The sequence below is a fragment of the Pseudomonas sp. P7548 genome (assembly GCF_013386585.1).
Classification (GTDB): Bacteria; Pseudomonadota; Gammaproteobacteria; order Pseudomonadales; family Pseudomonadaceae; genus Aquipseudomonas.
The window spans coordinates 1-115,343 of sequence record NZ_JACARO010000043.1 but is presented as its reverse complement, the minus strand read 5'-3'; the positions used below and the strand labels follow the sequence as shown (position 1 = coordinate 115,343).

At 61.5% G+C, this 115,343-nt stretch carries 90 protein-coding genes (1 of these 90 running past the window's edge); 36 read left to right on the top strand and 54 right to left on the bottom strand.

Annotated elements, in window-relative coordinates; translation table 11 throughout:
• Together HX803_RS18705 and HX803_RS18700 are read right to left on the bottom strand one after the other, a co-directional pair.
• On the bottom strand, positions 1-1,648 hold the 5' portion of the coding sequence (locus HX803_RS18705; protein WP_178922452.1) for an RND family transporter. It extends 728 nt beyond the left edge of the window; 1,648 of the gene's 2,376 nt are visible here — the first part of the coding sequence; it begins with the start codon at positions 1,646-1,648; its stop codon lies beyond the left edge, outside the window.
• 15 nt (positions 1,649-1,663) lie between these two features.
• Entirely contained in the window at positions 1,664-2,704 is a 1,041-nt protein-coding gene (locus HX803_RS18700) for a YCF48-related protein (RefSeq protein ID WP_178922493.1), read from the bottom strand.
• A gap of 306 nt (positions 2,705-3,010) precedes the next feature.
• On the opposite strand from HX803_RS18700, the gene HX803_RS18695 reads away from it, so the two are divergent.
• The gene (locus HX803_RS18695) at positions 3,011-4,126 is read left to right on the top strand and encodes a Gfo/Idh/MocA family protein (protein WP_178922450.1); all 1,116 of its coding nucleotides are present in this window, start codon (positions 3,011-3,013) and stop codon (positions 4,124-4,126) included.
• A 145-nt stretch (positions 4,127-4,271) separates the two neighbouring features.
• On the top strand, positions 4,272-9,083 hold the full coding sequence (locus tag HX803_RS18690) for a dermonecrotic toxin domain-containing protein (RefSeq protein ID WP_178922448.1): 4,812 nt from the start codon (positions 4,272-4,274) through the stop codon (positions 9,081-9,083).
• A 49-nt stretch (positions 9,084-9,132) separates the two neighbouring features.
• Here HX803_RS18690 and HX803_RS18685 read toward each other — a convergent pair whose 3' ends face one another.
• From HX803_RS18685 to HX803_RS18635, 11 genes are all read right to left on the bottom strand, one after another.
• Positions 9,133-10,836, bottom strand: a complete 1,704-nt coding sequence (locus tag HX803_RS18685) for an AMP-binding protein (protein WP_178922446.1) — start codon at positions 10,834-10,836, stop codon at positions 9,133-9,135.
• Between the two features lie 31 nt (positions 10,837-10,867).
• A complete protein-coding gene (locus HX803_RS18680; protein ID WP_178922444.1) occupies positions 10,868-12,166 on the bottom strand; it encodes an acetyl-CoA C-acetyltransferase in 1,299 nt (432 codons plus the stop codon).
• A complete protein-coding gene (locus HX803_RS18675) occupies positions 12,163-13,053 on the bottom strand; it encodes a MaoC/PaaZ C-terminal domain-containing protein (RefSeq protein WP_178922442.1) in 891 nt (296 codons plus the stop codon). Before HX803_RS18675 ends, HX803_RS18680 begins: the two co-directional genes overlap by 4 nt.
• A 3-nt stretch (positions 13,054-13,056) precedes the next feature.
• On the bottom strand, positions 13,057-14,400 hold the full coding sequence (locus HX803_RS18670) for a 3-oxoacyl-ACP reductase (protein WP_178922440.1): 1,344 nt from the start codon (positions 14,398-14,400) through the stop codon (positions 13,057-13,059).
• 73 nt (positions 14,401-14,473) lie between these two features.
• Positions 14,474-16,999, bottom strand: a complete 2,526-nt coding sequence (locus HX803_RS18665) for an acyl-CoA dehydrogenase (RefSeq protein WP_178922438.1) — start codon at positions 16,997-16,999, stop codon at positions 14,474-14,476.
• Positions 17,000-17,278: 279 nt separating this feature from the next.
• Positions 17,279-18,736, bottom strand: a complete 1,458-nt coding sequence (locus HX803_RS18660; protein WP_178922436.1) for an outer membrane protein transport protein — start codon at positions 18,734-18,736, stop codon at positions 17,279-17,281.
• A 107-nt stretch (positions 18,737-18,843) separates the two neighbouring features.
• Positions 18,844-19,362 carry an alkane oxidation protein activator PraB gene (gene praB, locus HX803_RS18655; protein WP_178922434.1) on the bottom strand — a complete coding sequence of 173 codons (519 nt, stop codon included), beginning with the start codon at positions 19,360-19,362 and terminating at the stop codon, positions 18,844-18,846.
• A gap of 140 nt (positions 19,363-19,502) precedes the next feature.
• Positions 19,503-20,009 carry an alkane oxidation protein activator PraB gene (gene praB, locus HX803_RS18650; RefSeq protein ID WP_178922432.1) on the bottom strand — a complete coding sequence of 169 codons (507 nt, stop codon included), beginning with the start codon at positions 20,007-20,009 and terminating at the stop codon, positions 19,503-19,505.
• A gap of 136 nt (positions 20,010-20,145) precedes the next feature.
• Entirely contained in the window at positions 20,146-20,640 is a 495-nt protein-coding gene (gene praA / locus HX803_RS18645; RefSeq protein WP_176995769.1) for an alkane oxidation protein activator PraA, read from the bottom strand.
• Positions 20,641-20,773: 133 nt separating this feature from the next.
• The gene (locus tag HX803_RS18640) at positions 20,774-22,054 is read right to left on the bottom strand and encodes an alkane 1-monooxygenase (RefSeq protein WP_178922430.1); all 1,281 of its coding nucleotides are present in this window, start codon (positions 22,052-22,054) and stop codon (positions 20,774-20,776) included.
• A 318-nt stretch (positions 22,055-22,372) separates the two neighbouring features.
• Positions 22,373-23,371, bottom strand: a complete 999-nt coding sequence (locus HX803_RS18635) for an alpha/beta fold hydrolase (protein WP_178922428.1) — start codon at positions 23,369-23,371, stop codon at positions 22,373-22,375.
• Positions 23,372-23,648: 277 nt separating this feature from the next.
• Here HX803_RS18635 and HX803_RS18630 point away from each other — a divergent pair, with 277 nt between their 5' ends.
• Genes HX803_RS18630 through HX803_RS18620 form a run of 3 tightly spaced genes read left to right on the top strand, consistent with a single transcriptional unit; the run spans position 23,649 to position 26,938 of the window.
• Positions 23,649-25,187 carry an NAD(P)/FAD-dependent oxidoreductase gene (locus HX803_RS18630; RefSeq protein WP_178922426.1) on the top strand — a complete coding sequence of 513 codons (1,539 nt, stop codon included), beginning with the start codon at positions 23,649-23,651 and terminating at the stop codon, positions 25,185-25,187.
• Positions 25,184-26,074 carry an SDR family oxidoreductase gene (locus HX803_RS18625; protein ID WP_178922424.1) on the top strand — a complete coding sequence of 297 codons (891 nt, stop codon included), beginning with the start codon at positions 25,184-25,186 and terminating at the stop codon, positions 26,072-26,074. Before HX803_RS18630 ends, HX803_RS18625 begins: the two co-directional genes overlap by 4 nt.
• A gap of 15 nt (positions 26,075-26,089) precedes the next feature.
• Positions 26,090-26,938, top strand: a complete 849-nt coding sequence (locus tag HX803_RS18620) for a metal-dependent hydrolase (protein WP_178922422.1) — start codon at positions 26,090-26,092, stop codon at positions 26,936-26,938.
• Here HX803_RS18620 and HX803_RS18615 read toward each other — a convergent pair.
• Complete coding sequence (locus HX803_RS18615) at positions 26,935-29,007, bottom strand: PTS sugar transporter subunit IIC/EAL domain-containing protein (protein WP_178922420.1); 2,073 nt, start codon at positions 29,005-29,007, stop codon at positions 26,935-26,937. The genes HX803_RS18620 and HX803_RS18615 overlap by 4 nt on opposite strands.
• 268 nt (positions 29,008-29,275) lie before the next feature.
• Between HX803_RS18615 and HX803_RS18610 the strand changes: the two genes are divergently transcribed.
• Positions 29,276-29,608: a DUF6388 family protein gene (locus HX803_RS18610; RefSeq protein WP_178922418.1), complete on the top strand. Its 333-nt coding sequence runs from the start codon at positions 29,276-29,278 to the stop codon at positions 29,606-29,608.
• Here the strand turns inward: HX803_RS18610 and HX803_RS18605 are convergent.
• Genes HX803_RS18605 through tssA form a run of 16 tightly spaced genes read right to left on the bottom strand, consistent with a single transcriptional unit; the run spans position 29,601 to position 49,431 of the window.
• A complete protein-coding gene (locus tag HX803_RS18605; RefSeq protein ID WP_178922410.1) occupies positions 29,601-30,440 on the bottom strand; it encodes a serine/threonine-protein kinase in 840 nt (279 codons plus the stop codon). The genes HX803_RS18610 and HX803_RS18605 overlap by 8 nt on opposite strands.
• A complete protein-coding gene (locus tag HX803_RS18600; protein WP_178922408.1) occupies positions 30,437-31,153 on the bottom strand; it encodes a PP2C family serine/threonine-protein phosphatase in 717 nt (238 codons plus the stop codon). The genes HX803_RS18605 and HX803_RS18600 overlap by 4 nt, the downstream gene beginning before the upstream one ends.
• Complete coding sequence (tssM, locus tag HX803_RS18595) at positions 31,150-34,533, bottom strand: type VI secretion system membrane subunit TssM (protein ID WP_178922406.1); 3,384 nt, start codon at positions 34,531-34,533, stop codon at positions 31,150-31,152. Before tssM ends, HX803_RS18600 begins: the two co-directional genes overlap by 4 nt.
• A 15-nt stretch (positions 34,534-34,548) precedes the next feature.
• Positions 34,549-35,415 carry a type IVB secretion system protein IcmH/DotU gene (gene icmH / locus HX803_RS18590; RefSeq protein ID WP_178922404.1) on the bottom strand — a complete coding sequence of 289 codons (867 nt, stop codon included), beginning with the start codon at positions 35,413-35,415 and terminating at the stop codon, positions 34,549-34,551.
• 5 nt (positions 35,416-35,420) lie between these two features.
• The gene (gene tssK, locus HX803_RS18585) at positions 35,421-36,749 is read right to left on the bottom strand and encodes a type VI secretion system baseplate subunit TssK (protein WP_178922402.1); all 1,329 of its coding nucleotides are present in this window, start codon (positions 36,747-36,749) and stop codon (positions 35,421-35,423) included.
• Between the two features lies 1 nt (position 36,750).
• Complete coding sequence (tssJ, locus tag HX803_RS18580; protein WP_372339924.1) at positions 36,751-37,245, bottom strand: type VI secretion system lipoprotein TssJ; 495 nt, start codon at positions 37,243-37,245, stop codon at positions 36,751-36,753.
• The gene (gene tagH / locus HX803_RS18575) at positions 37,242-38,420 is read right to left on the bottom strand and encodes a type VI secretion system-associated FHA domain protein TagH (RefSeq protein WP_178922398.1); all 1,179 of its coding nucleotides are present in this window, start codon (positions 38,418-38,420) and stop codon (positions 37,242-37,244) included. Before tagH ends, tssJ begins: the two co-directional genes overlap by 4 nt.
• A 15-nt stretch (positions 38,421-38,435) precedes the next feature.
• The gene (locus HX803_RS18570; RefSeq protein ID WP_178922396.1) at positions 38,436-38,567 is read right to left on the bottom strand and encodes a type VI secretion protein; all 132 of its coding nucleotides are present in this window, start codon (positions 38,565-38,567) and stop codon (positions 38,436-38,438) included.
• A 55-nt stretch (positions 38,568-38,622) separates the two neighbouring features.
• Positions 38,623-40,158, bottom strand: a complete 1,536-nt coding sequence (locus HX803_RS18565) for a sigma-54-dependent Fis family transcriptional regulator (protein WP_178922394.1) — start codon at positions 40,156-40,158, stop codon at positions 38,623-38,625.
• A complete protein-coding gene (gene tssH, locus HX803_RS18560; protein WP_178922392.1) occupies positions 40,155-42,683 on the bottom strand; it encodes a type VI secretion system ATPase TssH in 2,529 nt (842 codons plus the stop codon). The genes HX803_RS18565 and tssH overlap by 4 nt, the downstream gene beginning before the upstream one ends.
• A gap of 12 nt (positions 42,684-42,695) precedes the next feature.
• A complete protein-coding gene (gene tssG, locus HX803_RS18555; RefSeq protein WP_178922390.1) occupies positions 42,696-43,703 on the bottom strand; it encodes a type VI secretion system baseplate subunit TssG in 1,008 nt (335 codons plus the stop codon).
• The gene (tssF, locus tag HX803_RS18550; protein ID WP_178922388.1) at positions 43,667-45,451 is read right to left on the bottom strand and encodes a type VI secretion system baseplate subunit TssF; all 1,785 of its coding nucleotides are present in this window, start codon (positions 45,449-45,451) and stop codon (positions 43,667-43,669) included. The genes tssG and tssF overlap by 37 nt, the downstream gene beginning before the upstream one ends.
• Positions 45,441-45,860, bottom strand: coding sequence for a type VI secretion system baseplate subunit TssE (gene tssE, locus HX803_RS18545; protein WP_178922386.1), 420 nt, complete (start codon positions 45,858-45,860; stop codon positions 45,441-45,443). The genes tssF and tssE overlap by 11 nt, the downstream gene beginning before the upstream one ends.
• Positions 45,857-47,332, bottom strand: coding sequence for a type VI secretion system contractile sheath large subunit (gene tssC, locus HX803_RS18540; RefSeq protein ID WP_178922384.1), 1,476 nt, complete (start codon positions 47,330-47,332; stop codon positions 45,857-45,859). Before tssC ends, tssE begins: the two co-directional genes overlap by 4 nt.
• 27 nt (positions 47,333-47,359) lie before the next feature.
• The gene (gene tssB / locus HX803_RS18535) at positions 47,360-47,857 is read right to left on the bottom strand and encodes a type VI secretion system contractile sheath small subunit (protein WP_178922381.1); all 498 of its coding nucleotides are present in this window, start codon (positions 47,855-47,857) and stop codon (positions 47,360-47,362) included.
• Between the two features lie 32 nt (positions 47,858-47,889).
• Positions 47,890-49,431 (bottom strand): type VI secretion system protein TssA, encoded by a 1,542-nt coding sequence (gene tssA, locus HX803_RS18530; RefSeq protein ID WP_178922379.1) that lies wholly within the window; start codon positions 49,429-49,431, stop codon positions 47,890-47,892.
• Positions 49,432-49,908: 477 nt separating this feature from the next.
• On the opposite strand from tssA, the gene HX803_RS18525 reads away from it, so the two are divergent.
• Positions 49,909-50,424: an Hcp family type VI secretion system effector gene (locus HX803_RS18525; RefSeq protein WP_178922377.1), complete on the top strand. Its 516-nt coding sequence runs from the start codon at positions 49,909-49,911 to the stop codon at positions 50,422-50,424.
• 52 nt (positions 50,425-50,476) lie between these two features.
• On the opposite strand, the gene HX803_RS18520 is transcribed toward HX803_RS18525, so the two are convergent.
• Positions 50,477-51,298, bottom strand: a complete 822-nt coding sequence (locus HX803_RS18520) for an aldo/keto reductase (protein ID WP_178922375.1) — start codon at positions 51,296-51,298, stop codon at positions 50,477-50,479.
• A 106-nt stretch (positions 51,299-51,404) separates the two neighbouring features.
• On the opposite strand from HX803_RS18520, the gene HX803_RS18515 reads away from it, so the two are divergent.
• The 15 genes from HX803_RS18515 to HX803_RS18445 all read left to right on the top strand — a co-directional run bounded on the left by HX803_RS18515 (position 51,405) and on the right by HX803_RS18445 (position 70,908).
• Positions 51,405-51,899: a DUF1543 domain-containing protein gene (locus HX803_RS18515; protein ID WP_178922373.1), complete on the top strand. Its 495-nt coding sequence runs from the start codon at positions 51,405-51,407 to the stop codon at positions 51,897-51,899.
• A 105-nt stretch (positions 51,900-52,004) separates the two neighbouring features.
• Positions 52,005-53,105, top strand: coding sequence for a polyamine ABC transporter substrate-binding protein (locus HX803_RS18510; RefSeq protein ID WP_178922371.1), 1,101 nt, complete (start codon positions 52,005-52,007; stop codon positions 53,103-53,105).
• A 25-nt stretch (positions 53,106-53,130) separates the two neighbouring features.
• Positions 53,131-54,549, top strand: a complete 1,419-nt coding sequence (locus HX803_RS18505; protein WP_178922369.1) for an aminotransferase — start codon at positions 53,131-53,133, stop codon at positions 54,547-54,549.
• 65 nt (positions 54,550-54,614) lie between these two features.
• On the top strand, positions 54,615-55,463 hold the full coding sequence (locus tag HX803_RS18500; protein ID WP_178922366.1) for a response regulator transcription factor: 849 nt from the start codon (positions 54,615-54,617) through the stop codon (positions 55,461-55,463).
• A gap of 416 nt (positions 55,464-55,879) precedes the next feature.
• Positions 55,880-56,161 (top strand): peptidylprolyl isomerase, encoded by a 282-nt coding sequence (locus tag HX803_RS18495; protein WP_010210937.1) that lies wholly within the window; start codon positions 55,880-55,882, stop codon positions 56,159-56,161.
• A 130-nt stretch (positions 56,162-56,291) separates the two neighbouring features.
• Positions 56,292-58,154 carry an extracellular solute-binding protein gene (locus HX803_RS18490; RefSeq protein WP_178922365.1) on the top strand — a complete coding sequence of 621 codons (1,863 nt, stop codon included), beginning with the start codon at positions 56,292-56,294 and terminating at the stop codon, positions 58,152-58,154.
• Positions 58,154-59,215: a microcin C ABC transporter permease YejB gene (locus tag HX803_RS18485; protein WP_178922363.1), complete on the top strand. Its 1,062-nt coding sequence runs from the start codon at positions 58,154-58,156 to the stop codon at positions 59,213-59,215. Before HX803_RS18490 ends, HX803_RS18485 begins: the two co-directional genes overlap by 1 nt.
• Positions 59,215-60,237: an ABC transporter permease gene (locus HX803_RS18480; RefSeq protein WP_178922361.1), complete on the top strand. Its 1,023-nt coding sequence runs from the start codon at positions 59,215-59,217 to the stop codon at positions 60,235-60,237. The genes HX803_RS18485 and HX803_RS18480 overlap by 1 nt, the downstream gene beginning before the upstream one ends.
• Before the next feature lie 10 nt (positions 60,238-60,247).
• Complete coding sequence (locus tag HX803_RS18475) at positions 60,248-61,819, top strand: ABC transporter ATP-binding protein (protein ID WP_178922359.1); 1,572 nt, start codon at positions 60,248-60,250, stop codon at positions 61,817-61,819.
• A 142-nt stretch (positions 61,820-61,961) separates the two neighbouring features.
• Complete coding sequence (locus HX803_RS18470; RefSeq protein ID WP_178922357.1) at positions 61,962-63,368, top strand: sigma-54-dependent Fis family transcriptional regulator; 1,407 nt, start codon at positions 61,962-61,964, stop codon at positions 63,366-63,368.
• Between the two features lie 290 nt (positions 63,369-63,658).
• Entirely contained in the window at positions 63,659-65,050 is a 1,392-nt protein-coding gene (locus HX803_RS18465) for a GntP family permease (protein WP_178922355.1), read from the top strand.
• 7 nt (positions 65,051-65,057) lie between these two features.
• A complete protein-coding gene (locus HX803_RS18460; protein WP_178922353.1) occupies positions 65,058-65,831 on the top strand; it encodes a 3-hydroxybutyrate dehydrogenase in 774 nt (257 codons plus the stop codon).
• 160 nt (positions 65,832-65,991) lie between these two features.
• Positions 65,992-67,944, top strand: coding sequence for an acetoacetate--CoA ligase (locus HX803_RS18455; RefSeq protein WP_178922351.1), 1,953 nt, complete (start codon positions 65,992-65,994; stop codon positions 67,942-67,944).
• A gap of 141 nt (positions 67,945-68,085) precedes the next feature.
• Positions 68,086-70,581 (top strand): PAS domain-containing sensor histidine kinase, encoded by a 2,496-nt coding sequence (locus HX803_RS18450; RefSeq protein WP_178922349.1) that lies wholly within the window; start codon positions 68,086-68,088, stop codon positions 70,579-70,581.
• 51 nt (positions 70,582-70,632) lie between these two features.
• Positions 70,633-70,908 carry a peptidylprolyl isomerase gene (locus HX803_RS18445; RefSeq protein WP_060752567.1) on the top strand — a complete coding sequence of 92 codons (276 nt, stop codon included), beginning with the start codon at positions 70,633-70,635 and terminating at the stop codon, positions 70,906-70,908.
• A 110-nt stretch (positions 70,909-71,018) separates the two neighbouring features.
• Here the strand turns inward: HX803_RS18445 and HX803_RS18440 are convergent, their stop codons facing one another.
• The 8 genes from HX803_RS18440 to HX803_RS18405 form a co-directional block, all read right to left on the bottom strand.
• Positions 71,019-71,924, bottom strand: a complete 906-nt coding sequence (locus HX803_RS18440; RefSeq protein WP_178922347.1) for a sugar kinase — start codon at positions 71,922-71,924, stop codon at positions 71,019-71,021.
• A 110-nt stretch (positions 71,925-72,034) separates the two neighbouring features.
• Positions 72,035-73,243, bottom strand: coding sequence for an amino acid deaminase (locus HX803_RS18435; protein ID WP_178922345.1), 1,209 nt, complete (start codon positions 73,241-73,243; stop codon positions 72,035-72,037).
• A 9-nt stretch (positions 73,244-73,252) separates the two neighbouring features.
• The gene (locus HX803_RS18430) at positions 73,253-74,017 is read right to left on the bottom strand and encodes an IclR family transcriptional regulator (RefSeq protein ID WP_106580124.1); all 765 of its coding nucleotides are present in this window, start codon (positions 74,015-74,017) and stop codon (positions 73,253-73,255) included.
• Between the two features lie 168 nt (positions 74,018-74,185).
• Complete coding sequence (locus tag HX803_RS18425; RefSeq protein ID WP_032896881.1) at positions 74,186-74,575, bottom strand: RidA family protein; 390 nt, start codon at positions 74,573-74,575, stop codon at positions 74,186-74,188.
• Between the two features lie 16 nt (positions 74,576-74,591).
• Positions 74,592-75,374, bottom strand: a complete 783-nt coding sequence (locus HX803_RS18420; RefSeq protein ID WP_065907741.1) for an amino acid ABC transporter ATP-binding protein — start codon at positions 75,372-75,374, stop codon at positions 74,592-74,594.
• Positions 75,371-76,033, bottom strand: a complete 663-nt coding sequence (locus HX803_RS18415; protein WP_016976586.1) for an amino acid ABC transporter permease — start codon at positions 76,031-76,033, stop codon at positions 75,371-75,373. The genes HX803_RS18420 and HX803_RS18415 overlap by 4 nt, the downstream gene beginning before the upstream one ends.
• Before the next feature lie 11 nt (positions 76,034-76,044).
• A complete protein-coding gene (locus HX803_RS18410) occupies positions 76,045-76,707 on the bottom strand; it encodes an amino acid ABC transporter permease (protein ID WP_176995730.1) in 663 nt (220 codons plus the stop codon).
• A 52-nt stretch (positions 76,708-76,759) separates the two neighbouring features.
• On the bottom strand, positions 76,760-77,608 hold the full coding sequence (locus tag HX803_RS18405; protein ID WP_178922344.1) for a transporter substrate-binding domain-containing protein: 849 nt from the start codon (positions 77,606-77,608) through the stop codon (positions 76,760-76,762).
• A gap of 469 nt (positions 77,609-78,077) precedes the next feature.
• On the opposite strand from HX803_RS18405, the gene HX803_RS18400 reads away from it, so the two are divergent.
• Together HX803_RS18400 and HX803_RS18395 are read left to right on the top strand one after the other, a co-directional pair.
• Complete coding sequence (locus HX803_RS18400; RefSeq protein ID WP_178922342.1) at positions 78,078-78,326, top strand: hypothetical protein; 249 nt, start codon at positions 78,078-78,080, stop codon at positions 78,324-78,326.
• Between the two features lie 305 nt (positions 78,327-78,631).
• The gene (locus HX803_RS18395; RefSeq protein WP_178922341.1) at positions 78,632-79,711 is read left to right on the top strand and encodes a GGDEF domain-containing protein; all 1,080 of its coding nucleotides are present in this window, start codon (positions 78,632-78,634) and stop codon (positions 79,709-79,711) included.
• On the opposite strand, the gene HX803_RS18390 is transcribed toward HX803_RS18395, so the two are convergent.
• The 3 genes from HX803_RS18390 to rpiB form a co-directional block, all read right to left on the bottom strand.
• The gene (locus tag HX803_RS18390) at positions 79,692-81,248 is read right to left on the bottom strand and encodes a TerC family protein (protein WP_178922339.1); all 1,557 of its coding nucleotides are present in this window, start codon (positions 81,246-81,248) and stop codon (positions 79,692-79,694) included. The genes HX803_RS18395 and HX803_RS18390 overlap by 20 nt on opposite strands.
• A 377-nt stretch (positions 81,249-81,625) precedes the next feature.
• A complete protein-coding gene (locus tag HX803_RS18385; protein ID WP_178922337.1) occupies positions 81,626-82,606 on the bottom strand; it encodes a sugar-binding transcriptional regulator in 981 nt (326 codons plus the stop codon).
• Between the two features lie 63 nt (positions 82,607-82,669).
• Positions 82,670-83,131: a ribose 5-phosphate isomerase B gene (gene rpiB, locus HX803_RS18380; RefSeq protein ID WP_178922335.1), complete on the bottom strand. Its 462-nt coding sequence runs from the start codon at positions 83,129-83,131 to the stop codon at positions 82,670-82,672.
• A gap of 281 nt (positions 83,132-83,412) precedes the next feature.
• On the opposite strand from rpiB, the gene HX803_RS18375 reads away from it, so the two are divergent.
• From HX803_RS18375 to dhaL, 7 genes are all read left to right on the top strand, one after another.
• Positions 83,413-84,900: a sugar ABC transporter ATP-binding protein gene (locus HX803_RS18375; RefSeq protein WP_178922334.1), complete on the top strand. Its 1,488-nt coding sequence runs from the start codon at positions 83,413-83,415 to the stop codon at positions 84,898-84,900.
• Positions 84,897-85,877: an ABC transporter permease gene (locus HX803_RS18370; protein WP_178922332.1), complete on the top strand. Its 981-nt coding sequence runs from the start codon at positions 84,897-84,899 to the stop codon at positions 85,875-85,877. Before HX803_RS18375 ends, HX803_RS18370 begins: the two co-directional genes overlap by 4 nt.
• Positions 85,878-85,911: 34 nt before the next feature.
• Positions 85,912-86,919, top strand: a complete 1,008-nt coding sequence (locus HX803_RS18365; RefSeq protein ID WP_178922330.1) for a substrate-binding domain-containing protein — start codon at positions 85,912-85,914, stop codon at positions 86,917-86,919.
• Positions 86,920-87,072: 153 nt separating this feature from the next.
• Positions 87,073-87,828 (top strand): SDR family oxidoreductase, encoded by a 756-nt coding sequence (locus tag HX803_RS18360; protein WP_178922328.1) that lies wholly within the window; start codon positions 87,073-87,075, stop codon positions 87,826-87,828.
• A 27-nt stretch (positions 87,829-87,855) separates the two neighbouring features.
• Positions 87,856-88,971 (top strand): zinc-binding dehydrogenase, encoded by a 1,116-nt coding sequence (locus HX803_RS18355; protein ID WP_178922326.1) that lies wholly within the window; start codon positions 87,856-87,858, stop codon positions 88,969-88,971.
• A 155-nt stretch (positions 88,972-89,126) separates the two neighbouring features.
• Positions 89,127-90,128: a dihydroxyacetone kinase subunit DhaK gene (locus tag HX803_RS18350; protein ID WP_178922324.1), complete on the top strand. Its 1,002-nt coding sequence runs from the start codon at positions 89,127-89,129 to the stop codon at positions 90,126-90,128.
• A gap of 3 nt (positions 90,129-90,131) precedes the next feature.
• Positions 90,132-90,779 (top strand): dihydroxyacetone kinase subunit DhaL, encoded by a 648-nt coding sequence (gene dhaL, locus HX803_RS18345; protein ID WP_178922322.1) that lies wholly within the window; start codon positions 90,132-90,134, stop codon positions 90,777-90,779.
• Here the strand turns inward: dhaL and HX803_RS18340 are convergent.
• The gene (locus tag HX803_RS18340; RefSeq protein WP_178922320.1) at positions 90,736-91,632 is read right to left on the bottom strand and encodes a LysR family transcriptional regulator; all 897 of its coding nucleotides are present in this window, start codon (positions 91,630-91,632) and stop codon (positions 90,736-90,738) included. The two genes, dhaL and HX803_RS18340, sit on opposite strands and share 44 nt — an antisense overlap.
• 150 nt (positions 91,633-91,782) lie before the next feature.
• On the opposite strand from HX803_RS18340, the gene HX803_RS18335 reads away from it, so the two are divergent.
• The gene (locus HX803_RS18335; protein WP_178922318.1) at positions 91,783-93,312 is read left to right on the top strand and encodes an MFS transporter; all 1,530 of its coding nucleotides are present in this window, start codon (positions 91,783-91,785) and stop codon (positions 93,310-93,312) included.
• Between the two features lie 89 nt (positions 93,313-93,401).
• Here HX803_RS18335 and sohB read toward each other — a convergent pair whose 3' ends face one another.
• The gene (gene sohB, locus HX803_RS18330; protein ID WP_178922316.1) at positions 93,402-94,427 is read right to left on the bottom strand and encodes a protease SohB; all 1,026 of its coding nucleotides are present in this window, start codon (positions 94,425-94,427) and stop codon (positions 93,402-93,404) included.
• Between the two features lie 194 nt (positions 94,428-94,621).
• On the opposite strand from sohB, the gene HX803_RS18325 reads away from it, so the two are divergent.
• The gene (locus HX803_RS18325; protein WP_178922314.1) at positions 94,622-95,332 is read left to right on the top strand and encodes a histidine phosphatase family protein; all 711 of its coding nucleotides are present in this window, start codon (positions 94,622-94,624) and stop codon (positions 95,330-95,332) included.
• Between the two features lie 55 nt (positions 95,333-95,387).
• The gene (locus HX803_RS18320) at positions 95,388-95,702 is read left to right on the top strand and encodes an SCP2 sterol-binding domain-containing protein (RefSeq protein WP_016969749.1); all 315 of its coding nucleotides are present in this window, start codon (positions 95,388-95,390) and stop codon (positions 95,700-95,702) included.
• A gap of 164 nt (positions 95,703-95,866) precedes the next feature.
• Here HX803_RS18320 and HX803_RS18315 read toward each other — a convergent pair whose 3' ends face one another.
• The 3 genes from HX803_RS18315 to HX803_RS18305 form a co-directional block, all read right to left on the bottom strand.
• Positions 95,867-96,490, bottom strand: a complete 624-nt coding sequence (locus HX803_RS18315) for a hypothetical protein (protein ID WP_178922312.1) — start codon at positions 96,488-96,490, stop codon at positions 95,867-95,869.
• Positions 96,491-96,533: 43 nt separating this feature from the next.
• Positions 96,534-99,176: a glucosidase gene (locus tag HX803_RS18310; protein WP_178922310.1), complete on the bottom strand. Its 2,643-nt coding sequence runs from the start codon at positions 99,174-99,176 to the stop codon at positions 96,534-96,536.
• Between the two features lie 159 nt (positions 99,177-99,335).
• Positions 99,336-100,745, bottom strand: a complete 1,410-nt coding sequence (locus HX803_RS18305; protein ID WP_178922308.1) for an OprD family outer membrane porin — start codon at positions 100,743-100,745, stop codon at positions 99,336-99,338.
• Between the two features lie 287 nt (positions 100,746-101,032).
• Between HX803_RS18305 and HX803_RS18300 the strand changes: the two genes are divergently transcribed.
• The gene (locus tag HX803_RS18300) at positions 101,033-102,409 is read left to right on the top strand and encodes a VOC family protein (protein WP_178922306.1); all 1,377 of its coding nucleotides are present in this window, start codon (positions 101,033-101,035) and stop codon (positions 102,407-102,409) included.
• Between the two features lie 154 nt (positions 102,410-102,563).
• Here the strand turns inward: HX803_RS18300 and HX803_RS18295 are convergent, their stop codons facing one another.
• Complete coding sequence (locus HX803_RS18295; RefSeq protein WP_178922304.1) at positions 102,564-102,788, bottom strand: DUF465 domain-containing protein; 225 nt, start codon at positions 102,786-102,788, stop codon at positions 102,564-102,566.
• Between the two features lie 174 nt (positions 102,789-102,962).
• Here HX803_RS18295 and tkt point away from each other — a divergent pair, with 174 nt between their 5' ends.
• Positions 102,963-105,008: a transketolase gene (gene tkt, locus HX803_RS18290; RefSeq protein ID WP_178922303.1), complete on the top strand. Its 2,046-nt coding sequence runs from the start codon at positions 102,963-102,965 to the stop codon at positions 105,006-105,008.
• Between the two features lie 89 nt (positions 105,009-105,097).
• Here tkt and uvrA read toward each other — a convergent pair whose 3' ends face one another.
• From uvrA to lexA, 6 genes are all read right to left on the bottom strand, one after another.
• Positions 105,098-107,620 (bottom strand): excinuclease ABC subunit UvrA, encoded by a 2,523-nt coding sequence (gene uvrA / locus HX803_RS18285; RefSeq protein ID WP_178922301.1) that lies wholly within the window; start codon positions 107,618-107,620, stop codon positions 105,098-105,100.
• Positions 107,617-109,329, bottom strand: a complete 1,713-nt coding sequence (locus HX803_RS18280) for an ATP-binding protein (protein ID WP_178922299.1) — start codon at positions 109,327-109,329, stop codon at positions 107,617-107,619. The genes uvrA and HX803_RS18280 overlap by 4 nt, the downstream gene beginning before the upstream one ends.
• Before the next feature lie 109 nt (positions 109,330-109,438).
• Positions 109,439-112,510, bottom strand: coding sequence for an error-prone DNA polymerase (locus HX803_RS18275; protein ID WP_178922297.1), 3,072 nt, complete (start codon positions 112,508-112,510; stop codon positions 109,439-109,441).
• A gap of 103 nt (positions 112,511-112,613) precedes the next feature.
• A complete protein-coding gene (locus tag HX803_RS18270; protein ID WP_178922295.1) occupies positions 112,614-114,026 on the bottom strand; it encodes a DNA polymerase Y family protein in 1,413 nt (470 codons plus the stop codon).
• Between the two features lie 7 nt (positions 114,027-114,033).
• Positions 114,034-114,648, bottom strand: a complete 615-nt coding sequence (imuA, locus tag HX803_RS18265) for a translesion DNA synthesis-associated protein ImuA (protein WP_178922293.1) — start codon at positions 114,646-114,648, stop codon at positions 114,034-114,036.
• On the bottom strand, positions 114,648-115,265 hold the full coding sequence (lexA, locus tag HX803_RS18260) for a transcriptional repressor LexA (RefSeq protein ID WP_178922291.1): 618 nt from the start codon (positions 115,263-115,265) through the stop codon (positions 114,648-114,650). The genes imuA and lexA overlap by 1 nt, the downstream gene beginning before the upstream one ends.
• Positions 115,266-115,343 lie beyond the last annotated feature (78 nt).

Sequence of the window (115,343 nt, the reverse complement as noted above, 5' to 3'; positions counted from 1 at the left end):
TGTTCAGCACATCAGGGTTGCGCGACAGCGTTTCCCATTTCAGGTTGCCCTCGTTCATGCCCTTGATCATCTGCTTGGACACGGTCACCAGCGAGATGGCCGACTGCACACCCTCGGTGTTCTGCATCTTCCACATCAACTGATCGATGGGCGCCATGGCCTCATAGCGCGAGCAGCCTTCAGCCTTGGTCTTGACCATCACCACCAGCACGTCGGAACTGGTGGAGTAGTTGCTGATGATGAAGTTGTTGTCCTTGTTGTAGCGCGAGTCCGGGCGCAGTTCTGGCGCGCCCTGGTCGAGGTCGCCGATCTTGAGGTTCTGGCTGTACCAGAGGCCGCCGCCGAAAGCGATCAGGGCCAGGAAGATCGAGACCGGGGCGACTTTCGGGCTGGCAAACTTCGACAACAGGCGCCAGAAGCCGTGTTCGCGGTGTGCGTCCTTCTTGCTGCGCTCGATGGCGCGTTTGCTGATGCCGACGTAGGAAATCGCCACTGGCAACAGGATCAGGTTGGTGAACACGATCACCGCCACACCGATGGAGGCGCCGATGGCCAGTTCGCGGATCACGCCGATGTCGATGATCAGCAGGGTGATAAAACCCACGGCATCGGCCAGGATCGCGATCATCCCGGGCAGGAACAACTGGCGGAATGTGCGCCGCGCAGCCGTCAACGCGTTATCGGCGTCACTGGATTGCAGGGCGATACCGTTGATCTTCTGCACGCCGTGGGAGATACCGATGGCGAAGATCAGGAACGGCACCAGCATCGAGTACGGGTCCAGCCCGAAACCGGCAGCGTGCATCAGCCCCAACTGCCAGACCACCGCCACCAGTGTGGTGATCAATACGGCGATGGTGCTGCGGATGCACCAGGTGAACCAGTACAGCAGCACCAGGGTGATCACGAAAGCAACGCCAAAAAACAGCACCACCATGATCAGGCCATCGATCAGGTCGCCGACTTTCTTGGCAAAACCGACGATGTGGATCTGTACGTTGGGGTTCTGTTCCTGGAACTTGGTGCGGATCTTGTCCTCAAGCTCGTGGGAAAACTTCTGATAGTCCAGGGCGAGCAACTTGCCCTGGTCCTGCGGGTCCGGGTAGGACTCCAGCAGTGGGATATCGACGATGCTCGACTTGAAGTCGTTGGCCACCAGGCGCCCGACCTGGCCGGACTTAAGCACGTTGTTGCGCAGTTGATCGAGGCTTTCCGGCGAACCGTTGTAGCTCTGCGGGATCACCTCGCCACCCGCGAAGCCTTCTTCGGTCACTTCGGTCCAGCGCACGCTGGGGCTCCACAGCGACTTGAGGCCCGAGCGGTCGACGCCGTTGATGTAGAACACCTCGTCGTTGATCTGACGCAGGGTCTCCATGTATTCCTTGGTGAAGATGTCGCCGTCCTTGGCCTCCACCGAGATGCGCACGGTGTTGCCCAGGTTCGCCAGGTCATTGCGGTGCTCCATCATCTTCTCGATGAAGGGGTGCTTGAGGGGGATCATCTTTTCAAAGCTGGTGGACGGGCGAATCAACGTCGCCTGCCAGAACAGAAAGATACTCACCAGCAGGCAGATCACGATCACTGCCGGGCGGTTGTTGAAGATCAGGCGCTCAAGAAAGGTCGCTTTATCGTTGTGATGACTGCTCATTCTTTTCCCGCCTTCTTATTGTTTTGTCGGTTCGGCGCCGGTCGGCGTGGCCACGCGAACGCCACCCTGCCCGGCCAGAATCAAGTTGCCATTGCCTGCCGCCGTAACGGACGAAAGTGAAATGCGGTCCGGCCGGTTGAACACGCTGAACGTCACCCCGTCGTCGTGGCTGACCACCACACTGCCGCCGTTGCCGACGACGACAATGGCGCCGTCATCCAACAACGTGGCGCCCGACAAGCCAAACTCCAGCGCTCCCCGCGCCGCGTTCAGCTCAACTTGCTCCCAGGTGCTGCCGAAATCCGTGGAACGGTAGAGGTTGCCGCGCAAGCCATACGCCAGCAGGGTTTGCGCTTGCGCCGTGCCGATCACGCCAAACAACGAGCCCTCGTAGGGGCCTTCGAGTTTTTCCCAGGTCTGGCCGTCGTCGCGGGAGCGGAACATGCTGCCCTGCTCGCCCACGATAAACAGGCCGGCGTCCTTGATGTGAGCGATGGCGTTGAGGTGGAACTGGTCTTCGTTGTCGAGGCGGTCGCTGACGTCTTCCCAGGTTTTGCCGCCGTCGGTGGTTTCGATCAACGCGCCATAGGCACCCACCGCCAGGCCGTGGCTGGCGTCGTTGAACCAGATATCGAGTAAGGGGGCTTCGCGCTTGAGGTCCTGGTATTGCTGGGTCCAGGTGGCGCCGCCGTCGGTGCTGGCAAGGATTTGCGCATCATGGCCCACGGCCCAGCCTTGTTTGTCATCGACAAAAAACACGGCGGTGAGCAGTTGGCGGGTGGGCACCTTGGCTTGGGTCCAGGTAGCGCCCTGGTCATCGGAATAGAGGATATGCCCGCGATCACCGACCGCCACCAGGCGCTTGCCTGCGTGGACCACGTCGATCATCAGGCCCTTGGCGGCCTTGGGGGATTCAATCGCAAACACAGCTGCGGCGGGGGTATCGCTGGCGGCCTGGACGGCGGTCGGCAACGCGACGGCGCCAAGCAGCGAGAGCGCTGTGGCCAGCAACGCAACCCTGCGTGCGGCGCGTGGGCGGCAAACAACCCAACCCATGACAGGCTCACTCATAGACCTTTCTCCCATTTATTATTGTTATTGCTTGCCTTCCTGGGCCGTGAAACCTGCAACCTAGAGCGCCTGGAGGAAGCTGCGGCCATCCTATCGGGCTTTGGAATCGTCTGACAATCGGCGCTACGTTATCTTTTGTTAACTGATGGCAATTCATCCGCAGCTGAATATAGCGGCATTCGTCACGCTGATCAGCGCACACAAATGAATTTTTATTCTATCTATTGAATTATGGGAATTTTTATTCCATTAATAGCGTTCTTGAAAACAATAATTCAAAGGACCACGGCTATGCGTGAACTCGGAATCGGCCTGATCGGTACAGGCTTCATGGGCCGCGCCCATGCGTTGGCGTTCAACAACGCCCGGGCGGTGTTCGAACTGCCAGTATCCCTCAGGCTGGCCGCCCTGGCCGATGCCGACACCGAGCGCGCCCAGCGCTGCGCCACAGCCTGGGGGTTTGCCCAGGCCCATGGCGACTGGCAAGCGTTGGTCAACGACCCTACTGTAGACGTCGTGGCCATTACCACGCCCAACCATTTGCACTACCCCATGGCCATGGCCGCCATTGCCGCGGGCAAAGCGGTGTACTGCGAAAAACCCCTGGCCGTCAGCCTGGAACAAGCCGACGTCATGCGCCGCGCCGCCAGCGCAGCCGGGGTGGTCACGCGGGTGGGTTACAACTATCAGCACAACCCGATGATCGTATTGGCCAAGCAAATGATCGCCAACGGCGACCTGGGCGAAATCATCAGCTTCCAGGGTGAGTTCAGCGAAGACTTCATGGCCGACCCTGCCTCACCTTGGTCGTGGCGTTGCGAAGTCGGACACGCCGGCGGCGCTCTTGCAGACTTGGGCAGCCACTTACTGTCGATGGCGCGTTACCTGGTGGGAGATGTGGTCAGCGTGTGCGCCGATACACAAACCGTGCATGCCCAACGCCCGGCCGTTAAAGGCAGCGCCGAGCTTAAGTCCATCGCCGTGGACGACCAAGTGCACGCCTTGCTGCGCTTCGCCAATGGCGCCCGCGGCACGGTGAGCAGCAGTTGGCTCAAGCATGGCTACAAGAACCACCTGAGTTTCGAGATCAGCGGCACCCGGGGCACCTTGGCCTTCGATCAGGAGCGCTTGAATGAACTGCGCCTGTGCCGTGTCGGCCAAGACGGCTTCCAGCGCCTGCTCGCCGGTCCCGCCCTGCCCGGCTACGCGGCGTTCAGCCCGGCGGCGGGGCATCAGTTGGGTTACAACGAGTTGAAGACCCTGGAGGTTCAGGAATTGATCATGGCGCTGGCGGGGCAAGGCAGGGATGGCACTGACTTTGAAGTCGCCTGGGCGGTGGAGCGATTGGCGACGGCGACTCGTGTCGCCGCGAAGGAAGAGCGCTGGGTCAGCGTGGACTCGCTCTAAACGCGCTTGATTTGGCGCACTTGAAAGCATTTGAGTGCGCCGGCAAGACGAACTACTCCAGTACCGCCTCCAGGGTACGAACATAGGGTTTTCTGAGGGTGCGATCAGGCATGGCCTGAACACCTCCCTCAGAAGGACTAAACCTGTGGCTACCATTTCCTCCCCGCTCCCTTGGAGCAAGGTACTGGCCCAAGCGGTCAATACCCAATTCACCGCGCGACCGACGCTTCGTTCAGTCGTGTCCCAGCGGTTGCACGAGAGTATTCAGGAAAAATTCCCGGCCCTGCCAGTAGACACTGCCACCTTGCGCGTGGCGGAACCCAGCCGCCCTGGAGCCTGGAACCTCAAACCTTTGATCGACGTTGCCCTTGATTTTCTGGCAACCGGTGTGCCCGCCGATTTCTCGGACAAGCACGCGTCTGAGTATTACCTGTGCAACAGCGGCACACCGCAAAAACGCATCACCGTCAACAACGTGCCAATCGACATCCACGTGATCGCCGCGCTGATCAACGAACTCCCCGTCGTTCTATTCATTGAATTGCAGAGCGCGCTGGCGGACTTCTGGCAACAAAACGGCAGCACAGGAATCAGTCGCTGGCAGTGGATGGGCGACCTGCTGCGCACCTCATTACGCAACAGCGTCCAGCGCAGCAGTGACCTGACCGACGAACACCTGCAACTCCTCAACAACGTGCTGGATTACCCCGACAATCGCGAGCGCGGCACGCTCAACCTATCGGGTGAAACCATTCATGCGTACACCCTGGAAACCACGCTTATTCAGGGCGATCTGCGGGTCAGCGTTCAGGCAAGCGAATTGCTGCTCGTCCAAGGCACCTGCGTAGTTTCTTGCGGCGTATCAGGCAACATCCGTACCTACCCGACCGTCGATGCATTCGGCGGCGCCTGGTCGAACGCCATAAAAAGCCGCTATCAAGCTGAACAGATCGTGTGGAAACGCTTCGAACCTGACGGCAATATTTTCGACACCCAAGCAGCACTGATTTTAAATCAGCAACTTGAAAACCTGGCAGCCCTGCACCTGCCGGCCAAGGTTGGCATAGAGGCACTGGAGGCGCTTTACGACCGAGTCATGGACCCCGCCCCGCTATTACTCAATGTACCTATCGGTGCATCGCTGCCACTCACCCAACTGCAAGCGGCGTTACCCGACTGGCTTGCGCAAGGTACACCCGCCGAACGCAGTGCGTACTCCCGTCATTTGGTGGAATTAGCCAACATCAAGAAGCGCACCCACGGTCGCAGCTTCCTCGAGGGCATTGACGGGCTTCGTTCCTTTGCGGCCAAAACGCTGCAGGCGTTGATGGTTGCGGATCACCCCGCCGGGCCAACCTACAACGTTGACGCGTTGGAGCTGACCTATGCGGTACCGGTGGGAGACATCGGTAGCAGCTACATCGAACACGTGAGGATGACGCTGACGGACCTGGCACTGAAAAATCTGTCAGGAAAACCCAACGGTCGCCTGACCCTGCGCAGTCTGGACGGCCAGGCACTCGCTAAGTGGCTCACGCCCGAGTATGTCGAAGGCCTGGTTACTCGGGCTGACATCGGAGCGGTCTACCCGGCCTTGCTTGAACGTCTATTTTTTAACGACGAAAAGGAGTCGCGTGAGCGCGAAAACCTGTTTGCCCAACAGCTGCGCGTTCACTTGCCGATGACCGCGCTGGAGTTGGCCGTAAGGCAGCAGTCGGGGATGACATGGGAAGGTTATCGAAGGGTGGCGGCGGTGGTCAAAAGCACGGCGGCGGACCGTAGAGTGGACGACAAAGACATCGTCATCCACACGCTGGGGTTCTTGAGAAAGCCAGGCGCGGCGCCCGATCACGTGACCGATATGTTCTTGATCGAAGAGCAAGGCTGTACCACCGGCCCGGTGATTCTCTATCGCCCACAGTATTTACCGGTACTCATGCAATTCAGCACCCGCGAGGCGTTGATGCAAGCCATCGCCTTACCCGGAGCACTGCAGGCAAGCGCGCTGACGTGGCTATCGGACGGTGCCCGGGCGGTGTACGACAACGGCGGGTTTCAGCAACCCCATTACGTGCGAATCGGCATCGGCATGGAGTTCGATACCCCGGAAATCCCCGAGCCTGTGACCTTGGCAAAATGCGGGACGCAGTCCGAGGTGTTGCAATCGCTGAGCAGGGGAAACCTGATGCAGTATCTGTTCGGCAGCTACGCCAGGACCTTGGTTGAAGTGGCTGACCGCCAATCGGTGTCCAACCGCGAAAGCCGCTGGGCCAGCCTCCTGGAAGGCGCCGGCCTACTGTTCAATACGTTGCTGCTGCCTTTATTGAGGGGCCCCGCCATGCTGGTGGGTTGGATGCTGCAAATCGCCTCAGGGCTGGCGCAGGATATTCCGGCGTTGGAAAGCAGTGATCCGCAAGCGCGGGAACTCGCATGGGTCGACCTTTTATTGAATCTCGGCCTGGTGTTGGTACATGCCGGCGCGAGCGTAACGAGTCGCCCTCTGAGTGAGACCCGACAACGCCCGGTGGCACTTGCCCCCCTGCGCCGCACCTCGCAAACGCAGCAGGCCACGCCACCCCGTGTTCGGCAAGGTTCTGTCGGCCTGCCTTCACAGCCACCCGGCAGTGGTCACACGCTGATTGACTTCAACCTGTCCACCGCCCGCGAAGCCTCACGAGCGCGGCTGTTTGAGCAGTTACTCAAGATACGCGTCAACTGGCCCGAAAACCCACCCCCGCCGACAGCAACCGGTCCGTTCAAAGGCCTTTACCGTATCGGCGCAACCTGGCACGCCAGCGTCAGGGGCCGGCTGTTTCAAGTCAGTGTGGTGCCCGGTTTTGGCGAGGCGTATGTGGTTCACCCTGAGCACCCTGACCGCCCGGGGATCAAGCTTAGGACCGACGGCCAAGGGCACTGGACGCTCGACGAAGGGTTGCGACTGATAGGCGGTGGACGAAAGAACCGCGTGGCCGAGGCGCGTAAGGCCAACGCCGAAAGGGTCGCTGCGCTGAATAGCCGTAAGGCCGAGCTGCAACAAACACTTGTGCAATGCGTGACCGATGAAACTGTCGCGTTGGCCACCTTAAACACCGCGAGAACCCAATACACCACACAAAACGGCAAGCTGACGCGTACTTGGGCGATCTGGAATGCGGCAACCACTGAGCAGAAATCCCGGATAGCGCCCACTTATCAGTTGGAGCTGAACAGGACACAGGAACAGCGATCGTTCTACAGCATCAGCCTGATCAATTACCGGGAGAAGTCGGCCAAGGCGACCCAGGCGTACAGGGACGTCATCAGCGTGATTAACGACATCAAGGCTGTCGACCATCAAACCAACAATGACCGCGAGCACACGACTCACTTTTTTGCCCTGTGGGATCAGCAAGACACGCTGCGAACCCAACTGGCCCATTTCGGCCTGGGTTCGGGGGTGTTCAGTCGTGGAATGAGCGCAACACAACGATTCACGATCGCTTACGACAAACTCCAACAGGGAGAGCCTGAAGACTACAAGGCGTTGATGGAAGATCTGAAAACCTCACGCGCCTATCATGATCAAATCGTTGCCGTGTCAACCATCCAGGAACAACTCCTCGACGAGATGGCCCGAGCATCAGCCTTCGGCAAGAGCTTCCGGGACGACCTGGTTGCACGGCTATCGCAGCCGGAAAAATATCTGCCGGACAATACACGCTTAATGGGCATCGATATTGTTCAAGAACTCAGCCTTGACCGCAGTGTTCCTCTCGCACAAAACAGTATCGAAGCGTTGTTCTTCCATCTATTTGAGCAAATACGCTTACGCCCGACCATTTCGGCTCACATAGAGATGACCACCAGCCGCGGCTACAGCACGACCGAGCGAATCGATGTGCTCGAGTCCGTCGTGGACCGCTATACCGCTGCCGAGCATATTGGGCAGAACCTCAAGCGGCTGAACCCGACCTGCATTCGTACGCAATACCTGGATGATTTTCTGGACAACATCACGCAAGGCCGAGCAAGCGCCGAAAATGACCTGAAAACACTGATCATAGACAGCGAAGAAGACAAGGTTATCTACCAACCGCCCAAAGCCATCAGGCAAAAGCCCGCCACCAAGCGGGTATTCAAAACGCGCAGCCGCGGCACGTTGGTCGGCGATCTGCGAGAGGCTGCACCAGGAGATACCGCGCAACTCATCGAAATTGTCGACCCCTCCAACGGCGAAGTGATCGAGCGATTCCACGAACATGCCGAAGAAGGTGTTTACGTGGAAATCGAAGAGGGCCCGACTCAAACGCCGCCGCCCAGACTGGCTCGTTCGGCCAGGGCAATCACCAGCGCAGCACAGGATGTCGCAGCCAAGCGCGAGAGCATTGAAAGCACGATACAGCGTGAACTCAATCAAATGGACCGTGACGAAATCCTGCGGGACGAAAAAGTGCCGAAAGATTGGGAATTCATGCTGACGACAGAGGCAGATAAGCTTGAGGCGCTGGCCACAGAACTGGAACACGCCGCCCCCTCCAATCAAACGACCCTTACGGCCAATCAATGGCGAACCCTAGCAGTGCAAATGAAGGCTGCCGGCAAGCAATACCGCATCACGGGCTACAAAAAGCAGGCGCCTACGGTGGCTATCGTGGACTATTTGTGGCACGAAAAAGCGGTGAACATCGGGCTGGTAAAGGAGCGCGAACCGACAAACGCCAAAGACTTTCTCAGCGAATATGCAATCCGCGACAGCGATACCGGATACGTGCTGTGGTATGCCCACTTTCACTACACCAGCTTGACGGTTGCAAAAACCGCCTATACCAGTGGGCATTTGAAACGCGCCGATCAACGTAATATCGGGTTCAAGGCACAGTTGGCGCAATACCGGAACAACAGCGCCAAGGTGATCGCCGTCTGGCGAAGCAAAATCCCATCCGCCATGGCCCACAGGTTGTTCTTTTATAGGGACTGATACCCGTGGGCAACGCCGCGTCAATCTCTCGAGACATTGACGCGGTCTATCAGCGCAGGGCTCTTCTCAACACCTTGCCCACGGTCGTCTTGGGCAACTCGGTCGTGCGAAACTCCACATACTTGGGCAACTTGTACCCTGTCAGGTATTCCCGACAATGGGCGAGGATCTGTTCCTGGGTCAGGTTCGGGTCCTTGCGCACCACGATAATCTTGACCTTCTCGCCGGTCACCGCATCTTCCACGCCAATCGCCGCCACTTCACCCACCCCCGGGTGCAACGCCACCACGTCTTCGATCTCGTTGGGGTACACGTTGAAACCGGAGACCAGAATCATGTCCTTCTTGCGGTCCACCAGGCGGATGAACCCGCGCTCGTCCATTACCCCGATATCCCCCGTAGACAACCAGCCCTCGGCATCCAGCACTTCGGCGGTAGCCTCCGGGCGTTTCCAGTAGCCCTGCATCACCTGCGGGCCACGCACTTGCAGCTCGCCCTGTTCGCCAATCTCGGCCAGTTCGCCGTCCTCGCGCACAAAGCGCACCCAGGTCGACGGCAAGGGCACGCCAATGCTGCCGGTGAATTCCATCTCGCGCATGCGCGCAATGTTGATCGGGCTGATGCTCACCACCGGCGAGCACTCGGTGAGGCCGTAGCCTTCGATGATCGGCAACCCGGTGACTTCCTTCCAACGCTTGGCCACTGCCGTGTGGGTCGCCATGCCGCCCGCGATGACCATGCGCAACGCCGAAAAGTCCCGCGCACAGAATTCCTTGTTTTCCAGCAGCCCGTTGAACAAGGTGTTGACCCCGGCGATGCCGTTGAAGCGTTCCTTGCGCAGGATCATCTGTACGCGCTTCACGTCTCGTGGATTGGCGATCAGGATGTTGCGCCCGCCCAGGCACATGAACATCAGGCAATTCACCGTCAGGGAAAAGATGTGGTACAGCGGCAGTAAGGTGACGTTGGTTTCCTGCTGGTCCTGGTCCAGTTGGTCACCGACCCAGGCCTTGGCTTGCAGCAGGTTGGCGATGATGTTGCGGTGGCTGAGCATCACTCCCTTGGCATCGCCGGTGGTGCCGCCGGTGTATTGCAAGAAGGCCAGGTCATCCAGGGCCATGGCCACCGGAAAATGGTTGAGCGCACGCCCCTCTTTCAGTACCTGATTGAAGCGCACCGAACCGCGCAGGTTGAAGGCCGGCACTTGCTTTTGCACCCGGCGCAGGATGAAGTTCATCGCCGCGCCCTTGAAGGTGCCCAGCAAGTCGCCGATGGCCGCCACCACCACGCGCTTGACGCTGCTGCCGGCCACGACTTTTTCCAGGGTGTGCGCGAAGTTCTCGAAGATCACCACCGTTTCGGCACCGCTGTCCTTGAGCAAATGCTTGAGCTCATGGGCGGTGTACAACGGGTTGACGTTGACCACCACCGCACCGGCCATGATCGTGCCCAACAGGCAGATTGGGTACTGCAAGCAGTTGGGCATCATCAACGCCACACGGTCGCCCTTCTTCACGCCCTGGCCCTGCAGCCAGGCAGCAAAGGCAACGCCCTGCACTTTCCAGTCGGCGTAGGTCATTTCGGTGCCGATGCTGACGTAGGCGACCCGCTCGCGAAACTTCTCCAGGTGCTCCAGGAACACCTCGCGCAACGACGGGTAGTCCTCGATACCGGCATCAATGTCGGCCGGAACGCCTGGCAAGTAAGCGTTCAACCAGATCCGTTCGGTTTGTTCCAGGCTTACAGCGTTCATGGCAGTCTCCTTGTTGTTGTTTTTGATAGAGCTACTTTTCGACGATGGCGGTAATGCCCAAGCCGCCGGCCGCGCAAATTGAAATCAGGCCACGGCCACCGCCGTTCTCGTGGATGGTCTTGGCCAAGGCAGCCAATTGCCGGCCACCGGTGGCAGCAAAGGGATGGCCGCAACCGAGCGAGCCCCCGTTGACGTTCATCTTGCTGCGCTCGATAGCGCCCAGGGGTGCGTCCAAGCCTAGACGCTCCCGGCAATAATCGGCGTCTTCCCAGGCCTTGAGCGTGCACAGCACCTGCGCGGCAAACGCTTCATGGATCTCGAAGAAATCAAAATCCGCAAAGCTCAGGCCTTCGCGCTTGAGCATGCGCGGCACCGCATAGGCCGGGGCCATTAACAGGCCTTCGGTGCCGTCGACGAAGTTCACTGCCGCCGTTTCGCCCGTGCGCAGGTAGGCCAGCACCGGCCAGCCGTTCTCGGCCGCCCACTCTTCGCTGGCCAACAGCACCACTGACGCGCCATCGGTCAGCGGCGTGGAATTGCCCGCAGTGAGCGTGCCGTTCTGCCGGTCATAGGCCGGGGACAAGCCGGCGAGCTTTTCCAGACTGGCGTCGGCACGCAGGTTATTGTCACGGGCCAGGCCGCGATGGGGGCTGATCAAGTCATCAAAGAAACCCCGGGCGTAGGCCGCTGCCAGGCGTTGGTGGCTGGTGAGGGTCAGCTCATCCTGGGCCAGGCGCTTGATTTTCCAGCGCTTGGCCATTTCTTCGCAGTGCTCGCCCATGGACAGGCCGGTACGTGGCTCACCGTTGCGCGGCAGCAGCGGTTTGAAAAACATCCCGGGACGCACCTTCAGCAGTGCCTTCAACTTGTCGCCCATGCCCTTGGCACGGTTGGCCGACAGCAACGTATGGCGCAGGGATTCGTTGATTCCGATGGGTGCATCGGAGGTGGTATCGGAACCGCCGGCGATGCCCACGTCGATCTGGCCCAGGGCGATTTTGTTGGCCACCAGCAACGCGGCTTCCAACCCCGTGCCGCAGGCTTGTTGCACATCGTAGGCGGGTGTATCGGGAGACAAGGTGGTCGACAGCAGGGATTCTCGCGCCAGGTTGAAATCCCGGGAGTGTTTGATCACCGCACCCGCGGCAAATTCCCCCAGGCGCTGGCCGTGCAGGTTGTAGCGGTCGATTAAGCCCTGCAGGGCCGCCACCAGTAAATCCTGGTTGCTGTCGTTCGCATACACCGTGTTGGAGCGGGCAAAGGGAATACGGTTGCCGCCGATAATCGCGACGCGACGCACCGGGGCCGGGTTGAAGCTGTAGTCACTCATCGACAGGTCTCATTCCAGATAAAGAGGCCGCGCATATGGGGTTTGTCGCCAGCAAAATTGCGCACTTCGAACTCGCGGCGCGGGCCCGTCACGGGGCGGCTCCAGAGCGCCACCTGGCCGGGCAGGAAGATCGGCAGCTTGAAGTCGCAATGGGCCTCGGCCTGCTCCAGCCCGCCGGGGGGTTGCTGGGCGGCGAGTGCGCGGCCCAGGGTCCACATGCCGTGGGCGATGGCGCGGCGAAAGCCGAAGATCTTGGCGCCGATCACCGAGGTGTGGATCGGGTTGAAATCCCCCGACACCTTGGCAAAGCGCCGGCCCAGGTCGGCCGGCAGCACCCAGCGCTGGGTGCGCAACAGGCCCTCCTCCTGCAACGGCAACACGTCGTCCCACGGCTCGCCAACCGGCGCCTGGACGTCACGGCGCAGGTACAGGCTGTCGCTTTCCCACACCAGGGCGTCAGCGCCGTAGGCTCGGGTGGCGATGCTCAATGCCTGCCCCTTCGGATGAGCAACCCAGCGCTCGCAATACACCTCCAGGCGCAGCGTCTGGCCTTCGTGCAAACGCTGGTGCTGCCGAATCCGATTGGCCAGGTGCACCATGCCGCTGGCCGGGTACGGAAAGCTCGGGCGAGTGAGCAGCATCAGGTGCAACGGAAACGCCAGAACGTGGGGATAGGACAGCGGCACGCCCTGCTCGCGGCGAAACCCGCACGCACGGCCGTAGGCCGCGATACCGCTGGGCGACAGCTCCACCGCCGAACGCACCAGACGTTCCCTGGGCAATACCGGTTCGCCGTCGAGCGTGGGCTTGCGCAGCGCGCGTACACCATCAAGCAGCAAGCGCGTGCGCGACGGCGGTGGGTCGATGATCTGGGTCACGTAGTCCATGGCTCAGGCTCCCAGCAGGCATTGGCCGCATACGCGTACGACTTGGCCATTGACCCCGCCGGACGCCGGGTGCGCCAACCAGGCGATGGTCTCGGCCACGTCGATCGGCTGGCCACCCTGGGACAGCGAGTTCATGCGCCGCCCCGCCTCGCGGATCATCAGCGGGATCTTCGCGGTCATCTGGGTCTCGATAAACCCGGGCGCCACCGCGTTGACCGTCACCTGCTGCGCCGCCGCCTTCGGCGCCAGGCCTTGCACCAGGCCGATCACGCCAGCCTTGGAGGTGGCGTAGTTGCTTTGCCCCAGGTTGCCGGCGATACCGGAGATCGACGACACGCACACGATGCGCCCACCCGGGTTCAGCCCCTGGCTGTCCAGCAAGGCGTTGCTCAAGTGCAGCGGCGCCTCCAGGTTCACCGCCAGCACGCTGCGCCAGGCCGCTTCGGTCATTTTGGCGATGGTCTTGTCACGGGTGATACCCGCATTGTGCACCACCACATCAAACGCGCCGTATTGGCTGACATGGGCTTGCAGCAGCGAAACTGCGTCGGCGGCGGTGATGTCCAGCGGCAACGCCGAACCGCCGACACTGCTGGCCGCCTGCTGCAAGGCCTCCTGGGCTTGGGGCACGTCCACACAGACCACGTGGGCACCCTCGCGTGCCAGCACCTGGGCGATGGCCAGGCCGATGCCACGGGACGCACCCGTGACCAAGGCACGGCGACCGACAAAGGGTTTTTCCCAGTTGATCGCGCTGTTGCCGTCCACGGCTTTTTCCAGGCGCACCACTTGCCCGGACACGTAGGCCGAACGGCGCGACAGGAAGAAGCGCAGGCTGCTGTCCAGCGCTGATTCGGCGCCCGGCGCCACGTAGATCAATTGCACGGTGATCGCCCGGCGCAGTTCCTTGGCCAGCGACCGCACCAAGCCTTCCAGGGCGCGCTGTGCGATGGCTTGGGGCAAATCCTTGCACTGTTCCAGCGCCGTGCCGAGCACTACCACACGTCCATGGTGGCCAATTCGCTTGGCGTTGGCGTGGAAGAACACGTAGAGCTCGTCGAGTTGCTGCAAATCGGTGACGCCACTGGCATCGAACACCGCGCCCTGCACCTTGACCGTGGACGGCGCCTTGAGAGTCGCCGGGGTGGCGGCCACGGTGTCGGTGGCCTTGAACACCTGTTGCACCTGATCGACCAGGCGCCCTGCCCCGGCGATGATCACCGGGTTGACCAGCCCTTGCTGGCCGCTGCGATGGCGTTGCAGCGGCAGCGGTTGCGGCAGGCCCACGGCCTGGGCCAGGCGTCGGCCCCAGGGGGAATTGACGAAGGAAAGGTAGCTGTCACTCATAAAGACATTCACTCACAACGCATGCTGACCATGTAAACCCGGTCCCACAGTGACCGTGTTCATTCAGTACCACTCAATTGACCGAGGCATTTTCGCTCTGGCTGTTGCGACGTTTTACCGCTGGTTCCAAGGCTTGCTTGCGCTGCTGCAACGCTTCCAGCAAACCGAAATCCTGCGGGAAGTCGTCGACCTGGATGCCATGGTCGGCGTACTCCACGTAGCGCCCCAGCAAGGCGTCTTCGTCGTCGCTGATCAGGTCCAGCGCTCGCGCCTTGACGCGCCAGGCGGTAAACGCAGTGGCGGAAATCGGCATCGGTTCGATCAGGCCCTGCTTCACGGCAGACTTGAGCCGCGCGTCGATCAGTTCCACCTGCGGCAGCAGGCGGAAACCCAATTCGCCGTAAGCCAGCTTGTCGATTTCCGGACGCGGGATGTAGGAATTGGCCAGCAGGCGGTCGCGGGTCTCACCCGGGGTCTGCACCACGTCCGCCACCTGGGCCAGCAAGCGGTCCGACGGTTTGCGCAGGGGAATACCCAGCGGGAAGCTCAAGCCGCGCACCACCGCTGCTGCGGCTTTCGAAGGGTAGTTGTCGAGTACTTCGGCCAAGGCTTCATGGGCACGCAACAGCGCATCCTGGGCCGACCAGTGCACCAGCGGCAGGTCGGCCTGGGGCCGGCCGTCATCTTCAAAACGCTTGAGCACGCAGGACACAATGTACAGCTGTGACAGAATATCCCCCAGCCGTCCGGTGATACTTTCCTTGCGCTTAAGCGCGCCGCCCAGCACGCCCATGGACACGTCCGAGATCAATGCCAGCACCACCGACAGCCGATTGGCCTGGCGGTAGTAGGACGCCAGCGCCGGGTCGGTCTTGGCCGGAGCGGAAATCAGCCGCCCACCGGTCAGCGAATGCACCGCAGCGCGGACGGTATTGGCCAGCACAAAGCTCACGTGGCCGAACATCGCACTGTCGAAGGCTTCCAGCGCCTTGCGCCGATCCGGGTTGCGCGCCGCTTCCATTTCGCGGAACACATAGGGATGGCAACGGATCAGGCCCTGGCCAAAGATGATCAGGCAGCGGGTCATGATGTTCGCGCCTTCCACCGTGATCGCGATGGGGCTTTGCTGGTAGGCACGGGCCAGGAAGTTGTTGGGCCCCATGCAAATGCCTTTGCCGGCAACGATGTCCATGCCGTCATTGACGATGATGCGCGCGCGTTCCGTGACGTGGTACTTGGCGATCGCCGAGATCACCGACGGCTTTTCACCGGCATCCAGGGACGCCACCGACACCTTGCGCACCGCGTCGCAGGCGTACAAATGCCCGGCCATGCGCGCCAGCGGCGCCTGTACCCCTTCGAACTTGCCGATGGGCAGGCCGAACTGCTTACGCATCGCTGCGTAGGCCGTGGTCCCGCGTACCGCCACCTTGCCCAGGCCGACGTTGGCCGATGGCAGGGAAATCGCACGGCCCGCCGCCAGGCATTCCATTAGCATGCGCCAGCCGTTGCCCACCTGTTCACGGCCACCGATCACCCATTCCAACGGAATGAACACATCCTTGCCGGTGGTCGGGCCGTTCTGGAACACCGCATTCAGTGGCCAATGACGACGGCCGCTGTTGACGCCCGGATGGGACGTTGGAATCAGCGCGCAGGTGATGCCCAGTGAACCGGGTGCGCCAAGCAAACCGTCCGGGTCTTCGGCACGGAAGGCCAGGCCGAGCACCGTGGCAATCGGACCGAGGGTGATGTAGCGCTTGTCCCAGGTCACCTTGAAGCCCAGCACTTCTTCGCCTTCGTGGGTGCCTTTGCAGACGATGCCCAGGTCCGGGATCGCGCCCGCATCCGAACCGGCATACGGGCTGGTCAAGGCAAAGCACGGGATGTCTTCACCCCGGGCCAGGCGCGGCAAGTAATAGTTACGCTGGGCATCGGTGCCGTAGTGCAACAGCAACTCGGCCGGGCCCAGGGAGTTGGGCACCATCACCGAAATCGCCGCCGCCGAGCAGCGCGTCGACAGCTTCATCACCACTTGGGAGTGCGCGTAGTGGGAGAAGCCTTTGCCGCCGTACTGCTTGGGAATGATCATGCCGAGGAAACCGGCGTCCTTGGTGTACTGCCAGCCCTCGGGGGACATGTCCTGCCAGATCTGGGTGGTTTCCCAGTCGTTGGCGATGTCGCACAGGGTTTCCACTTCGTTGTCGAGGAAGGCTTGCTCTTCGGCGCTGAGGCTGGCCGGAGCCGCTTGCAACAGGCGTTGCCAATCGGGCTTGCCGCTGAACAGTTCGGCGTCCCACCACACGGTGCCGGACTCGATGGCCGCGCGTTCGGTGTCGGACATGGCCGGCATGATGGTGCGAAACAGGCCCAACGCCTTGCTCGTCACCAACGCACGGCGCAGGGGCTTGATGGCCATCAACAAGGCCGGTGCGATGACCAGCACCGCCGTTACCGTGATGCCAAGCGTGGCGATCACATTGAACAGATAGCCCACCGCCAGCCAGATCAGGCCAGCGCCCAGCCACAGGGTGGCGGCTGCTTGTCGATACGCCAGGGCAATCGCGGCTGCGAAACCCACCAATAACCAGATAACCATGGGGATACCTCTACTCGATTCAGGGTACGGCCAATGCGCAGGCAGATTGAAATGCGCTGCGGTGTAAAGCCACACTACAAACTTGGAAAACTAAATTCAAATTTTGTTTTGAAATTTTTATTTAATGCGTAGGCAAAAAAGTTGGCCGACCCGGTCAGCCTTGCTCATCACGTTGAAAAGGAGAATGACGGGACGCGGAGCGCCCCGTCGGCGCAGGTAAACGCGGATAAAAGCGCCAAGATGCGCTTAGCGCTTCATCCTCGATAGTGCGTTATTGGTTCAGAACGCGTAGGTCGCCGAAACAGCCACCACATCCCCCGACGACTCAGCTTTGCCGTTCAGGCTGGCGCCACCGAGTCGATCCACGTTCTTGGTCTTCAAGTTGACCTCCTGCACAAATTGATGGGAGTACGCGAGATCGAGCGACAAGCCAGGAATGGCCTTGACCTCATAACCTGCACCCAGCGACAGGAAGTAGCGATCACCGTCCGGAATCCGTGGATCCCGGGTGGAGTTACGGGTTGGCGTCTGGTCGGAAGCGACACCGGCTCGCAACGTCAACTCGTCGGTGGCTTTGAAGTCACCGCCCACCGAATACATCCAGGAATCACGATAGTTGTAGGGAATGGAGACGATCTGAATGTCACCGGACTTGAGCGTCAGGTCCTTGAAGGATGACCATTGAGTCCACACAGCACTGACACCGAGTGTGAAACGGTCATTGAACTGGTGGACCCAGTCAAAGGCCGCAGTGGCCGGGATATCCAATTGGGTGCTGGCATGTGCTCCGTCCGGGAACAGTTTCAGTCCAGGGTAGGCTTCTTCTACAAGGGTCCCGCTGCCACCGAATGGGCTGGGCTGAGTCATCAGGTTGTAGGAGAACTGATCGGCACGGATGTTGTACTTGCCGGTCATTTTGTTTTTGATCTTGGCGTGGTAATTGAGGCCAAGACTGTCTTGCGCGGTCGGTTTCCAGACGACACCGGTAAACCAGCCCGTGGAGATATTGTCGACCTTGACCCGCATCAGCGCGCCACCCACCCCCGATGGGAAATCGATACTCCCCAGCAGCGGCGATTGCGAGTTGGACGCGGCAGACAGCAAATCGATGTTCTGGCTGACAAAGCCCTTACTGTGCTGAACGATGATCCCGCCACCAATGGAGAAGTCGTCGCGGACCTTGAACGAAAGCGACCCTGTCAGCCCCACGGTTTCAATTTTGGTATCGACGGCGAAATCCCGCAGCTTGGAGTCTTCATTCCAGGTTGAGCGCATGCCCTGTGGCACAACCTGCGACAACCCGAAAGCAAACCTGTCGCCCAGTGGCATCACCATGAACCCCGTCGGCAACCATGCCGTGAAGCCACCTTGGCCGCCGTCATTGTTGTTGGCAATGCGGTTACCCGGATCGAAACTCCCATCGGGCGCTACCGGTGTATTGGTAATCGGCTGCCCGAGATAATCGTTCGCCTCACCTTTGTACTTGATCTTGATACGGGCATAGTCGACCGTAAACTGCGCCACATTGTGTTCTACAAATGCCATCGCTGCCGGGTTGTTGTACGCCGAACTGGGGTCATTCTTGAACAGCGAACCACCACCAAAGGCACGACCCCAGCCCGGGGCGCCATAGGTCGGTGTGGAAAAACCACCGGCCTGGACCGGCGCGGCAATCATCACCCCCCCCATTAATGCCAAGCCCAGCAGAACCTGTACCTGTTGTTTTTTATTATTCATGCGGCACTCCTTATTGTTATCTCACTGAACCGGCCCCAGCCGGCTCGTCTTGCGACTTGGCTTGCCTTTTAAAAGGCAAAAACACTCCTTACCGTGCGACACGCACCTCAAGGAACAATGGTGATGTTGGGAATATGAGCACTCAGCGAAACCACCGTGCAAAAGCCGGAAAGCGGCTGGTTCGCTGCAGAGAGGTCGACGCCGCCTGCGCCATTGGCCAACACACCGACAATCGATGAAGGGCCGCAATTCGTAGCAGGAAGAGAACTGGCCGCAATGGTGTAACCCACGTTAGCCAGGCCTCCGGTGCCACCCGATGAAGCGGGAGGCGTCAGCACCCAAGGCAAGTTATTCAGGGTTGGCAGCCTGCACAAAGCATTGCTGCCCGAAAGGGTTGCGCTGAGAACGTCGGCAGCTGAACCATCACCGCGCACCAGGCCGGACAATTGAATATTGCAGGTAATCGGCGCACCAAACGTACTGGGCGATTTGATCGTAACGGTGCCGCCCGGACTGGAGGTAAATGCCACTCCCCCAGGGCTGAAAACTCCAGCATGGGCCATCGATGCAGTACCGAAGCACAGCGCCAATGAGCCGATAAAAACGAAGGCATTCAAGCGCTTCATTATTCCTTCCTCACATTCATGGCGATCCATTTCGCCAGGAGCCTCAGCTCGTAGGCCCAACTCATCTGCCGTAAACAGGCGCCTCATCAGAGGCGCCTGCCCTGCAACGGGTGATCAGCCCTTTTTACGGAGTACGTCTATCAAGGAACGATGCTGACGCCTGGAGCGGTGACACTCAGGGTGACCACGGTGCAGCTACCCGAGAGCGGTTGGTTGGTAGCGCTCAGTGCTGCGCCACCGGTCACGTTGGACAGCGCCACGGCAATAGTGGATGGACCGCAGTTGGTGGCAGGGATCAGTGGCGGAATGGCTGCAATGGTGTAACCCACATTGGTCACGGTGCCGGCTGGCGACAGCACCCATGGCAAGTTGGTCAGGTGAGGCAGGGAGCAGAGTTGGTTAGAGCCGCTGACAGTAGCAGCAGTAATATCTGCCGCCGAACCATCGGCACGCACTTTACCGGTGAACGAGATATTACAAGTTACCGCTGCACCAAATGAAGAAGGTGACTTGACTGTAATCGTGCCACCCGAGTTAGTCGTGAACGACTGGTTAGCGGGGCTGAAACTTTGTGCGGAAGCCATGGAAGCAGCGCCCATGCAAACAGCCAAAGCAGTCAACGACACGAGAGTTTTCAAGCTTTTCATTGTTTTTCCTCACATGTTATGGCGAATTCATTTCGCCAGGGGTAATGGCCATGATCGAGAGGTCACGGTGAAACTGCAGAACTTCCCTTTCCAGCCAAATCTCAATTCAATTACCGCTTACAACAGTCGGACAGTCTTATTCGACAACTTTGAAGTTAGGCGGCATCTTGATCGACACCGTCTTGATCTTGCAGTCTTCGCCAATCGGTACATTGGCCGCTTCCAACTTGCCGGTGGCGTTATCCCACGTACCGTCAGCGGTGGAAGGGCCGCACTTGCCGCCCAGGCCGAAGGCGTGAACATCTACGCTGATCTTCGACATGGAACCGCTCTTGGTATCTTTGGCCACTAATATCCACGGCAAGTTGGTGGCTTCGACCCGGCTGCACTTAAGGCCACCGTCGAATTCAACTTTATCGACATTGACCGATGAGCCATCGGCCGCCACTTTGCCGGCTACTTTGATGGTGCAGTCGGCGCTGATCAGGGCACCCTTGGAAAAGCTGATCGGCCCCTGGGCGGTGAAGGCACTGCCGGCCGGTTCGATACGGGCAGCCTGGGCCTGGTGGTAAACGATCAGGCCCAGGGCGGCCAATACAATGTGCGTGGTGAACTTGGCAGGGTTTTGCATGGTGTACGTCCTTCCCTTGAAATTATTGTTGTAGGGTCAAACAACTTGCTTGCCACGAAACCGGTAAACCTTGGGCGTAAGAGACCTGCGCGATACACAGACCCCGAGTACGCCCACAACTTTTAAATTCACATCAGAACGGCCTGGCGCTGTTGCCGTATTTCTCCAGGTACTTCAAACGTTGTGACGGCTGAAGATTGGTCAGGGTGATATCGCCGGCATAATGGTTAAGCACCCGGTGGTCCATGCGACGTCGCCACAAGTACGGCACATAGGCCCAGACAATCATGCTCGCGTAGCCATACGGCAGTTGTGGCGATTCATCAAAGTGACGCAGCGACTGATAACTGCGTGTCGGGTTTGCGTGGTGATCAGAGTGCCGCTGCAGTTGGAACAGGAAGATATTGGTGACAATACGGTTGCTGTTCCAGGAGTGCCGTGGCGAACAACGTTCATAACGACCGTTGGGCAACTTCTGGCGTTTGAGACCGTAGTGCTCGACATAGTTGACCACTTCCAGCAGCGAGAAACCGTAGATGCCCTGGATGATCAGGAACGGAATCACCGCCGCCCCCAGCCACAGGATCATCGCGCCCCACAACACCACGCTGTACATCCAGGCGGTGAGCACGGCGTTCTTCCAGTGCAGGGCCGGCAGGCCGAGTTTGCGCAGGCGTTCGCGCTCCAGGTTCCAGGCCGAGCGTGCGCTGAACCATACCGAGCGTGGCAGGAACGCCCAGAAACTCTCACCCAGGCGCGAGCTGGCAGGATCTTCCGGCGTGGCCACACGTACGTGATGACCCCGGTTGTGTTCGGTGTAGAAGTGTCCGTAGAAAGTAGGCGCCAGGGTGACCTTGGCCAGGAACACTTCCAGCGGGTTGGGCTTGTGGCCCAGTTCATGGGCAGTGTTGATGGCAATCCCCGTAGCCGCTCCGGTGGACATGGCCATGCCCAGATAGGTGAACCAACTGATTTCGCCGTGCAGTTCGGTGCGGGCGGTAATGAAGGCGGCGGTTTTCGCCCCCCAGCTGGCAGGATCGAGCGCAGCCGTGGCGTGCAGCAGGCCACCGTTGATGATCCAGTCGATGCCGCCTGCCGCCAACCAGCCAGTGATCACCACCGAAGAGATGACGAACAGCACACCGGTGTAGACGATCCAGCGGTAGTAGCGTTGGGATTCGAGGTTGCTGACGGCGGACTCGGGCGGGTTGCTGACGTCTTCGCCCAGCAGGCCATCGATCAAGGGGATCAAGCCGAAGATCACCAGCACACCAACCCACCACAGTTGCTGTACGCCGGTGGTGATTGCCAGAGCGCCGGAGAGCAACGGGGTTGCCAGGGGCATGATGCCAAGCCACCAGAGGTGACGTTTGCCGTCGGTCCAGACGTGCGGTGCGGCCAGGGTCTGGTTCATGGCAGCCACCGTACGCAGCGGGTTGGCAGGGAATGAATGTGAGCAGTAAACAGGTACACGGAGCGCTGACTGCCCCGAGAAATCAACCATGCGATAAAAGACGTTTTTTTCATTATTTTATTCGCTCTTAGGCATTTCAAAAATTATTTCAAATAAGACATTCAAATAATTTTTTTAAATAAATAGCGCGGAATCGTTAGGTCGTCAACTACTTTTTCGGAGCCTTTTTCACGTGACCGAACAGTCTCTTTTTCAGCCGTTTGGTCAGGTGTCTAAAGCAGGCATCGACGCCGTTGAACCGCGAACCGAACCACAAAATTATTTACTCGCCAACGCAAACGGCGGGTGCAACACCGTGGCGCTTTCAGGCGGCCGAGCACGCTTGGCCACCTGCTGCACCAGCGCGGCGACGCGCTCTGTGGCAGTGATCGGCAACATATGCCCACGCCCTTCCACCACCTGCATCTTCAACCCTGGCACCTTGCTGGCCAGGGCCTGGCCGTGTTTCTGGAAATCCAGCACCCGGTCTTTTGCCCCATAGATCAGGCCGATCGGCAGGGTCAATTGGGGGTAGCGCTTGACCATCTCGGGCAAGGCATCGTTGACCAGGTTGATCTCGGTGGAGGCGGCATAGAAGTTGTCAGGCCGCATTCCGAGCAACCCGCCACCCCGGGTGGCGAAGTCGGCGGGCGCGGCATCGGGGGCGAACACGCCCTTGACCACCGAACCTTTAGTCAGCAGCCCGACGGGCATGGTCAAGGTGTGGGACATCCAGCGCCGTAGCCAGGCCGGGCGCACCGCCAGAGACAGGAACACCAGCGGGAGCATGCGCTGGGGGTGAGTCAGCGGCGCCACCAGGACCAACCCGGAAACGGCGTGCGGGTGATCAAGCGCCAGCGCCAAGGAGATTGCCCCACCGAGGGAGTGTCCCAATACCAGCGGTTTGTCCAGGTCCAGTGTCTTGATGAACGCGGCGATTTGCCGGGCCTGGGCGGGCAGGTCCGCCGCCGTGCCGGCATGCCGGGTGGAATAGCCGGAGCCCGGACGATCCAGCGTGATCACCCGGAAGTGCTCGCGCAATTGGGCAGACAAGGCATACGTCAGGTTGCGACTGCTGCCCATCAGCCCGTGGATCATCACCAGCGGTGGGCCCTTGCCCTCTTCTACATAATGAAAACGCTCGCCATCGACCTCGACGAAACGCCCGTTGATCGCAACAGCCGCTTCGATGCGCCGTGTCATCCAGGCACTGAAGCCCCACAACACGGCGCTCGCGCCTATCAACACAGCCGCAGCAATAACCCATTCAACAGCCATAGCTCGGTCCTCTGCTTCCCTGCTGCTGGCGACCTGATCGGTATTGATCAAGGCCTCAGCCATCGTCCACACCCTGGACCTAAACTTCATGCATACCGTGCTCGTCCGTCGGACAAGTCGCACATGCGGAACAAGGTCCTAGCGTAGGCGATATTTTCAGGTAGATTATTTAAAATCTTTTTTAAAATAAATAATTCAATTTTTCTTTGCAATGGTGTTCTATCTAAAAGACAAAACAAAAAACAGGAGCACATCTGATGCCCACGAAGGACAGCCTATGAATGCCCACAGTGATTCAATCGACATCGCCATCATCGGCTCAGGCTTTGCCGGCCTGTGCATGGCGATCAAACTCAAGGAAGCCGGCCTCACCGACTTCTTCATTGCCGAACAGGCCGACAGCCTCGGCGGCACGTGGCGAGACAACCACTACCCAGGTTGTGCCTGCGACGTGCAATCCCACGTGTATTCGTTTTCGTTTGCGCCCAACCCGAACTGGACCCGGCAGTTCGCACCGCAGGCGGAGATCCGCGCCTACCTTGAGCAATGTGCGGCGCGTTTCGGGCTGGCACCCTTCCTGCGTTTCGGCATGGGCTTGCAGCGCGCGGTGTTCGATGAGCTGCAACAGCGTTGGCAACTGACCTTCAACAATGGCCGCCAGGTCAGTGCGCGGGTGCTGGTGTCGGGCATGGGCGGGCTGTCGCGCCCGGCACTGCCGGATATTCCGGGGCTCGACACCTTCAAGGGCAAGCGCTTCCATTCCCAGCAGTGGGACCATGACTATTCACTGAAAGGCAAACGCGTGGCGGTGATCGGCACTGGTGCCAGCGCTATCCAGTTCGTGCCGCAGATTGCACCGCAGGTGGCGCACCTGGACCTGTTCCAGCGCACGCCGCCTTGGATCATGCCCAAGCCCGACCGGCCGATTTCGTCTTTTGAACGCTGGGCTTTCAAACACCTGCCGTTCACCCAGCGCCTGGTGCGCGGCGCTTTCTATTGGGCGTTGGAAGGCCGTGTGGTGGGCTTTGCCCTGCACCCTCGCCTGATGAAAATGGTGCAAAAGATTGCCCAACGCCATCTGCATAAACAGGTGGCCCGCCCTTCCCTGCGCAAGACCCTGACGCCGGACTACACCATCGGCTGCAAACGCGTGCTGATCTCCAACGACTATTACCCGGCCCTCTCGCGCAGCAATGTGGAGGTGGTGACCGACAAGGTACTGCGCATCGAGGCCGATGGCGTGATTACCGCCGATGGCATCAAGCACCCGGCCGATTGCCTGATCTTCGGCACCGGCTTCCAGGCCACCGACCCACTGCCCCGGGACTGCATCATCGGGCGCGACGGTATCGACCTGATGGACACCTGGCACGACGGCGCCCATGCCTATAAAGGCACCACGGTGCCGGGGTACCCGAACCTGTTCCTGATCGTCGGCCCCAACACGGGCCTGGGGCACAACTCGATGATCTTGATGATCGAAGCCCAAGTCACCTACATCCTCGATGCACTGCAGCAGATGCAGCGGCACCGCATCGCCACCGTGGACGTCAAACCCGCCGTTGAGCTGGCCTACAACCGGCAACTGCAAGACAAACTCAAGCGCACCATCTGGAACACCGGGGGTTGCCAGAGCTGGTACCTCGACCCGCGCACCGGGAAGAACACCACCCTGTGGCCCGGCTCCACCTGGCGCTTCAAACAGGTCACCCGGCAGTTCGCGCTCAAAGACTATGTGGCAGACCTGCTGCCCGTCAGCCCAGCCCCACGCCCTGCCCCGGCGCCCCACTCCACCACAGAAGGCAGCCTGTCATGAAGTCATTCAACGGCCGCGTGGCGGCGATTACCGGTGCGGCGTCCGGCATGGGCCGTGCCCTGGCATTGGCCCTGGCGCGGGAAGGTTGCCACCTGGCCCTGGCCGACAAGAACAGCCAGGGGCTGGAGCAGACACTCGACTTGATCAAGACCTCGACGCTGTCGCCGGTCACCATCACCACCCAGGTGCTGGACGTGTCCGATCGCCAGGCCATGGAAACCTGGGCCACACGCTGTGTGGCCGACCACGGTCGCGTCAACCTGATCTTCAACAATGCTGGCGTGGCGCTGTCGAGTACCGTGGAAGGTGTGGAGTACGCCGACCTCGAATGGATCGTCGGCATCAATTTCTGGGGGGTGGTGCACGGTACCAAGGCGTTCCTGCCCTACCTTAAAGCCAGTGGCGAAGGCCATGTGGTCAACACCTCCAGCGTGTTCGGGCTGTTCGCCCAACCGGGCATGAGCGGCTACAACGCCACCAAGTTTGCCGTGCGCGGCTTCACCGAATCCCTGCGCCAGGAACTCGACCTGCAACGCAGCGGTGTCTCGGCCACCTGCGTACACCCCGGTGGCATTCGCACCGATATCTGTCGCAGCAGCCGTATCGACGCGAACATGACCGGGTTTCTGATCCACAGCGAGCAACAGGCCCGCGCCGACTTCGAAAAGCTGTTCATCACCGATGCCGACAGAGCCGCCAAGGTCATCCTGCAAGGCGTGCGCAAAAACAAACGCCGCGTGTTGATCGGCCGCGATGCCTATTTCCTCGACCTGCTCGCCCGTTGCCTGCCCGCTGCGTATCAAGCCCTGGTGGTGTTCGCCAGCAAGCGCATGGCGCCCAAACAACGCACGCCGGTGTTTGAAACCAACGACGAACCCCGTCTCTGAACAGGAGCACGCACCATGCTGCCGATCCGTCGCGATATTCGTTTTGCCTTGCCCGCCGAGCGCATCAAGAACTGGCACGAACAGGGCCCGTTCATCACGCATTTCTTCAACGCCTTGTCACTGTTGTTTCCCCAGGGCGAGCTGTTTTTCATGGACAGCGTGCGCCACTACCGCCAGCGCATCGACGACCCGCAATTGAAAAAGGAGATTCAGGGTTTCATCGGCCAGGAGGCCATGCACAGCCGCGAACACGTGGCCTACAACGACCTGCTGCAAGCGGCGGGCTTGCCGGCGCACACCCTGGACCGGCGCCTCAAGTTCATCCTCGACCTGCAGAAAAAACACCTGCCGCCGTCGTTCAACCTGGCGGTGACCATCGCCCTTGAGCACTACACCGCCATGCTCGCGGAAATCCTGCTCAGCGACCCGTCGCGTTTCGGCGATTCGCTCAAGGGCTACCAGCAAATGTGGTACTGGCATGCCCTCGAAGAAACCGAGCACAAAGCCGTGGCCTTCGATGTGTGGAACACGGTGATCGCGCCCGGGCCAAAGCGCTATCTGCTGCGCACCGGCACCATGCTGACCACCACGGTGTTCTTCTGGCTGGTGGTGTTCGACTTTCACGTGCGTTTGTTGATTGCCGACCGCAAATCGGTCGGGTTTCTGAAGGGCTTCTGGCGCATGCTCAAGTTCCTGTATGGCCCCAAAGGCGTGTTCCCACGCATGCTGCGCCCCTGGCTGCACTACTTCAAACCGGGCTTTCACCCGTGGGACCACGACAACCGCGCACGCCTGGCGCGCATCGATGGGCTGGTCGAAGAAATCGAACAGACCCAGCGCGACTACGCGGCGGCCCAGGCCTAAGCCTGCGCCGCCGCACGCGCACGCACAAACCCCTGCAACTGATCGCCGGGCAGTGCCTTGCTGAAATACCAGCCCTGGATGAAGAGCTCAGTGCCGGTATTGAGGAACGCCAACTGCTCGGCCGTCTCCACGCCCTCGACCACCACGCCCAGGTTCAGCGCCTCACAAAAGCGCAGCATGCCGGTGAGCACCTGGGCGCCCTTGGGGTCGTGCTGGGCCACCACAAAGCTGCGGTCGATCTTGATGAAGTCCACCGGAAACTGGTGCAAGTAGCTCAAGGCGGAGAACCCAGTGCCAAAGTCATCGATATACACCTTGGCGCCAATCGCCTGCAGTTTCTGGATGGTCCGGCGCGTGACCTGGATGTCGCTGACCAGCGCGTCTTCGGTGATTTCTACCGACACTTGGCCGTGGGCCTGGGTGAGGATTTCCACCAGGCGATCCCCATAAGCGGCGTCCGTCAGGGTGGCGCTGGAGATATTGATGGTCATCGGCAAGGCAAAGCCGATCTTCTGCCACTTCTGGTATTGGCGCACCGCCTGGGACGCCACCCACACATCCACATCGGGCATCAACCGGGCCTGGGCCAGCCATTGCAGGAACTCCCAGGGTGAGTGCACCGTGCCCTGGTTGTCACGGGCACGCATCAACGCTTCGCAGCCGGTGCACAGGCCAGTACGCGTGGAAACCTGAGGCTGGAATTCGAGGTAGAACTCGTAATCGCTGATCTGCTGGATGCGGCTCAGCTCCACCGCCTGGCGCGCCAGGGTCTTGTGGGACGCCAACACCGGGTCCAATTCCAACAGGCGACCTTTCTCTTCGAGACCGCGGAAGGTCATGTCCAGTGACTTGAGGTACACCGTGCCGCCTTCGGTGGATTGGCGGTGGATCGCTCTAACGTAGGGGGCGTAAACCAACGTGCCGACGCCCAGGAGCGCCATTTGCAGCACCACCGCAGCCACGTCCCCATGAGTGCTCAAATACGCGTTTAGCAACACCGGCGCGGTGAACGGTACACTTGCCACCGCAGGCGACACCCAGCCCAACTGCACCACCGTCAGCGCCACCATGGCGTTGATCGCCGGCACCAACAGAAACGGGATGAACAACCGCGGGTTCAGGATGATCGGCAAGCCAAACAGCAGCACTTCGCTGACGTTGAACAACGACAGCGGCAGGCTGGCCATCGCCATCAGGCGCATGGATTGGCTCTTTGAAAACAGCAGGATCGCCAGCAACAGGCACAACGCGCCGCCCGAGCCACCAATGAAGGCGAAACAGCCCAGCAGGCCACTGTTGAGCAGGTACTTGATCGGCTCACCCGCCGCCAACGACGCACCGTTGAGCACCACGGCCTGGTCCAGCACATCGAACAACGGCTGCATGGCATACACGCCGTGGATGCCAAAAAACCACAGCAGCGAGTTCATCAGGGTCACGAACAAACCACTGCCATAGGGCGCTTGCAGCGCATCAAGCACCTGCGGCCCCTGCAGTTGCGCCACATACGGAATCTGCAACAGCATCGACAACACCATCACCAGGCACAACGCGGTGATCGCACCCGGCACCACCATGTTGATGGTGCCCCGCAAGTTGTGCCCTACCAGGTCTTCGTTGACCAGGCGGGTCCAGCGAAAGCGGTGCAGCCAGGCAACCGCCGGCACATTGATCAGCGGCGAGGCAATGGCGATAAACAACACGAAGGTGGCCGAGGCCCGGGGGTATTCACGCAATACAAAGGTGGCGACCACCACATGGGCCAGGCACAGAAAGGCGACCGGCAACTGCGGCAGGCGGTGTTGAATCGCGAGCATGTAGCCAATCGAAGCCGCCACCAGCAGCGGAATCACCGAACTGATCTGGTTGTGCAACCCGGCCAGGAACGCCACCACCTGCGGGTCGAAACCCAGGACCTTGGCGCACTCGGACAGGATCAGAAAACCGGCCGACACCAGCAGGCAGGGCAAGATCCACAACAGCCCCTCACGGATAGCGCGCAGCGACTCCGTGCTGGCCAAGGCCGCCAGGCGCTGAGTCAGGAACAGTTTGAACAGCGTTTTCGCCATGACCCATCCCTCTGCCCATCGCTCTGTGCCCCATCAGGCACTCCCCCCGCAAATCCTGGGTAACGCTACACGTCCTGGCACCGGGAGCGAAAGGCTTTTGCCGCGCCACAGGCAATTTTTCAATAACCGACGCCTGTTTGGTTGCCCGCCTCAGGGCCTGGGGGCTGCCCCTCTTCAGATTTCGTGATTCGCGGCGCTTCGTGGGCTAACCTCAACAGGCATCATCCAGCGCTTAAACAATGCCCTTAACACTACTTGGAGCCTACCTTTGACCCCACCTGGCGATAACCACCAACTGGCCCTCGACAGATTCCTTAAAGAGCACCCGGACGTTGCCACCGAACTGGACTCGCTGAACCCCTTGGCCGCCCAGGCCAAAGGCGAAACCCTGGCACACTACCGTGCCGAACGCCTGCATGAAGCCTTTGAAGCCGAAGCCGAGAGCCAGGGGTTGTTCGCCTGGGAGCTGACTCTCAAGCTCACCGCGGAATCGCCACACGCCTTCGAGGCCCAACGCCTTGAAGTGCACAGGGAAGTCGCACAGATGGCCGGCTTGAGTTGGGCCGAATACTGCCAATTGCATGACCTGCCCGCTACCTGAACCAGCGCCGCCCGGAACGTGCCATGGCCTCTCCCAGCTCCGCCACACAGAGGGTTCGTTGCCCGGGGTCCACGGCCAATGCCGAACGTAACGCAGCCCAGCAATGCCTGGGCAATTGCCGGGGCCGGGACAGCCGCTCGGCCGGGCCACGCTCGCCCAGGCGCTTGCCGTGGGCCAACTCGAACAACACACAGGCAACGGCATACAGGTCGGCACTGGCCGTCAAGGCACTTCCGGCCAGCAACTCCGGGGCCGCGTAGGCCGGGGTCCAGGCGTTGAGGCGATCACGGCTCAAACACGGCAACCCGGCCTCGGCCTGCGCCTGGCAATGGCCGAGGCCAAAATCGAACAAACGCACCCCGCCTTCGCCCATCATGATGTTCACCGGTTTTACATCGCCATGCAGTACGCCTTGTCGATGGACATAGGCCAACGCATCGAGCAATTGCACTGCGATCGGTTGCAAGGCTTGCCAGGGCAGGCCGCCTGAACGTTCCTTCAACAGTTGGTCGAGTGTGAGCCCGTGCATCAATTCCATGGTGAAAAATGCGGTTTGGTTGCGGGTGTCGACTTCAAACGAAAACACCCGCACGACATGCGGGTGCAGCAACCCACGCGTCAGGGCAAATTCACTGTAGAGCAATGCAGGTGCGTCGGGCACCTGGGAGAGGGGCTCGCCCAACACCTTGAGGGCCACCGCCGAGTTTGGCTCACCAAACTGTTCGTGCAACAGGTCGCGCGCGCGGTAAACCACCCCCATCCCGCCCGAGCCCAATACACGTTCCAGGTAGTAACGCCCAGCCAGCAGCGCCGGTGTCTCGGCAGCCGTCATCGCGGCTGCACCACCACGGCCGTCAGGTCGTCCCGACAAGGCCCGCGCAAGGCGGCTGCAAACAACTGATCCAGCACCTGGTGCGGCGTGCCCCTGCCCAGGGCGTTGCCCAGTTCAGCATGGCTAAGCCCCTGGTAAACGCCATCGCTGCACAGTAGAAACACATCACCCGGCCGGGTGCTGAGCTCCAGCACCTCAAGACGCAACGAGTGCCCTGCCCCCACAGCGCGGGTCAGGGCCCTGGCATCTGGATGGGCCTGGGCCTGCTCTTGGCTCATCCGTTGCTCTTCCATCAATTGGCGCAGCAGGGAGTGGTCCTGCGACAACTGGTACAGGCGTTGCCCACGCCACAGGTAGCAACGGCTATCCCCCGCCCACAGGCACGCAGCACGACGGTCATCGAGCAACAACACCATCACGGTGCTGCCCATGACATCGTGCGCGTCGCAGTCGCTCAGGCGCCGGTTCAACCGTTGCAAACACCGTCGGACAGCGTCTATCCGTTGGTCAAGATTGCCCTCGCCGGGCAGCGCAGCAAGGCTGTCGACCACCGAGCGACTGGCCACATGCCCGGCCCCATGCCCTCCCATTCCATCCGCCACCGCCCAACAACCGCTTTGCCCACGGTCAAGGAACGCATCTTCGTTGCGCGCCCGCCCCTTGCCTTGCTCAGTGCGTGCAGCACTGTGCCAGGCCTGTTCGTGCGCATTCATAGTTGCTCCGGCAAACGGAAGGTGCGCCAGGCATCCATCTGGAATGGGCTGGGCGTGCGCTGGCTGACCAATAGGTAGTTGGCACGCAAACCGGCAAGGTCCGCCTTGAGTATTTGCGTATCCCGACCGTTCGCCGGCTCGCTCTGCATCAATTCAAAGAATCGAAACAACGACCAGGCGCCGCTGTTTTTCTCGATGCCCAGGGGTTGCTCGGCTTCCCGCTCAAGCACCAGGCTGCTGCGGCCATTTTCAGCCTCATAGGGCCAGGCCAGTGCCAATGGCATGATTGGCCCATGACGGTACTCCAGTTGCTGGTCGCCAACCCGCAGGGTCGCACGGCTGACAGCCTGGTCCAGGCTGTAGGGCGCCAGTGTGAAACGAACCGCCCACTCCCCCTGGTCCCCGCTGAAAAAGCTGCGGCGGACGGTATGTGCCTTGGTCAACTGTTCCAGCAGCGAGCGCGACATCGGCAGGCTGCGGCCCTCCAGCCCGCGCAAGCGATAGCGGTTGGCGTCGATGCCTACAAATGGCTTCAAGTAAGCGTCGTGGAACCGCGCCAGAACGCCCTGGGGTTTGAAAAACTCCTGAAAATCGCTCAGTGCCACGTCACTGGCGGCGTGGGCATTAAACGGGTATCGCTGCCGGATTGCCTTGGCATAAAGGCCGTACACCTCGCCTTGATAGCGCTGGTTTACATACACATAGGCGTCATCGAGCAGATGGCGCCAACTGTCGTCGGCAATGCCTTCGAGCCAACCCTTGATCGGAAGCGGCAGGCGTGTCGTAGCGTTACGCAACTGACTCGATGCGTCCTGCTGCCCCTCCATGCGCCGTTTGGCAAGCTGGAAGGCGGCCTGCTCGGGTGATCCCTCTCTGTCCAGGGCTGCCAGCTGCAGGTGCAAAGCGTCGAGCTGGCGTAGCACCTGGGTCAACTCGGCACCCGGGTTCTGCTGGTCATCCAGCAGCTGATGCAGAGGTTCGAAACGGCGCTGCAATGCCCGCCGCGCGGCATCATCAGGGCCGGCCAAGGGCAGCTGACCAAGCAGCGCCTCGGGTACCCTCGACTGTATCGCCGTGCCGAGCGCCCCGCCCGCGTCGTGGGTCAAAGTCTCCAGCGTGGCGTTGCCAGGCAGCAAACGCGTATTTTCAAGAATCTGCTGCAACATCAGCACCAGCGGTGACTGCGCCGAGGTCAGGTTCGCCAACTGCTCGGCGCCCTGCTTGAGGTCCTCGGTGCTGCGCAAGCGGATACCGCCCAGGGCATTGGCCCAGGCGTCGGCATATTCACTGAAGTAGCGTTGCTGTAACTCGACCATCAAGCGGCGCAGGTCCATCGCACTGAGATCGGTGGCCTCTCCCAATACCCAATTGTCCTGAGCAATCGCATTGACCAGCCGGGGACCTTGCTTCTCGAAATACTGCAGGTACCGTTTGCCGTAGAACCCGGGAATGGGGGGATCGAGCCCCTCGAACACACGGCCATCTGCGAGGCGATACGGCTCCAGGTTGCGCGATTGTTCGCGCAGCACGCGATAGACCACCTCCGCCAGCGACTCGCCCCGCAGCGCTTGGCGTGCCTGAGCTATCAGGTCTTCATCCAACCGGGCAGCGAAAGGATGATCGAGCAGGCGACTGAAATGTTCATTCAAACGCGCCTGTACCGCCGGCTCACCCGCATGGCGCAAGGACCAATGCCCCGCCATGCGTTGCGCCAACCATCCCGTATCACGGCGTGCGGGCAGGCTGAGCATCAGGTACGCACGCAGGTTGTCCAGCAAGTGTTCGCGGTTGCCAAGGCTCGTGCGCACCTGGGCTTCGAGGAGACGGGTCACCTGGGACAAAAACAGTTGCAGCAACGCCTCTTCATAGGCCCTGACCAACGGCGCCCGCGTGGCCTCTCCCTGGTACAAGCCAGCCCGTTCAATCCAGTGCGTGTCCGCCGCAAGCGCAAACACCCGCGTGGATGCCAGGCGGTTGTCCAGCAAGGGCAGCAGCGCCAGGGTTTCGTCCGCACCGGGTTGCGCCGGAGTCGAAGCCTCGGCCAGAAAGGCCAGTTGTTCAAGCCGCTGATGATTGGCCGAGTAGCTGTGCCACCACAGCCCGGCGGCGAGGCCCACGACGAGAACAGCCGTAATCGCCAGGGTTCCCTGGCGTCGGCGCAGGCGGCGCAACTCTGGCCTCTGAAGCCCCGCAAGATCCGCCTCGGCAAAAATCATCCGGGCGAACAGGCCCTGCCCGAAGGGAGGGCGACGTTCAGCAGCGCTGCTCAGGTAAAAACCGCGCAGCCCGTTGATGCGCTGATAACGATGGGCGCAGAACGCCAATTCGATGAACTGGCACAAACGCTCACCGATTTGCGCCAACTGCAGTGGGAAATCCAGAATCCGAGCGCGACGCTCCGTGCTGCGCTCCTGGTGCAATCGCGTGATCAATTCACCGCTCAAGCGCTGCACCAACGCCTCGAATGCCTGGCGCACCACACCGACGTCGGCCCCAGCCTTGCCGATCACCACAGGCGCACCCAATACGCCGTCGGCCCCCTCGTTCAGAGGCGTATCGAAGAATTCGGCGTATCCCGGCAGGTGGTCTGCCTGGGTCAGGACCAGATAGATCGGTACGTCGACATGCAACACCTGCTGGATGTCCTGTAGTCGGGAATGAACCTGCCGGGCATGCAGGTTCAGGTCGTGCGCGTTGCTGCCCAGCAAGGTCTCGATCGACACTGTCACAACCACGCCATTGAGCGGTCGAGTCCGGCGCCTGGCCTTGCACAGGCCCAGCAAGGTCGCCCAGCCCGCAGCATCTACCGGGCTGTCGAGTTGGCTCAAGTAACGTCCAGCGGTTTCCACCAGCACACCCTGGTCGGCGAAATACCAGTCACAGAAGGCCGTACCCTGAGGGGTTGCCGGCTCTCTGCGATCCAGCGGCGATTGCAAGCCGCTGGCGGCCAACAGGCTGGACTTGCCACTCCCCTGCTGGCCGATCAGCAAGTACCAGGGCAAATCGCGACGCCATCCTGTGCCTCGACCCGCATAACGGTGAGTGGTTTTCAGGGTATGCAGGGCCTCCTTGAAACGCCCGCGTACGTGCCTGCGTTCGTTCTCCACAAGACCTTGATGCCTGTTTCGCGCCTGGTGCTCAGGTTTACCCTGCCGAACGGTGTGACGCGCGCTGGCAATCACCATCGCCAGGCCCCACAGCAGAAACAACAGGCTGATCGTCGACAGTCGGGCCGTTGGGCTTTTCCAGAACCGGTGGTCATCCACGGCCAGCAGTGGCCCGAGGAACCAGACCATACAGGCCATCGAAAGCACCAGCAGCAGGCTCCATGCCCAACGCTTGCGCAGCACGGTGCCCGCGCCCTTGAAGAATGCGTTCATTGAATATTCCCTGCGTTACTGAGTCGCGCGCGTCAAAACCGGCGCTGAAGATTGATAGCGTTGCAGTATGTCGTCGCGCTGTTGCCCCAATACCCAGGCGGCTCCCGAATACATCGCCAGCACTACGACCAGGCCACACACGGCGCACCCGGTGGCCGAAACAACAGGCAGTCGCCTGCGGCGCGGAGCGCCTGCCGAGGGTGGCGCCGTGAAGAGAGGCGGCGGGTCGCCACGCACATGCCTGATCTGTCGATACAAGGCATCCCGAATCGCCTCAAGCTGCTCCCCTCCTCGCGTCATCACCCTGTATTTGCCTTCGAACCCCAACGCCAGGCACAGGTACAGAAGCTCCAGGGTTGCCAGGTGCTTGACCGGATCCCGTGACAGGCGATCCAGTACCTCGAAAAACTTTTCTCCACCAAACGTCTCGTGGTGAAACCGGCTCAGCAGGCTGACCTTCGACCAGTCGCTGTGATTGCCCCATGCCGTGGTGACCACCCCCTCATCCAGCACGCTGCATAACACGTAACGTGCGCACATCACCTGGCTGCTCTCGATGCCCTCATTCAAGGCACAGGTTTCGAAGCGGGCAATGCATGCACCCAGGCGGTCATTGAGGGACAGCAGGTTTTCCCGACCGGTACTGAGCTTGAGCCGGATCACTTCACACAGCACCTCCCAGGCGGCTGATACCAGCGTGTTAGGCCCCACTTTGCAAGGCCGTGCACCCTGCCAAGTGGCGGTATAGATCATCCGGTCTTCCAACTGCTCGAACCGGGGGGTGGAAACGAAGTCTGTCACCGGCCCCTGTGGCGGCCCGTCCACCTCGCGGTCAAGCAGCACGGTTTTTTCGTCGGAGGGGTATTCACTGTCCTTGTTCATCGTATTCAATTCCTGATAGCCCAGAAGCTGAGCTCCAACTCAGTGAACTCGCCACTCACGTGGAAGGCAAAGCCACCCGACTGTTCCAATCGCGTGACGTCAGACGCGCTGAGTTCAAGCATGAAATAGGTTTTGCCTGCATGAAACGGCATCTGGCGTGGCGCCACCGGCAGTGGCCGCACCTTGATGCCCGCCAGTTGCAAGTTGACCAGCTCGCGTATCCGCTCCACGGGGCCGATCTTCAGGTGGGCCGGTAAACGATACCGGAGCACGTCTCCATCACACGGGGCCGCCGCCACCAGGATGAACGTCGCAGTGCCCAGTAGCGTGATGTCGCTGATCGGGCACACCATCACACCGTATTGACGCTGCTGCAGCGCCAACTCGATCGCGTGCTGCTCCAGCACTATCGACAGCGCGGCACGCAGGCCGCCCATCACCGCACGAAAGCTCGCCCCCTGGTCGCTGTGCTGGTAGCGCATGTCGAGGTGCACGCGCTTGCTCTCGCTGGCAAAGGTCGACAACTCGCCCAGGACCGACAACAGTTCACGGTACACCCCCTCCGGGCGTACTTGCGCTTGGGCCAGGTAGTGACGCAACACCGGCTCGCTGCGGTTGATCAACTGCAGCATCAGGAAATCCCCCACTTGTGCACCGGTTGCGCCATCGTTCCCACGAATCCTTTCGGCAATCGCATCGCCCCGACTCGCCAGCAAGCTGATCACCTCCTTGAGGCAGGACGCCACGTAGCCCGCCTCCTGCAGGTAGATGAAAGTCGGCGAGAAATCGGTATCCAGGGTAATGCCCCCTTCGATACTTGAACTCAGCAACTGAGCAATCTGGAGCGTCACGTAGGTGTTTTCGCTGCGTTGCTCACCGAGCACCAGGCGCAGGTCCGGCCGGGCGCAATGGATCTGGCAGCGGGAGTCTGCACCGGCATTCGAATCCCCTACTTCCGCTTCGCAGGCGACGTAACGTGCCTGCACCTCGGGCTGCTCCCGTGTGCGGGTCTCAACCTGACTGCTGGCGGCGAGCCTGAGTGCGAGGTAGATGCCCTGGCTGGCGGCGTTGACGGGGACTTCCAGTACGAGCGGTTCCATGGGCCCACCCAACTCGAACAGGCTGCCATCCGGTAATACCCCGCGGGCCCCGTTAACCACGAATTTGCCCAGATTGAGGTACTGCAAGTCGACGTCCAGGCTCAGGAACCCCCATGCGTTGCTGTCAAGCAAGCGCGTACGGTTGAGCTGTTGGTCATAATAACGATCGTTGTGTTGCAAGTGCTGGGGCCGCAGCAGCATGCCTTCACGCCAGATAACCTTATGAACCTGCATGTCAGTTCTCCCCCTGGCTAGGGTGCGGGCTGACGGCGCGTATTCCGGCCTGGTCAAGTAACAGATGGCTACGGGTCAATTGTCGCGGAGCCAGGGGCACCACAAACCGCCATTGCACATGGGGCAGGTCACGGTAGGCAGCCAGCACCCCTACGTACCGGCTCTGTGGCTCGACCTTGAGTTTTAATACCTGACGTTCCCCAGGGCGCAGTTCCAGCTCCTCGCTGCTCACCCAATCCTTGGATAACGCGCGCTCGCCACGACCGTAGAGGCTGAAAAAATCCGCGTGCTCGAATGCCACCGGATGGGTCAGTTCAAGCAGTTGCACCACCACAGGGGAGGGGCGCCCATGAAGATCGGGGTTGAGCTGTTCACTGGCCGTCAATACCAGCTCCAGCTTGGTCACCGTCGACAACGGCGAAACGCTGCTGCAGCCTACGAGCAAGCCCAGTACAAGCGGTATTGAAATGGCCGTGGCACGTGTTGCGATCATCATCCCGGGTACCCCGCATAAAGCGTTGAAACCAGGCGCACCTGCTCGTCGTAGGCCCGAGCGAAATCCGCTCGCAGTTGATGTTCGCCCTGGGCGTCGTCTTCCATACGCTGTTGATAATGACGTCGATAGGCACGCCAATGCGCTCCGTCAACAGCAAACCTGGGAGACTTGCCCACGCGCTCGAAGCAGAGCAGCAAATGCCCCGGTGAGAATGCCACCAGCGTGTTGCGCGCCACCGTTCGACAGGCCACCAGCATAGCGACCTGATGCACCTGTATGTCCCGATACACTTGAGCAATGGCCAATTCAGCCGGCAACTGGCCCAACTCACCTGCTCCCAGCAAAGCGCTGATAGCACCTTGAACGTCCACACTGTCTTTCAACGGGTTCTGGCTTTTGACCAAGCGACCGGCCTCCCCCAGGTTGAACTCATGTTTGAGTTCATCGTGGGTGCGCAGGCTTTGCTGCAGCCCATCCACCGACTGCCTGAGCAGACCTGCGACCTTGATCGCCAACGCTTCGCGACCCGACGCATCGAGCGTATCCAGGCAGATACCCAGCGCCTCGCCGAAGCGTGCCCAGAACGCCGAGTCGTCCGAAGCCGTGCATGCAACGGGCTTCACAGGGAGGGCCTCTGCACAGGGCGCAGCCCGGCTTGGCACAACCAGATGGTCTCGCTCCACTGAGTCACGGCATGCCCATGGATCAGGCACACCCGCAGGGTCTTTGAACACAGACGGTCGTTCCAACGTTGCCTCAGGCGACTGCCCATGCACCAAAGCATCGAGCGGATCCAGGTAGGCATCGTCCGGGATGATGCCTCTGAAGGCGGGCAATTGCGGGCCAGTCCGCGCAGCCTGCACGACCAGACTGGCGCGTATCGATAACGACCCCAGCAGGAAGACTTCACCTTCGACGATCAGGTGGGCCTGGCCTTTGTGCAGCGGTGTATCGGTACCGATCAACCGGATGCCGTTGCGGCTGATATCGGTCAGGAAATACTGCCCGTCACGGTAGCTGATCAGGGCATGGTGACTGGACAGAAGCCGGCTGGCGTCAGGGATAACCCAGTCGCAACCGGCACCACGACCGATCACCCCGCCGGTGCTCTCAAACACCTTGCGCAAGGGGGGCTCGCCGGTAGCGGCATCACACAGTTCAAACACGAGTTGCATGGCAGGTCTCCCCCATCATTGGCCACGACGAGTCGCCTGGGGGTCACCCAAAGGACGATAGTCAGCATCATCAAACACATAATTGGCGTTACAACCGGCCAACAGACACAGCACAAGCATCAAGGCTTGCCACAGGCGATCAAACATCAGGTTTCTCCAGGGAAGGTAGGGCGTCAGCGCGCGACAAACACAGGCAGTCCATTCAGCACTCCCCCCGGGCGTCACCAACAGGAATGTTCAAGCGTGCAAGCCGATAGAGCAGTGTGCGACGAGCAACCCCAAGCTCCCGGGCAGTGCGCGTACGATTGCCACGATTCTTGTGCAGGCAATCAATCAGGAACACGCGCTCTACGCGTTCCAGTCGCTGGCGTAACGTCGACTCGGCGGCGGCATTGGCAAGCTCTGGCGCAGGTGACAGCGACAGATGCTCCGGCAGGATCACACCGTCATCGCACATCAACACCGCTCGCTCCACCAGGCATTTGAGTTCGCGCACGTTGCCCGGGAAGCCATGGCTGGAGAGTTGATCAAGCGCGGCGCCGGACCAGCTCAGCGTGGGCTTTTCGAGGGAAGAACACGCCTGCTCGGCGAAGTGACGAGCCAGTAGCAGCACATCTGCGCCCCTGTCGCGCAAGGCAGGCAGCTCGATGGGAAATTGCGCCAGGCGGTAGTAGAGGTCCTCGCGAAACTGGCCCTGCGCGACCATCGCCGCCAGGTCACGGTGAGTCGCGGCGATGATCCGCACATCGACCTTGTGGGAAGCACTGGCACCCAGCGGGCGAACCTCCCCCTCCTGCAACACCCTCAGCAGTTTCGCCTGCAGGGACAGCGGCATGTCGCCAATTTCATCCAGCAGCAGCGTGCCTCCCTGGGCGGCATCAAACAGGCCCGCATGGTTGCGCTCGGCACCGGTGAACGCACCTTTGCGATAGCCGAACAGTTCACTCTCCAGCAAGCCTTCGGGGAAGGCCGCGCAGTTCTGCACCACAAACGGCCGGGCACTGCGCGGGCCCGCGTTATGGATTGCGCGTGCCACCACCTCCTTGCCGGTGCCGGTTTCACCGCGCAGCAGTACGGTAAACGGTGCCCGCAGAACCTTGTCTATCAAGCGACAGGTTGCTTCCATCGCCGTGCTGCTGCCGATCAAGCCATAGCCCCCTGCGACTGGGGTGTTGCGTTGGCGAACCGTTGTGCACGCCCCCCGCTGAACACTGCGCCACCTGCCCCATTGACTCAGCGCAAAGCCGGCCAGTTGGGCCACTGAAGCGGCATAGCCTTGCAAGCACACCGCGTGCGCGCTTGCGTACAACACCACACCACAGATCACGTTGTGCCGGTTGAACAATGGCAGGCATGACAGCGAGCGCCAAGGCGTCGTGGTCGCGGGCAGGAAACCACTGTCATGGACACTGCCGCACACGTCGTCAAGGATCAGGGCGCAACGTTGATTCAACACGTAATGCAACAGCGGTTCGTTCTGGAAATCCTCGTCCGCCGCCCGTTCGCCAACAGGCGTTGAACAAGGCAGATGCTGAGCGATCAGCCAGAGCCGGCCGGTCGTTTCATCTCGCTCGTACAGCTGGCAAAGCTCGCAATCACTCAACTGTGCTACAGCCGTCACGCACAGTTGAGGCAACATCGATGCATCACTGTCAGCCCCCAAACGCGCATACCAGCCCAGCAGGCGCTCTGCATACGCCAGCGGTTGAGGCAAATGACCAAACAAGGTGTCCATCATTGGCTGAACTCGCAGGTTGGCAAGCCATCACCGTCCAGGGTTGCATGGACCCGTGAAAAGGACTCGCCAACGGCCATGGCCTCGAGAAGTCGGTCGACCATCCGCGGCAGCAGGTTCAGCTCGATCCACTGGTCGATGTACCTGGCGCCGCTGTCGCTGTGCAGGCATCGATCGGCCATGTGCGTCACCAGCTCATCGGTGAAGCTCAGCGCCAGCCTGCGTTGTTGCATGCGTTGCCCGAGCCGCTCCAGCCTCAGCCGCACGACGTCTTCCAGCATTTCACGTGCAAGGGGGTAGTACGGTACAACCCGCATCCGGGCGAGCAACGCCGGTTTGAAGTGAGCCCGCAACTCAGGGTGGATGGCTTCTTGCAGAACCTGCGGATCGGGTCGCCTGCCCTCCGCGCACAGGGTGGTGATGCTGTCGCTCCCCAGGTTGGACGTCATGAGGATCAACGTATTGCGAAAATCGATTTCCCGGCCTTCACCGTCGTTGGCAAACCCTCGGTCAAAAACCTGGTAAAACAGGTTCAATACTTCCGGGTCAGCCTTCTCGACCTCATCGAGCAGCACGACCGAATAGGGACGCTGGCGCACCGCTTCGGTCAGTACCCCACCTTCCCCATACCCCACGTACCCCGCAGGGGCACCGATCAGCCGGGACAGGGAGTGTTTTTCCTGATACTCCGACATGTTCAACGTGGTCACAAACCGCTCACCGCCGTACAACAGGTCCGCCAGGGCTAGGGCCGTTTCGGTCTTGCCTACACCACTGGGCCCCACCAGCAGAAACACCCCGATAGGCGCGCCAGGGGCGTTGAGGCCTGCAGCAACGGCGCGCTGGTTTCGATCCAGGGCAATCACTGCCTGTTCCTGCCCTAGGATGCGTGTGCGCAGTGCGTCGGCAAAACCCAGGACTCGCTTGCTGCTTTCGTACGCCAGTTGCTCGACAGGAATCGCGGTCCAGGCACTGATGACCTGCGCCACCAGCCGTGGACAGACCTCGTGGTTGAGCAATCGCTCTTCATTCGCGTCCGGCACCGTTGCAGTGACCTGAACGCCCTTTCCATCAAGCCGCTGCTGACGCTCGGAGATGAGCCGTTCTGCCACCCCTCGTTGCTCGGCCCAGCAATGTTCCAGGCGCTGGCACTCAAGCTCAATGGCTTGCAACCGCAGGGTCAACGCATGCAACGCCTGCTCGTCAATCGCCAGGCCGGCGTCACGATCGCGCGCCAGTGCCGTGCGCTGCCGCGTGCCTTCGGCCAGTACGGCACGCAGGCGTTGTAACGCCTCAGGCGCGGTCGTCAGGCTGATACGTACCCGGGCACAGGCGGTGTCCAGTACGTCGACGGCTTTGTCCGGCAACTGCCGCCCGGCAAGGTAGCGAGCACTCATCTGCACGGCGGCCACGACCGCATCATCACGCACATAAACCCCGTGGCTGGCCTCATAGACTGGAACCAGGCCACGTAGAATGGACACGGCCGCTTCCACACTCGGCTCTCCCACCACCACAGGCTGGAAACGCCGCGCCAGCGCCGGGTCTTTTTCAATGTACTTTTTGTACTCTGACCACGTGGTGGCCGCAATCATGCGTAACTGGCCACGCGCCAGGGCTGGTTTGAGCAGATTGGCCGCATCGCTGCCACCCACTTGGGCTCCGGCTCCCACCAACGTATGCGCCTCATCGATAAACAGCACCACGGGCTGCGCGCAGGCGCTGACCTCGTCGAGCACACCTTTGAGCCGCCGCTCGAACTCGCCCTTGATACTGGCACCCGCCAGCAGCAGGCCCATGTCCAATGTGAGGATGCGTACACCCTTGAGCGGTTCCGGCACCTGTGACGAGACCACTTGCAAGGCCAGGCCTTCGACCACGGCCGTCTTGCCAACCCCGGCTTCGCCCACAAGAATCGGGTTGTTCTTGCGCCGACGTACCAGGATGTCGACCAACTGGCGGATTTCGTCATCACGGCACAGTACAGGGTCAATCCGCCCTTCACGGGCCTGACGCGTGAGGTCATGGGTAAAGCGTTCCAGCCACGACTCGTCGGAATGACGAGGAACACTTTGCGTTGCCTGGCCCTGAACAAACTCACGCACGCGCTGCGCATCCAGGCGGCTCAAGACCTGTTGATAGCCACTGCCGGCATGCTGCAGCGGATGACGCAGCAGCGCCAACAGCAGCGCGGCATGGTCGACTTCGACTTGCCCCAGTTCGAGGTGGGCGACCATCAACGCATGCTGTAGCCAAAGCACCAGGGCCTGGGCGAACACCGGGTTACACGCCGCACTCTGTTGGTCCTTGAGCTGCAAGGTGGCCTGGAGCTCGCCGACCTCGATACACGCGTCCAGCAGCGCATTCACCAGCAAACCATCGGGATGTTCCAGCAACGTCGCCAGCAGGTCTTCTACCAGAACCTCCTTGCCACCGCGTATCACACAGCGCTCGGCTGAACGCTCAAGGTCGCGACGAGCCTGGGCAGTCAGTGTTCGGATCAGTTGTTGCAAATCGACATTCATCATAATCATCAATCCCTAATGAGCGTTGCCGGCGAGCGTGAGCACGCCGTCGGCATATTCGTGTCCCAGCCAACTGGTCCAGCCCAAGCCACACACGTTGTTGTCGCCGATGTGCAGCGGTCTCGCCTCCCCTTTGGCCAGCGCCAGGCGCAGGTCGAATTCCAGAGGGTCCCTGGCCGTCAATCGAACCAGGGAACACAAAGGTTGGTAGTCGACGCCTACAGGCAGGAATTGGTGAAATCGCGACCAGGAAAGCCCCCGTACATGCACCCTGAACTTGCCGCTGCGGTCGGTAATTCGACTTCCCAGCACCAGGTCCTCTCCCACTGTGTTGTTGCCTGCCCCCAGTCGATTGCGCTGCCGAGCAGTGATGACCACCGAGCGCTCTACACACTGCTCGAGGTACACATCGCGGTGCTTGAAGTAGTAACGCAGCACGGTCTCGATCAGTGCGGCCGAATGCACCCGCAGGCTCAACAACCCCAGGTAGGGCAACAGTCGCTTGCAGTCCAATTGCGCGGCACCGCGTATCTGCGCCCCGCCCAGGCCGAGCAGCGCGAACATCTGTTCGGAAAAACCATCGCGTGCTCCGCTACGAAAACACGTCCGATAGCGGTACTTGCGCCAGACCGGCAACAGCAGTCGCTGCAGGCGGTGATGGAAAACGTCCATGAAATCCCGAGTGGTAGTACCTGCCGCGTGTTCAACAGTGGCCTGCTCGGCATAAAACGCGGGCAATGGCGAACCGGCGCCGAGCAGGCCCAGTACGTTGAGACGTATGCGTGCCCGCAACTGATCGCGTTCCACAAAAAACACCACCTGGTCAATGTCATGCCCTGAAAACCCGAACCCCGGGTTGGCCTGGAACTCAAGGTGGTCATACAGCGCGTCCTCATCCAGTTGCGGATGGGCAACGCGCAAACGGTCGATCACTTGCAGGACCGCTTGAAACAACGAGTACTCACGGATAACTCGGGATAATTCGGTTAAAGCAGGGGCTGCTGGCCCTTCCGGGGTGGCCATAGGTACACGTCTCCTTGTGTGCTGATGACCCGCAGTTCGTGGAACGAATTCAGGCTGGCGTAAAGTGCAAAAAACTCATTGAGCGCCGAGGCGAATACAAACAGGTCGCCTTGGCCCGTGAAGCCCTGGGGGTCAATGTTCAGGTCGATCCGCAAGCCACGCATTGGCAACCCTCGATGCAATCGGTCGACCGCTTCGTGACTGACAGATCGCAGCGCGCCCAATTTGCGCTGGCTGACGCTCTGCGCCTGTCGGTCGTGATATCGCGGAAGGTCGTAGGTTTCGAGGATGACTTTCAAGGCGCTGATGTCGGTCAACGACAGGTAGTTGAGCGACAGGTTGCTGATCAGCTTCCAGAGAAAGTCCTGGTCCAGGGGTGGGTTGAAACTCGGCGTTGGTACGCAGATATTGCGAAATGACAGAAACTCCGGCGTCTGCTCACAGGGTTGGTTGATGTCCCCTATTTTCAACTGCCTTGGCAGGTTGTGATTGGTACAGGTCAATTCGATGGAAAGTGTCTCCTGACCCTGAGCCAGGCCGGCATCAAAGCTCAACCAGGTGTCGAGCACGTGCTGCACCGATGTGCGCTGACGAATGCTGTAGCTGGGCGCTGGCGCCGAGGCGCCGTCACCCCGATCATGCTCGAAGGATTCAAACGGTACATAGGGCCGGTAACCCAATCCGCCCGGGCGCCACCCGGTGACATGATCGACGGAAAATACAGCCGCATTACCCCGCGCAAACTCCGCTGGCATCAGCAGGTATTCGTCCTGCTTTCCATCCAGCCGAATCGGTACTGCGTCATGCTTGAACAGATTGACGATGGGTGTGCAATACAGCTTCACGTTGTCCAGGCTCGGATGCACCGGTTCGGTTTCCCGGGTGCGAAGTTCGAAACGCAACTCCACATACCGCGCCTGTTGGAGGCAGGAGCGGGGCAACGTCTGCAAAACATCCAGACCGCCGACATCGACAAACAGGTACTTGTCCGGAAATGCGAAGTACTCCTGCAGATGGCGGTATCCAACGAAGGTGTTCGCCGGATAAGGGATCAGTGCGTGATCCTCGTCAAACCCCACGGGCTGAACCTGGCTGGCCCCCAACCGCAACGATGGCACCCGCCCGTCAGGCCCATCGACCATCTGCCCCTCATGATCCAGAAGCAACAACTCGATGCCGTCCAGATGACGCAACAGGCTCAGGTACAACCCCTGACTGACAGGCTTTTCCCCCGTCAGGTGCAAGCGCAGCTGGCTGAAGCTCCACTCGCTGAAACTGCCCTGGGCACTCATTTCCAGGCGCAGGCTCAGCACTGCCCGGTTTCCCGAGCAGCGATACTCCAGGCCACTCAATTGCAGTGGCAGGACCTGGGTGGTGTAGCAGGTCCGAAAACGGCAACGCTCACCCTTGATGGCCACGCTTTCAACCGACGTATCACGCTCGACCGTCACGGGGGTGCAGCCGTGCTGCAACGGTTCAAACTGCAAGATGCTGAAGGACGGCAATGGCCGCATATAGTTGGGCCAAAGCAGGTGCATCAACGAGTGGGTCAACTCGGGAAGTTCATCCGCCAGTTTCTGACGCAGGCGGCCGGTCAGGAAGGCAAAGCCTTCGAGCAAGCGTTCAACATCCGGGTCTTGCCCTGCCTCGGCGAGAAACGGTGCCAAGGCCGGGTTACGCTCGGAGAAGCGTCGCCCCAATTGACGCAAGGCACTGAGCTCACTTTGGTAAAAACGATTAAGGGACATCAGGCGATACCTCCACCTGTCCCGCGCCCACCAAGCGTGCACTGAACACAACCGGTTGCATGACACCGTCAACAACCAGCGTCGCCTCAATGCAAAATGCCAGGGCCAAGGGATCATGGTGACCGGGCGCCCCCTTGACCCGTACATTTGCCAGGCGCGGTTCATAAGCCTGGATAAACCGTTCGATCGAAAGACGCGACTGACTCAACGACTCATGCAGGCTCAAGCGCATGTCATTGAGATCCGGCAGCCCATAGTCGGGCAGCGTAAGCACACTGCCGGCGCGAGTGCTGAGCATCTTTCCCAGGTGCGCAGCAACAGACGCCACGCGACTGAGGCGGTTGGACGTCGGCCCTTCAAGCCGTTCGAAGAGGCTGCGATGTTCGGAGAGTCCTGGGCCCATGTTCATTCTTTGTCGAGCTTGCCGACCAGGGACAGCGTGAAATCCGCCCCCATGTACTTGAAGTGCGGGCGCACACTGAGATTGACGCGATACCAGCCCGGTTCGCCTTCGACATCGCTGACGGCAATACGCGCCGCCCTCAACGGACGCCGCCCACGGACTTCTGCGCTGGGGTTTTCCTGGTCCGCGACGTATTGGCGGATCCATTTATTGAGTTCCAACTCGAGGTCGGTACGCTCCTTCCACGACCCCAACTGCTCGCGCTGCAACACCTTGAGGTAATGAGCCAGGCGGTTGACCACCATCATGTAAGGCAACTGAGTACCCAGGCGGTAATTCAGCTCAGCTTCTTTCCCCTCCGCGCTGATACCGAATGTTTTCGGCTTTTGCACCGAGCTTGCGGAGAAGAAAGCCGCGTTATCACTGCCCTTGCGCATGGTCAGGGCGATGAACCCCTCTTGCGCCAGTTCATATTCACGACGATCAGACACCAACACCTCGGTCGGTATCTTGGTTTCGATTTCCCCCATGCTCTGGAAGTGATGCAATGGCAGGTCCTCCACCGCTCCCCCACTTTGCGGGCCGATGATGTTCGGGCACCAGCGAAACCTGGCGAAACTGTCGGTCAGCCGAGTGGCAAACGCGTAGGCCGTATTACCCCACAGGTAGTGCTCATGGCTGTGCGCCACGTTTTCCTGATAGGCAAACGTCTTGACCGGGCATTCAAGGGGATCGTAGGGCGTCCTCAGTAAAAACCGGGGTACGGTAAGCCCCACATAACGGGAGTCCTCGCTTTGGCGAAAGCTCTGCCACTTGGCAAATTGCGGGCCCTCAAAGTGGTCCTTGAGGTCCTTCAGGTCGGGCAACCCGGTGAAGCTTTCCAATCCGAAGAAGCCAGGCCCTGCCGCCGCAATGAACGGTGCGTGGGCCATGCAGGCGACACTGGCGGCGTACTGCATCAACTTCACATCGGGTGCGCTGGGCGAGAGGAAGTAATTGGCAATGACGGCGCCCACAGGCTGGCCACCAAACTGACCGTATTCAGCGCTGTAGATATGCTTGTAAAGCCCTGACTGGGTAATTTCGGGTGAGTCTTCAAAGTCGTCCAGAAGGTCCTGCCGCGAGACATTCAGGAGTTCTATCTTGATGTTTTCACGAAAGTCAGTACGGTCGACCAGCAGTTGCAGCCCCTTCCAGGAGGCTTCGAGAGCCTGAAAATCCGGGTGATGAAGGATCTCGTCCATCTGGAGGCTGAGCTTGGTATCGATCTCGGCGATCATGCGGTCTACCAGGCGCTTCTTGACCGGCTCATGCTTGTTCTGCGGCTTGACCAGCTCTTCGATGAACGCCGACACACCACGCTTGGCGATACCGTAGGCCTCGTCGTCCGCACTCAGCAGGGTCTGGGCGATGATGTGGTCGAGAATGCTGTATTCGCCCGCAGGTTGTGTCGGTTGTGGAGTTAACTGGGTGGTCATTGCGTCAGTGTCCTTTTACTGAAAATGTCAGGCTGCAGGGTTGTTCAAGCCCAGCTCGGCCAATACGCGGGCACGGGCATCGTCATCGGCCAGCGCCTGCTCAATGGCTCTGCGAAAACTCGGGGTATTGCCCAGGGGGCCTTTCAGCGCCATCAACGCTTCACGCAGCGCCATCAGCTTTTGCAGTTCGGGTACCTGCTCCACCAGGCTCGCAGGGTTGAAGTCCTTCATGGAGTTGATCCGGACCTGGACAGCCAGTTCTTCAACCTCTGCCGCCTCCTGGAGCCGATTGGGTACGCTCAGCGTCAAGGCCAATGCCTGTTTGGCCAGTACCTCATCCAGGGTGTTCTTATCAATGCCGATGGGCTTGCGGTCTTCGAGCTTGCGCAGGTCCTCGCGCTGACTGAAGTCCCCCAGCACGAGCAGTTTGAGCGGCAACTCAACCTCTTCCTGCGCACCTCCCACTGCGGGTTTGAACGTGACGTTGATGCGTTCCTTGGGTGCTACCGAACCTTCTTTGGCCACGGTCGTTCTCCTTTTTCGAGGGGGTCGAAAACCTATTCAATTACCGCTTCGAGGTCGAAGCGGCACAGTTTTCGATGGGTGTCTTCCTTGCGTTCACGTACAGCGTGGCTTTGCGGCAATTGATCGCAGCATCGGTACAAGAGCTGGGCCACCTGAAGCGCCAACTCGGGCTCCCAGCGGTCGAGACCCGCTCGGTGCAATTCGTCATCCAGCTGTTCGAGCTGGACCTTCGCCAGTTCCTGCTTGCCCGCCAGCACACACAGACGCGCCATCGCCAGCCGCCAATGAAATCGGGCACGCTCACCCTGGGCTGCGGCCAAACCTTGCTTGAATTCGCGCACGGCAACTTTGAGGCCATCCTTGCGTAGCCGAGGCATAACGTCCTTCAGGGCGACTTCCCAGGGTTCAGCCTTGGCGTCGACCACACCGGGAAGCTCGGGCGCTTGGAGATGGCGATTGACCTGGAGCGCGATCCAGTCGCGGGTGGCGGTATCTGCAAACGGCACACCGTCGTGAAACCGGAACTCGGGCAGGTTCGGCAAACGTTGCAGCAGCAAGGCGAACATGACTTCCAGTTCGGTCATGGCCTGGTCGGCCTGCAAGGCTTGCAGGCACTCCCAGACCAGGCGCAAGCCATCGAACCAGAACATGGCCCCAGCCAGGCTGGCCTCCAGCTCGACCAGCAGGTCAGCGTAATGCCCCTGGGCAAAGCGCTCCTGGTACTTCTTGAGCTTGTCGGATGCAGGCCCGCGAAGCACGGTGACCCGCTCGCTGTCAGCGTCCGGGTACCGCGTCAGCGCCAACCAGACCAGTGTCCGATTGAGGCGCTGGGCACGCAGGTCGGTGGCGTTCTGGCGCTGCCACCACACGCACAATGGCCGGGCTTGCTCTTGCAAGGTGCGCAGCGCTCTGTGGGCGTCTTTTTCGTTCTCTATAGCAGGTTGCGGGCTCAGCAACTGAGTCGCAGCCTGCCTGACCTGGGAGACCAGGCTTGCCGGCCGAGAAGCCCCCTGCTCCGCCTGTTCAAGCCTCTGCACCAACTGCCGGCGCATGGGCAGTAACAGCGGTGCGTCATCGCCCAACTGCAAGGCCCATAGGTCGTCAAGGCACGCGAGGTGCTCCAGTAGGGTTTGAAACAGCGGCCGTTGATCCTGAAGCGGCAGGTTTTGTGCGAACAAAGGCTCCAGGCGCAACACCAGCCAGCCAAAGATCGCACCACGGGTACGCGGCTTTTCCGGAAACACCTGTACCCAGTGGTGCTTACAGAGATAGCGCAGCATCCCAAGGCCGGCCAGCAACCCAGGAAAGGCTTCGCGCTGGTGCAATGCCCATGTCAGCCAAACTGCTACCCGCAGATCCTTGGAGTGCTCGCGTAACAGGCACTCGCTGGTTTCCAGCACTTTGTTCCAATCTGGCTGGGAGGCACCATGAATTGACTGGATCTTTCCGAACTCCAGTTCCAAGGCCTCGTACTCACTTGAAAAGCGCATATCACTGCCCGCAAAACTTGTTTGCGAGCATGGCGAACGTGCAAGTTCAACATAGTAGTCACAAAGCTTGCTTGAGGAGTCCATTCAATATCACGCGCAACTATCCAAGGAAGTAAAGGCGAACTAACCACACATACAATGCAAATCAGATCGCCATCTAAACTTCGCAAACACCTTGACGAAGTTCGCAAACCTTAGCCACACCACCGCCAATCAGCAAGCGACGGAACTGCACTTAAGTAATTTCCTACACGCCAGAAAAATCGGCACATGCGCATCATTTTTCGCAGTTTAAAAAACAACACAGGCTGAATTAACCAACAACCCAATAAACTACCCACCCTTACTACCGAGCAACTAACTGCACACCTTTGCGCAAACAAATACCGCTAAAACAACCCACACTGATATAAACACCGCAAAAACAAATCCGACTTCAGCTCCAGCACCCTGTATTCATTGACCCTCACACTTTCAGGCACGCTTTTTGTTATAGGCAAATACCCGCCCGGTGGATTCACCGTACGGGACTACCTTATCAATCAGGCAAGGAAACCACTCATGCCAACACCCGCATACCTTTCAATCACCGGTGTAAAACAGGGTTTGATTACGGCAGGCACATTCACCCAGGACTCGGTAGGCAATATTTATCAGGAAGGTCATGAGGACCAGATCCTGGTCCAGGCGTTCGCCCATCAGGTGATCATCCCCCGTGACCCACAATCGGGGCAGCCAACCGGGCAGCGGGTGCATAAACCGCTGATGATCAGCAAGGTGTTCGATAAGTCATCACCGTTACTGTTCAGCGCGCTGACCAGTGGCGAGGAAGTCAAATGCCGGCTGGAGTGGCTGCGCACGTCATCGGCGGGCACCCAGGAGCACTACTTCACCATTGAACTGGAAGGCGCGGCCATCGTGGATATCCAGTCGCGCATGCCCAACTGCCAGGCCCCCGAAAACGCCCACTTCACGCACCTGGAGGATGTGTATTTCACCTATCGCAAAATCGTGTGGACCCACGAGGTCTCCGGCACTTCAGGGTCGGACGACTGGCGTAGCCCGGTAGCCGGCTAAACCTGAGTGAAGCAGAGGCGGCACCACGGACGGTGTCGCCTCCGCCCCTCGTCTACACCATCGCCAATGGGTGTTTACGCTTGGGCGCTCCGAACACCCGGTCGATGGCATCGAGGTCGTGCTCATCGAGCACCAATTTGGCGGCAGCTGCGTTCAGCCGCACATGCTCCGGGGTTACGGCCTTGGGAATGGCGATCACACCGTCCTGGCGCAGCACCCAGGCCAGGGAAACCTGGGCCGGCGTGACTTCGTGACGACGGGCGATCTGCTTGAGTGTCGGGCTGGACAGCAACTCACCACCCTGGGCAATCGGGCAGTAGGCCATGAGTGGCAAATGATGTTGTTGCCACCACGGCAGCAGGTCGTATTCGATGCCGCGCTCTTCAATGTTGTAGAGCACCTGGTTTGTCGCGCAGGCAGGAGAGGCGAGTTCCTGCAGGTCTGCCACATCGAAATTGGAAACACCCCAACGGCGGATCTTGCCAGCTTCGCGCAAGCGCTCGAACGCATCGACCGTTTCTTCCAGGGGGTATTGACCACGCCAGTGCAGCAGATACAGATCGATGCAATCAGTGCCCAGGCGCTGGAGACTGGCCTCGCAGGCACGGGGCACGCCCTGGTGGCTGGCATTGTGCGGGTAGATTTTACTGACCAGGAACACCTGGTCGCGGCGGCCGCGAATGGCTTCACCCACCACCGTTTCAGCACCGCCTTCACCATACATTTCGGCGGTGTCGATCAGGGTCATGCCCTCGTCGATACCCAGTTGCAATGCGGCGACTTCAGCACGCCGCTGGCCGGGGTTTTCGCCCATGCGCCAGGTGCCCTGGCCGATGACAGGGACGGGCGTGCCCGCCAGATCAATGGTTCGCATGACAAGCTCCTGATGAGTTCGCGGATTAACAATGTGGCATTAGCCGGACAAAAGGGTTCAATCGCAGTATGGTTGCCCCCTGTCAAGTCGCCAGGAAGAACCTGCAATGCTGTTTGTCGTGATGCTCGGGGGCAAGCACCCACGGGCCAGAATCGAAGTGCATGATGTGGTATTCGCCGCGGCGGATACGCTGGAAGCCACGTACCCGCAATTGCGCGATGCTTGGTTCGGCAGCCCCAAGGGCGTGCATATCGATTCGTGGATGGCCATTGATGGCCTCGACGGTTGGAAGGTCGAACTCAGCCACCTTGCACCCCAGGCCGACGCGCATCACCTGTACTTCATCAACCTTGGGGGCTACGAGGCGAACAGCTTTGGCGAGGCCCACCACTACCTGCTGGTGGTTGCCCGCAACAAACGGGAGGCAACGAGCAAGGGCAAGCAGCAGATGCTGCGCCATTGGTCCCAGGCCCACACCGACGCTGTCATGGAGATCGATGACTGCCTGCCCATCGACCTGGTGGACGGCCGTTACCTGCACCTGGTGCAGGGCCCGCACCGGCCGATCATCCAGCAGAACGACTATATCGTCCTGCCCTGAACCGCCTCCCCCTACCCGAACGGGGTATGGCGCACACCTGCCACCTGCCTGACAGTGCAATCAGTCCCTCAGCCTGATAACAAGCACAACACAAGGTGGGTCCCCATGCATAAAGCCTTAATCGCCCTGTTCAGCGCCGCCCTGTTGGCCACTTCAACCCTGAGCCACGCCGCTGATGACCCGGGCAATACCTTGCGCATCTATAACTGGGCGGACTACATCGGCGACACCACCCTGGCCGACTTCGAGAAGGCCACGGGGATCAAGGTGATCTACGACACCTACGACTCCTACGAAACCGTGCAGGGCAAATTGCTCTCTGGGCGTTCCGGCTACGACCTGGCGCTGCTCAACGCCTCCCTCGTGCCGCTGTTGATCAAGGGCAAGGTGTTCCAGCCGCTGGACAAGACCCAACTGCCCGACTGGAAAAACCTCGACCCCGTGGTGCTCAAAAGCCTGGGGGCCCATGACCCGGGTGTCACCTATTCGGCACCGTACACCTGGGGCAGCAACGGCGTGACCTATAACGTCGACATGATCAAGGCGCGCATGCCGGATGCGCCTATCGGTTCCTTGGCGATGATCTTCGATCCCAAGGTCATCGCCCGGTTTGCCGACTGTGGCATCACCTTCATGGACTCACCCACCGACATGATCCCCCTGGCCCTGACCTACCTCGGCCTGGACCCCAACAGTGTGGCGCCCAAGGACCTGAAGGCCGCCCAGGATGTGCTGATGGCGGTGCGCCCTTACATTCGCAAATTTGATTCCAGCGGTTTCATCAACGGCCTGGCCAACGGCGACCTGTGCCTGGCAACCACCTGGTCTGGCGATTACGCCACCTCCCAGGCTCGCGCCACCGAAGCCGGGGCCAAGGTCAAGCTGGACTACTTCATTCCCAAGGAGGGTTCGCTGATCTGGTTCGATAATTTCTACATCCCGGCCGACGCGCCCCATGTGGCCAATGCCCATAAGTTCATCGAGTTTCTGCTCCAACCGAGCACCATGGCCGGCGTCAGCAACACCATCCATTACGCCAACAGCAACCTGGCGTCCAAGCCGCTGGTCAACGCCGATATCCGCGACAACCCGGCCATCTACCCCGACCCGACGACGATGCAGCGCTTGTTCACGCAAAAAAGCCAACCCCAGGCCGCCGTGCGCCTGATCACCCGTACCTGGAATGCCGTGAAGACCGGCAAGTGAACCCCAGCCTTTGAAGGTAAATGCCATGACTCTGCCAAATCCTGCTTTTTTCGCCCAGTTTGACCACGACAAGCTGGACGCCGCCGACAAAGCCCACTACATGCACGGTTTTCACATGTTCGATGAACACCGTGAGCAAGGCTCGCTGAATATCGCGGTGGGTAACGGCGCCTACATCTACGACACCCACGGTAACCGCTACCTGGATGCTGTGGGCGGCATGTGGTGTACGAATATCGGCTTGGGTCGTGAGGAAATGGCCGAGGCCATCGCCAACCAGGTGCGCCAACTGGCCTACTCCAATCCGTTCTGCGACATGGCCAACACCACAGCCATCGAACTGTGTGCCAAGCTTGCCAGCCTGGCACCCGGTGACCTCGACCACGTGTTCCTCACCACTGGTGGCTCTACCGCCGTGGACACCGCCTACCGGTTGGTGCAGTTCTACCAGAACAGCCGTGGCAAAACGGCCAAGAAGCACATCATTTCGCGTTTCAGTGCGTATCACGGCTCCACGTTCCTGACCATGTCCATCGGCAACAAGGCCGCCGACCGCGCGCCCGAGTTCGATTTCATGAGCGACCTGTTCCACCACATCTCCTGCCCCAACTACTACCGGGCGCCGGAGGGGATGAGCGAGGCGGACTTCCTCGACTTCCTGGTGAACGAGTTCGAAGACAAGATCCTGACCCTCGGCGCCGACAATGTGGCGGCATTCTTCGCCGAACCGATCATGGGCTCCGGCGGCGTGATCATCCCGCCCAAGGGCTACCACCGCCGCATGTGGGAAATCTGCCAGCGCTACGACTTGCTTTACGTCGCCGATGAGGTGGTCACTTCGTTCGGGCGCCTGGGGGCATTCTTTGCTTCCGAAGACGTGTTCGGCATGCAGCCCGACATCATCACCACGGCCAAGGGCCTGACCTCAGGCTACCTGCCCCTGGGAGCGTGCATTTTCTCCGACCGCATCTGGCAGGTGATTGGCGAGCCGGGCAAAGGCCGCTGCTTTACCCACGGGTTCACCTACAGCGGGCACCCGGTCAGTTGCGTGGCCGCGTTGAAAAACATCGAGATCATTGAGCGCGAACAACTGCTGGCCCATGTGGAAGACGTCGGCGTGTACCTGGAACAACGCCTGCAGACCCTGGCCGAGTTGCCGCTGGTGGGGGACATCCGGTGCCAGCGCTTGATGGCTTGTATTGAATTCGTCGCGGACAAACGCACCAAGGCCTTGTTGCCGGATGCGGTCAACATCGGTGAAAAAATCCACCTGCGCGCCCAGGCCAAAGGTTTGTTGGTACGCCCCATTGGACACCTGAACGTGATGTCGCCGCCGCTGATCATCACCCACGCCCAAGTCGAAGAAATCGTGGAGACCTTGCGCCAGTGCATCCTCGATACGGCCGCTGAACTGCGTGACAGCGGCGAGTATCAAGGCCGATGAGCCATAACGCCGAGCCCGTCTCGGCGTTTTTGCCTGGGCGTTGGCAGCCGGGTAGACTGGCTGCCATGACCACAGCCAGCCCTGCCCCAACCCTGCAGCAACTGCAAACCTGGCACCACGCCCTGGCCCAGGCGTTGGTCCATGTGGATGAGGCCTCGTTCCTCGAACACCTGGCCGCCGCGCTGTGCACCCTCACCCCAATCGAATCGATGATGATCAGCCTGGAGCGCCAGGGCCAGCCACCGCACCTGCTGTATCAGCAAGGCATTCCTCGGGCGTATCAAGACGAAATCATCCACCGCTATTTTTCCCGCGGCTACCTGCTGGACCCGTTTTGCCTGGCGGTGGACAAGGGCCTGGCAGAAGGTTTTTACCACCTGGCCCAAATTGCTCCAGATGACTTTTTCAACAGCGAGTACTACAAGACCTACTACCTGCGCAGCGGCGGTGCCCAAGAGAGTTACTACATCGTTGACCTGTGCCCCCAGAGCAAGATTTCGCTGTGCATGTTCCAGGGCCTGAGTGCCGGGCAGTTCACCGAGGAGCAATTGGCGGTGCAGGAGGCGACCCAGGCGATGGTCCGCGAGTTACTGCGCCGGTTTGGTACCACCGGCGGGTTGGCCAAGGTGATCAGTGACGAGGCGTACACCCAGACCCAGGCGCACCAGCAGATCGAAGCGGCGTTCATGGGCTTTGGCAGCGGCGTGCTCACCGTACGCGAGCGTGAAATCGCCCACCTGATCCTGCGCGGGCACTCGGTAAAATCCACCGCCCAGGTGCTGGGCATTTCGCCAGAAACCGTGCGCATGCACCGTAAGAACCTGTACACCAAGCTGGCAATCAATTCCCAGGCCGAGCTGTTCGCACTGTTCATCGAATGGCTGACCCGCAGCGGAGCGATGGCCCGCGCGTGAAGGTTTTTGCTTTGCTTTGCTTTTGATCTTGATCTAAAGCGCCCCGTCAAACACGCNNAGCCTTTTGCTTACTTTTGGCTGGGCCGGCATTCCGGCTTTTCAAAAGTGAGCCGCCGTAAGGGCGGAACCATAAGCAGTCATTACCGAAGAAACGGATATGTACTCCGACCAAAAAGCTCCAGAGTCATACACATAGCCATCGCCGGCAAGCCAGCTCCTACATTGAGTTTCGTAGCCAGATCCTGATGAGGCAATGCTATCGCCTTCGGGAGCAAGCCCCCTCCCACAGGTACGCTGCACTACTCTAAAGTTGTGTAGAGGCCAAAAGGCCGCTGAGACAATCCATGGGAACTTTGCCAGGAAATAACCGCCTGAATCCGGTAGGCTCACCCTTTTTACTCAAGGAGTTACTCCCCATGGCCAAAGCAACCGCCCGTCACATCCTCGTTTCCACTGAAGACAAGTGCAACGAACTCAAGGCCCAAATCGAAGGCGGCGCCGATTTCGCAGAGATCGCCAAAGCCAACTCCAGCTGCCCTTCCAGCCGCGACGGCGGCAACCTGGGTTCGTTCGGTCCAGGCCAGATGGTCAAGGAATTCGACACCGTCGTGTTCAGCGCCCCGGTCAACACCGTGCAAGGCCCGGTGAAAACCCAGTTCGGTTACCACCTGCTGGAAGTCACCAGCCGCCAGGACTGATCCTGTCTGCATTGATGCTATAAACAACGGCCCGCCCTCTGGTGGGCCGTTGTGCATGTGATGACTGGCGACGCTCACGCCGTTAGCGTACAAATCCTTATTCCTGTTCACCCGGCGCTCAAGGCTGATAATGCGATTGGCTTTTCCCATCCCCCTGCTCAGCTCTGCCCTGGCCCTGCTGTTGGCCAGCTCGGCCGTGATCGCGGCCCCGCAGACTTACCTCACGGTCTACGGCGAACCGGCCAAGTACCCCGCCGGTTTCACCCATTTCGACTATGCCAACCCCAACGCCCCCAAGGGCGGCAGCCTCAAGCGCTCCGCCATCGAGATCGGGCGTTTCGACCACGTGCTGCCATATATCGACAAAGGCATCGGCGTGTCCCAGGTCGACGGCTGGCTGTATGCGCCCCTGGCCCAGCGCTCCCTGGATGAGCCCTATACGGTGTACGGCCTGGTGGCCGAAAAAATGGAACGCGCCGACGACGGCCTGTCGCTGCGCTTCTACCTGAACCCCAAGGCACGCTTTGCCGACGGCACGCCGATCACCGCCGAAGACGTGCGCTACAGTTTCGACCTGTTGATGACCCAGGGCAGCCTGCGTTTTCGCACCCTGTTCGCCGACGTCAAGCACGTCGAAGTCGAAGGCGAGCGCCAGGTCCGCTTCGATTTTTCCAGCAATGAAAACCGCACCCTGCCCCTGGATATCGCCACCCTGCCAGTGTTCCCCGAGCACTGGTGGAAAACCCGCGACTTCGCCAACGGTGGCGGCTACGAAGCCCCGCTGGGCAGTGGCCCCTACACGATCAGCAAGATCGATTCCGGCAGCACCATCACCTTCACCCGCGACCCCAACTGGTGGGGCAAGGACCTGCCCGTCAGCCGTGGCCTGTACAATTTCGACCACCTGAGCCTGGAGTACTTCGGCGACACCGAAGTGGCGCGCCAGGTGATCCGTGGCGGCGCCTACGACTTCAACCGCGAGTTCTCCGCCACCGGCTATTCCATCGGCTACAACGGCCCGGCCCTCGACGATGGCCGCCTGCAACGCGACCACCTGGCCAAAGAGATGCCGCAGCCGGCCCAGGGTTATGTGTTCAACGTGCAAAAACCGATGTTCAAGGACCGTCGTGTGCGCCAGGCCCTGGCGATGCTGTGGGACTTCGAGTGGGCCAACCGGCAGATGATGCGCAATATGTACATCCGCCAGCAGAGTTTCTTCTCCAACAGCCCGCTGGCTGCCAGCCAACTGCCGACCAAAGAAGAGTTGGCCATCCTCGAACCGCTGCGCGGAAAGATCCCCGACGAGGTGTTCACCCAAGTGTTCAAGGCCCCCGTCACTGACGGCAGCGGCATGATTCGCGACAAACAATTGCAGGCCCTGGCCCTGCTCGAACAAGCCGGCTGGAAACCCAAGGGCGACAGATTGGTGAACGCCGACGGCGAGCCGCTGGAATTCACCTTTCTCAACGCCCAGGCCGGCATGGAGCGCCTGTTGCTGCCGTACAAACGCAACCTGGCGCAGATCGGCATCACCCTGAACATACGCCGCATCGACTCGTCGCAATACGTAAACCGGATCATGGCGCGTGACTACGACATGATCGTCATCGGCTTCCCGGTCACCACCTCGCCGGGCATGGAGCTGTACAACTACTTTGGCTCGGCAGCGGCTTACGACCCGGGCGCCAACAACTACATGGTGCTCAAGGATCCGGCCGTCGACAGCCTGATCCAGGGCCTGGTCAAGGCCAACACCCAGGCGCAGATGCTCACCTACGCCCATGCGCTGGACCGGGTGCTGCAATGGAGCTACCTGTGGATTCCCAACTACTACCCGCCCGGCACCTCCGCCGCCTGGTGGAACCGCTTCGGTCGCCCGGCCATCGAGGCCAAGAACGACGAAGCCCTGGAGACCTGGTGGGAAATCAGTCCCGTGCCGTTGACCAATGAACAAATGCAAGCCGAGTTGAAAAAACGCGGAGGGGCCCGCTGATGTTTGCCTATATCGTGCGGCGCTTGCTGCTGATCATCCCGACCCTGGTGATCATCCTGCTGGTGAATTTCGTGATCGTGCAGGCCGCTCCCGGCGGCCCGGTGGAACAGGCCATTGCCCACCTGCAAGGCATCGGCGGCGGTGGCGTCGGCGGTGCCGCGGGTGATGGCGCTGGCACGGGCTCCCGCGCCAGCCGTGGCCTGGACCCGAAACTGATAGAGGACATCAAAAAACAATACGGCTTCGACAAGCCGGCACCGGAACGCCTGTGGCTGATGCTCAAGAGCTACGCAAAGCTGGATTTCGGCAACAGTTTCTTTCGCGGCAAGACGGTGATCGACCTGATCCTGGAAAAAATGCCCGTCACCATCTCCCTGGGCCTGTGGGCCACCTTGATCACCTACCTGGTGTCGATCCCGTTGGGTATCCGCAAGGCGGTACGCCATGGCAGCAGCTTTGATGTATGGAGCAGCACCGCCATCGTGATCGGCTACGCGATGCCGGCGTTTCTGTTTGCGATGTTCCTGATTGTGGTGTTCGCCGGTGGCACCTCGCTGAACTGGTTCCCGGTGCGCGGGCTGGTCTCGGAAAACTTCGAAGAACTGAGCACCGTGGGCAAGATCGCCGACTACTTCTGGCACCTGGTATTGCCGGTAACGTCGCTGGTCATCGGCGGGTTCGCAACCTTGACCATCCTCACCAAGAACTCGTTCCTCAATGAAATCACGCGCCAGTACGTGGTGACTGCCCGGGCCAAAGGCTTGAGTGAACGCCGTGTGCTTTATGGCCATGTGTTTCGCAACGCCATGCTGCTGGTGATTTCCGGGATTCCCCAGGCGTTTATCGCGGTGTTCTTCGCCGGTTCGTTGCTGATCGAGGTGATCTTTTCCCTTGATGGCCTGGGGCGCATGAGCTACGAGGCCGCCCTCTCCCGGGATTATCCGGTGGTGTTCGGCTCGCTGTTTATCTTCACGTTGTTCGGCCTCTTGATCAAACTCATCGGTGACCTCTGCTACACCCTGGTGGACCCGCGTATCGACTTTGCCGCGAGGAACGCCTGATGCTCAATCTGTCTCCTGTGGCACGTCGCCGTTTCGAGCGGTTCAAGAAGAACCGTCGCGGCTGGTGGTCGCTGTGGCTGTTCATCGGCCTGTTTATCCTGACCCTGGGCGGCGAGCTGATCGCCAATGACAAACCCCTGGTGCTGAGTTTCAAGAACGAGCTGTATTTCCCGGTGTTCAAGCGCTACACCGAGCAACAGTTCGGTGGGCAGCTGCCGTTCCAGGCCGACTACCGCAGTGACTACGTGAAAAAGCTGATCGAGCACGACGGCGGCTGGATGCTATTCCCGCCCATTCCTTTCAGTGAAGACACGCCCAACTACGAACTGACCCGCCCTGCCCCCAGCCCGCCGTCGGCGGTGAACTGGCTGGGCACCGATGACCAGTCGCGGGATGTGCTGGCGCGGGTGATCTTCGGTGCGCGGGTGTCGATCCTGTTTGCCCTGGCACTCACCGCCATCAGCGCGGCCATCGGTATCGCGGCCGGTGCGCTGCAAGGCTATTACGGCGGCTGGGTGGACTTGCTCGGCCAGCGCGTGCTGGAAGTGTGGTCAGGGCTGCCGGTGCTGTACCTGTTGATCATCCTGTCGGGGTTCGTGGAGCCCAACTTCTGGTGGCTGCTGGGGATCATGGCGCTGTTTTCCTGGCTGGCCCTGGTGGACGTGGTGCGCGCCGAGTTCCTGCGCGGGCGCAACCTGGAATACGTCAAGGCAGCGCGGGCCCTGGGCCTGGGCGATGGCAAGATCATCCGCCGGCACATCCTGCCCAATGCCATGACCGCCACCTTGAGTTACCTGCCATTCATCTTGACCGGGGCGATTTCCACCCTGAGCGCCCTGGATTTCCTTGGCTTTGGCATGCCCGCCGGCAGCGCGTCCCTGGGCGAACTGATCGCCCAGGGCAAACAGAACCTGCAAGCGCCCTGGCTGGGCCTGACGGCGTTCTTCACACTGGCGCTGATCCTGTCGCTGCTGGTCTTTATCGGCGAGGCATTGCGTGATGCCTTCGACCCCCGCTCATGAGTGACCGCCTATGAACCTGATCGAAATACGCGACCTCAGCGTCGCCTTCAGCGGCCAGACCGTGGTGCGGGACCTGTGCCTGGACGTGCGCCCCGGCGAATGCCTGGCGCTGGTGGGCGAGTCCGGCTCGGGCAAGTCGGTGACGGCCCACTCGGTCCTGCAGTTACTGCCGGAAGCCGGCACGACGACGACTGGCTCCATCAAATACCGCGGCCAGGAGCTGATCGGCGCGTCGACGGCCACCCTGCAGAAGCTGCGGGGCAACCGCATTGCGATGATCTTCCAGGAGCCGATGACGTCCCTGAACCCTTTGCACAGCATCGAAAAGCAGATCGGCGAAACCCTGCTGCTGCACAAAGGCCTGGGGGGCAAGGCGGCGCAGGCACGCATCCTTGAACTGCTGGAACTGGTGGGCATTCAAAAACCCCAGGAACGGCTCAAGGCTTACCCGCATCAACTCTCCGGTGGCCAGCGCCAGCGGGTGATGATCGCCATGGCCCTGGCCTGCGAGCCGGAGCTGCTGATCGCCGATGAGCCCACCACTGCGCTGGACGTGACGGTGCAGCGCAAGATCCTGCTGTTGCTCAAGTCGTTGCAGCAACGCCTGGGCATGTCGCTGCTGCTGATCAGCCATGACCTCAACCTGGTGCGCAGCATTGCCCAGCGGGTGTGCGTGATGCGCGCAGGCGAAATCGTCGAGCAAGCCGACTGCCAGGCCTTGTTCAACGCGCCGCAACACCCTTACAGCCGCCTGCTGCTGGACGCTGAACCGGCAGGCGAACCGTTGTGCAGCGACGTCCACGAGACGGTGTTGCAAGTGGACGACCTCACCGTGCAGTTTCCGTTGAGTGGCGGGCTGTTCCAACGCAAGACCTACCTGCGCGCGGTGGACGGCATCAGCCTCAGCGTGCAGCGCGGCAAGACCCTGGGGATTGTCGGCGAGTCCGGCTCGGGCAAGTCCACCCTCGGCCAAGCGATCCTGCGCCTGCTGGATTCCACCGGCAGCATCCGTTTCCAGGGCGAGGCCCTCGACCCGCTGAACCACCAGCAGATGCGCCCGTGGCGCAAGCAGATGCAGGTGGTGTTCCAGGACCCTTACGGCAGCCTCAGCCCACGCATGTCAGTGCAGCAGATCATCAGTGAGGGCCTGGAAGTGCATGCGCCGTGCAGCCTGGCCGACCGCGACGCCCAGGTGATCCAGGTGCTCAAGGACGTGGGCCTCGACCCTGAGAGCCGGCATCGTTACCCCCATGAGTTTTCCGGTGGTCAACGCCAACGCATCGCCATAGCCCGCGCCCTGGTGCTCAAGCCGGCGCTGATGCTGCTGGACGAGCCCACTTCGGCCCTCGACCGCACGGTGCAGAAGCAGGTGGTGACGTTGCTGCGCGAGCTGCAGGCAAAGTATGGCCTGACCTACCTGTTCATCAGCCATGACCTGGCGGTGGTGCGGGCCATGGCCCACGACATGATCGTGGTCAAGGACGGCAAGGTGGTGGAGCGTGGCGCGAGCCATGCGGTGTTCGAAGCCCCGCAGCATCCGTACACCAAAGAGCTGCTGGCTGCCGCGCACATTCCCTTATAAACGCTTGCCTCCTTGTGGGAGCGGGCTTGCTCGCGAAAGCGGTGCATCAGTAGCGAATATACTGGCTGACACACCGCCTTCGCGAGCAAGCCCGCTCCCACAGGATCACGCCCCATCCCTAATTTGTGTTGACGCCCTGACTATGAACATCACCGAAAGCCTCAAGGACTACCAGCAGGTTCGCGGCCTGGCCATCCAGTCGCTGTTCGAGATCATCGAGCAGTCCAGCGAAGGCACGGTGATTGTCGACCGCGACGCCAATATCGTCTGGATGAACGAGCGCTACGCCAAGCGTTTCGGCCTCAAGAGCGCCGACGAGGCGATTGGCCAACCTTGCGAGCAGGTGATTTCCAACAGCCTGTTGCGCCAGGTGGTGCGCAATGACCAGCCGATCCTGCTGGATATCCAGGACACGCCCAAAGGCCCGCTGGTGGTGATGCGCCTGCCGATCCACGACGACGCCGGTGCCGTGATCGGGGCCATCGGCTTTGCGCTGTTTGATGAGCTGCGCAACCTGTCGCCGTTGATCGAGCGCTACCTGAGCATGCAGCAGGAACTGGCCTCGACCCGCTCGCTGTTGCGCTCACGGCAGAGCAAGTACAACTTTGCGCACTTTATCGGCACCAGCGCGGCGAGCCTTGAAGTCAAGCGTCGCGCACGGCGCAGTGCGAGTGCCGAATCGCCGGTGTTGCTGCTGGGGGAAACCGGCACCGGCAAGGAGTTGCTGGCCCAAGCGATTCATGGTGCTTCGCCGCGAGCGCACAAGGCCTTTGTCAGCATCAACAGCGCGGCTATCCCGGGGGATCTGCTGGAGGCCGAGTTCTTCGGCACCGCGCCCGGCGCGTTTACCGGCGCCGATCGCAAGGGCCGTCCCGGCAAGTTCCAGATCGCCCAGGGCGGTACGCTGTTCCTCGATGAGATCGGTGATATGCCCCTGCCGCTGCAAAGCAAACTGCTGCGGGTGTTGCAGGAGAAAGAGTTCGAGCCCGTGGGCTCCAACGAGATGCTGCACAGCGACGTGCGGGTGATTGCCGCCACGTCCATGGACCTGGAAGCGGCGATCAAGCGCGGCGAGTTTCGCGCCGACCTGTATTACCGGCTGAATGTACTGCCCATCCACGTACCGCCCTTGCGCGAGCGGCTGGAGGATATTCCGGCGCTGAGCGAAGCGATCCTGGAGGAGCTGCGCAGCCAGCATGAGCTGGACCGTGAGGCCTTGGCGCTGCTGGCACAACACGCATGGCCGGGGAACATCCGTGAGCTGCGCAATGTACTGGAGCGGGCGGCGTTGCTCAGTGATGACCTGGTGTTGAATGCCGAGGAAATCCACGCGGCCATCGGCACTTTCACGCCCGTGGCGCGTACGACGGTGGCGCCGGTTGAGGGCGAAAGCTTCAACGCGGCGCGGGAGCGGTTTGATCGGCAGGTCATTGCGGCAGCGTTGCAGGCGTGCGAGGGAAATGTGGTCGATGCGGCCAAGCGTTTGGGGCTTGGACGGTCGACGCTGTACAAGAAGATGGTGGCACTGGGCATCGTCCAGTCTCTATAACGAGACACAAATCTCAATAAAAAGACAATTCAATGTGGGAGCTGGCTTGCCTGCGATGGCGGCCTATCTGTTGGATAATGGTCAACTGAACCACCGCTATCGCAGGCAAGCCAGCTCCCACCCCAGAACTTCATCTGTCTCCAATTTGAGATTTCATTCAGAATCGCCATTCAAAAAATACAAAAAAACCTTAACTTTCAATAACTTATTATTATTGGCACGCATCTCGCTATAGCCCTTCCCCACAGCAACATCCCCACAAAAATAACAATCCGATTTGGAGACACACCATGAGTGTGATCATTGCCCTGGCAGCCCTCGCGCTGTTGATGCTGGCAGCCTACCGTGGCTATAGCGTTATCCTGTTTGCCCCCATCGCCGCCCTCGGCGCTGTCCTGCTCACTGACCCATCCGCCGTGGCACCCGCCTTTACCGGAGTGTTCATGGAGAAGATGGTCGGCTTTATCAAACTGTATTTCCCGGTGTTCCTGCTCGGCGCGGTGTTCGGCAAGCTGATCGAGCTGTCGGGCTTTTCCCGTTCCATCGTGGCCGCAGCGATCCGTCTGCTGGGCACGCGCCAGGCCATGCTGGTGATCGTGCTGGTGTGCGCCCTGCTAACCTACGGCGGCGTGTCGCTGTTTGTGGTGGTGTTTGCGGTGTACCCGTTTGCGGCCGAGATGTTCCGCCAGAGCAACATCCCCAAGCGCCTGATCCCGGCGACCATCGCCCTCGGTGCGTTCTCGTTCACCATGGACGCCCTGCCCGGCACGCCGCAGATCCAGAACATCATCCCCAGCACCTTCTTCAACACCACCGCCTGGGCCGCGCCATGGCTGGGCTTGATCGGCACGATCTTCGTGTTCTGCACCGGCATGCTCTACCTGGCGCGCCAGCGCAACAAGGCGCAGCGCGCCGGTGAAGGGTATGGCACCGAACTGCGCAACGAACCGGAAACCGCCGACAACCTGGCCTTGCCCAACCCGTGGATCGCGCTGTCGCCGCTGATCCTGGTGGGGGTGATGAACCTGCTGTTCACCCACTGGATCCCGCAGTGGTACGGCAAGACCCACAGCCTCGCGCTACCCGGCATGAGCGCGCCGGTGACCACTGAAATTGCCAAGCTCACCGCGATCTGGGCGGTGCAGGCGGCGCTGCTGGTGGGCATCTTGATGGTGCTGGTGTTCGGCTGGTCGGCCATCAAGAGCAAGCTCGCCGAGGGCAGCAAAAGCGCGGTCAGCGGTGCGCTGCTCGCGGCGATGAACACCGCCTCGGAATACGGCTTTGGCGCGGTGATCGCCTCGCTGCCGGGCTTCCTGGTGCTGGCGGACTGGCTCAAGGGCATCCCCAACCCACTGGTCAACGAGGCGATTACCGTGACCTTGCTGGCCGGTATCACCGGTTCGGCGTCGGGTGGCATGAGCATCGCCCTGGCGGCCATGTCCGAAAGCTTTATTTCGGCGGCCCATGCGGCCAATATCCCCCTTGAAGTGCTGCACCGCGTCGCAGCCATGGCCAGCGGCGGCATGGACACCCTGCCCCACAACGGCGCGGTGATCACGCTGCTGGCGGTCACCGGCCTGACGCACCGCGAAGCCTACAAGGACATTTTCGGCATCACGATCATCAAGACCCTCGCGGTGTTCGTGGTGATCGGTACTTTCTACGCCACCGGCATTGTGTGAGGTTTGTATGACGACGTTGAATGGCAAGACCGCCCTGGTCACCGGTTCCACCAGCGGCATCGGCCTGGGGATTGCCCTGAGCCTGGCCAAGGCCGGCGCCAACCTGATCCTTAACGGCTTCGGCGACGCCAGCACGGTGATTGCCCAGGTGCAAGCCTTTGGCGGCAAGGTCGGGCATCACCCGGCTGACGTCAGCGACCCGGCGCAGATCGCCGACATGATTGCCTACGCCGAGCGTGAGTTCGGCGGCGTGGACATCCTGGTCAACAACGCCGGCATCCAGCATGTGGCGGCGGTGGAGGACTTCCCGGCAGAACGCTGGGACTCGATCATCGCGATCAACCTGTCGTCGGTGTTTCACAGTACGCGCTTGAGCCTGCCCGGCATGAAGGCCAAGGGTTGGGGGCGCATCGTGAATATCGCCTCGGTGCATGGCCAGGTCGGCTCGGTAGGCAAGGCGGCCTACGTGGCGGCCAAACATGGCGTGATCGGCCTGACCAAAGTGGTAGGCCTGGAGACCGCCACCAGCAACGTCACCTGCAACGCCATCTGCCCGGGCTGGGTGCTCACGCCGCTGGTGCAGAAGCAGATCGATGACCGTGCGGCCAACGGCGTCGACCCGCAGCAGGCGCAGCATGATTTGCTGGCGGAGAAGCAGCCGTCGCTGGAGTTCGTGACGCCGCCGCAGTTGGGTGAGCTGGTACTGTTCCTGTGCAGCGAAGCCGGCAGCCAGGTGCGGGGTGCGGCGTGGAACATTGACGGGGGCTGGTTGGCCCAATAGATCAAGCACAGGAGATCGAATGTGGGAGCTGGCTTGCCTGCGATGGCGGTTTGTCAGGTGGCTAATTTGTCTCTGATATACCGCTATCGCAGGCAAGCCAGCTCCCACAATTTAGAACTGTGTTGTTAGGTAGACTTGTACAAGAACAAGAGGCAGCTTTATGTCCGACATCCTCTGGCAACCCTCCCCGGAACGCATCGCCACCACGCGCATGGATCAGTTCCGTCGCTACATCAACGATCGCCACGGCGTGCAGCTCAACGACTACCCGGCCCTGCACCAGTGGAGCATCGACCAGCGCCCTGATTTCTGGCGGGCCATCGTCGCGTTCTTTGACGTGCAATTTCGCAGCCCGCCCAGCGCCGTACTGATCGAAGACGCCGAGATGCCCAGCGCCCAGTGGTTCCCCGGGGCCACCCTGAATTTTGCCGAGCACCTGCTGCGCCGCCGCGATGATCACCCCGCCGTGGTGGCGATCAGCGAAGACGGCCAACGCGAACAACTGACCTACGCCGAACTGGCCGCCCACGTGGCCGGCCTGCAACAAAGCCTGCGGGCGGCCGGTGTGGTTGAGGGCGACCGCGTCGCGGCGTGCATGCCCAACACCTGGCAAACCCTGGTGGGCATGCTTGCCACCACCAGCCTCGGGGCAATCTGGTCCTGTTCGTCTCCGGACTTTGGCACCCAGGGCGTGATCGACCGGTTCGGCCAGATCGAACCCAAGGTGCTGATCACCTGTGCCGGTTACCGTTACGCCGGCAAGGAGATCGACCAAACCGCCAAGCTCAATGAAATCCTCGAACGACTGCCGTCCCTGGAACAGCTGATCATCGTGCCGTACGCCCGGCCTCAGGCGCGGGTTGAGGACTATCAAACCCAGGCAACTGTGACGCGGTGGAGCAACTTCTACCAACCGGGCGGCGTACCTGAATTCGTCGCCGCGCCCTTCGATCACCCGCTGTACATCCTCTATTCCAGCGGCACCACCGGCGTGCCCAAGTGCATCATCCATGGCACCGGTGGCGTGCTGCTCACCCACCTCAAGGAACACGGCCTGCACGCCGACCTGTCCCGGGACGACTGCCTGTTCTACTACACCACCTGCGGCTGGATGATGTGGAACTGGCTGGTGTCGGTGCTGGCCATTGGCGCCACCGCCGTGCTGTATGACGGTTCACCTTTCCACCCAGGACCCGAACGCCTGATCGACCTGATTGACGCAGAAAAGATCAGCGTGTTCGGCACCAGCCCCAAGTTTCTCGCCACCCTGGAAAAGGCCGGGCTGCAACCGCGTTTGAGCCATGACCTGGGCAGCCTCAAGGGCCTGATTTCCACGGGTTCGCCGCTGTCGCCCCAGAGCTACGACTATGTGTATCGCGAGATCAAAGGTGAGCTGTGTCTGTCATCCATGTCCGGCGGTACCGATATCGTCTCCTGCTTTGTGATCGGTAACCCGGTGCTGCCGGTGCGCCGTGGCGAGATGCAGTGCAAGAGCCTGGCGATGGCCATTGAGGTCTGGGACGATCAGGGCCAAGCCTTGGTCGGTGAAAAAGGCGAACTGGTGTGCATCCGGCATTTCCCCGCCATGCCCATCGGCCTGTGGAACGACCCCGGCCAGCAGAAGCTGCGCGCCTCCTACTTCAGCCAGTTCCCCGGGGTCTGGGCCCAGGGCGACTACGCCGAGCAACGCCCCAACGGCAGCCTGCTGATCCATGGGCGCTCCGACGCCGTGCTCAACCCCGGTGGCGTGCGCATTGGCACGGCCGAGATTTATCGCCAGGTGGAAAAGGTGCCCCAGGTGCTGGAAAGCCTGGCCATCGGCCAGCGCTGGCAGGACGATGTGCGAGTGGTGTTGTTCGTGCGCCTCACCGACGGCCTCGCGCTGGATGAGGCCCTGGAGCAGCAGATCCGCCAGGTGATCCGCGCCAACACCACGCCGCGCCATGTACCGGCAAAGATTGTTGCCGTCACGGATATCCCCCGCACCATCAGCGGCAAGATCGTCGAGTTGGCGGTGCGCAACGTGGTACACGGCGAGCCGGTGAAAAACACCGATGCCCTGGCCAACCCGGAGGCGCTGGAGCAGTTTCGTGACCGCCCGGAATTGGCGTAAAGATGAAAGGTTTCAGCCCTGATGCTCGGATTTGAAGACAAACCCCCAATGCATGCTATTTTTCGGGGGTAGTCACCCACGTCCGGCACACGGGATAATGGGTGTTGTCATCTTTCAAAGCGTTACGCTCAGGGCTTTTTCATGAAGGACACCTCCACCGGTAGCGAGGCCGCTGCATTGATTGCGCGGCTGGACTGGGCGCAAAGCCCACTCGGTGCGGCCAACGATTGGCCACAAAGCCTGCGCACAGCCGTGGATATCGTCGTGCATTCCCCCATGCCGATGTTGCTGCTGTGGGGCAGCCACCTCACCCAGCTGTACAACGACGGCTTCGCCCAACTGGCGGGCAACAAGCACCCCGAGGCCCTGGGCCAGCCGGCGCACCAGACCTGGCCAGAACTCGAGGGCTTTACAGCGCCGATCTACGACGCCGTGCTCAGCGGCCAGGTGCGCACCTTCAGCGAGCAGCGCTTCGTGCTGCAGCGCAACAACCGCGACACCGAAATCTGGCTGGACCTGACCTACAGCCCGATCCGCGACGAAAGCGGCACCGTCGCCGGCATCCTGGTCACCGCCATCGAAACCAACGAACGGCGCAAGGCCCAGCACAACACCGAACAACGCCTGCAGCTTGCCCTGGCCGCCACCGACGCGGTGGGTACCTGGGATTGGGACATCGGCGAAGACCGCTTCATCGCCGACGCGCACTTCGCCTACCTGCACGGTGTCGACCCGAACAGTGCCGGGCTTTTGCCCATCAGTGACTACCTGCAAGGCGTACACCCCGAAGACCGTGGGATGGTGGCGCGCAGCATCAAGCATTGCATCACCTTCGGCACCGAATACGCCGAGGAATACCGCCTGTTGCAGGCCGACGGCCAGGTGCGCTGGGTATTCGCACGGGGTCGCTGCTACCAGGACCATCAGGGTCGCCCGGCGCGTTTTCTCGGCGCCGCGCTGGACCTGACCGAGCGCAAGCACACCGAGCAGGCGCTGCGCCAAAGCCAGACCGAATTGCAGCTGATCATCAACGCCATGCCGGTGTTGATCGGCTACGTGGATCACGAACAGCGTTTTCGCCTGAACAACAGCGCGTACCTGGAGTGGTATGGCATGACGCCCCAGGAGCTGTACGGCAAGACCATCCGCGAAGTGCTCGGCGACGAGGTGTATGCCGGGCGCGCCGACAAGATCGCCGCCGCCCTCAAGGGCAAGGCGTGCAGCTTCATGACCATCACCCCGCACCGCGACGGCCGCCCGCGCCACGCGCTGATGAAGTACCTGCCGCGTTTCAGCAATGACGGCTCGGTGAATGGTTTCTACATCTTTGTGATCGACGAAACCGAACGCAAGCTCACCGAAGAAGCCCTGCGGCACCTCAACGAAAACCTCGAAGAACGTGTGGCCCAGCGCACTCAGGCCCTGGCCGAAGCCAACCAGCGCCTGCAGAACGAAATGTTCGAACGCGAGCGGGCCGAAGATGCCCTGCGGCACGCGCAAAAAATGGAAGCGGTGGGCCAGCTTACCGGGGGCATTGCCCACGACTTCAACAACATGCTCACCGGCATCATCGGCAGCCTGGACCTGATGCAGCGCTACATCGCGGCCGGGCGCAGCGATGAAATCGGCCGCTTTACCGACGCCGCCGTCTCATCGGCCCACCGCGCGGCCGCCCTCACCCACCGGCTGCTGGCGTTCTCGCGGCGCCAGTCGCTGGACCGTCGCCCGCTGGACCCGAACCAGCTGGTCGCTTCGCTTGAGGACTTGTTCCGTCGCACCAAAGGCGCGCATATCACGCTCAAGGTGCAACTGGGCCGCGATATCTGGCCGGTCAACACCGATGCGAGCCAACTGGAAAACGCCCTGCTCAACCTGGTGATCAACGCGCGCGACGCCATGCCCGATGGCGGCGAGTTGCTGATCGAAACCGCCAACAGCTACCTGGACGGCACCGACATCACCACCCTCGAACCGGTGAAGGCCGGCGACTACGTGATGCTTGGCGTGTGCGACAACGGCACCGGCATGGCGCCGAAAATCCTCGCCAAAGCGTTCGACCCCTTCTTCACCACCAAGCCCATCGGCCAAGGCACCGGCCTGGGCTTGTCGATGATCTATGGCTTTGCCCAGCAATCCGGCGGCCATGTGACCATTCACAGCGAACCCGGCCAGGGCACCTGCGTACGCCTGTACCTGCCGCGCCTGCATGGCACGGCGCTGGAAAGCAACCTGCCGGAGCATTTGAGCGAAGCGCCGCTGGCACTGGCCGGCGAGGCCGTGGTGGTGGTCGAGGACGACCCGGCTGTGCGCATGCTGGTGGTCAACGTACTGGATGAACTGGGCTACACCGCGCACCAGGCGGCGGATGCGCGCACGGCGCTGCCGCTGCTGGAGTCGGATCTGCGCGTGGACCTGCTGGTGACCGATGTGGGCCTGCCCGGCATGAACGGCCGGCAACTGGCGGAAATCGCCCGTCAGCACAGGCCTGGCCTGCGCGTGTTGTTCATGACCGGCTACGCTGAAAAAGCCGCCGAACGCCAAGGCTTTTTGGAGGACGGCATGGACATGGTGGCCAAACCGTTTTCCATCGACCTGTTGGCCACGAAAATCCGCAGCATGATCAGCGTCGTCGAGTGAGTTCAGGCATAATCGCGCGCCCTTACGTTTGACCGTTGCAAGGTAACCCGCATGAAAGCCCTAGCCCGTCACATCCTGGTTAAAACCAGCGAAGAAGCCGAACAGCTCAAACAACGCATCGCCAAGGGCGAAGCCTTTGATGTGCTGGCCAAGAAGTACTCCACTTGCCCGTCGGGCAAACGTGGGGGCGACTTGGGTGAAGTGCGGCCCGGGCAGATGGTGGGGGCGATTGATGCGGTGATCTTCAAGAAGCCGGTGAAGGTGGTGCACGGGCCAATCAAGAGCAAGTTCGGGTATCACCTGGTGCAGGTGTTCTACCGCGACTAAGGGGCTTGACTGTAAACCGCTATCGCAGGCAAGCCAGCTCCCACATTGGACGGCGTACACCGATCAACGGTGGGAGCCGGGCTTGCCCGCGAACCGCCGCAGGCGGCCATTCAACGAGGAATCAAAGCCCCTGGAATCTGAATGACCCGGCTGGCCAACTGATGCCCGGCCCGTGCAGCCTGTTCAGGCGAACCACCCTTGAGCCGACTCGCCAGGTACGCCGCGCTGAATGAGTCCCCCGCCGCCGTCGTGTCCACCACCTTCTCGACCTTGATGGCCGGCACCGCAAAGCGCTCACCTGCCACGCGGATCAAACATTCATCCGCCCCACGCTTAAGCACCACCTCTGCAATTGCCGGGTACGCCGCGAACACCTGCTCGCTGTCTTCATAGCCAAACAACGCCCGCTCGTCATCTTCGGTGAGCAAGGCAACATCCACCTCAGCCATCACCTGGTGATACGCCGCACGCGCGGCTTCAACAGACGCCCACAGGCGCGGCCGGTAGTTGTTGTCGAACACCACCTGGCCCCCTTGCCGACGGGTTTCGATCAACGTTTGCAGCAGGCGCGCACGCCCGACTTCACCCAGCACCGCCAGGGTGATGCCGCTGAAATACACCACGTCATAGCCTGGCAAGGCAGCCAGGATCGGCTCGGCTGCAGGCGTGGTGAAGCAGTCGCGCACGGCAGCTTCGTTGCGCCAGTAGAGGAATTTGCGCTCGCCGTTGGCGTCGGTCTGGATGCAGTACAAGCCCGGCAAGCGCCCAGGCAGGCGCTGGACCATGCCCAGGCCCAGGCCTTCTTCGGCCCATTGCTGGCACATGGCATCACTGAAGCTGTCATCGCCCAGGGCGGTGACGTAGTCGACGCTACCGGTACTGCTCAGTTCACGGCGCAGGTACACCGCCGTGTTCAGGGTGTCGCCGCCGAAGCTCTGGTGCAGGCTGCCGTCGGCGCGGTGTTGCAGTTCGATCATGCATTCGCCGATGAGGGCGATGCGGGGTTGGGTGGTCATGGCAAACATCTCGGGTGTGGCTGATGGCCTCTTCGCGAGCAAGCCCGCTCCCACATTGGAATGCATTTCAAAGGTGGGAGCGGGCTTGCTCGCGAAGGGAGCGACGCGGTCTAGAAGCAGGTATGCAAGCTCTCGATCACTTGCAACTGCTCATCCACCAGGCAACCGACCTGCCACTTGTCAAAGGTCAGGCACGGGTGGGAAGTACCGAACGAAATGATGTCGCCAATACGCAGCTCAACCCCCGGCGCCACGGTCATGAACGCGTGCTGGTCCATCACCGCCGTGACCTTGCACGCGCCGACGTCATCGCCTTCTGCCGGCAAAATACCCGCCTTGTAGCGCTTGAGCGGCACCGGCAGACCGGCGTCGTAGGCCACGTCGCGCTTGCCCAGGGCGATCACCGCAAACCCCGGCTCAGGCAGCGACTGTACGTGGGCCCAGACTTCCAGGGCCGGACGCAGGCCTTCGTTCAGGTCGCTGCGACGGTCAAGCACGCAGCATTGCGCCTCTTTGTAGATACCATGGTCATGAGCCACATAACTGCCCGGGCGCAGCACGCTGAGGAAGCGGCCAGCGGCGTTCTGTGCTTCGAACGATTCGGCGATCAGGTCGTACCAGGCCGAACCCGAGGCGGTGACGATGGGCTTGGGCAGGTCGAAATGACCGCTGTCCTGCAAGTCGACCGCCAGGCGCACCAGGCTCGCCGCAAACGCGCGGATGCCGCTGATGGCGTGCTCGCCATGGATCACGCCTTCATAGCCTTCGATGCCGGTGAGGGCCAGGGCCGGCTGGGCCTTGATCGCCTTCGCCAGGTCGCGCACTTCCTGCTCGCTGCGGCAACCGCAACGACCACCGACCACGCCGTATTCGATCATCACGTTCAGGCGCAGGCCACGGGCGGCGAAGAACAGGCCCAGGTCGGCGACGTTGTCCGGGTGATCGACCATGCAGTGAAAATCAAAATCCTTGTCGGCCAGCAGGTCGGCGATCAGCGCCATGTTCGGCGCGCCCACCAGTTGGTTGGCCATCAACACACGGCGCACGCCACCGGCATAGGCGGCGCGGGTCTGCACGGCGTTGGCCAGGGTGATGCCCCAGGCGCCGGCCTCGATCTGGCGCTGAAACAGCGCCGGCATCATGCTGGTCTTGCCATGGGGCGCCAGCTCGGCACCGCTGTTGCTGACAAACTGCTGCATCCAGCGAATGTTGTGTTCCAGGGCGTCGCGGTGCAGTACCAGGGCCGGCAGGCTGACGTCACGGACCAAGTGGGCACCGACGGCGGCGGCGCCTTTTTCAACGGCGTTGATGGCAGACATGAAATGCTCCTATTCGTTGATGCGACGGGCCAGGTTGTTGGCGCTGTCGATCAACACCCGGCGATAGTCGTTGTAGTTTTTGATCGCGTCGGCCCGGGGTGCAACGATGCACAGGGTCGCGATGCTGATGCCTTGCGCGTCCCGTACCGGGGCGGCAAAGCAATGGGTAAAGGTGTCGGCCACGCTGTCGAAGGAAAAGAAGCCATCGAGGGTGGCCTGACGGATTTGCGCCAGGAAGGTTTCCAGCGGCAAGCGCTGGCCATCCGGCAGGATGAAGTCATCGTAGTCGATCAGGTCGATGATCTGCTGATCGCTCAGGTGCCCCAGCAGCAGGCGCCCGGAGGCGGTCCAGGGGATCGGCGCGTTTTCGCCGATGTCTGAGGAAATACGGAAATGGCGCTCGCCTTCGCGCATCAGCGCCACCGTGTATTTGCGCCCGTTGAGCAGGCACATCTGCGCGGTTTCGTGGGTCTGGCTGACAATTTCCTGCAAGGCGTGATCGGCCTCGCGGGTCAGGTCGAAATGACGCAGGTGCGCCTGGCCCAGAAAGTACAGCTGGCGGCCCAGGTAGACGTGACCGTCCTTGCCCACGGTCTCGAGGATGCGCCGCTCAAGCAGCGAGGCCACCAGCTCGTAGACGGTGGACTTGGGGCTGCCAATGCCGCTGGCAATATCATTCGGGCGCAGGGGCTGGCCGATTTCCTTGAGAAAATCGAGGATATCGAACGCACGGTCCAGTCCTTTGGCGCGGCGTTTGATGGTGTCTTCGGTCATGGCAGTGTGGGTCCGGTCAAAGGTATGTGCTGCATAGGCGATCCCCTGTGGGAGCGGGCTTGCTCGCGAATGCAGTGTGTCAGTGAATGCATCTGTGACTGACCCACTGCATTCGCGAGCAAGCCCGCTCCCACATTTGATCTTCTGTGATATCAAGAGTCGGGCAATTTAGCCTTTTTTCTTGTACGCCACGCAATCGATCTCCACCTTGCAATCGACCATCATGTTGGCCTGCACACAGGCGCGCGCCGGGGCGTGCTCCGGGGTGAAGTACTCGCCGAAGACCTTGTTGAAACTCCAGAAGTCCCGTGGGTCTTCCAGCCAGACGCCAACGCGTACCACGTCTTTCAATTCGTAACCGGCTTCCTCGAGGATCGCCACCACATTGCGCATGGTCTGCCGGGTTTGCTCGATGATCCCGCCGTTGATGATCTCACCGTCCACCGCTGGCACCTGGCCCGAGACGTAGAGCCAGCCGTCGGCTTCCACCGCACGGGCGAAAGGACGGGGTTGGCCGCCGCCGGCGGTGCTGCCGGTGCCGTAACGAGTAATGCTCATAACACTGTGCTCCTGATTAAAAACGAATGTTCTTGAGAAATTCCGCCAGGCGCGGCGATTGCGGGCGTTCGAAGATGTCCTTCGAGGTGCCCTGCTCTTCAATGCGGCCCTGGTTCATGAAAACGATCTTGTCGGACACTTCATAGGCAAAGCGCATTTCGTGGGTGACCAGCAACATGGTCATGCCCTCTTCCGCCAGGCCCTTGATCACGCTGAGCACTTCGCCCACCAGCTCCGGGTCGAGGGCCGAGGTGACTTCGTCGAACAGCATCAGGCTCGGGTTCATGGCAATGGCGCGGGCAATCGCCACACGCTGTTGCTGGCCGCCGGAAAGCTGGCCGGGGAAATGGTTGCGACGCTCCAGCAGGCCGACACGGTCCAGCCATTTTTCGGCGAGGGCCACGGCTTCGTCCTTGCCCATCTTCTTGACCTTGAGCAGGCCGAGGGTGACGTTCTGCAAGGCGGTCAAATGCGGGAACAGGTTGAACTGCTGGAACGCCATGCCGGTCATCGCGCGGTGCTGGGCGATCACGCGCTCGGGGTGACGCACGCGCTTGCCGGCGATTTCGCTGTAGCCGATGGACTCGCCGTCCAGGGTGATCTGCCCGCCCTGGAATTCTTCCAGCAGGTTGACGCAGCGCAGCAGCGTGGTCTTGCCCGAGCCGCTGGAGCCGATCAACGTCACCACGTTGCCGCGCTGCATGGACAGGTCGACGCCCTTGAGCACTTCGACCTGGCCGTATTGTTTACGCAGGCCGCGGATATTCAGCAGCGGTTGGTTGGTTTGAGGTTGGTTCATGGCAAGGCCACCCGCTTTTCAATGTAGCGCCCGAATAACTCGATGGCGTAGTTGATGACAAAGAACATAAAGCCTGCGAACAGGTAGAACTCTAGGGTCATGAAGGTGCGCGCGATGACTTGCTGGGTACTGAGCAGCAACTCGGCCACGCCGATCACCGAGAGCAAGGTGGAGGCCTTGACGATTTCCGTGGAGGAATTGACCCAGGTCGGCAGGATCTGGCGCAGCGCCTGGGGCAGCAGCACGTAGCCCAGGGACTGGTAGAACGTCAGGCCGATGGCCTTGCCCGCTTCCAGTTGCCCACGGGGAATGGCTTGCAGCGCACCGCGCACGATTTCCGAAACGTGGGAGCCGCAGAACAGCGTCAGCCCGACGGCACCAGCCTGGAACGCGGTGATCTGCCAACCGAGCGCCGGCAGCATGTAAAAACACGCCAGCACCAGCACGAACACCGGGGTGCCACGGATCAGGTCGACATACAGGCGAAACGGCGCACGCATCCAGAACTTGCCGTAGGTCAGGATCAACCCGGCGACAATGCCGATCAGGGTGCCGAAGATGATCGCCAGGGCCGACACATAAACACTGGCCTGAAAGCCCGCCCACAGGGTATCCCGGGCGATCCACAACTCATGCAGCCAGCTTGGGGACTCGTACATGAAAGCCCTCCTTAACGACGGATCGCCAGACGCTGTTCCAAGTAACGGAGCAGCATGGCAATGAGGTAACAGGCAGCCACGTAGAGCGCGGTCGTGACCAGCCAGGTTTCAATCACCCGGTAGCTTTCGACGTTGATCTTGCGGGCGTAATAGGTCAGCTCCGGCACTGCGATGGCAGCGGCCAGGGAGGTGTCCTTGAACAGCGAAATGAAGTTGTTCGACAGCGCGGGCAACACGTTGCGCAGCATCACCGGCACGGTGATGTAGGCGCGGATACGCCACTCGCCCAGGCCGATGGCCAACCCGGCTTCACGCAACCCCTTGGGGATGTTCAGCAAGCCTGCGCGGAACACTTCGGTGAGGTAGGCACCGGCGTACAGCGACAGGGTAATGATGAAGGACGGGATTTTGTCGAGACGGATCCCGAGGGACGGCAACGCGAAGTAGATCAACAGGATCAGCACGAGGATCGGCGTATTGCGGATCACCGTCACGTACACCGAGGCCAGCACACGCAGCGCCCGGTGCTTGGACAGCATGGCAAACGCCATCATCAGGCCGATCACGCAGCCGATGGCGATGGACAGCAGCGCCAGCTCCAGGCCCAGGCCGAGCCCCGCCAGCAAGCTGGGGAAGTCGCGCCACACGGCGGCAAAGTTCAACTGATAGTTCATGGTGGGCAGTACCTGAATGGGGCGCCGTCAGCGACGCCCCAGCGTTTACGATTTACTTGAACTCAACGGGGAAGCCGATCGCCGGTTCCGGCAGGTCTACACCAAACCATTGCTTGAACGAGGCCTTGTAGGTCGGGAACTCCACACCGGTCATGGCTTCATGCAGCGCGGTGTTGACGAAGTTCAGCCAATCCTGGTCGCCACGCTTGACGGCGCACGCATAGGTCTGCGGGCTCCAGGCGTAGACCGGGCTGCGGTAGCGGCCTGGGTTCTGCACCATCAGGTATTTGACCGAGGACTGGTCGGTGGCGGCGGCATCGGCGCGACCGGAGTTCACGGCCTGGTACATCAGGTCGACGCTGTCGTACTGATCGACCTTGGCTTTAGGCAAGGCCTGGTGCACCAGCTCTTCGGCATACACGTTCTGCAACACGGCCACGGTGACGCCATCACCCGCCGCTTGCAGGTCTTCGATCTCTTTGTACTTGCTGTTGTTCGGCAGCAGCAGGCCCACACCTTCGCGGTAGTACGGCAGGGTGAAGGCCACTTGCTGCGCACGGCTGGCGGTGACGGTGATGAACTGGCAACTCATGTCGACCTTGTCGGTCAGCAGGTTGGGAATACGGGCGTCGGAAGACTGCACCACAAACTCGACTTTGCTCGGGTCGTTGAACAAGCCTTTGGCCACGATGCGGCCGATGTCGATATCAAAACCCTGCAACTTGCCATCCGCTCCCTGGAAGTGCCACGGCGCATTGGTACTGCCTGTACCCACGATCAGGTGCCCACGCTTGAGCACATCATCGAGCTTGCTGTCCGCCGCCTGAACTACGCTTGCGAGGGAAGCCGATGCGGCGAAGAGAAAAACACACGCTTTAAACACGGAAGGTCGGTGATGCATGACAAGCACTCCAGGAGTTGTGTATTCCGCTATACCGGAACTTAGTATGTAACAACGGAATAGACAGCAGAAAGTGTGCCACACGCCGTAACAGAAAAATATCTCGGGGATAAATTCCATATAAATCAGTGAGATAAATATCCTCCCCAAACAAGGCGTTACGCCAGCACCGCGCAACCGATTGCTACCAGAGGCCCCACGCCTCGGTGACAGCCCCAAACCAGTGCGCCACAACGGTGTTACCGCGCACGATCTCAGTGCACCGGCATGCGTGGAAAAATCGACGCATTGCGCTAGCCTCAAGGCAAATTGAACACACCACCTCTGTAGGAGCCGGCTTGTCGAATCGTCGCACCGCGGCGATGGTCGTTAACGATGACGCAGGCCATCAGGCTTAACGCGGTGTCTGGACGTTTTTCGCCGGCAAGCCGGCTCCTACAGGGAACGATTAGATGAGGAACCTGCTTTGATGAAATTCGGCATTACCCTGCTGGTGCTGTCCCTTCTCGTGGCAGGCAATGCGTCGGCCAGCAAAGACCGCCGCGAATGCAAGGAAGAGCTGCGCAAGCTCAAGGATGCCTTCAGCACCGACTACACCAGCCAGAACCACCACGGCTACCGCCGGGCCAAGGCCTCTCGGGACAATGAGGAATACAGGAAGTGTGCAAGCCAGGCCCGCAAGGCGCGTGAACGCATCGAGCGCGACAAGGACGCGTGAGCGCCACTACCTGTGAAGGTTGACAGTAGACGATCAGTGCTTCCCCCATTAGCCCAGTTGCCGCATGGAGCACGCCAATGAACATTGATCCTCGACTGTGCAAATACGCCCCGCCATCCGAATGTCGAACGCGTTCCAACGCTATTGATCTATCAAAACCGCAACCTGATGAAGACATTTGAAGGAATCAGCGACCGGGCGCTCTTGCAGGCATTTGGCGGGCACGCCTGACCAGTCTTGGATTGGCGAGACCCCGGCCAGCGTCTACGCTGCTCAATGCCGTCTCAGCCGATCCAGGGTCAGCAATGTTCAAGACCATTGAAGCCGAAGTCCTCAAGAAACACCCCTCGCCCGCCCTGCAACTCGAGTTCGCCCAGCATGATTTCGAGCGACTCAAGCCCTTCTGCCTGCTGATCTATATCGCCAGCATCTGCATCTGGCTGGTCTTCGACCTGATCGTCAGCTTTCCGGGGGGCCAGGGTTTTACCGGGCTTTCGATGCTGTTTCTGGCACTGCTGACCATCAACACCATTACCCTGGGATTTACCCGCAACGCCCAGCACTTCCAGTGGATCAACCTGGTATTCGTCGCCATCATCGCCCTCGGCACCCGTCTGCTGATCGAAGGTTTGCCAATGGACCTGCACCCCAGCTGGTTGATCCTGGCAGCGTCGAGCATCCTCTACAGCGCATCGGTGCTACCGCTCAAGCATTGGTCGTTTGTCACGACAATGCTGATCACCTGGGCGTTGCTCAATCCGTTTTACCTGGCCCACCTTTCCCTGTTGGAAGTGCGCGGCGCCCTGGTGACGTTCTATTCGGTGTTTCTGACCTTCCTGACGCTCTACAGCTTCCTGAAACTGCGCCAGGCCAAGCTGCACAACTTCATCATGTCCAGGCTGCTGCTGGACCAGGCCTACCTCGACACCCTCACTGAAATTCCCAACCGCCGTTCGTTCATGACCAGCGCCGGCAAGAAACTCAGCCAGCAGCCCAAGACCCACGATCACTACCTGGCGATGATCGACATCGACAACTTCAAGAAAGTGAACGATGTGTACGGCCACGACATCGGCGATGAAGTGCTCAAGCGCGTAGCCCAGGACATCAAGGCGGTGATGGTCGATTACGACTACGCGCGCCTCGGCGGCGAAGAGTTCGGCATCTACCTGGCCGGCGTGCGCAAAAGCGACGTCGAGCAACTGGCCACCCTGCTCTGCCAGCGCGTGCGCGAGCAACCGACCCAACACCCGGTGACCATCAGCATCGGCCTGGCCCGGGTGGAGGACGGTGAGACATTGAACCAGGCGCTGATCAAGGCTGATCAGGCGCTCTATATTTCAAAGCATGAGGGCAAGGATCGATTTACGTTTCACGCGTCATGAGCACCTGGGTTACGCGTCGTTCTTCCACCGCCGCGACGGTCAGGCGCCAGCCCTCATGCACCAGGCTGTCGCCCACCACCGGCAGGCGGTCCAACAAGCTCATCACCAGGCCGGCCAGGGTCTGGTAGTCCTCGGTCGCCACGGCCTGGAAGCCGGTACGTTGGCGCACCTGGTTGAGGGTCAATGCGCCATTGGCACGAAAACCTTCACCCTCCTCAACCATGTCCGGGCCTTCGATTTCGCTGGCGTCGGGCAACTCACCGGCGATGGATTCGAGGATGTCAGTCATGCTCAACACGCCCATGAAGTCACCGAATTCGTTGATCACGAAGGCGATGTGGGTGGATTCCTGGCGCATCTGCTCCAGGGCGTTGAGCACCGAGAAACTCTCCAGCAGGTTGACCGCACGACGTGCCAGGTGCTCCAGGTTCGGTTCATTGCCGGCCAGGTACTCCTTGAGCAACTCTTTTTTGTGCACGAAGCCCAAGGGCTCGTCCACGGCACCGTTGCGGATCAGCGGCAATCGCGAGTAGGACGAGTGCATTAATTTGCGTCGGATCGTCTCCGGATCGTCTGCCAGATCAATAGAGTCGACCTTGGCCCGCGGCGTCATCAGCGTGCGGATCGGCCGTTCGGCCAGTTGCAGCACACCACTGATCATCACGCGTTCACGTCGGTCGAACAGCGGGCCTTGCGCAGCATCCGGCTCGCCGAGCAGGTCGGCCACGTCTTCACCCACCTCTTCCACCGCCAGGCTGCGGCCGCCCAGCAAGCGCATCACCGCATGGGCGGTACGCTCGCGCACGGGCAATACGCCTTGCGCGGATTTCTTGCGGCGGGCGCGGGCAAGCTGGTTGAAGCCTTCGATCAGGATCGAGAAACCAATGGCCGCATACAGGTAGCCTTTCGGAATATGGAAGCCCAGGCCTTCAGCGGTCAGGGCAAAACCGATCATCATCAAGAAGCCCAGGCACAGCATGATCACCGTCGGGTGGGCGTTGACGAAACGGGTCAGCGGCTTGCTCGCCACGATCATCAGGCCGATGGACACGATCACCGCGATCATCATCACCGCCAGTTCGTCCACCATGCCCACGGCGGTAATCACCGCGTCAAGGGAGAACACCGCGTCGAGCACCACGATCTGCGCCACGATCGGCCAGAACATCGCATAGGCCACATTGCCCGAACGCTGGGCCACATGGCCCTCAAGACGTTCGTGCAATTCCATGGTGGCCTTGAACAGCAGGAACACACCACCAAACAGCATGATCAAGTCACGGCCGGAGAAGCTTTTGTCGAACACCTCGAACAGTGGCTGCGTGAGGGTCACCAACCAGGAAATACTGGCCAGCAAGCCCAGGCGCATCAGCAGTGCCAGGGACAAACCGATCAACCGCGCACGATCACGCTGCTCCGGTGGCAGTTTGTCCGCCAGGATCGCGATAAACACCAGGTTGTCGATGCCCAGCACCAGTTCCAGCACAATCAAGGTCAACAGGCCGAGCCAGGCCGTTGGATCCGCTAACCATTCCATTTATAGAATCTCTGTGTTCAAGGTGTTCAGAATGCCGGGCACGGCAATGCGCGATCAGTGGACCGGGACAAAGTTAGCAGGCGGAATACGGGGTGCTTGAGCGGGAACAGCGGCAGTGGATGCCTTGGGGAAAGACGACTGGGAGGCTCCGAGAGGGTGTTCATGCAAGTCCTGAAATGACAAAAGGACTTGAATCGTACAGTCGAAACACAAATTTCCTACAACGCAAAACTATTACAAGATCTGTACTTCAAGCACATACAAAACCAGTGTGGGAGCGGGCTTGCTCGCGAATACGGTGTGTCAGTCGACCTATAGATTGACTGATGCACCGTATTCGCGAGCAAGCCCGCTCCCACATTTTAATCTGTGCTGATTCAGGTTTTTCGCGTCGCGTCGTCCAGCGCCAAAATCGTGTGGGCATTAGTCACCGTGGTCGCCAACGTATTGATCACCCCCGAGCGCAATGCGCCCAGGGTCGCCGCCGCCTTGGTGTTCTCGCTGGCAATCGCCACCACGTCGGGGATGCGAAACAGCTCCTGCACCGTCAGGCCGATCACCCGCCCCTGGATCGCGTTGACCGCCGGCTGCCCGTGGATGTCGATGAAGTCATAGCCCATCATGTCACCCACTGTGCCGGACAGCCGCGCCTGGGCGATTTCCTGGGACGAGAACCAGCCCATGCGCACCATGTTGCTGTTCTCGCTCATGTCGCCGATGCCGATCAGCGCAATGTCCGCGCGCCGTGCCCGATCCAGCGTGGAGCGTACCGTGTCGTTATTGATCAGCACCCCGCGCAGTTCCGGGTTCGCCACCAGGGCCGGGGCATACAGGCTTTCACTTTCGCCGCCGAAACGCAGCGCCAGGCGCCGGCAGATGTGGTCTGGATTCATGTACTCGCCGGCCTTGAGCGAACCGCCGATGGCACACACAAATGTGCAATTGCGCGTCACCGGCAGGAACACGTTGTCGGCCACCGCGCCGACGTTGCGACCCATGCCCACCGCGACGATCATGCCGTCGCCGAGGGTCTTGTTCAGGTAGTTGGCCACCAGGCTGGCGACGGCCGAACGCTGGGTGTCGGGGTCGCTGTGGTCGACGGCAATCAGGGCGCGGTCCAGCTTGAAGCGCTGCACCAAGGCCTGCTCCAGCTCATTGTTCATGGCCGGGTGCTGCAACACGCGCACCTCGACGATCCCTTCATCACGCGCGCGCTTGAGCAAGCGGCTGACTTTCGCCCGCGACAGGTCGAAGCGCTTGGCGATGGCTTCCTGAGTGACGTTCTCAAGGTAATAGAGCATCGCCACTTCGGTCATTTGATCGATATCGCTGGCAATGCGCTGGGTACTGTCACTCATGGGGACGGGCTTCCGTTTCGGCGTCAAAGGCACATTCTCCCGACTCTTGCCCCGTTCCGTCCACTACTGATGCCCATCGCGCTCGATGGCATTGATGCGCTCGACCTTGGCCCCGGAACGCGCCGCCTCGAACTCCGACTCCAGGAACGCCTTGACGATGCTTTTGGCCAGCTCTGCGCCGATCACCCGCGCGCCGATGGACAGGATCTGCGCATCGTTGCTCTTGCGCGCACGCTCGGCCGAATAGGTGTCATGGGCCTGGGCCGCACGGATTCCCAGGACCTTGTTGGCCGAGATCGCCATGCCGATGCCGGTGCCACACACCAGCACCCCCAGGCGTTGCTGCCCGGCATTGATGGCGGTGGCAACCGCCAGGGCGATGTCCGGGTAGAGCACCGGCGCAGTGGAATGGGTGCCGAAGTCGGTCACCGGGTAACCCAGGGCCTCGATATGGCGCTTCAACAGCTCTTTGAGCTCAAAACCCGCTTCGTCGCATCCGATAGCCACCGGGAAAGGTGTGTTCATGGCGTCTGGCTCCGCTGCCGTGATCTGCTTTTGACTGATCAAATGATCATTCAGTGAAATTTCGCTCATTCATTTCGCAAGCAATCACCCCCTTCTGTCAAGCGAGTTTTAACTGACTCGCCAGTCAAAGCCCCATATAAAGCGCTTAATGACCATGAAAATGACATTTACACCTTTTCAGTGAAAGAGATTGACTGATCAGAATTTCATTTGATACACATATGCTCACAGGGCAACACGACTGTGCACCTAATAAGAATTCACAGCACGAGGACACGCCGATGGCCACGCCATTACTGCTCCAGGCTGAACACGTCGCCAAGGCTTACGCCGGGGTGCCCGCCCTGCGTGACGGGCGTCTCTCATTGCGGGCCGGCAGCGTGCATGCGTTGTGCGGCGGCAATGGCGCGGGCAAGTCGACGTTCCTGAGCATCCTGATGGGCATTACCCAGCGCGACGCCGGAACCCTTCTGCTCAATGGCGCACCCGTCCAGTTCAACCGCCCCAGTGAAGCCCTCGCGGCGGGGATCGCGATGATCACCCAGGAACTGGAACCCATCCCCCACATGACCGTCGCCGAAAACATCTGGCTGGGCCGCGAACCGCGCCGCGCCGGCTGCATCGTCGACAACAAGACCCTCAACCGCCGCACCCGTGAGCTGCTCGAAAGCCTCGAATTCGACGTGGACGCCACCAGCCCCATGCACCGCCTGAGCGTGGCGCAGATGCAACTGGTGGAAATCGCCAAAGCGTTCAGCCACGACTGCCAGGTGATGATCATGGACGAGCCCACCTCGGCCATTGGCGAACGCGAAGTGGAGACCCTGTTCAAGGCGATCCGCCGCCTCACCGCTCGTGGCGCCGGCATCGTGTACGTGTCGCACCGCTTGAGCGAACTGGCGCAGATCGCCGACGACTACAGCATCTTCCGCGATGGCGCCTTTGTGGAAAGCGGACGCATGGCCGACATCGACCGCAACCACCTGGTGCGCGGCATTGTCGGCCAGGAACTGGCGCGCATCGACCACAAGGTCGGCCGCGAATGCGCTGCCAGCACCTGCCTGCAGGTCGATAACCTGAGCCGCGCCGGCGAATTCCACGACATCAGCCTGCAACTGCGCCAGGGCGAGATCCTCGGCATCTATGGCCTGATGGGCTCGGGGCGCAGCGAATTCCTCAACTGCATCTACGGCCTGACCGTCGCCGATTCGGGCAGCGTGACCCTGCAAGGCAAACCCATGCCGGTGGGGTTGCCCAAGGCCACGATTGACGCCGGCATGTCCCTGGTGACCGAAGACCGCAAGGACAGCGGCCTGGTGCTCACCGGCAGCATTCTTTCCAACATCGCGCTGTCGGCCTACAAGCGCCTGTCGAGCTGGTCGCTGATCAATGCACGCAAAGAAGCACGGCTGGCCGAAGACATGGTCAAGCGCCTGCAGATCAAGACCTCCTCCCTGGAACTGCCGGTGGCCTCCATGAGCGGTGGCAACCAGCAGAAAGTGGTGCTCGCCAAATGCCTGTCCACCGAGCCGGTGTGCCTGCTCTGCGATGAGCCTACCCGTGGCATCGACGAAGGCGCCAAGCAGGAGATCTATCACCTGCTCGACCAGTTCGTGCGGGCCGGTGGTGCCGCCATCGTGGTGTCGTCGGAAGCCCCGGAACTGCTGCACCTGAGTGATCGCATCGCCGTATTCAAGGGCGGCCGGCTGGTGACCATCAGCACCGACACCGCCCTTTCCCAGGAAGCCTTGTTGAGTCTTGCCTCATGAATGCCAAAACCTCCATTACCGCCCCCATCACTGCCCCGCCGCGCAACCGCCTGCGCCTGTCCCTCGACCGCTTCGGCCTGCCGCTGGTGTTTATCCTGTTGTGCGTGGTGATGGCGTTCTCCAGCGAATACTTCATGACCTGGCGCAACTGGATGGACATCCTGCGCCAGACCTCGATCAACGGCATCCTCGCCGTGGGCATGACCTACGTGATCCTGACCAAGGGCATCGACCTGTCGGTGGGCTCGATCCTGGCCTTCGCCGGGCTGTGCAGCGCCATGGTCGCGACCCAGGGCTACGGCCTGCTGGCGGCGGTAAGCGCGGGAATGTTTGCCGGTGCGATGCTCGGCGTGGTCAACGGCTTCATGGTCGCCAACCTGTCGATCCCGCCCTTCGTGGCCACCCTGGGCATGCTCAGCATTGCGCGGGGCATGACCTTCATTCTCAACGACGGCAGCCCGATCACTGACCTGCCCGACACCTACCTGGCGCTGGGTATCGGCAAGATCGGCCCGATTGGCGTGCCGATCGTGATCTTCGCCGTGGTCGCGCTGATCTTCTGGATGGTGCTGCGCTACACCACTTACGGGCGCTACGTGTACGCGGTGGGCGGCAATGAAAAGAGCGCGCGCACCTCCGGCATCGGTGTGCGCAAGGTGATGTTTTCGGTGTACGTGGTTTCGGGCCTGCTCGCCGGATTGGCCGGTGTGGTGCTCTCGGCCCGCACCACCTCTGCCCTGCCCCAGGCCGGAGTCTCGTATGAGCTGGACGCCATCGCCGCCGTGGTGATCGGCGGCACCAGCCTCTCGGGTGGCACCGGCAGCATTGTCGGCACGCTGTTTGGCGCGTTGCTGATCGGTGTGATCAACAACGGGCTGAACCTGCTCGGGGTGTCCTCTTATTACCAGCAGGTCGCCAAGGGCCTGATCATCGTGTTCGCAGTACTGATCGACGTGTGGCGCAAGAAAAAACGCTAGAGAACGACCCACAACAATAACCGGAGTTCTACTCATGAAACTTGGTACCACTTTGGCCGCCGCGGCGACCCTCACCCTGCTCGCCAGCAGTATCGCCTTCGCCGCCGACGGCAAGACTTACAAGATCGGCGCCGCCGTCTACGGCCTCAAGGGCCAGTTCATGCAGAACTGGGTCCGCGAGCTCAAGGAACACCCGGCGGTCAAGGACGGCACCGTGCAATTGACCGTGTTCGACGGCAACTACGACGCCCTGACCCAGAACAACCAGATTGAAAACATGGTGACCCAGCACTACGACGCCATCCTCTTCGTGCCCATCGACACCAAGGCCGGCGTGGGCACCGTCAAGCAAGCCATGAGCAACGACGTGGTGGTCATCGCCTCCAATACGAAAGTAGCCGATGCCGCCGTGCCTTACGTGGGCAACGACGACGTGGAGGGCGGCCGCCTGCAGGCCCAGGCCATGGTCGACAAGCTCAATGGCAAGGGCAATGTGGTGATCATCCAGGGCCCGATTGGCCAATCGGCGCAGATCGACCGGGAAAAAGGCGAGCTGGAAGTACTGGGCAAGCACCCGGACATCAAGATCATCGAAAAGAAAACCGCCAACTGGGACCGCGCCCAGGCCCTGACCCTCACCGAAGACTGGCTGAACGCACACCCCAAGGGCATCAACGGGGTGATTGCGCAGAACGATGACATGGCCCTCGGCGCGGTGCAGGCCCTCAAGTCCCACGGGCTGACCTCCAAGGACGTGCCGGTGACCTCCATCGACGGCATGCCGGATGCGATCCAGGCGGCGAAGAAAGACGAGGTCACCACCTTCCTGCAAGACGCCCAGGCCCAGTCCCAGGGCGCACTGGATGTGGCACTGCGGGCGTTGGCGGGCAAGGACTACAAGCCGCAGTCGGTGATCTGGGAGCGGTATGGCAAGGACGTGAAGTGGGGAGACGGCACGGCGAAGAACTACATCCTGCCGTGGGTGCCGGTGACCAATGCGAATGCGGATGCGCTGTACCAGCAGGTCAGCGGCGGTAAATAACGGTTTCGATCTGTAAACGCATTTCCCCTGTGGGAGCGGGCTTGCTCGCGAAAGCGGTGTGTCAGGCAACACATCTGTTAACAGATACACCGCTTTCGCGAGCAAGCCCGCTCCCACATTGGATCGCCACTATTTTCGAGAATGGAGCTACCCATGCCTGGACTCTGGAACCAAGCCTTCGACCTCACCGGCCGTTGCGCGGTGATTACCGGCGGCGCCGCCGGAATCGGCCTGGCCTGCGCCAGCCTGCTGGCTGAGCGCGGCGCACGCGTAGCCCTGCTCGACCGCGACCCCGCCGTGGTCGAAGTGGCCGCCAGCCTTGGTGCCGGGCACCTGGGCATTGCCGTCGACCTCGGCCAGATCGGCCAGATACAGCACACGGTCGACCGCGTATTCGAACACTTCCAGCGCCTGGACTACCTGATCAACAGCGCGGGCGTGGTGCTGCTGGACAAAGCCATCGATGTCGGCGAAAGCGCCTGGGACACCACCCTGGACATCAACCTCAAGGCCAGCTTCTTCGTCGCCCAGGCGTGCGCCCGGCACATGCTCGCCAACGGTGGCGGGCGCATCGTCAACCTCGCCTCCCAGGCCGCCGTGATCGGCCTGGACCGTCACGTCGCCTATTGCGCCAGCAAGGCCGCCATCGTCGGCATGACCAAGGTCCTGGCCATGGAGTGGGCGCCACAGATCAACGTCAACGCCATCTCCCCCACTATCGTCGAGACCGCCCTGGGCAAGAAAGCCTGGGCCGGTGAAGTGGGTGAAAAGGCCAAGTTGCAGATCCCCGCCGGCCGCTTTGCCCAGCCGGAAGAAATCGCCGGGCTGGCGTTGTACCTGCTCAGCGACGCCGCGCAAATGATCACCGGCGCCAACATGGTGATCGACGGCGGCTACAGCATTCAGTAATTCATTTTTTTGTCGTGAGGTTTTGTCATGTCCACCGTCACCGAACGCACACCTGAACACCTGTCCCCGGTCATCCCGAAAACCATGCAGGCCGTGGTCTGCCATGGCCCGGAAGACTACCGCCTGGAAACCGTCGACGTGCCCACGCCCGGCCCGGACGAGATCCTCACCAAGGTCGAGCTGTGCGGTATCTGCATGGGCGACATCAAGACCTATCGCGGCGCGCCGTCGTTCTGGGGCGATGCCGAGCAACCGCGCTACGTGAAGCCGCCGATGATCCCCGGGCATGAATTCGTCTGCCGCGTTGTTGCCTTGGGCCCAGGCGCGGAAAAGCGCGGCGTGGCGGTGGGCGACCGAGTGATCTCGGAGCAGATCGTGCCGTGCTGGGGCTGCCGCTTCTGCAATCACGGCCAGTACTGGATGTGCCAGAAACACGACCTTTATGGCTTCCAGAACAATGTGCAGGGTGCCATGGCCCAGTACATGATCTTCACCAAGGAAGGCATCGTCCACAAAGTGCCGGAGTCCATCGCCCCGGACGAAGCGATCCTGATCGAGCCCCTGGCCTGCTCGCTGCACGCGGCAGAGCGCGCCAATGTCGACCATGACGACGTCGTGGTGGTCGCCGGTGCCGGCACCCTGGGCCTGGGCATCATCGGCGCGGTGCGCCTGCGCAATCCGAAAAAGCTCATCGTGCTGGACATGAAACCCGAACGCGCCGCCCTCGCCCTGCGCCTGGGTGCCGACGAAGTGTGGAACCCGGCCGAGGTGGATGTGCTGGCCAAGATCCGCGAGCTCACCGACGGTTACGGCTGCGACATCTACATCGAGGCCACCGGGCACCACAAGGCGGTGAACCAGGGCCTGGCGATGCTGCGCAAGCTGGGGCGTTTCGTCGAATTCAGCGTCTTCAATGACGAGGCCACGGTAGATTGGTCGATCATCGGCGACCGCAAGGAACTGGACATACTCGGCTCGCACCTGGGGCCATACATGTACCCGCGTGCCATCGACTTTATCGGCAACCGCAAGATCGACATGCGCGACGTGGTGACGCATACATTTGCACTGGCGGACTTCAAGGAAGCGTTTGCGGTGATGGAGCGTGGGGACAAGTCGCTCAAGGTCGTGCTGCAACCCTGACTCCTACAACGCACATAATCCTGTGGGAGCTGGCTTGCCTGCGATAGCGGAGTGTCAGTTTGCAAACCTGTATTTGAGACACCGCCATCGCAGGCAAGCCAGCTCCCACAGTTGATTGTTGTTGCCCTTTAAAAACAAGAACAGGAACCCGCGTTATGAATCGAGTCATCAACGATCCGGACCAAGTGGTCGAGGACATGCTGCGCGGCATCCTGGTCGCGCACCCCGAGCTGCGCCAATACGAGGCCAACCCTCGGGTGATCACCAAGGCCAGGCCATCGGCCGCTGGCCGCGTCGGCATCGTCACCGGTGGCGGTTCGGGCCATGAGCCGGCGTTCCTTGGCTACGTCGGCCCGGGCCTGGTGGACGCCGTGGCGGTCGGCGAGATTTTCTCCTCGCCCACCGCCAAGAGCTTTTTCGATGCCTTCCGCGCCGCCGACCATGGCGCGGGCGTGGCCTGCCTGTACGGCAACTATGCCGGCGACAACATGAACGTGAAGCTGGCGATGAAAATGGCCGCCAGCAAAGACATGCGCATCCGCACCGTGGTCGCCAACGACGACGTGGCCTCCGCGCCCAAGGCCGACATTGCCAAGCGCCGTGGCGTGGCCGGGGAGATCTTCATGTGGAAGATCGGCGGGGCGGCGGCCGCCCAGCACTACGACCTCGACGGCGTGATTCGCGTGGCACAGAAAACCGTCGACAACTGCCGCTCCATCGGCATCGGCCTCACGCCCTGCACCATTGCCGCGGTGGGCAAGCCGAACTTCCAGATCCCGGATGGCCAGATGGAACTGGGTATCGGCCACCATGGCGAACCGGGCATTGAAGTGATCCCCATCGAATCCGCCGCCGCCATGGCCGAACGCATGCTCGCGCCGATCCTCGCCGACCGCGACTTCAGTAGCGACGACAGCGTGGTGGTGCTGGTCTCGGGCCTGGGCGCGACGCCGGTCATGGAGCTGTACATTTTCTACGCCGAAGTGGAACGTCAGTTGAAGGCCAAGGGCTTGAAGATCCACCGTTGCTACGTCGGCAACTACTTCACCTCCCTGGAAATGATGGGCGTGACCCTGACCCTGCTCGGCCTCGATGCCGAGCTGACAACCCTGATCGATCAACCCTGCCGCTCCATCGGCATGACCCAGGCGGAGTGAACCATGAGCCAGCATTTTTCCACCCGTGACGGCAGCGCCATTGTCGCCGACCTGGTCAGCGTGATCGTGGCCAACCGTGAATACCTCAGCGAAGTCGACGGCGCGATTGGCGACGGCGACCACGGCATCAACATGGCCAAGGGCTTCGCCCATTGCGGCCGCACCATCGAAGGTCGCCAACTGACACTCGCCGAAGCCCTCGACGAACTGACCCTGAGCCTGATGGAAGGTATCGGCGGTTCCATGGGCCCGCTGTATGGCAGCCTGTTCATCGGCATGGCCGACGAGGTACGCGCCAGTGATGAGATCGACGCGGCGACCTTTGCGCACTTGCTGCGCGGCGGCCTGACCTCGCTGCAGGACATCACCGACGCGGGTGTGGGCGACAAGTGCCTGATGGACACGCTGATTCCAGCCGTGGAAGCCTTCGAACGCGCCTACGCCAGCGGGGCCTCGTTCAACGACGCACTGGAGGCGATGAAAACCGCCGCCTCCCAGGGGCGTGACTCCACCAAGGACCTGGTGGCAAAAATCGGCCGCGCCAGTCGCCTGGGCGAGCGCTCACTGGGGGTACTGGATGCAGGGGCGGTGTCCTGCTGCCTGATCCTTACTCGACTGGCGGACTCGGTGCAGCCCCGGCTGAGTGCTTGACCTGCTGGATATACCGCGCCACCGCCGGCGCTTTCTCGAAGCGCCGGTGAATCAGCGACAGCCACGACGACGCGTCATTGCCCTGGATGCTGCGGTACACCACGCCCGGCAGGCTCACATGCCCCACCATCGACGCGGGCACCACCGCCACGCCCTGCCCCAGCGAAACCAGCGCCACCACGGCGACCAACCCGCCCGGCTGCGGCCCCAAACGCGGTGCAAAACCGCCCTGGGCGGCCACGTGCAAGGTGCCGCTGATCTGTTCCGGCAAGATGAAGGTTTCGTTTTGCAGGTGTTCGCAGGCGATGGCTTTCAACCCCAGCAGCCAGGAGCCCTGGGGCAAGGCGAGCACGAAGCCTTCGCTGTCCAGACGCACGGCCTCGACGCCCTCGGGCAGGGTCATGGGTGAACGGATGTAGCCAATGTCACAGCGCCCGTCCGCCACGGCGCCGGGCAACGTCGCCATCGCGCATTCACGCACGTTCACACTCACATCGGGAAACGCCTGGCTGAACGCTTGCATCTGCTTTTGCAGCAGCCCGGAATACACCGCCGAGGCCACGTAGCCCAATTCGATATGGCCGATTTCGCCGCGTCCGGCGCGCTGGGCATTGCGTTGGGCGAATTCGAACTGGCGCACGGTGGCTTGCGCCTCGATCAATAACGCCGCGCCGGCCTCGGTGAGGCTGACTTCGCGTTGCTGGCGAATGAACAAGCGTGTGCCCAGGCTTTCTTCCATGTCCTGGATCTGCCGGCTCAAGGTCGGCGGCGCGATGCCCAGTTGCTCGGCGGCCCGGGTGAAATTGCGTTGCCGGGCGACAGCCAGGAAGTAGCGGAAATGGCGGATTTCCATCGCAGGATTAGCTCAAAGGTAATGAAGTGCTCCACGCCAGCTAACAAAGGTCTACGCAGCCGGGGATAAGCTCGTGCTACCTGAACATTAGAGAGCCCTTGCGATGATCGTCAACCGTCATTTCCATATTACCTGCAAGGTAATTTCATCATGAACAGGGTCAGCCCGCGTTTGACCCTGCTCACGGCCTCCGGCGTCTGTTCGCTGATCGTGCTCGACACCAATATTGTCGCGGTGACCCTGCCGAGTATCGCCCGCGATTTGGGCGCCAATTTCGCCGATATCGAATGGGTAGTCAGTGCCTACATGCTGGCCTTCGCGGCCTTGCTGCTGCCGGCTGGCAGCCTGGCCGATCGCTTTGGTCGCAAGCGTTCGCTGGTGTGGGGCCTGGGTATTTTCATCCTGGCCTCACTGGGCTGCGGGGCGGCGCCGAACGCGCTGTTCCTCGACATCACCCGCGCCGTCAAAGGTGTGGGCGCAGCGCTGTTGCTGACCTCCGCGCTGGCCTCCATCGGCCACACCTTTCACGATGAGGTGGAGCGGGCCAAGGCCTGGGCGTTTTGGGGCGCCTGCATGGGCGTGGCGATGACCGCCGCGCCGACCCTGGGTGGCGTGATCACGCAGTACCTGGGCTGGCGCTGGATCTTCTACCTCAACCTGCCGGTAGGCCTGGGGTTGATGCTGCTGGTGCTGCGCGCCATTCCCGAATCGCGGGATACCCAGGCGGCGCGACTGGACCCATGGGGCAGCCTGGCATTCAGCGCGAGCCTGTTGTGCCTGATCTGGGGCTTGATCGAGGCTAACCGTATTGGCTGGGACAACCCGTTGACCTATGCGCGGCTCATCGGTGGCGCGCTGCTGCTGGGGGTGTTTGTGCGGGTCGAACGCATGCAGCGGCGCCCCATGGTCGACTTGCAGCTGTTTCGTCACCCACGTTTCATCGGCGCGCTGCTCGGCATGTTTGCTTACGCCGGGTGCGCCCAGGTGATGATGACGCTGCTGCCGTTCTACCTGCAGAACGGCCTGGGCTTTTCCGCGATTGCCTCGGGCCTGGGCATGCTGCCCTTTGCCCTGACCATGCTGATTTGCCCCCGCATCGGCGCGCGCCTGGCCGGGCGTTTTGCGCCGGCGACGATGATGGCGACCGGCTTGACCCTGGTGGGCGGCGGCAATCTGCTGAGCGCCTGGGCGGTCAATGTGGGCGGCTACCTGCCCTTTGCCCTGGCGATTGCCGTGACGGGGGCCGGTGCGGGCCTGCTCAATGGCGACACCCAGAAGAACATCATGGCCTGCGTACCCCGCGACCGTGCCGGCATGGCGTCGGGCATGAGTACGACCATGCGCTTCAGCGCGATCATGCTGGCGATTGGTGTGTATGGCGCGTTGTTGAGCAGCCACAGCGAGCAATTGCTGGGGGCGAGCGTGGAGGCTCAGTGGCAGGCGCAGGTGGCCGGTATTGCGTCGCGGGTGGTGGCAGGCGATATGCCGGCAGCCATGGCGCTGTTGCCGGAGTCGGCTCGGGCGGTGGTGCAACCGCTGGCGCGGCAGGCGTTTGTGGGAGGCTTCAGCGGGGTGTTGTGGCTGGCGGGCGTGTTGGGGTTGTTGGGGGCGCTGGTGGTGGGGACATTGATGCGAAATCCGATTCCTCCCGCTCTCGTGCTGACCACACAAGAACTGTAGGAGCCCGGCTTGCCGACGATGGCGGTCTCAGGGACGCCATCGCCGGTAAGCCGGACTCCTACAGGGGAGCATTTACATGCTGGACCGGGTTACCAGAAGCGCTGCTGGGTCAAGCGGCTCCACCAGGTCAGCAACACGCGGTCCACCGAACCGCTGGCAGCCAGACCTACGCGCTCCTGCAGGCTTTTGCGCTCGGCATAGTGCAGGTGGAACACGTCAGCGGTCTTGGCCTTGGTGGCCAGGTATTCGTCGCTGGTCTGCAGCTCATCGATCAATTGTTTATCGAGGGCTGCAACACCCAGCCACACTTCGCCGGTCGCCACCTCATCGATCGCCAGTTGCGGGCGATAGCGCGACACGAAGTTCTTGAACAGTTGGTGGGTGATGTCCAGATCTTCCTGGAACTTCTCCCGGCCCTTCTCGGTGTTTTCGCCAAACACCGTGAGGGTGCGCTTGTACTCGCCGGCCGTCAGTACTTCGAAGTCGATGTCGTGTTTTTTCAGCAGGCGGTTGACGTTGGGCAACTGCGCGACCACGCCAATGGAACCCAGGATGGCGAAGGGGGCACTGATGATCTTCTCGCCGATGCAGGCCATCATGTAGCCGCCGCTGGCAGCGACCTTGTCGATGCACACGGTCAATGGCACGCCCGCCTGGCGAATGCGCGCCAGCTGCGAAGAGGCCAGGCCATAGCTGTGCACCATGCCGCCGCCGCTTTCCAGGCGCAGTACCACTTCGTCCTTTGGCGTGGCCAGGCTCAGCAAGGCGGTGATTTCATGGCGCAGGCTCTCGGTGGCCGAGGCCTTGATATCGCCGTCGAAATCCAGCACAAACACCCGTGGCTTGGCCTCGGGTTTCTTTTTGCTGCTCTTCTTTTCGGTCTTGCTTTCGGCTTTGCGCAGCGCCTTCAGTTGGTCCTTGTCGAGCAAGGTCGATTCCAGGCGCTCGCGAAGGCCCTTGTAGAAATCATTGAGTTTGCTGACCTGCAACTGGCCAGCCGATTTGCGACGGCCTTTGCTGCGCAGGGCCGCGAAGCTGATCAATACCACCAGAATGGCGACCACCAGGGTGACGGTCTTCGCCAGGAAACTCGCGTATTCAGCCAGAAAATCCATATGACTCCTTAAAAAATGCACTGCGCCAGGCGCGGATGGCCCCAGCATACCGACGGCATTGCCTTCGGGCCAGTGCTCAAACCGCCAGCAACGGGCCTCTAACGAGCTTTTAAAACAAGCGTATGTTTTTTCATTGACAGCTCTTCGGCATCCTCATAACCTCGCCAGACTTTCAACGTACCGGGAAAACGGACGTGGGCAGCATCTACCTGATTCGACATGGCCAGGCCTCCTTCGGTGCAGACGACTATGACGTCCTGTCGCCCGCCGGCGTGGAACAAGCGCAAGTGCTCGGTCGCCACCTGGCGGAACTGGGCCTCACGTTCGACCGCTGTGTCGCCGGTGACCTGCGTCGCCAGCAGCACACCGCCACCGCCGCCTTCGATCAATATGCAGCCCTCGGCCTGCCGGTGCCCGCGCTTGAAGTCGACAGCGCCTTCAACGAATTCGATGCCGATGCGATCATCCGCGCCCTGCTGCCCGACCTGCTGACAACCGAGCCCGAGGCGCTGGATATCCTGCGCAATGCCGCGCAGAACCGCAGCGAATTCCAACGTATCTTTGCCTTGATCATCGAGCGCTGGCTGGCCGGCACCTACGACCCGCCCGGGCTGGAGAGTTGGCTGGGCTTCGTGGAACGCGTACAAGGCGGCCTGCAGCGCATCCTCGAAGCAGCCGACAATACGCAGAAGATCGCCGTGTTTACTTCCGGCGGCACCATCACCGCCCTGCTCCACCTGATTACCCGAATGCCGGCTGCCCAGGCGTTCGAGCTGAACTGGCAAATTGTTAACACCTCGCTCAACCAGCTGAAATTCCGCGGTCGCGAGGTGGCACTGGCTTCCTTCAACAGTCACACCCACTTGCAACTGTTGAAGGCGCCGCACCTCATCACCTTCCGATGAATGGCGGCCAACCGTGACCCCAAGGTCACTGGACTCACCCTAAAGGATCGAAACCATGACTGACGTAGCCAAAGCTGTAGAAGCAATGAAAGCCAAATTCAACCCAGCCGCTGCCGACGGCCTGGACCTGGTGTTCGGTTTCCGTATCGACGACACCCAGAACTTCTCGCTGGTGGTGAAAAACAACACCTGCGAACTGCTGGAAGGCGAAAACCCTGACGCTCAAGTGACCCTGGTCACCGACGGCGAAACCATGGAAGGCATCGTCAGCGGCGACACCGACGGCATGCAGGCCTTCATGAGCGGCAAACTGCGCACTGAAGGCGACATGATGCTGGCCATGAAGCTGAGCGAACTGTTCCCGGCTTGATTCACGGACAGTCCCCGATCCCGCCCTTCGAGGCGGGATTTTTTTTGCCCCAAATCCTGGCCTGTCGTGAGCGGGCTTGCCCCGCGCCGCGCCATTCGACACATCGCAACCCTGCCTGACGCCCCTCAGCGCGAGATGGATCATTTCTGGCTCATCAGGATCTGTCAGCGGCCTGCTGCAGCCTCGACAACTCTAAACTGCTCAAGCTCCCTGGAATGGCCCTCGGTACCCCGCCGGTTGATGAGGTACCCCTCACCCGGCCGCTCGTGGAACTCCCCGGACTCCACATCCCGGCCAATGACGATCAAATACTTGTTGGGCCCCACGCGCACGTAGACGTTATAGAAATCGGCTATTTGCCCTTCGTTGATGAAAAGACTGTACGCGTAACGCGATCGGCGCGTCAGCTCGGGCCACTGCGCCCTCAAGATATCGACATCACCGGCTTCACCGACGATATCTATCGCGCGGACGACTTCATCGACCAATGGATCATTTTCATCAGCGCCAAGCGCCCGCGGCTTGAGCCGGGTCATTTTGCGAAGCGAGTCAGGGTCCGCATTTCTGACCTCATCGTCAATCGACAGAGTCACGGGTTCGAGGCGATACGTACCATTTTTGACCCATTTGGACGCATCGGCGGTCTCCGATGGGCATTGCACACAGGCCGCCCTCATTGAGGCTGCACTGGCGCTGCTGGCATACAGGCTCAAGGTAAAAACACCGGCGCCCATCAGCAGGGCTACCAGCAGGTTCGCTGGGCGTGAAGCCGTGGCGCTATTCGCCATGATCTACATCCTTGTAAGGGTCGGGCCGGCGAATCTACCCGATTCACGCCGTTGGCGGAACACTCAGTAACAGCGCCACCAACGCGCTCCACCCCGTCTGGTGCGACGCCCCCAACCCACGCCCGGTTTCCCCGTGGAAATACTCATGAAACAACACCAGGTCGCGGCTTAGCGGGTCGGCCTCCAACTGCGCATAACCCGCCATCGACGGCCGCAGGCCATTTTCATCGCGCAAAAACAAACGCGTCAGGCGCTGGCTGAGACTGTCAGCCACTTCTTCAAGCGACGACAGATAACCACTGCCCGTCGGGTACTCCACCGAGAAGTTATCCGCGTAGTAGCGATGAAACTCGCGCAGCGACTCAATCAGCATGTAATTCACCGGCATCCACAACGGCCCCCGCCAGTTGGAGTTGCCGCCGTACAAACGCGAGTCGGACTCCCCCGGCTGGTAGCGCGCGCACAGCGTGTCGCCGTTCATCTTCAGCGCCAGGGGTTGTTCGGCGAAGGCCTTGGACAAGGAACGCACGCCAAAGGCCGAGAGGAACTCGTTGTCATCGAGCATGCGCCGCAGCAGATCCTTGGTGCGTTCACCACGCAGCAGCGCCAGCAACAGGCGGTTGCCCTGCCCCGGTTCGTTCCAGCGCGAGACTAACTTGGCCAGGTCCGGCCGATGTTTCATGAAGCCCAGCAGGCGCTCGCGCAGGCCCTCCAGCCCTTCATGTTCACGCTGCTCCAGCACCAGCACGGCAAACAGCGGCATCAGGCCGACAATGGAGCGCAGGCGCACCGGTTCGTTCTGGCCGTCGGGCCGGTGCAGCACGTCGTAGAAAAACTGGTCCTGCTCATCCCACAGGCCTTCGGCGCTGTCATCGACACGGTTGATCGCACCAGCGATGTACAGGAAGTGCTCGAAGAATTTCACCGAAATATCCACGTACACGACATTGCGCTTGGCCAGCTCCAGGCCGATGCGCATCAGGTCCAGCGCATACGCAGCGACCCACGCAGTGCCGTCGGCCTGGTCCAGTTGATAGCCCGGGGGCAACGTGGCCGAACGGTCGAACAAGGCGATGTTGTCCAGGCCCAGGAACCCGCCCTGGAACAGGTTGCGGCCCTCGGCGTCCTTGCGGTTGACCCACCAGGAAAAATTCAGCAGCAGCTTGTGGAAGATCCGCTCCAGGAAGTCCATGTCGCCTACGCCCGTCAGCGCCTTGTCCTGCTGATACACGCGCCAACTGGCCCAGGCGTGTACCGGCGGGTTGGCGTCGTCGAACCGCCACTCATACGCCGGCAACTGGCCATTGGGGTGCATGAAGCGGTCCTTCACCAGCAGCAACAACTGTTGCTTGGCATACCCCGGGTCGATCAGGGCAATGGCCACGGCCTGGAAACCTTGGTCCCAGGAGGCGTACCACGGGTATTCCCAGGTGTCGGGCATCGACAGGATGTCGAAATTCGACAGGTGCCGCCAATGGGTATTGCGGATATGCAGGCGCTCAGTCGGCGGCGCCGGCTGGGCCGGGTCGCCGTCGAGCCATTGGTTGACGTCGAAATAGTAGAGCTGCTTGGACCACAGCAAACCGGCCAGGGCCTGACGCTGTACGTTGCGCGCATCCTCATCGGCAATGTTGTGTTGCAAGGCCGCGTAGAAGTCATCGGCCTCCTCGCGGCGTTGTTCAAACAGTTTGCGCGCATTGACCTCGGGCGCATCGGTGGGTGCGAAACGCAGGTAGAGGGTTTGGCTCTGCTGGCCTTCCAGCTCAAGAATGAACCGCGCCGCCACCTTGGTGCCGGCATCGCGACGAATCGCCGATTGAACACCGTCGACCACGTAATCGTTGATACCGTCCTTGAACGGCCCCGGCGCCGGTTGGGCGTCGAGCTTCGGGTAGTTGGTTTCGTTTTCACAGAACAGCCATTCCACGCCGTCCTGGCCCCAGGCGCTGAGGTGGCGGTCGGGCAGTTCAGTGTGACGGGCCAGCACATGAGAACCCGCCAGGGTCAACTGTGGCTTGGGCGCATCAACCGTCCAGCTCCAGTCATTGCGCGCCCACAGCTGGGGCAGTACCTGCAGGCGAGTCGGCTGGTCCGCGCGATTGTGCACGGTGATGCGCATGAAGATATCGTCGGGCGTGTGCTTGGCATATTCGACGCTCACATCGCAGTAGCGGTTGTCTTCGAACACCCCGGTGTCGAGCACCTCGTACTCGGCATCGACCAAGCCACGCCGGGCGTTTTCGGTGATCAGGTCAGCGTAGGGAAAGGCTGCATGGGGGTACTTGTAGAGCATGCGCTGGTAGGCATGGCTCGGTACGCCGTCGACGAAAAAGTACAGTTCCTTGACGTCTTCACCGTGGTTGCCCTCGGCGTTGTTCAAGCCGAACAGGCGCTCCTTGAGAATGCTGTCGCGCTCGTTCCACAGGGCCAGGCCCAGGCACCAGCGTTGTGCCTTGTCGCTGAAACCGGCCAGGCCGTCCTCGCCCCAGCGGTAGGCGCGGCTGCGGGCATGTTCGTGTGGGAAATACACCCAGGCATCACCGTCGGCGCTGTAGTCCTCGCGCACGGTGCCCCATTGGCGTTCACTCAAGTAAGGGCCCCACTCGCGCCAGCGTTCGGCGTCGGGGTTGGCCAGGCGTTGGCCTTCAATCGTTGCAAGGATGTCTGTTACGGGCGTGGCCGTCATCGGGTCCTCCATCACTGGCGCGGTGACGGGCAGTGTAGAACCCATTCGCGCCCCGATGCACATGAAGACTCAACCCTGGCCCAGAAAAGACTGAGGCCGCTGATTAGGCGGCCTGCAGTTTTTTAGCGCTGCGCAATCGCGCAGTTTCCTCGCGTGTTCTTAGAAGATCGCGTAGGTGTAGTTGAAGATCAGGCGAGTCTGGTCCTGATCGGCCGTGCCGGTGTTGTGACCGTGGTAAGTACCGGTACGGAAGGTGGTGCCGAAGCCTTTCAGCGGGCCTTCCTGCACAACGTAGTCCAGACGGAAGTCGGTTTCGTTTTCTTTCTGGTCAGCACCGCCAGCTACCTTGGACTTGATATCAGTACCGTCCAAGTAAGCGATGGAGGCTTTCAGGCCAGGCACGTAGGCTTTGAAGTCATACGAGTACTGACCGAAATTGACCTGCTCGCCCGCACGGGAGAACTGGCCGACCACGGCGTCGGTGAACAGGTAGAAGTCGCTGCCGCCTGCGCCTTGGGCGTTCGGGTCAGCAATGCTGCCCTGGTTGACCCAGACGAAACCGCCGTCATCACTCACGCCAATATGGCCGAGCATCAGGCTGCTGCCGCCCAACTGGTAGGTGAACGCGGCGCTGTAGGTTTTGTTGTCCACTTCGCCGGCGTGCTTGGCATAGCCGCCGTTGTTGTTGAACGCGTAGCCGGCCGAGCCGTTCTTGCCGTCGCTGGTGCTGTCGAAGTAGCGCAGGTCGGTCTTGAACGACTGGTCGTTGCCCAGGGGCAGCACGTGTACCAGGCCGAAATAGTTCTGTTTGTAGAAGTCTTCCAGGTCGGCGTAGTAGTACTGCAACGTCAGGTTTTTAGCGATGGCGTTGTCGGAAGAACCGAATGGTTTGTAGTCCAGGCCGCCAAACTTGAAGCTGTTGCTGTCACGGGTCGCGCCGACAACGCTCAGGCCAGTGGAGTTGCTAGAAGCACGCCCTTGGGCATGGTTCAGCTCACCACCGGTGAAGGTCACGTTGGGGATGTCGCTGGAAGTCAGGATGCCGCCGTCAAAGGTCTGCGGCGCCACACGGCTGTCGTTGGACACCAGGATCGGCAACACCGGGGCCAGACCGCCACCCACGTGCAATTCGGTCTGGGAGATGCGGAACTTCACGTTACCCGCAGCGCGACCGAAACTGTCGGCCGGCTCAGTGCCGTTGTTCTTGGTTGGGAAGAAGCTGTTGCCGTTACCGGCCAGGCCTGGGCCTGCGGTGTGGCCATCGCCGCCGTCCAGACGCAAGGCACCGAAGGCCATCACATCAAAACCGACCCCGAGGGTGCCCTGGGTGTAGCCGGATTTGTAGTCGAAGCGCAGCAAGGTGGCCGCTTCACGCAGATCATTCGCCGTCCCCGAGCGGTTGTCTGCGCTGTAGTACATGGTTCGCGAGCTGATAGCCGCGTGGCTGTCTTCCAGAAAGCCGCTGTGACCGTTCCCCGTGCCCAGCGAACCGAGCCCGAAATCATCGGCGCTGGCTTGGTGTGCAAGCAAGGCGGCGGTGATGGATAACGCCAGTGTAGAAATTTTCATTAACGACAGCCCCTAAACATATTTTTATGTGCGGTGTGTGCAGAACAGCTTTCATCCCTACAAACGTGACGATTGTTTCATGAGGACCGGGGCGCTCCTCGTGAAGAATTAGTTAGGAAAGTCCGCGAAAAATGAAATTTTCAAGCTGCCGTTTTTTGTCATATTTGCGTCATTTCATTCATTTTCAGCATGAAGTCCTGAGGATTCTTCGTTTGCACGGCCAGGCCCAGCCCAACAAAATCCAGACATAGGCCATGCCCCACTCCACCGTGTTCAGGAATTTTTCTATGCCGACCACCGCACATGTCAGCCCCGACGACATCCGCAAGGGCTTCTCCAAGGCCATGTCCGACATGTACCGAGATGAAGTTCCACTTTACGGCGCCCTGATGGAGCTGGTGGCCGAGACCAATACCCGCGTTCTCGACCGCGATCCGGGCCTGGCGCAACAGCTGCACCGCACCGGCGAAATCCAGCGCCTGGACATGGAACGCCACGGTGCTATCCGCCTGGGCACCGCCTATGAATTGGCCACCATCGGCCGCCTGTTTGCCGTGATGGGCATGCAGCCGGTGGGCTACTACGACCTGACGCCGGCCGGTGTGCCCGTGCATTCCACGGCCTTTCGCGCCGTGCATGAGCATGCGCTACAGACCAGTCCGTTCCGCGTGTTCACCTCGTTGCTGCGTCTGGAGCTGATCGAAAACCTCGAACTGCGCAGCTTCGCCGAAATCGCCCTGGCCAAGCGCTCGATCTTCACCCCTGGCGCCCTGGCCCTGATCGAGAAAGCCGAAACGCACGGCGGGCTCAATGCCGAAGACGCCGATGAGTTTATCCGCCAGGCCCTGGAAACCTTCCGCTGGCACCACACCGCGACCGTCACCGGCGCGCAATACCAGCAACTGAGCGACCAGCACCGCCTGATCGCCGATGTCGTGGCCTTTAAAGGCCCGCACATCAACCACCTCACCCCGCGCACCCTGGACATCGACCAGGTGCAGGCCGCCATGCCGGGCAAAGGCATCACCCCCAAGGCGGTGATCGAAGGCCCGCCGCGCCGTGAGTGCCCGATCCTGCTGCGCCAGACCAGCTTCAAGGCCCTGGATGAACCCATCGCCTTCACCGACGCCCAAGGCAGCCACAGCGCGCGTTTCGGTGAAATAGAACAACGCGGTGTCGCGCTGACCCCCAAGGGCCGGGCGCTGTATGACCAGTTGCTGAATGCGGCGCGTGATGAGCTGGGCGCCTTTCCGAACGAAGGCAATGCGGCGCGCTATATGCAATTGATGGAGCAACACTTCCAGGCCTTCCCCGACAACCACGGGCAGATGCGTGAACAGGGCCTGGCGTACTTCCGCTACTTCGCCACCGAACAGGGCGTGGCCGCCCGTGGCAACGCCGACCAGCCGCGCACGCTGGAGGCGCTGATTGCGGCCGGCCACATCGATGTGGAACCGTTGGTGTACGAGGATTTCTTACCGGTGAGCGCGGCGGGGATCTTCCAGTCCAACCTGGGGGATGCGGCGCAGAGTCACTACGCGGCCAATGCCAACCAGGTGGAATTTGAAAAGGCGCTGGGCCGTCAGACGATTGATGAATTGAAGCTGTATGGCGAAACGCAGCAGCGCTCGATCGATGAATGCGCGCGGGCGCTGCTGGCTTGAAGAGAGGTGCCCACCTGGCTCACCAGCGCAATCCTTGCGCCGCAACAGTCCCCAGAGCCAGGTGGGCGGGGCGCATCATAGGCAGTCAAAAGCGCCCTGTCCTTCAGACAATTCTGAACAAATATGTCCGCGCCCTGTAGGCGCGGACATCCCTTCAGCCCAACTGCTCCACGATCTTGTCTTTGATCAACAGCCGTTTTTTCTTCAGTTTCTCCACGTCCTTATCGCTGGCACTGGCCGACTCTGCCTTGAGCACCTCCCCATCGGCTGCGTCGTATTGGGTGAGCAGTGAGTCCAGGCGTTTGTCGCTCGTCCTGCGTTCGTGAACGACTGTCTTGCTCAATCCCAAGTCCTGATACAGGTCGTGTTTCACTGGCATGGAAAACCTCCGCACGTTGATCAATGGCCTACGCTCTTGAAGCTAGCCCATTGCAGTGGGTCTTGTCATGTTCGAGGTCAATTCCCTCCGTTCGTCGCGGCACCGGCAACGCGATCAAACCTTTGCCCCGCCCTGCCCTCCACTGTAGATCGCCACTCGAGGGAGACCGGTTTCATGACTCACGCTGCCACCGCTGTCGACACCCAATGCATCAACACGATCCGCACCCTGGCGATGGACGCCGTGCAAAAGGCCAATTCCGGCCACCCGGGCACGCCCATGGGCCTGGCGCCGGTGGGCTATACGCTGTGGAGCCGGTTCCTGCGCTACCACCCCGACCATCCCGACTGGCCCAACCGTGACCGCTTCGTGCTGTCGGTGGGGCACGCGTCAATGCTGCTGTATTCGCTGCTGCACCTGGCGGGTGTGGTGGAGATTGACGCGCACGGCAAGCGCTCCGGCCTGCCGGCGGTGAGCCTGGACGATATTAAGCAGTTCCGCCAGATGAGCTCCAAGACCCCGGGACACCCCGAATACCGCATGACCACCGGCGTGGAAACCACCACCGGCCCGCTGGGCCAAGGCTGCGCCAACAGCGTGGGCATGGCCATGGCCGAGCGCTGGCTGGGCGAACGCTTCAACCGCGACGGCCAGGTGCTGTTCGATTACAACGTCTACACCCTGTGTGGCGACGGCGACATGATGGAAGGCATCAGCAGCGAAGCCGCCTCCATGGCCGGGCACTTGAAGCTGGATAACCTGTGCTGGATCTACGACAACAACACCATCAGCATCGAAGGCCACACCGAGCTGGCGTTCAGTGAGGACGTGATCAAGCGCTTCCAGGCCTATGGCTGGCACACGCTGCACGTCACCGATGCCAATGACTTGCAGGCCCTGAGCACGGCGCTGCACACCTTCCAGTCGAACACCGGCGCGCCGACCTTGATCGTGGTCGACAGCGTGATCGGCTACGGCTCGCCCCACAAGCACAACACCGCCTCTGCCCACGGCGAGCCGTTGGGTGAGGAAGAAATCCGCCTGACCAAAGCCGCGTATGGCTGGCCGCAGGATTCCAGCTTCCTGGTGCCCGAGGGCGCGCGCACGGTATTGCGTGATGCGCTGCACGAACGTGCTGAGCCACTGTATGCGCAATGGAACCAGGCCCTGGCCAAGCTTGAGCCGACACTGGCCGATGAGCTGCAGCGCATGCGCGCCGGGGAAATGCCCGAGCAATGGCAGGCGGGGCAGCCCACCTTCGCCACAAACGCCAAAGGCGTCGCCAGCCGTGCTTCCGGTGGCGAGGTGTTGAATGCCTTCGCGCAACACATCCCCTGGCTGCTGGGGGGCTCGGCCGACTTGTCACCGTCCACCAAGACCAACCTCACTTTTGACGGTGCCGGGCGTTTCAGTGCCGACGACTACAGTGGGCGCAACCTGCACTTTGGCATCCGCGAACATGCCATGGGCGCGATTGCCAACGGCATGGCGCTGTCGTACCTGCGGCCCTACACCTCGACGTTCCTGGTGTTCAGCGACTACATGAAGCCGCCGATTCGCCTGGCGGCAATCATGGAGTTGCCGGTGGTGTTCGTGTTTACCCATGACTCGATTGGCGTGGGTGAGGACGGGCCGACGCACCAACCTATCGAACACCTCACGCAGTTGCGCGCTACGCCAGGGTTGCTGACCCTACGCCCGGGCGACGCGAATGAAACCCTGGAAGTGTGGAAAGTGGCCCTGGCGCAAACCCATCGCCCCAGTTGCGTGGTGCTGTCGCGCCAGGCGCTGCCGACACTGGACCGCACGCAATACGCGGCAGCGTCCGGTGCAGCCAAGGGCGCCTATGTGTTGGCCAGTGACGACCACCCCACCGTCATCCTGATGGCGACAGGCAGCGAAGTGAGCCTTGCCGTGACAGCGTACGAGCAGCTGAAAGCCGAAGGCATCGCCGCGCGGGTAGTGTCCATGCCGAGCTGGGAGCTGTTTGAAGACCAGGACCAGGCCTACCGCGACAGCGTGCTGCCCCCTGCGATCAAGGCGCGGGTGGTGGTGGAACAGGCCGGTCCCTTGGGTTGGGACCGTTATGTCGGGCAGACCGGGGCCAAGGTGGTGATGAACAGCTTTGGCGCATCGGCCCCCTTGGCCAAGTTGCAGGAGAAGTTTGGCTTCACCGTCGAGAACGTAGTGAAACAAGCCAAGCAACAGATCAACCTATAAACCTGTAGTGAGCGGGCTTGCCCCGCGCTGCGGTGTGTCAGGGGCCTGGTGTATGTCTGATATACCGCAGCGCGGGGCAAGCCCGCTCACTACAAGGTCAGTTCTCGCGACAGGAAGGGGGCGGTGCGGCTGGTCTTGCTCTTGGCGACTTTCTGCGGTGTGCCGCACGCCACTATTTTCCCACCCAAATCCCCGGCCCCCGGCCCGATGTCGATCACCCAGTCACTCTGCGCCACCACGCGCATTTCATGTTCCACCACGACCACCGTGTGCCCGGCGTCCACCAGGTGATTCAACTGGCTGAGCAAGCGGTCCACGTCCCGTGGGTGCAAGCCGGTGGTCGGTTCGTCCAGCACATACAAGGTGGCGCCGCGTGCATTGCGTTGCAGCTCGGTCGCCAGCTTGATGCGCTGCGCCTCGCCGCCCGACAGCTCGGTGGCCGGCTGCCCCAGGCGCAGGTAACCCAACCCGATGTCCCGCAGCACCTGCAATGAACGCAACACCCCAGGCTGTTCGGCAAACACCTCCACCGCCTGTTCCACCGTGAGGCCCAGCACCTGGGCGATGCTCAGGCCCTGCCATTTGATCGCCAGTGTTTCGGGGTTGTAGCGCGCCCCATGGCAGGTAGGACATGGCGCATACACGCTGGGCATGAACAGCAGTTCCACGCTGACAAACCCTTCACCCTCACAGTGGGGGCAACGGCCCTTGGCGACGTTGAACGAGAACTGCCCCGCGTCGTAATGCTGCTTTTTGGCCGCTGGTGTAGCGGCGAACAACTTGCGCACGTTGTCGAACAGCCCGGTGTAGGTCGCCAGGTTGGAGCGCGGCGTGCGGCCGATGGGTTTCTGGTCCACCTGCACCAGGCGGCGGATGTGTTCCAGGCCGCTGCCGATATGCCCACCGCTGGCCTGGGGCGCGTCGTCTTCCAGGCTCGGTTCTTCGTCGCTGTCTACCACGCGGCCGAGGCCGGCACCCACCAGTTCCAGCAGCGCCTGGCTGACCAGGCTGGACTTGCCCGAGCCGGAAATACCGGTGACCGCCGTGAAGCAGCCCAACGGGAAGTCGACGTTCAAGCCCTTGAGGTTGTTGCGGGTCACGCCTTCGAGTTTCAACCAGCCGCTCGGCTCACGTCGCGACGGCGTCGAAGGCCGGCGCTCGGCAAACAGATAGTCGCGGGTTTGCGACGCTTCGATGTGCGCCAGCCCCGCAGGCGGGCCGCTGTACAGCACCTGCCCGCCATGCTCGCCGGCGGCCGGGCCCACGTCGATCAGCCAGTCGGCGCGGCGCATGGTTTCCAGGTCATGCTCCACCACAAACAACGAATTGCCGGCCGCCTTCAACCGATCCAGCGCGGTGAACAAGGCCTCGCCATCCGCCGGATGCAAACCCGCCGACGGCTCGTCCAGCACGTAGATCACGCCAAACAATTGCGAACCTAACTGAGTCGCCAAGCGCAATCGCTGCAACTCGCCGGACGACAAGGTCGGCGTGCTGCGCTCCAGGGACAAATAGCCCAGCCCCAGCTCGGTCAAGGTGCTGACCCGCTCCAGCAGGTCCTGGGCGATGCGCTGGGCTGCCAGGCGTTTTTCCACCGACAGCTTCATGCGGTCCTGCCCCGCCGCCACGGGCCGCAGCAACTCGGCCAACTGGGTCAACGACAATTGCGACAGCTCACCAATATCCACCCCGGCAAACTTCACCGACAGCGCCGCCTGGGTCAGGCGCTTGCCCTGGCATAACGGGCAGGCACTGCCTTGCATGAACTGCGACACGCGCTTTTTCATCAGTGCGCTTTGGGTGTGGGTGAAGGTGTGCAGGATGTAGCGCCGCGCACCGCTGAAGGTGCCCTGGTAGCTCGGTTCCAACTTGCGCTTCAATGCGTCGCGGGTCTGCGCCGGGGTGAAGCCTGCGTACACCGGCACGGTGGGGGTTTCTTCGGTGAACAGGATCCAGTCGCGCTGCTTTTTCGGCAGGTCGCGCCACGGGATGTCGACGTCATAGCCCAGGGTCACCAGGATGTCGCGCAGGTTCTGGCCCTGCCATGCCAACGGCCAGGACGCCACGGCGCGCTGGCGGATGGTCAGCGAGGGGTCGGGTACCATCAGCGCTTCGGTCACTTCATACACCCGGCCCAGGCCGTGACATTGCGGGCAGGCGCCCTGGGGCAGGTTCGGCGAAAAGTCTTCGGCATACAGCATCGCCTGCCCCGGCGGGTAGCTGCCGGCACGGGAGTACAGCATGCGGATCAGGCTCGACAAGGTGGTGACGCTGCCCACCGATGAGCGCGCGCTCGGCGTACCGCGCTGTTGCTGCAGGGCCACGGCAGGCGGCAGGCCTTCGATGGAATCGACGTCCGGCACGCCGACCTGGTCGATCAGCCGCCGTGCATACGGCGCCACCGACTCGAAGTAGCGCCGTTGTGCCTCGGCATACACCGTGGAAAACGCCAGGGACGACTTGCCCGACCCCGATACCCCGGTAAACACCACCAGGGCATCCCGGGGAATGTCCACATCGACGTTGCGCAAGTTGTGTTCACGGGCGCCGCGTACGCGGACAAAGCCAGTGGGGTGGGCGGTTATCGGCGGGATGCTGCGCTGTGACGTCATGGGCAACCTTGTCTTGCGGTGAGCACGCTGCGCACCCGTTGCGTCAGGGCTTCGGGGCTGTAGGGCTTGCTCAGCAGATGAATGTCGGGACTCAGCAGGTGATTGCTGGAGAGAATGTCACGGGTGTGGCCCGAGGTGAACAGCACCGCCACCGGCGGCTGTTGCGCCCGGGCCCAGTCGGCCAGGTCAGTGCTCTTGACGCGACCGGGCATGACCACGTCGGTGAAAATCAGGTCCGGGCGCACGCCGTCTTGCAATGCCTGCATGGCGCGGTCACCGTCTTCGGCGGTGAGCACGGTGTAGCCCGACTGCTCCAGCAACTCGACCACGGTCAAGCGCACGCCTTCATTGTCCTCCACCACCAGGACGGTCTCCTGGCCGCCGCTGTGGAGCGCCAGTTCGCTGTGCATGTCGAGGCTCTCCGGCTCCAGGCTGTGGGGGAAATACATCTGCACCACCGAGCCCTTGCCCTCCTCGCTCCACATCTCCACATGCCCGCCGCTCTGGCGCACAAAGCCGAACACCATGCTCAGGCCCAGGCCGGTGCCCTGGCCCTCGCGCTTGGTGGTGAAGAAGGGTTCGAAGGCACGCTTGAGCACGGTCTGCGACATGCCCACACCGGTGTCGGTGACCGCCAGGCGCACGTACTCGCCGGGCTTGATGCTTTTGCCCACGCAATCGGCGGGGTTGAGGATAATGTTTTCGCCAGTGATGCGAATCACGCCCTCGCCTTTCATGGCGTCCCGGGCGTTGATCGCCAGGTTGAGCAGCGCATTTTCCAACTGGTTGCGGTCGACATTGATGCACCAGGAGTCCTGGGGCAATTGCACATCGATATGGATGGTTTCCCCCAGCGCCCGCTGCAACAGCTCGCCCAGGCCGGCGTAAATGCGTTGCGGGTTGTACACCGCCGGCGACAACGGTTGGCGACGGGCAAAGGCCAGCAACTGCGACGACAACTTGGCCCCGCGCTCCACCGCCGCAATGGCCGCGCTGACGCGACGTTGCACCTGAGCGTTGTCCGGCTCATGCCGGGCCAGCAGGTGCAGGTTGCCGGCGATCACCTGCAACAGGTTATTGAAGTCATGGGCCACGCCCCCGGTGAGGCCGCCAATGGCTTCGAGCTTCTGCGACTGGCGCAACTGGTCTTCGGCCGCCGAACGGGCCTGCACTTCGGCGGCCACGCGTTGCTCCAGATTATGGGTGAGTTCCTGGCGCAAGCGCTCGGAATGCACGTGCTCGGTGGTTTCCACCACAATCGCCAGCACCCCGGCCGGTTGATGATTGTCGCCGGCGACCGGGCTGTAGTAGAGGTCCAGCCACACCTCTTCGGGCTTGCCGTTGCGCAGCAGCACCAGGTCCTTGTTGTTGAATGACAAGGTGCCACCGGCCAGGCAGGTGTCGACCACATGCCGGTTGAAGTCGGCCACTTCCGGCCAGCCCAGCTCCACCGGCGTGCCCAGCAAATAGGGGTGGCGGCCGCCGGCGAACGTCGAGTAGCTGTCGTTGTAGATCATGTACCCCGCCCGCCCCCACAACATCACCATCGGCACCGGTGACGCCAGCATCATCTGTACGGTGCAGGCCAGGCTGGTGGACCAGTTGTCGATCGGGCCAAGGTCGGTGGCCGACCAATCGAACGCGCGGATCCGCTGGGCCATTTCACCGGCCCAGCCTTCACAGCCGTGGGGGTTGGATAAAAATTGCATCGGTTGGCTCTGTGCGAAAAGAAAACATCGGCAAGGTTTTGAGCACACCAGCGGTAGATCGTTTCAACGCGTATACGTTAGGGGGTAATTACAGCAGAAACCACTGGCCTCAGTGAAAATCCCGACTGCGCACATGAATGCCTTCCAGCAGGGGCGACAAGTCGGTAAGGCGCCCGGCGATCAGGTGGCGCACTTCGCCCACCGCTTCCCAGCGTCCGTCCACCTTGAGCAACCGCGAACCCACCAACGCCTGGCGCTGACGCTCGGCCAGGTCACGCCAGACCACCACATTGAGGTTGCCGAATTCGTCTTCCAGGGTCACAAACGTCACACCGCTGGCGGTGCCCGGGCGCTGACGGCCCGTCACCAGCCCCGCCACGCTCACGTTGCGCCCATGCTCCACCGCGAGCAACTCCTGGGAGCTGCGGCAGCGCCGCTTGCGCAACTCGCCACGCAGCAAGGCCAGCGGGTGCGGGCCAAGGGTGGTGCCGACGGTGGCGTAGTCGGCCTGCAGGTCTTCGCCCACCGTGGGCGCGGGCAGCTCGACTACCGCCTCATCGGGGCTCGGCAACCCGGCAAACAGCCCCAGCTGCTTTTGCACCCCGGCCACTTCCCAGCGCGCCGTGTGGCGGTTGCCGGCCAAGGCACGCAAGGCGCCCGAATCGGCCAGCAGCGCCTGGGTGCGCGCATCCAGCCCGGCACGGGCGTCCAGGTCGGCAATATCGCTGAAAGCCCGATGCTGGCGGGCCGCTTCGATACGGCGCCCATCCTCTTCACGAAACCCCGCGATCATGCGCAGCCCCAGGCGAATCGCCGGCTGTTCGCCCTCGATGGGTTCCAGGCTGCAATCCCAATCACTGGCCTGCACATCCACCGGGCGAATCTGCAAACGATGGCGCCGCGCGTCCTGCAGGATCTGGTCCGGGCTGTAGAAACCCATGGGCCAGCTGTTGATCAGCGCACAGGCGAACGCGGCAGGTTCATGGCATTTGAGCCAGCAACTGGCGTAGGTCAGCAAGGCAAAGCTGGCCGCGTGGGACTCGGGGAAACCATAGCTGCCAAAGCCCTTGATCTGTTCGAAGATCTGCGCGGCAAATGCCTCGCTGTAGCCGTTTTTCAGCATGCCGGTGCGCAGGCGTTCCTGATGCGGCTCCAGGCCGCCATGGCGTTTCCAGGCGGCCATGGAGCGGCGCAACTGGTCGGCTTCGCCGGGGCCATAATCGGCCGCGACCATGGCGATCTGCATCACCTGTTCCTGAAACAGCGGAATGCCTAGGGTGCGTTTAAGCACAGCCTCCAGTTGAGGCGATGGGTAGGTCTCCGGCTCTTCCTTGTTCCGCCGGCGCAGGTACGGGTGCACCATGCCGCCCTGGATCGGCCCCGGCCGCACGATCGCTACTTCGATCACCAGGTCGTAGAAGGTCTGCGGCTTGAGCCGGGGCAACATCGACATCTGCGCCCGCGACTCGATCTGGAACACGCCGATGGTGTCGGCCTTGCTGATCATGGCGTAAGTGGCGGGGTCTTCCCTGGGGATCGTCGCCAGGGCCAGGTCACGGTTGCGGTGACGGCGCAGCAAATCGAAGCAACGGCGGATCGCGCTGAGCATGCCCAGGGCGAGGATATCCACCTTGAGCAGGCCGACGGCATCGAGGTCGTCCTTGTCCCACTGGATGATGGTGCGCTCGGCCATGGCGGCGTTTTCCACCGGTACCAGGGTATCCAGGGGGTATTCGGAAATCACGAACCCGCCCGGGTGCTGGGACAGGTGCCGGGGGAAGCCGATCAGTTGTTGGGTGAGCGTGAGCACGCGGCGCAGGATCGGGCTCTCGGGATCGAAGCCGCCTTCACGCAAGCGCGCCAGCGGCGGCGCATCGTCGCTCCAGCGCCCGCAGCAGTCGGCCAGCGCGTTGATCTGGTCGGGCGGCAAGCCCAGGGCCTTGGCCACATCCCGCACCGCGCCGGCCGCGTGATAACTGCTGACCACCGCCGTCAGCGCCGCACGGGTGCGGCCGTAGCGCTGGAACACGTACTGCAGCACTTCTTCGCGGCGGTCATGCTCGAAGTCGACGTCGATATCCGGGGGTTCGTTGCGCTCCCGGGACAGGAAGCGCTCGAACAACATGCTCGTCAGGCCGGGGTGGATCTCGGTGATGCCCAGGGCAAAACACACCGCCGAGTTGGCCGCCGAACCCCGGCCCTGGCACAGGATCGAGCGGCTGCGGGCGAACTGCACGATGTCGTGCACGGTGAGGAAATAACTCTCGTAACCCAGCTCACTGATCAGTTCCAGTTCGTCGTTGATCTGCTTCAGGGTCTTGGCCTCGACACCTTTGGGCCAGCGCGCGGCGATGCCCTGTTCGGTCACGGCGCGCAGCCAGGACTTGGCGTCATGGCCGGCAGGCACCAGCTCACGCGGGTAGTGATAGCGCAACTGGCTCAAGTCGAAGCTGCAACGGCGGGCGATGGCCAGGGTTTCGTCGAGCAGGCTTTGCGGGTACAACGCGGCCAGGGCGTCTAGGCTGCGCAAATGCCGCTCGCCGTTGGGGTGCAGGCGCGTGCCGGCTTCGGCCACCGGCACGTGATGACGGATGGCGGTCATGGTGTCTTGCAGGGCTCGGCGACCGCGGGCATGCATGTGCACATCGCCGCAGGCCACCGCGGGGATGTGCAGGCTGGCCGCCAATTGCAGGCGTTGCTCCAGGTGGCGCGCATCGTCCTGGCCACAGTGCAGGTGCACCGCCAGCCACAGACGGTCGGCGAAGGTGCGACGCAGCCACTGGATCGACACCTGGGTGTCGCTGTCTTCGGCCACCCACAGCGCCAGCAGGCCGGGCAACGGCTGTTCGAAGTCCTCAAGCAGCAGGCGGTAGCTGCCCTTTTCGGCGCGGCGTCGGGCCAGGGTGATCAAGCGGCACAGGTGTTGGTAGCCGGTCAGGTCTTGCACCAGCAGCACCAGTTTCGGGCCATGCTCGATGCGCACTTCACTGCCGATGATCAGCGGCAGCTCCACCGCTTTCGCCGCCTGCCAAGCCCGGACGATACCCGACAGCGTGCATTCATCGGTGATCGCCAGCGCGCTGTAGCCCTGGCGCTTGGCGCGCTCGAACAGCTCCAGCGCACTGGAGGCGCCGCGTTGGAAGCTGAAGTTGGACAGGCAATGCAGTTCGGCGTAATTCATGGGCACAGTGCCTGGGTGAACGCGGCGTGCTTGAGTTTTTCGCCGGCAAGCCGGCTCCTACAGGGAGGGGTGTCAACGGTGGCTGCCATGGTGTGTGGGGGTTTCATGCAAACCAGCCTTGCAGCCACAGCCCGTCGTTTTGCCCCACGGTGCGGAAGGCCCAGCCTTGCTGGCCGGCGCGAGTCTGGATCAGGTAGTAGTCGCGGCGGATGTCGGCGCCATCCCACCAGCCGGATTCAATGCGCTCCGGGCCCATGAGGATCTGCACTCCGTGCTCGGCCAATAACGTGGGCTCATTCAACAACCAGCCAGGGCGTTGCACCTTGTTCAGGCCTTGGCACACGCGCGGATCGGTCGCCGCTTGCCAGGCGCACTCGGGGCGGTGGTCGGCGTGAAAGCGCAGGCCCTGCACCGCCTCGTCCCCCAGGCGTGCGCGCAGGCGTTCGCGCAATTGCTCCCAGGGCAAGGTCTGTTGCGGGCGGTCATCGAACAGGTCCTGGCGTTGCGGGACGAAGGTCGGCAGGTCCTGGGCCACCAGGCGAAAGCCGCGCACCGGCGAGGTGACTTGCACCTGCTCCAGGCGCCCCCGGGCCAGTTCGAACAGCATCGCCGGCTCACGCTCGGCGCTGAGCAGGCCCACCTTGATCACGCTGTCGGGCGCCTGGGCGTGTTCCAGGTGCAGGTCAAAACGCTGCACACCACTGTCGCGGCCACACAGGAAGGCCGACAGGTCAGCGGTCAAACGGCGCAACGGAAACAGCAAGGCCTGGTGGGATTGCACGTCGAAATTCAGCTCGATGCGCACATCGAAACGGTCCGGCGGCTGGTAGAACGCCAGCGCCAACGGGCGCTGCCCGGCCAAGGCATCGAGATGCTTGAGCAAGCTCGCGTCGAAACGCCGCGCCAAGGTGTGCCGGGGCAACGCCTGCACCTGGGCCAGGGTGCGCAGGCCCATGCGTGACAACGCGGTGGCGGCCTGCGGGTCAAGGCCAGCACGGTCGATGGGCAGCGGCGCCAGGGCTTGCATCAAGGCGTCGTCCTGAACTGCCAGGCCATCATCAATATTCGCCAACACCCGGGCCGCCGCCGGGTTGGGCGCGGCCACGATGCGATGGCGAAACCCCAGCTCGCTCAACTCCTTGCGCAACCGCGTCTCGAAGGCCGGCCAGGGCCCGAACAGCCCCAGGCTCGACTCGATCTCGAACAGCAGCGCCCGTGGGTAATACACACTGACCTGAGAGCTGAACCGATAGGCCCAGGCGGCCAAAAACTGCTGCCAGCGCTCGATTTCGGCGGGGTCGTATTCGGCACAGGCAAAGGTCTTGGCCAAGGCATGGGCGGCGGTCAGGGATTGGCCGGGGCGCAAGCCCAAGGCACGGGCAGCGTCATTGACGGTTTGCAGCACACGCCGCTGCGGCGTACCGGCCAGCAAGGCCAGGGGCTGGCCCGGCTCGGGATGCCCACGCTGCACCCCGTCCAGCGCCAATTGCGGGAAGACAATACACACCCAGCGCATGGCAACCTCAGTGCCCCGCCAGCGCAATCGGCGCCGGGTGGGCCAGGCCGCCCCGGCACTTGAGCACCCGCACCTGCGCGGGCCTGGCCTCCACCGCCAGGCGCAACGCAGCAGGCGATGCGTTGATTGCCTCGCTCAAGGCGCGCCAGGCAAATGCCAGGGTCTGCCCGGTTTCCGCCGCCACCTGCAAGCGCCGCAACGCCCGGTCATCGGCCTTGCGTGGCCAGCACAACACCGCGCCGCAACTGCCGGAACGCAGGCACTGTTCAACGGCCCACAGGGCATCGCGTTCCTCGGCCTGGATCACCGAGAGTTGGCGCAGATCCACCCCGGCGTTCTGCCAGGCATGGGGGTACGGCGTATAGGGCGGCGCCACCAGTACGATGCGCTCCCCTGCCGCAGATAAACGCGCCAGGGTTGGCAACACCAGTTGCAACTCGCCCACGCCCTCCTTCGCCATGAGGATTTCGCTCAGCGCCGACTCCGGCCAGCCCCCCGTGGGCAGCACCGCATCCAGCGCCGCCAGCCCCGTGGGGTGCACGCTGGCGGGAGGTGCGGCGGGCCGGCCCTTCCAGACTCGCCCGCCATTGAACAGCGAGTCCAGGGCAACCACGGCGCCCATCAGCCTTGCCTCACCAGGCCGCAGAACACCCCTTCGATGGCCAGGTCCTGGTCAGGCCCAACCACGATGGGTTGGTACGCGGGGTTGCGGGGCAGCAGGCGCACGTGCTCGGCGTGGCGCTCGAAACGCTTGATGGTGACTTCGCCGTCCAGGCGCGCGACCACGATCTGCCCGTTCAAGGCTTCGGCGCTGCGGCGCACGCCTACGAGGTCACCGTCGAGGATGCCGTCTTCGATCATCGAATCGCCTTGGACGCGCAGCAGGTAGTCGGGGGTTTTCGCGAAGGTGGCGGGGTCCAGTTGCAGGCGGCTGTGCACTTCGGCGTCGGCGCCGATGGGCAGGCCGGCGGCGACGCGGCCGAGGACGGGGATGTCCAGCCATTCGGGGCGTGTGGGTTGGTTGAGCAGGCGGATACCACGCGCCTGGTTGGGGTTGACCTCGATGAAGCCGGCTTCGGTCAGGGCCACCACGTGCTTGCGTGCGACGCTGCGGGAGGCGAAGCCGAACGCCTCGGCGATCTCGGCGAGGCTGGGGGGTTGGCCTTGTTGCGCGATGCGGTCGCGGATGAAGGTCAGGATAGCGGTGCGGCGGGGGGTCAGGGTTGTCATGGAGTACATTTGTACTCCTGCGGGAAGTTTCTGACAATGGCCGTCAGTCGGGGTGGGGTTTTTGGGATCGTGGGGATTGAGTACATA

What these genes read in the sequence shown, in the direction of transcription:
- HX803_RS18695 (WP_178922450.1), top strand. Translation starts at nt 3,011, where the DNA reads ATGCGTGAACTCGGAATCGGCCTGATCGGTACAGGCTTCATGGGCCGC.
- tssF (WP_178922388.1), bottom strand. Translation starts at nt 45,451, where the DNA reads ATGTCCCTTAATCGTTTTTACCAAAGTGAGCTCAGTGCCTTGCGTCAA.
- HX803_RS18525 (WP_178922377.1), top strand. Translation starts at nt 49,909, where the DNA reads ATGCCAACACCCGCATACCTTTCAATCACCGGTGTAAAACAGGGTTTG.
- HX803_RS18395 (WP_178922341.1), top strand. Translation starts at nt 78,632, where the DNA reads ATGTTCAAGACCATTGAAGCCGAAGTCCTCAAGAAACACCCCTCGCCC.
- HX803_RS18295 (WP_178922304.1), bottom strand. Translation starts at nt 102,788, where the DNA reads ATGCCAGTGAAACACGACCTGTATCAGGACTTGGGATTGAGCAAGACA.
- HX803_RS18615 (WP_178922420.1), bottom strand. Translation starts at nt 29,007, where the DNA reads ATGGCGAAAACGCTGTTCAAACTGTTCCTGACTCAGCGCCTGGCGGCC.
- tssM (WP_178922406.1), bottom strand. Translation starts at nt 34,533, where the DNA reads ATGAACGCATTCTTCAAGGGCGCGGGCACCGTGCTGCGCAAGCGTTGG.
- HX803_RS18570 (WP_178922396.1), bottom strand. Translation starts at nt 38,567, where the DNA reads ATGTTTGATCGCCTGTGGCAAGCCTTGATGCTTGTGCTGTGTCTGTTG.
- tssA (WP_178922379.1), bottom strand. Translation starts at nt 49,431, where the DNA reads ATGGACTCCTCAAGCAAGCTTTGTGACTACTATGTTGAACTTGCACGT.
- HX803_RS18300 (WP_178922306.1), top strand. Translation starts at nt 101,033, where the DNA reads ATGCCGACCACCGCACATGTCAGCCCCGACGACATCCGCAAGGGCTTC.
- HX803_RS18625 (WP_178922424.1), top strand. Translation starts at nt 25,184, where the DNA reads ATGAAGTCATTCAACGGCCGCGTGGCGGCGATTACCGGTGCGGCGTCC.
- HX803_RS18310 (WP_178922310.1), bottom strand. Translation starts at nt 99,176, where the DNA reads ATGACGGCCACGCCCGTAACAGACATCCTTGCAACGATTGAAGGCCAA.
- HX803_RS18305 (WP_178922308.1), bottom strand. Translation starts at nt 100,745, where the DNA reads ATGAAAATTTCTACACTGGCGTTATCCATCACCGCCGCCTTGCTTGCA.
- HX803_RS18520 (WP_178922375.1), bottom strand. Translation starts at nt 51,298, where the DNA reads ATGCGAACCATTGATCTGGCGGGCACGCCCGTCCCTGTCATCGGCCAG.
- HX803_RS18510 (WP_178922371.1), top strand. Translation starts at nt 52,005, where the DNA reads ATGCATAAAGCCTTAATCGCCCTGTTCAGCGCCGCCCTGTTGGCCACT.
- HX803_RS18630 (WP_178922426.1), top strand. Translation starts at nt 23,649, where the DNA reads ATGAATGCCCACAGTGATTCAATCGACATCGCCATCATCGGCTCAGGC.
- HX803_RS18565 (WP_178922394.1), bottom strand. Translation starts at nt 40,158, where the DNA reads ATGATGGACACCTTGTTTGGTCATTTGCCTCAACCGCTGGCGTATGCA.
- HX803_RS18465 (WP_178922355.1), top strand. Translation starts at nt 63,659, where the DNA reads ATGAGTGTGATCATTGCCCTGGCAGCCCTCGCGCTGTTGATGCTGGCA.
- HX803_RS18700 (WP_178922493.1), bottom strand. Translation starts at nt 2,704, where the DNA reads ATGGGTTGGGTTGTTTGCCGCCCACGCGCCGCACGCAGGGTTGCGTTG.
- praB (WP_178922432.1), bottom strand. Translation starts at nt 20,009, where the DNA reads ATGAAAAGCTTGAAAACTCTCGTGTCGTTGACTGCTTTGGCTGTTTGC.
- HX803_RS18375 (WP_178922334.1), top strand. Translation starts at nt 83,413, where the DNA reads ATGGCCACGCCATTACTGCTCCAGGCTGAACACGTCGCCAAGGCTTAC.
- HX803_RS18515 (WP_178922373.1), top strand. Translation starts at nt 51,405, where the DNA reads ATGCTGTTTGTCGTGATGCTCGGGGGCAAGCACCCACGGGCCAGAATC.
- HX803_RS18385 (WP_178922337.1), bottom strand. Translation starts at nt 82,606, where the DNA reads ATGAGTGACAGTACCCAGCGCATTGCCAGCGATATCGATCAAATGACC.
- HX803_RS18470 (WP_178922357.1), top strand. Translation starts at nt 61,962, where the DNA reads ATGAACATCACCGAAAGCCTCAAGGACTACCAGCAGGTTCGCGGCCTG.
- tssC (WP_178922384.1), bottom strand. Translation starts at nt 47,332, where the DNA reads ATGACCACCCAGTTAACTCCACAACCGACACAACCTGCGGGCGAATAC.
- HX803_RS18365 (WP_178922330.1), top strand. Translation starts at nt 85,912, where the DNA reads ATGAAACTTGGTACCACTTTGGCCGCCGCGGCGACCCTCACCCTGCTC.
- HX803_RS18275 (WP_178922297.1), bottom strand. Translation starts at nt 112,510, where the DNA reads ATGAATTACGCCGAACTGCATTGCCTGTCCAACTTCAGCTTCCAACGC.
- HX803_RS18455 (WP_178922351.1), top strand. Translation starts at nt 65,992, where the DNA reads ATGTCCGACATCCTCTGGCAACCCTCCCCGGAACGCATCGCCACCACG.
- dhaL (WP_178922322.1), top strand. Translation starts at nt 90,132, where the DNA reads ATGAGCCAGCATTTTTCCACCCGTGACGGCAGCGCCATTGTCGCCGAC.
- sohB (WP_178922316.1), bottom strand. Translation starts at nt 94,427, where the DNA reads ATGGATTTTCTGGCTGAATACGCGAGTTTCCTGGCGAAGACCGTCACC.
- HX803_RS18390 (WP_178922339.1), bottom strand. Translation starts at nt 81,248, where the DNA reads ATGGAATGGTTAGCGGATCCAACGGCCTGGCTCGGCCTGTTGACCTTG.
- HX803_RS18475 (WP_178922359.1), top strand. Translation starts at nt 60,248, where the DNA reads ATGAACCTGATCGAAATACGCGACCTCAGCGTCGCCTTCAGCGGCCAG.
- HX803_RS18635 (WP_178922428.1), bottom strand. Translation starts at nt 23,371, where the DNA reads ATGGCTGTTGAATGGGTTATTGCTGCGGCTGTGTTGATAGGCGCGAGC.
- HX803_RS18370 (WP_178922332.1), top strand. Translation starts at nt 84,897, where the DNA reads ATGAATGCCAAAACCTCCATTACCGCCCCCATCACTGCCCCGCCGCGC.
- tssK (WP_178922402.1), bottom strand. Translation starts at nt 36,749, where the DNA reads ATGCAGGTTCATAAGGTTATCTGGCGTGAAGGCATGCTGCTGCGGCCC.
- HX803_RS18315 (WP_178922312.1), bottom strand. Translation starts at nt 96,490, where the DNA reads ATGGCGAATAGCGCCACGGCTTCACGCCCAGCGAACCTGCTGGTAGCC.
- HX803_RS18360 (WP_178922328.1), top strand. Translation starts at nt 87,073, where the DNA reads ATGCCTGGACTCTGGAACCAAGCCTTCGACCTCACCGGCCGTTGCGCG.
- tssE (WP_178922386.1), bottom strand. Translation starts at nt 45,860, where the DNA reads ATGAACATGGGCCCAGGACTCTCCGAACATCGCAGCCTCTTCGAACGG.
- uvrA (WP_178922301.1), bottom strand. Translation starts at nt 107,620, where the DNA reads ATGACGTCACAGCGCAGCATCCCGCCGATAACCGCCCACCCCACTGGC.
- HX803_RS18435 (WP_178922345.1), bottom strand. Translation starts at nt 73,243, where the DNA reads ATGTCTGCCATCAACGCCGTTGAAAAAGGCGCCGCCGCCGTCGGTGCC.
- tssH (WP_178922392.1), bottom strand. Translation starts at nt 42,683, where the DNA reads ATGATGAATGTCGATTTGCAACAACTGATCCGAACACTGACTGCCCAG.
- imuA (WP_178922293.1), bottom strand. Translation starts at nt 114,648, where the DNA reads ATGGGCGCCGTGGTTGCCCTGGACTCGCTGTTCAATGGCGGGCGAGTC.
- HX803_RS18355 (WP_178922326.1), top strand. Translation starts at nt 87,856, where the DNA reads ATGTCCACCGTCACCGAACGCACACCTGAACACCTGTCCCCGGTCATC.
- HX803_RS18460 (WP_178922353.1), top strand. Translation starts at nt 65,058, where the DNA reads ATGACGACGTTGAATGGCAAGACCGCCCTGGTCACCGGTTCCACCAGC.
- HX803_RS18485 (WP_178922363.1), top strand. Translation starts at nt 58,154, where the DNA reads ATGTTTGCCTATATCGTGCGGCGCTTGCTGCTGATCATCCCGACCCTG.
- HX803_RS18620 (WP_178922422.1), top strand. Translation starts at nt 26,090, where the DNA reads ATGCTGCCGATCCGTCGCGATATTCGTTTTGCCTTGCCCGCCGAGCGC.
- HX803_RS18450 (WP_178922349.1), top strand. Translation starts at nt 68,086, where the DNA reads ATGAAGGACACCTCCACCGGTAGCGAGGCCGCTGCATTGATTGCGCGG.
- HX803_RS18400 (WP_178922342.1), top strand. Translation starts at nt 78,078, where the DNA reads ATGAAATTCGGCATTACCCTGCTGGTGCTGTCCCTTCTCGTGGCAGGC.
- HX803_RS18340 (WP_178922320.1), bottom strand. Translation starts at nt 91,632, where the DNA reads ATGGAAATCCGCCATTTCCGCTACTTCCTGGCTGTCGCCCGGCAACGC.
- HX803_RS18660 (WP_178922436.1), bottom strand. Translation starts at nt 18,736, where the DNA reads ATGAATAATAAAAAACAACAGGTACAGGTTCTGCTGGGCTTGGCATTA.
- HX803_RS18640 (WP_178922430.1), bottom strand. Translation starts at nt 22,054, where the DNA reads ATGAACCAGACCCTGGCCGCACCGCACGTCTGGACCGACGGCAAACGT.
- tssJ (WP_372339924.1), bottom strand. Translation starts at nt 37,245, where the DNA reads ATGATGATCGCAACACGTGCCACGGCCATTTCAATACCGCTTGTACTG.
- icmH (WP_178922404.1), bottom strand. Translation starts at nt 35,415, where the DNA reads ATGAACAAGGACAGTGAATACCCCTCCGACGAAAAAACCGTGCTGCTT.
- HX803_RS18600 (WP_178922408.1), bottom strand. Translation starts at nt 31,153, where the DNA reads ATGAATGCGCACGAACAGGCCTGGCACAGTGCTGCACGCACTGAGCAA.
- HX803_RS18280 (WP_178922299.1), bottom strand. Translation starts at nt 109,329, where the DNA reads ATGCAATTTTTATCCAACCCCCACGGCTGTGAAGGCTGGGCCGGTGAA.
- HX803_RS18480 (WP_178922361.1), top strand. Translation starts at nt 59,215, where the DNA reads ATGCTCAATCTGTCTCCTGTGGCACGTCGCCGTTTCGAGCGGTTCAAG.
- HX803_RS18410 (WP_176995730.1), bottom strand. Translation starts at nt 76,707, where the DNA reads ATGAACTATCAGTTGAACTTTGCCGCCGTGTGGCGCGACTTCCCCAGC.
- HX803_RS18415 (WP_016976586.1), bottom strand. Translation starts at nt 76,033, where the DNA reads ATGTACGAGTCCCCAAGCTGGCTGCATGAGTTGTGGATCGCCCGGGAT.
- HX803_RS18430 (WP_106580124.1), bottom strand. Translation starts at nt 74,017, where the DNA reads ATGACCGAAGACACCATCAAACGCCGCGCCAAAGGACTGGACCGTGCG.
- HX803_RS18420 (WP_065907741.1), bottom strand. Translation starts at nt 75,374, where the DNA reads ATGAACCAACCTCAAACCAACCAACCGCTGCTGAATATCCGCGGCCTG.
- HX803_RS18320 (WP_016969749.1), top strand. Translation starts at nt 95,388, where the DNA reads ATGACTGACGTAGCCAAAGCTGTAGAAGCAATGAAAGCCAAATTCAAC.
- HX803_RS18685 (WP_178922446.1), bottom strand. Translation starts at nt 10,836, where the DNA reads ATGAACGCTGTAAGCCTGGAACAAACCGAACGGATCTGGTTGAACGCT.
- HX803_RS18445 (WP_060752567.1), top strand. Translation starts at nt 70,633, where the DNA reads ATGAAAGCCCTAGCCCGTCACATCCTGGTTAAAACCAGCGAAGAAGCC.
- HX803_RS18680 (WP_178922444.1), bottom strand. Translation starts at nt 12,166, where the DNA reads ATGAGTGACTACAGCTTCAACCCGGCCCCGGTGCGTCGCGTCGCGATT.
- praA (WP_176995769.1), bottom strand. Translation starts at nt 20,640, where the DNA reads ATGCAAAACCCTGCCAAGTTCACCACGCACATTGTATTGGCCGCCCTG.
- HX803_RS18350 (WP_178922324.1), top strand. Translation starts at nt 89,127, where the DNA reads ATGAATCGAGTCATCAACGATCCGGACCAAGTGGTCGAGGACATGCTG.
- HX803_RS18505 (WP_178922369.1), top strand. Translation starts at nt 53,131, where the DNA reads ATGACTCTGCCAAATCCTGCTTTTTTCGCCCAGTTTGACCACGACAAG.
- tssG (WP_178922390.1), bottom strand. Translation starts at nt 43,703, where the DNA reads ATGGCCACCCCGGAAGGGCCAGCAGCCCCTGCTTTAACCGAATTATCC.
- tkt (WP_178922303.1), top strand. Translation starts at nt 102,963, where the DNA reads ATGACTCACGCTGCCACCGCTGTCGACACCCAATGCATCAACACGATC.
- HX803_RS18500 (WP_178922366.1), top strand. Translation starts at nt 54,615, where the DNA reads ATGACCACAGCCAGCCCTGCCCCAACCCTGCAGCAACTGCAAACCTGG.
- HX803_RS18440 (WP_178922347.1), bottom strand. Translation starts at nt 71,924, where the DNA reads ATGACCACCCAACCCCGCATCGCCCTCATCGGCGAATGCATGATCGAA.
- HX803_RS18490 (WP_178922365.1), top strand. Translation starts at nt 56,292, where the DNA reads ATGCGATTGGCTTTTCCCATCCCCCTGCTCAGCTCTGCCCTGGCCCTG.
- HX803_RS18405 (WP_178922344.1), bottom strand. Translation starts at nt 77,608, where the DNA reads ATGCATCACCGACCTTCCGTGTTTAAAGCGTGTGTTTTTCTCTTCGCC.
- HX803_RS18495 (WP_010210937.1), top strand. Translation starts at nt 55,880, where the DNA reads ATGGCCAAAGCAACCGCCCGTCACATCCTCGTTTCCACTGAAGACAAG.
- HX803_RS18270 (WP_178922295.1), bottom strand. Translation starts at nt 114,026, where the DNA reads ATGCGCTGGGTGTGTATTGTCTTCCCGCAATTGGCGCTGGACGGGGTG.
- tagH (WP_178922398.1), bottom strand. Translation starts at nt 38,420, where the DNA reads ATGCAACTCGTGTTTGAACTGTGTGATGCCGCTACCGGCGAGCCCCCC.
- HX803_RS18675 (WP_178922442.1), bottom strand. Translation starts at nt 13,053, where the DNA reads ATGGACTACGTGACCCAGATCATCGACCCACCGCCGTCGCGCACGCGC.
- lexA (WP_178922291.1), bottom strand. Translation starts at nt 115,265, where the DNA reads ATGTACTCCATGACAACCCTGACCCCCCGCCGCACCGCTATCCTGACC.
- praB (WP_178922434.1), bottom strand. Translation starts at nt 19,362, where the DNA reads ATGAAGCGCTTGAATGCCTTCGTTTTTATCGGCTCATTGGCGCTGTGC.
- HX803_RS18425 (WP_032896881.1), bottom strand. Translation starts at nt 74,575, where the DNA reads ATGAGCATTACTCGTTACGGCACCGGCAGCACCGCCGGCGGCGGCCAA.
- HX803_RS18665 (WP_178922438.1), bottom strand. Translation starts at nt 16,999, where the DNA reads ATGGTTATCTGGTTATTGGTGGGTTTCGCAGCCGCGATTGCCCTGGCG.
- HX803_RS18605 (WP_178922410.1), bottom strand. Translation starts at nt 30,440, where the DNA reads ATGACGGCTGCCGAGACACCGGCGCTGCTGGCTGGGCGTTACTACCTG.
- HX803_RS18335 (WP_178922318.1), top strand. Translation starts at nt 91,783, where the DNA reads ATGAACAGGGTCAGCCCGCGTTTGACCCTGCTCACGGCCTCCGGCGTC.
- HX803_RS18670 (WP_178922440.1), bottom strand. Translation starts at nt 14,400, where the DNA reads ATGAGTGACAGCTACCTTTCCTTCGTCAATTCCCCCTGGGGCCGACGC.
- rpiB (WP_178922335.1), bottom strand. Translation starts at nt 83,131, where the DNA reads ATGAACACACCTTTCCCGGTGGCTATCGGATGCGACGAAGCGGGTTTT.